This is a genomic window from Frankia sp. BMG5.60, assembly GCF_059428125.1.
In genome coordinates this window covers 1,380,772-1,493,114 of record NZ_CM182091.1, presented here as the reverse complement: position 1 = coordinate 1,493,114, position 112,343 = coordinate 1,380,772, and the positions used below count along the sequence as shown (strand labels likewise).

At 71.7% G+C, this 112,343-nt stretch carries 105 protein-coding genes (1 of these 105 running past the window's edge); 62 read left to right on the top strand and 43 right to left on the bottom strand.

Annotation, left to right across the window (positions count from 1 at the left end; all coding sequences use genetic code 11):
* From AC5R91_RS06135 to AC5R91_RS06125, 3 genes are all read right to left on the bottom strand, one after another.
* Window positions 1–952, bottom strand: the 5' portion of a protein-coding gene (locus AC5R91_RS06135) for a beta-ketoacyl-[acyl-carrier-protein] synthase family protein (RefSeq protein ID WP_495396155.1). The gene continues 380 nt to the left of window position 1, outside the view; the window shows 952 of its 1,332 coding nt (coding positions 1–952); its start codon is at window positions 950–952; the stop codon falls past the left edge of the window.
* A 123-nt stretch (window positions 953–1,075) separates the two neighbouring features.
* Window positions 1,076–1,762 carry a response regulator gene (locus AC5R91_RS06130; protein ID WP_495396153.1) on the bottom strand — a complete coding sequence of 229 codons (687 nt, stop codon included), beginning with the start codon at window positions 1,760–1,762 and terminating at the stop codon, window positions 1,076–1,078.
* A gap of 4 nt (window positions 1,763–1,766) precedes the next feature.
* Entirely contained in the window at window positions 1,767–3,518 is a 1,752-nt protein-coding gene (locus tag AC5R91_RS06125) for an ATP-binding protein (protein WP_495396152.1), read from the bottom strand.
* Window positions 3,519–4,685: 1,167 nt separating this feature from the next.
* Between AC5R91_RS06125 and AC5R91_RS06120 the strand changes: the two genes are divergently transcribed.
* Window positions 4,686–5,789, top strand: a complete 1,104-nt coding sequence (locus AC5R91_RS06120; protein WP_495396151.1) for an ABC transporter substrate-binding protein — start codon at window positions 4,686–4,688, stop codon at window positions 5,787–5,789.
* Window positions 5,790–5,912: 123 nt separating this feature from the next.
* Here AC5R91_RS06120 and AC5R91_RS06115 read toward each other — a convergent pair whose 3' ends face one another.
* The 4 genes from AC5R91_RS06115 to AC5R91_RS06100 all read right to left on the bottom strand — a co-directional run bounded on the left by AC5R91_RS06115 (window position 5,913) and on the right by AC5R91_RS06100 (window position 10,273).
* A complete protein-coding gene (locus AC5R91_RS06115; RefSeq protein WP_495396150.1) occupies window positions 5,913–6,116 on the bottom strand; it encodes a ferredoxin in 204 nt (67 codons plus the stop codon).
* A gap of 81 nt (window positions 6,117–6,197) precedes the next feature.
* A complete protein-coding gene (locus AC5R91_RS06110; protein WP_495396149.1) occupies window positions 6,198–7,400 on the bottom strand; it encodes a cytochrome P450 in 1,203 nt (400 codons plus the stop codon).
* A 221-nt stretch (window positions 7,401–7,621) separates the two neighbouring features.
* The gene (locus AC5R91_RS06105; protein WP_495396148.1) at window positions 7,622–9,322 is read right to left on the bottom strand and encodes an APC family permease; all 1,701 of its coding nucleotides are present in this window, start codon (window positions 9,320–9,322) and stop codon (window positions 7,622–7,624) included.
* A gap of 57 nt (window positions 9,323–9,379) precedes the next feature.
* Window positions 9,380–10,273 (bottom strand): LysR family transcriptional regulator, encoded by an 894-nt coding sequence (locus tag AC5R91_RS06100; protein WP_495396147.1) that lies wholly within the window; start codon window positions 10,271–10,273, stop codon window positions 9,380–9,382.
* A gap of 14 nt (window positions 10,274–10,287) precedes the next feature.
* Between AC5R91_RS06100 and AC5R91_RS06095 the strand changes: the two genes are divergently transcribed.
* The 3 genes from AC5R91_RS06095 to AC5R91_RS06085 all read left to right on the top strand — a co-directional run bounded on the left by AC5R91_RS06095 (window position 10,288) and on the right by AC5R91_RS06085 (window position 14,419).
* A complete protein-coding gene (locus AC5R91_RS06095) occupies window positions 10,288–12,234 on the top strand; it encodes an NB-ARC domain-containing protein (protein ID WP_495396146.1) in 1,947 nt (648 codons plus the stop codon).
* A 351-nt stretch (window positions 12,235–12,585) separates the two neighbouring features.
* Window positions 12,586–13,404, top strand: coding sequence for an acyl-CoA thioesterase (locus tag AC5R91_RS06090; RefSeq protein ID WP_495396145.1), 819 nt, complete (start codon window positions 12,586–12,588; stop codon window positions 13,402–13,404).
* A gap of 208 nt (window positions 13,405–13,612) precedes the next feature.
* Window positions 13,613–14,419 (top strand): class I SAM-dependent methyltransferase, encoded by an 807-nt coding sequence (locus AC5R91_RS06085; RefSeq protein ID WP_495396144.1) that lies wholly within the window; start codon window positions 13,613–13,615, stop codon window positions 14,417–14,419.
* Between the two features lie 204 nt (window positions 14,420–14,623).
* On the opposite strand, the gene AC5R91_RS06080 is transcribed toward AC5R91_RS06085, so the two are convergent.
* Complete coding sequence (locus AC5R91_RS06080; RefSeq protein WP_495396143.1) at window positions 14,624–15,550, bottom strand: LysR family transcriptional regulator; 927 nt, start codon at window positions 15,548–15,550, stop codon at window positions 14,624–14,626.
* A 94-nt stretch (window positions 15,551–15,644) separates the two neighbouring features.
* On the opposite strand from AC5R91_RS06080, the gene AC5R91_RS06075 reads away from it, so the two are divergent.
* From AC5R91_RS06075 to AC5R91_RS06065, 3 genes are all read left to right on the top strand, one after another.
* Entirely contained in the window at window positions 15,645–16,754 is a 1,110-nt protein-coding gene (locus AC5R91_RS06075; protein ID WP_495396142.1) for an epoxide hydrolase family protein, read from the top strand.
* Window positions 16,755–16,842: 88 nt separating this feature from the next.
* Window positions 16,843–17,733: a fumarylacetoacetate hydrolase family protein gene (locus AC5R91_RS06070; protein WP_495396141.1), complete on the top strand. Its 891-nt coding sequence runs from the start codon at window positions 16,843–16,845 to the stop codon at window positions 17,731–17,733.
* 117 nt (window positions 17,734–17,850) lie between these two features.
* Window positions 17,851–18,756 carry an SCO6745 family protein gene (locus tag AC5R91_RS06065; protein WP_495396140.1) on the top strand — a complete coding sequence of 302 codons (906 nt, stop codon included), beginning with the start codon at window positions 17,851–17,853 and terminating at the stop codon, window positions 18,754–18,756.
* A 1,110-nt stretch (window positions 18,757–19,866) separates the two neighbouring features.
* Here the strand turns inward: AC5R91_RS06065 and AC5R91_RS06060 are convergent.
* From AC5R91_RS06060 to AC5R91_RS06025, 8 genes are all read right to left on the bottom strand, one after another.
* A complete protein-coding gene (locus AC5R91_RS06060) occupies window positions 19,867–21,171 on the bottom strand; it encodes a radical SAM protein (RefSeq protein WP_495396139.1) in 1,305 nt (434 codons plus the stop codon).
* On the bottom strand, window positions 21,168–21,524 hold the full coding sequence (locus AC5R91_RS06055; protein ID WP_495396138.1) for a hypothetical protein: 357 nt from the start codon (window positions 21,522–21,524) through the stop codon (window positions 21,168–21,170). Before AC5R91_RS06055 ends, AC5R91_RS06060 begins: the two co-directional genes overlap by 4 nt.
* 141 nt (window positions 21,525–21,665) lie before the next feature.
* Window positions 21,666–22,526 (bottom strand): metallophosphoesterase, encoded by an 861-nt coding sequence (locus tag AC5R91_RS06050; RefSeq protein WP_495396137.1) that lies wholly within the window; start codon window positions 22,524–22,526, stop codon window positions 21,666–21,668.
* Between the two features lie 256 nt (window positions 22,527–22,782).
* Window positions 22,783–23,724, bottom strand: a complete 942-nt coding sequence (locus AC5R91_RS06045) for a tyrosine-protein phosphatase (protein ID WP_495396136.1) — start codon at window positions 23,722–23,724, stop codon at window positions 22,783–22,785.
* Between the two features lie 5 nt (window positions 23,725–23,729).
* Window positions 23,730–25,208 (bottom strand): ABC transporter substrate-binding protein, encoded by a 1,479-nt coding sequence (locus tag AC5R91_RS06040; protein WP_495396135.1) that lies wholly within the window; start codon window positions 25,206–25,208, stop codon window positions 23,730–23,732.
* 375 nt (window positions 25,209–25,583) lie between these two features.
* Window positions 25,584–26,069: an aminoacyl-tRNA deacylase gene (locus AC5R91_RS06035; RefSeq protein WP_495396134.1), complete on the bottom strand. Its 486-nt coding sequence runs from the start codon at window positions 26,067–26,069 to the stop codon at window positions 25,584–25,586.
* Window positions 26,070–26,189: 120 nt separating this feature from the next.
* Window positions 26,190–26,825 carry a LysE family translocator gene (locus AC5R91_RS06030; protein ID WP_495396133.1) on the bottom strand — a complete coding sequence of 212 codons (636 nt, stop codon included), beginning with the start codon at window positions 26,823–26,825 and terminating at the stop codon, window positions 26,190–26,192.
* Window positions 26,822–30,592 carry an ATP-binding protein gene (locus tag AC5R91_RS06025; RefSeq protein WP_495396132.1) on the bottom strand — a complete coding sequence of 1,257 codons (3,771 nt, stop codon included), beginning with the start codon at window positions 30,590–30,592 and terminating at the stop codon, window positions 26,822–26,824. The genes AC5R91_RS06030 and AC5R91_RS06025 overlap by 4 nt, the downstream gene beginning before the upstream one ends.
* Before the next feature lie 278 nt (window positions 30,593–30,870).
* Between AC5R91_RS06025 and AC5R91_RS06020 the strand changes: the two genes are divergently transcribed.
* Together AC5R91_RS06020 and AC5R91_RS06015 are read left to right on the top strand one after the other, a co-directional pair.
* Window positions 30,871–31,716 (top strand): hemerythrin domain-containing protein, encoded by an 846-nt coding sequence (locus tag AC5R91_RS06020; RefSeq protein WP_495396131.1) that lies wholly within the window; start codon window positions 30,871–30,873, stop codon window positions 31,714–31,716.
* Between the two features lie 3 nt (window positions 31,717–31,719).
* Complete coding sequence (locus AC5R91_RS06015) at window positions 31,720–32,091, top strand: DUF4267 domain-containing protein (protein WP_495396129.1); 372 nt, start codon at window positions 31,720–31,722, stop codon at window positions 32,089–32,091.
* Window positions 32,092–32,125: 34 nt separating this feature from the next.
* Here the strand turns inward: AC5R91_RS06015 and AC5R91_RS06010 are convergent, their stop codons facing one another.
* Window positions 32,126–32,740 (bottom strand): MarR family winged helix-turn-helix transcriptional regulator, encoded by a 615-nt coding sequence (locus AC5R91_RS06010; RefSeq protein ID WP_495396127.1) that lies wholly within the window; start codon window positions 32,738–32,740, stop codon window positions 32,126–32,128.
* 120 nt (window positions 32,741–32,860) lie between these two features.
* On the opposite strand from AC5R91_RS06010, the gene AC5R91_RS06005 reads away from it, so the two are divergent.
* From AC5R91_RS06005 to AC5R91_RS05945, 13 genes are all read left to right on the top strand, one after another.
* Window positions 32,861–33,946, top strand: coding sequence for an MsnO8 family LLM class oxidoreductase (locus AC5R91_RS06005; RefSeq protein ID WP_495396126.1), 1,086 nt, complete (start codon window positions 32,861–32,863; stop codon window positions 33,944–33,946).
* 50 nt (window positions 33,947–33,996) lie between these two features.
* On the top strand, window positions 33,997–35,106 hold the full coding sequence (locus tag AC5R91_RS06000; RefSeq protein WP_495396125.1) for a Gfo/Idh/MocA family protein: 1,110 nt from the start codon (window positions 33,997–33,999) through the stop codon (window positions 35,104–35,106).
* Window positions 35,107–35,327: 221 nt separating this feature from the next.
* The gene (locus tag AC5R91_RS05995) at window positions 35,328–35,732 is read left to right on the top strand and encodes a PPOX class F420-dependent oxidoreductase (protein ID WP_495396123.1); all 405 of its coding nucleotides are present in this window, start codon (window positions 35,328–35,330) and stop codon (window positions 35,730–35,732) included.
* Between the two features lie 75 nt (window positions 35,733–35,807).
* On the top strand, window positions 35,808–36,500 hold the full coding sequence (locus tag AC5R91_RS05990) for an NADPH-dependent F420 reductase (RefSeq protein ID WP_495396121.1): 693 nt from the start codon (window positions 35,808–35,810) through the stop codon (window positions 36,498–36,500).
* Window positions 36,501–36,810: 310 nt separating this feature from the next.
* A complete protein-coding gene (gene gvpO / locus AC5R91_RS05985; RefSeq protein WP_495396120.1) occupies window positions 36,811–37,113 on the top strand; it encodes a gas vesicle protein GvpO in 303 nt (100 codons plus the stop codon).
* Window positions 37,114–37,140: 27 nt separating this feature from the next.
* Window positions 37,141–37,689 carry a gas vesicle protein gene (locus tag AC5R91_RS05980; RefSeq protein WP_495396119.1) on the top strand — a complete coding sequence of 183 codons (549 nt, stop codon included), beginning with the start codon at window positions 37,141–37,143 and terminating at the stop codon, window positions 37,687–37,689.
* Window positions 37,667–38,980 carry a GvpL/GvpF family gas vesicle protein gene (locus tag AC5R91_RS05975; protein WP_495396118.1) on the top strand — a complete coding sequence of 438 codons (1,314 nt, stop codon included), beginning with the start codon at window positions 37,667–37,669 and terminating at the stop codon, window positions 38,978–38,980. The genes AC5R91_RS05980 and AC5R91_RS05975 overlap by 23 nt, the downstream gene beginning before the upstream one ends.
* On the top strand, window positions 38,973–39,260 hold the full coding sequence (locus AC5R91_RS05970) for a gas vesicle protein (protein ID WP_495396117.1): 288 nt from the start codon (window positions 38,973–38,975) through the stop codon (window positions 39,258–39,260). The genes AC5R91_RS05975 and AC5R91_RS05970 overlap by 8 nt, the downstream gene beginning before the upstream one ends.
* Window positions 39,257–39,646 carry a gas vesicle protein GvpK gene (gene gvpK / locus AC5R91_RS05965; protein ID WP_495396116.1) on the top strand — a complete coding sequence of 130 codons (390 nt, stop codon included), beginning with the start codon at window positions 39,257–39,259 and terminating at the stop codon, window positions 39,644–39,646. Before AC5R91_RS05970 ends, gvpK begins: the two co-directional genes overlap by 4 nt.
* 5 nt (window positions 39,647–39,651) lie before the next feature.
* Window positions 39,652–40,080, top strand: a complete 429-nt coding sequence (locus AC5R91_RS05960) for a gas vesicle structural protein GvpA (RefSeq protein WP_495396115.1) — start codon at window positions 39,652–39,654, stop codon at window positions 40,078–40,080.
* A gap of 5 nt (window positions 40,081–40,085) precedes the next feature.
* Window positions 40,086–40,904 (top strand): GvpL/GvpF family gas vesicle protein, encoded by an 819-nt coding sequence (locus AC5R91_RS05955; protein WP_495396114.1) that lies wholly within the window; start codon window positions 40,086–40,088, stop codon window positions 40,902–40,904.
* Complete coding sequence (locus AC5R91_RS05950) at window positions 40,901–41,620, top strand: hypothetical protein (protein WP_495396113.1); 720 nt, start codon at window positions 40,901–40,903, stop codon at window positions 41,618–41,620. Before AC5R91_RS05955 ends, AC5R91_RS05950 begins: the two co-directional genes overlap by 4 nt.
* Before the next feature lie 23 nt (window positions 41,621–41,643).
* Window positions 41,644–42,663 (top strand): SRPBCC family protein, encoded by a 1,020-nt coding sequence (locus AC5R91_RS05945; protein WP_495396112.1) that lies wholly within the window; start codon window positions 41,644–41,646, stop codon window positions 42,661–42,663.
* Between the two features lie 221 nt (window positions 42,664–42,884).
* Here AC5R91_RS05945 and AC5R91_RS05940 read toward each other — a convergent pair whose 3' ends face one another.
* Together AC5R91_RS05940 and AC5R91_RS05935 are read right to left on the bottom strand one after the other, a co-directional pair.
* A complete protein-coding gene (locus AC5R91_RS05940) occupies window positions 42,885–43,382 on the bottom strand; it encodes an SRPBCC family protein (protein ID WP_495396111.1) in 498 nt (165 codons plus the stop codon).
* Window positions 43,351–43,968, bottom strand: coding sequence for an ArsR/SmtB family transcription factor (locus tag AC5R91_RS05935; protein ID WP_495396110.1), 618 nt, complete (start codon window positions 43,966–43,968; stop codon window positions 43,351–43,353). The genes AC5R91_RS05940 and AC5R91_RS05935 overlap by 32 nt, the downstream gene beginning before the upstream one ends.
* Window positions 43,969–44,226: 258 nt before the next feature.
* Between AC5R91_RS05935 and AC5R91_RS05930 the strand changes: the two genes are divergently transcribed.
* The 4 genes from AC5R91_RS05930 (at window position 44,227) to AC5R91_RS05915 (ending at window position 49,059) form a co-directional block, all read left to right on the top strand.
* Window positions 44,227–44,703, top strand: a complete 477-nt coding sequence (locus tag AC5R91_RS05930; RefSeq protein ID WP_495397904.1) for a GNAT family N-acetyltransferase — start codon at window positions 44,227–44,229, stop codon at window positions 44,701–44,703.
* Window positions 44,704–45,054: 351 nt separating this feature from the next.
* Complete coding sequence (locus AC5R91_RS05925) at window positions 45,055–46,452, top strand: HNH endonuclease signature motif containing protein (RefSeq protein ID WP_495396109.1); 1,398 nt, start codon at window positions 45,055–45,057, stop codon at window positions 46,450–46,452.
* A 559-nt stretch (window positions 46,453–47,011) separates the two neighbouring features.
* A complete protein-coding gene (gene ltrA / locus AC5R91_RS05920) occupies window positions 47,012–48,292 on the top strand; it encodes a group II intron reverse transcriptase/maturase (protein WP_495396107.1) in 1,281 nt (426 codons plus the stop codon).
* Window positions 48,293–48,633: 341 nt separating this feature from the next.
* Window positions 48,634–49,059, top strand: coding sequence for a nuclear transport factor 2 family protein (locus AC5R91_RS05915; protein WP_495396106.1), 426 nt, complete (start codon window positions 48,634–48,636; stop codon window positions 49,057–49,059).
* 417 nt (window positions 49,060–49,476) lie between these two features.
* On the opposite strand, the gene AC5R91_RS05910 is transcribed toward AC5R91_RS05915, so the two are convergent.
* Together AC5R91_RS05910 and AC5R91_RS05905 are read right to left on the bottom strand one after the other, a co-directional pair.
* A complete protein-coding gene (locus tag AC5R91_RS05910; RefSeq protein ID WP_495396105.1) occupies window positions 49,477–50,064 on the bottom strand; it encodes a DoxX family protein in 588 nt (195 codons plus the stop codon).
* A gap of 805 nt (window positions 50,065–50,869) precedes the next feature.
* Entirely contained in the window at window positions 50,870–51,697 is an 828-nt protein-coding gene (locus tag AC5R91_RS05905; RefSeq protein WP_495396103.1) for an SDR family NAD(P)-dependent oxidoreductase, read from the bottom strand.
* 211 nt (window positions 51,698–51,908) lie between these two features.
* On the opposite strand from AC5R91_RS05905, the gene AC5R91_RS05900 reads away from it, so the two are divergent.
* Window positions 51,909–52,301 carry a hypothetical protein gene (locus AC5R91_RS05900; protein ID WP_495396102.1) on the top strand — a complete coding sequence of 131 codons (393 nt, stop codon included), beginning with the start codon at window positions 51,909–51,911 and terminating at the stop codon, window positions 52,299–52,301.
* Window positions 52,302–52,698: 397 nt separating this feature from the next.
* Here the strand turns inward: AC5R91_RS05900 and AC5R91_RS05895 are convergent, their stop codons facing one another.
* The 5 genes from AC5R91_RS05895 to AC5R91_RS05875 form a co-directional block, all read right to left on the bottom strand.
* Window positions 52,699–53,136, bottom strand: coding sequence for an SRPBCC family protein (locus AC5R91_RS05895; protein ID WP_495396101.1), 438 nt, complete (start codon window positions 53,134–53,136; stop codon window positions 52,699–52,701).
* A gap of 74 nt (window positions 53,137–53,210) precedes the next feature.
* Window positions 53,211–54,461, bottom strand: coding sequence for an NAD(P)/FAD-dependent oxidoreductase (locus AC5R91_RS05890; protein WP_495396100.1), 1,251 nt, complete (start codon window positions 54,459–54,461; stop codon window positions 53,211–53,213).
* Between the two features lie 114 nt (window positions 54,462–54,575).
* Entirely contained in the window at window positions 54,576–56,234 is a 1,659-nt protein-coding gene (locus tag AC5R91_RS05885) for a carotenoid oxygenase family protein (RefSeq protein ID WP_495396099.1), read from the bottom strand.
* Window positions 56,235–56,735: 501 nt separating this feature from the next.
* On the bottom strand, window positions 56,736–58,004 hold the full coding sequence (locus AC5R91_RS05880; RefSeq protein WP_495396098.1) for a hypothetical protein: 1,269 nt from the start codon (window positions 58,002–58,004) through the stop codon (window positions 56,736–56,738).
* A 789-nt stretch (window positions 58,005–58,793) separates the two neighbouring features.
* Window positions 58,794–59,447, bottom strand: a complete 654-nt coding sequence (locus tag AC5R91_RS05875; RefSeq protein ID WP_495396097.1) for a hypothetical protein — start codon at window positions 59,445–59,447, stop codon at window positions 58,794–58,796.
* 316 nt (window positions 59,448–59,763) lie between these two features.
* Here AC5R91_RS05875 and AC5R91_RS05870 point away from each other — a divergent pair, with 316 nt between their 5' ends.
* Window positions 59,764–60,579 carry an SDR family NAD(P)-dependent oxidoreductase gene (locus AC5R91_RS05870; protein ID WP_495396095.1) on the top strand — a complete coding sequence of 272 codons (816 nt, stop codon included), beginning with the start codon at window positions 59,764–59,766 and terminating at the stop codon, window positions 60,577–60,579.
* 59 nt (window positions 60,580–60,638) lie between these two features.
* Here the strand turns inward: AC5R91_RS05870 and AC5R91_RS05865 are convergent, their stop codons facing one another.
* The 4 genes from AC5R91_RS05865 to AC5R91_RS05850 all read right to left on the bottom strand — a co-directional run bounded on the left by AC5R91_RS05865 (window position 60,639) and on the right by AC5R91_RS05850 (window position 64,254).
* A complete protein-coding gene (locus AC5R91_RS05865; protein WP_495396094.1) occupies window positions 60,639–61,040 on the bottom strand; it encodes an acyl-CoA thioesterase in 402 nt (133 codons plus the stop codon).
* A 150-nt stretch (window positions 61,041–61,190) separates the two neighbouring features.
* Window positions 61,191–61,859: a TetR/AcrR family transcriptional regulator gene (locus AC5R91_RS05860; protein WP_495396093.1), complete on the bottom strand. Its 669-nt coding sequence runs from the start codon at window positions 61,857–61,859 to the stop codon at window positions 61,191–61,193.
* Window positions 61,856–62,917, bottom strand: coding sequence for a phosphotransferase family protein (locus AC5R91_RS05855; protein WP_495396092.1), 1,062 nt, complete (start codon window positions 62,915–62,917; stop codon window positions 61,856–61,858). Before AC5R91_RS05855 ends, AC5R91_RS05860 begins: the two co-directional genes overlap by 4 nt.
* Entirely contained in the window at window positions 62,914–64,254 is a 1,341-nt protein-coding gene (locus AC5R91_RS05850) for an acyl-CoA dehydrogenase family protein (protein WP_495396091.1), read from the bottom strand. Before AC5R91_RS05850 ends, AC5R91_RS05855 begins: the two co-directional genes overlap by 4 nt.
* A gap of 305 nt (window positions 64,255–64,559) precedes the next feature.
* On the opposite strand from AC5R91_RS05850, the gene AC5R91_RS05845 reads away from it, so the two are divergent.
* The 4 genes from AC5R91_RS05845 (at window position 64,560) to AC5R91_RS05830 (ending at window position 68,234) form a co-directional block, all read left to right on the top strand.
* Complete coding sequence (locus AC5R91_RS05845; protein ID WP_495396090.1) at window positions 64,560–65,525, top strand: LLM class flavin-dependent oxidoreductase; 966 nt, start codon at window positions 64,560–64,562, stop codon at window positions 65,523–65,525.
* Between the two features lie 61 nt (window positions 65,526–65,586).
* Window positions 65,587–66,477: an SDR family NAD(P)-dependent oxidoreductase gene (locus tag AC5R91_RS05840; RefSeq protein WP_495396089.1), complete on the top strand. Its 891-nt coding sequence runs from the start codon at window positions 65,587–65,589 to the stop codon at window positions 66,475–66,477.
* A gap of 81 nt (window positions 66,478–66,558) precedes the next feature.
* Window positions 66,559–67,053, top strand: a complete 495-nt coding sequence (locus tag AC5R91_RS05835; protein ID WP_495396088.1) for a nuclear transport factor 2 family protein — start codon at window positions 66,559–66,561, stop codon at window positions 67,051–67,053.
* On the top strand, window positions 67,050–68,234 hold the full coding sequence (locus tag AC5R91_RS05830) for a cytochrome P450 (RefSeq protein WP_495396087.1): 1,185 nt from the start codon (window positions 67,050–67,052) through the stop codon (window positions 68,232–68,234). The genes AC5R91_RS05835 and AC5R91_RS05830 overlap by 4 nt, the downstream gene beginning before the upstream one ends.
* Window positions 68,235–68,309: 75 nt before the next feature.
* Here AC5R91_RS05830 and AC5R91_RS05825 read toward each other — a convergent pair whose 3' ends face one another.
* Window positions 68,310–69,515, bottom strand: a complete 1,206-nt coding sequence (locus AC5R91_RS05825; RefSeq protein ID WP_495396086.1) for an ABC transporter substrate-binding protein — start codon at window positions 69,513–69,515, stop codon at window positions 68,310–68,312.
* Window positions 69,516–70,102: 587 nt separating this feature from the next.
* On the opposite strand from AC5R91_RS05825, the gene AC5R91_RS05820 reads away from it, so the two are divergent.
* Entirely contained in the window at window positions 70,103–71,083 is a 981-nt protein-coding gene (locus tag AC5R91_RS05820) for a methyltransferase domain-containing protein (protein WP_495396085.1), read from the top strand.
* 216 nt (window positions 71,084–71,299) lie between these two features.
* Here the strand turns inward: AC5R91_RS05820 and AC5R91_RS05815 are convergent, their stop codons facing one another.
* Both AC5R91_RS05815 and AC5R91_RS05810 read right to left on the bottom strand, forming a co-directional pair.
* Window positions 71,300–72,265: a D-alanine--D-alanine ligase family protein gene (locus AC5R91_RS05815; protein WP_495396084.1), complete on the bottom strand. Its 966-nt coding sequence runs from the start codon at window positions 72,263–72,265 to the stop codon at window positions 71,300–71,302.
* A 64-nt stretch (window positions 72,266–72,329) separates the two neighbouring features.
* Window positions 72,330–73,535, bottom strand: a complete 1,206-nt coding sequence (locus AC5R91_RS05810) for an aminotransferase-like domain-containing protein (protein ID WP_495397903.1) — start codon at window positions 73,533–73,535, stop codon at window positions 72,330–72,332.
* Between the two features lie 269 nt (window positions 73,536–73,804).
* On the opposite strand from AC5R91_RS05810, the gene AC5R91_RS05805 reads away from it, so the two are divergent.
* Window positions 73,805–74,338, top strand: coding sequence for a Zn-ribbon domain-containing OB-fold protein (locus AC5R91_RS05805; protein ID WP_495396083.1), 534 nt, complete (start codon window positions 73,805–73,807; stop codon window positions 74,336–74,338).
* A complete protein-coding gene (locus tag AC5R91_RS05800) occupies window positions 74,335–75,510 on the top strand; it encodes a thiolase family protein (RefSeq protein WP_495396082.1) in 1,176 nt (391 codons plus the stop codon). The genes AC5R91_RS05805 and AC5R91_RS05800 overlap by 4 nt, the downstream gene beginning before the upstream one ends.
* A 105-nt stretch (window positions 75,511–75,615) precedes the next feature.
* On the opposite strand, the gene AC5R91_RS05795 is transcribed toward AC5R91_RS05800, so the two are convergent.
* The 3 genes from AC5R91_RS05795 to AC5R91_RS05785 all read right to left on the bottom strand — a co-directional run bounded on the left by AC5R91_RS05795 (window position 75,616) and on the right by AC5R91_RS05785 (window position 78,571).
* Window positions 75,616–76,407: an SDR family NAD(P)-dependent oxidoreductase gene (locus tag AC5R91_RS05795; protein WP_495396081.1), complete on the bottom strand. Its 792-nt coding sequence runs from the start codon at window positions 76,405–76,407 to the stop codon at window positions 75,616–75,618.
* Window positions 76,408–76,643: 236 nt separating this feature from the next.
* The gene (locus tag AC5R91_RS05790) at window positions 76,644–77,396 is read right to left on the bottom strand and encodes a 3-hydroxyacyl-CoA dehydrogenase family protein (protein ID WP_495396080.1); all 753 of its coding nucleotides are present in this window, start codon (window positions 77,394–77,396) and stop codon (window positions 76,644–76,646) included.
* A gap of 104 nt (window positions 77,397–77,500) precedes the next feature.
* Complete coding sequence (locus tag AC5R91_RS05785; RefSeq protein ID WP_495396079.1) at window positions 77,501–78,571, bottom strand: hypothetical protein; 1,071 nt, start codon at window positions 78,569–78,571, stop codon at window positions 77,501–77,503.
* Window positions 78,572–78,675: 104 nt separating this feature from the next.
* On the opposite strand from AC5R91_RS05785, the gene AC5R91_RS05780 reads away from it, so the two are divergent.
* Together AC5R91_RS05780 and AC5R91_RS05775 are read left to right on the top strand one after the other, a co-directional pair.
* Window positions 78,676–80,322: a long-chain-fatty-acid--CoA ligase gene (locus tag AC5R91_RS05780; RefSeq protein WP_495396078.1), complete on the top strand. Its 1,647-nt coding sequence runs from the start codon at window positions 78,676–78,678 to the stop codon at window positions 80,320–80,322.
* Between the two features lie 78 nt (window positions 80,323–80,400).
* Complete coding sequence (locus AC5R91_RS05775; protein WP_495396077.1) at window positions 80,401–81,018, top strand: TetR/AcrR family transcriptional regulator; 618 nt, start codon at window positions 80,401–80,403, stop codon at window positions 81,016–81,018.
* A gap of 179 nt (window positions 81,019–81,197) precedes the next feature.
* Here AC5R91_RS05775 and AC5R91_RS05770 read toward each other — a convergent pair whose 3' ends face one another.
* Window positions 81,198–81,338: a hypothetical protein gene (locus tag AC5R91_RS05770; protein ID WP_495396076.1), complete on the bottom strand. Its 141-nt coding sequence runs from the start codon at window positions 81,336–81,338 to the stop codon at window positions 81,198–81,200.
* On the opposite strand from AC5R91_RS05770, the gene AC5R91_RS05765 reads away from it, so the two are divergent.
* The 7 genes from AC5R91_RS05765 to AC5R91_RS05735 all read left to right on the top strand — a co-directional run bounded on the left by AC5R91_RS05765 (window position 81,337) and on the right by AC5R91_RS05735 (window position 89,396).
* Complete coding sequence (locus AC5R91_RS05765; RefSeq protein ID WP_495396075.1) at window positions 81,337–83,727, top strand: branched-chain amino acid ABC transporter permease; 2,391 nt, start codon at window positions 81,337–81,339, stop codon at window positions 83,725–83,727. The genes AC5R91_RS05770 and AC5R91_RS05765 overlap by 2 nt on opposite strands.
* A complete protein-coding gene (locus tag AC5R91_RS05760) occupies window positions 83,724–84,476 on the top strand; it encodes an ABC transporter ATP-binding protein (RefSeq protein ID WP_495396074.1) in 753 nt (250 codons plus the stop codon). The genes AC5R91_RS05765 and AC5R91_RS05760 overlap by 4 nt, the downstream gene beginning before the upstream one ends.
* Entirely contained in the window at window positions 84,473–85,360 is an 888-nt protein-coding gene (locus tag AC5R91_RS05755; protein WP_495396073.1) for an ABC transporter ATP-binding protein, read from the top strand. The genes AC5R91_RS05760 and AC5R91_RS05755 overlap by 4 nt, the downstream gene beginning before the upstream one ends.
* Window positions 85,357–86,592, top strand: coding sequence for an acetyl-CoA C-acetyltransferase (locus tag AC5R91_RS05750; RefSeq protein WP_495396072.1), 1,236 nt, complete (start codon window positions 85,357–85,359; stop codon window positions 86,590–86,592). Before AC5R91_RS05755 ends, AC5R91_RS05750 begins: the two co-directional genes overlap by 4 nt.
* A 79-nt stretch (window positions 86,593–86,671) precedes the next feature.
* Complete coding sequence (locus AC5R91_RS05745; RefSeq protein ID WP_495396071.1) at window positions 86,672–87,889, top strand: CaiB/BaiF CoA transferase family protein; 1,218 nt, start codon at window positions 86,672–86,674, stop codon at window positions 87,887–87,889.
* Window positions 87,889–89,070, top strand: a complete 1,182-nt coding sequence (locus AC5R91_RS05740) for a phosphotransferase family protein (protein WP_495396070.1) — start codon at window positions 87,889–87,891, stop codon at window positions 89,068–89,070. Before AC5R91_RS05745 ends, AC5R91_RS05740 begins: the two co-directional genes overlap by 1 nt.
* A complete protein-coding gene (locus AC5R91_RS05735) occupies window positions 89,067–89,396 on the top strand; it encodes a hypothetical protein (RefSeq protein ID WP_495396069.1) in 330 nt (109 codons plus the stop codon). Before AC5R91_RS05740 ends, AC5R91_RS05735 begins: the two co-directional genes overlap by 4 nt.
* Window positions 89,397–90,093: 697 nt before the next feature.
* Here AC5R91_RS05735 and AC5R91_RS05730 read toward each other — a convergent pair.
* Entirely contained in the window at window positions 90,094–91,266 is a 1,173-nt protein-coding gene (locus AC5R91_RS05730) for an amidohydrolase family protein (RefSeq protein WP_495396068.1), read from the bottom strand.
* A gap of 385 nt (window positions 91,267–91,651) precedes the next feature.
* On the opposite strand from AC5R91_RS05730, the gene AC5R91_RS05725 reads away from it, so the two are divergent.
* Both AC5R91_RS05725 and AC5R91_RS05720 read left to right on the top strand, forming a co-directional pair.
* The gene (locus tag AC5R91_RS05725) at window positions 91,652–92,995 is read left to right on the top strand and encodes an ABC transporter substrate-binding protein (protein WP_495396067.1); all 1,344 of its coding nucleotides are present in this window, start codon (window positions 91,652–91,654) and stop codon (window positions 92,993–92,995) included.
* A 529-nt stretch (window positions 92,996–93,524) separates the two neighbouring features.
* Complete coding sequence (locus tag AC5R91_RS05720; RefSeq protein WP_495396066.1) at window positions 93,525–94,154, top strand: SAM-dependent methyltransferase; 630 nt, start codon at window positions 93,525–93,527, stop codon at window positions 94,152–94,154.
* 18 nt (window positions 94,155–94,172) lie between these two features.
* On the opposite strand, the gene AC5R91_RS05715 is transcribed toward AC5R91_RS05720, so the two are convergent.
* On the bottom strand, window positions 94,173–94,484 hold the full coding sequence (locus tag AC5R91_RS05715) for a hypothetical protein (RefSeq protein ID WP_495396065.1): 312 nt from the start codon (window positions 94,482–94,484) through the stop codon (window positions 94,173–94,175).
* A 27-nt stretch (window positions 94,485–94,511) separates the two neighbouring features.
* Window positions 94,512–95,237, bottom strand: a complete 726-nt coding sequence (locus AC5R91_RS05710; RefSeq protein WP_495396064.1) for a Phenylacetic acid catabolic protein — start codon at window positions 95,235–95,237, stop codon at window positions 94,512–94,514.
* A gap of 800 nt (window positions 95,238–96,037) precedes the next feature.
* Between AC5R91_RS05710 and AC5R91_RS05705 the strand changes: the two genes are divergently transcribed.
* From AC5R91_RS05705 to AC5R91_RS05695, 3 genes are all read left to right on the top strand, one after another.
* Window positions 96,038–96,238, top strand: coding sequence for a hypothetical protein (locus AC5R91_RS05705; protein ID WP_495396063.1), 201 nt, complete (start codon window positions 96,038–96,040; stop codon window positions 96,236–96,238).
* A 377-nt stretch (window positions 96,239–96,615) separates the two neighbouring features.
* Window positions 96,616–97,038 (top strand): hypothetical protein, encoded by a 423-nt coding sequence (locus tag AC5R91_RS05700; RefSeq protein WP_495396062.1) that lies wholly within the window; start codon window positions 96,616–96,618, stop codon window positions 97,036–97,038.
* Complete coding sequence (locus tag AC5R91_RS05695) at window positions 97,038–97,418, top strand: hypothetical protein (protein ID WP_495396061.1); 381 nt, start codon at window positions 97,038–97,040, stop codon at window positions 97,416–97,418. The genes AC5R91_RS05700 and AC5R91_RS05695 overlap by 1 nt, the downstream gene beginning before the upstream one ends.
* Before the next feature lie 661 nt (window positions 97,419–98,079).
* Here AC5R91_RS05695 and AC5R91_RS05690 read toward each other — a convergent pair.
* Window positions 98,080–99,321, bottom strand: coding sequence for a helix-turn-helix domain-containing protein (locus AC5R91_RS05690; protein WP_495397902.1), 1,242 nt, complete (start codon window positions 99,319–99,321; stop codon window positions 98,080–98,082).
* Between the two features lie 408 nt (window positions 99,322–99,729).
* Between AC5R91_RS05690 and AC5R91_RS05685 the strand changes: the two genes are divergently transcribed.
* The 8 genes from AC5R91_RS05685 (at window position 99,730) to AC5R91_RS05650 (ending at window position 104,148) form a co-directional block, all read left to right on the top strand.
* On the top strand, window positions 99,730–99,885 hold the full coding sequence (locus AC5R91_RS05685) for a hypothetical protein (protein ID WP_495396060.1): 156 nt from the start codon (window positions 99,730–99,732) through the stop codon (window positions 99,883–99,885).
* A gap of 104 nt (window positions 99,886–99,989) precedes the next feature.
* Window positions 99,990–100,139: a hypothetical protein gene (locus AC5R91_RS05680; RefSeq protein ID WP_495396059.1), complete on the top strand. Its 150-nt coding sequence runs from the start codon at window positions 99,990–99,992 to the stop codon at window positions 100,137–100,139.
* 73 nt (window positions 100,140–100,212) lie between these two features.
* Window positions 100,213–100,629 (top strand): hypothetical protein, encoded by a 417-nt coding sequence (locus AC5R91_RS05675; RefSeq protein WP_495396058.1) that lies wholly within the window; start codon window positions 100,213–100,215, stop codon window positions 100,627–100,629.
* A complete protein-coding gene (locus tag AC5R91_RS05670) occupies window positions 100,613–101,428 on the top strand; it encodes an SAM-dependent methyltransferase (protein ID WP_495396057.1) in 816 nt (271 codons plus the stop codon). The genes AC5R91_RS05675 and AC5R91_RS05670 overlap by 17 nt, the downstream gene beginning before the upstream one ends.
* Entirely contained in the window at window positions 101,425–101,646 is a 222-nt protein-coding gene (locus tag AC5R91_RS05665) for a hypothetical protein (RefSeq protein ID WP_495396056.1), read from the top strand. The genes AC5R91_RS05670 and AC5R91_RS05665 overlap by 4 nt, the downstream gene beginning before the upstream one ends.
* A gap of 11 nt (window positions 101,647–101,657) precedes the next feature.
* Window positions 101,658–101,828: a hypothetical protein gene (locus AC5R91_RS05660; RefSeq protein ID WP_495396055.1), complete on the top strand. Its 171-nt coding sequence runs from the start codon at window positions 101,658–101,660 to the stop codon at window positions 101,826–101,828.
* A 335-nt stretch (window positions 101,829–102,163) separates the two neighbouring features.
* On the top strand, window positions 102,164–103,021 hold the full coding sequence (locus AC5R91_RS05655) for a radical SAM/SPASM domain-containing protein (protein ID WP_495396054.1): 858 nt from the start codon (window positions 102,164–102,166) through the stop codon (window positions 103,019–103,021).
* A complete protein-coding gene (locus AC5R91_RS05650; RefSeq protein ID WP_495396053.1) occupies window positions 103,018–104,148 on the top strand; it encodes a methyltransferase domain-containing protein in 1,131 nt (376 codons plus the stop codon). Before AC5R91_RS05655 ends, AC5R91_RS05650 begins: the two co-directional genes overlap by 4 nt.
* Window positions 104,149–104,713: 565 nt before the next feature.
* On the opposite strand, the gene AC5R91_RS05645 is transcribed toward AC5R91_RS05650, so the two are convergent.
* Together AC5R91_RS05645 and AC5R91_RS05640 are read right to left on the bottom strand one after the other, a co-directional pair.
* Complete coding sequence (locus AC5R91_RS05645; RefSeq protein ID WP_495396052.1) at window positions 104,714–107,044, bottom strand: WD40 repeat domain-containing serine/threonine protein kinase; 2,331 nt, start codon at window positions 107,042–107,044, stop codon at window positions 104,714–104,716.
* The gene (locus tag AC5R91_RS05640; RefSeq protein ID WP_495396051.1) at window positions 107,041–107,619 is read right to left on the bottom strand and encodes a hypothetical protein; all 579 of its coding nucleotides are present in this window, start codon (window positions 107,617–107,619) and stop codon (window positions 107,041–107,043) included. Before AC5R91_RS05640 ends, AC5R91_RS05645 begins: the two co-directional genes overlap by 4 nt.
* 436 nt (window positions 107,620–108,055) lie before the next feature.
* On the opposite strand from AC5R91_RS05640, the gene AC5R91_RS05635 reads away from it, so the two are divergent.
* The 5 genes from AC5R91_RS05635 to AC5R91_RS05615 all read left to right on the top strand — a co-directional run bounded on the left by AC5R91_RS05635 (window position 108,056) and on the right by AC5R91_RS05615 (window position 112,057).
* Window positions 108,056–108,235: a hypothetical protein gene (locus tag AC5R91_RS05635; RefSeq protein WP_495396049.1), complete on the top strand. Its 180-nt coding sequence runs from the start codon at window positions 108,056–108,058 to the stop codon at window positions 108,233–108,235.
* Window positions 108,228–108,446, top strand: coding sequence for a hypothetical protein (locus AC5R91_RS05630; protein WP_495396048.1), 219 nt, complete (start codon window positions 108,228–108,230; stop codon window positions 108,444–108,446). Before AC5R91_RS05635 ends, AC5R91_RS05630 begins: the two co-directional genes overlap by 8 nt.
* A gap of 9 nt (window positions 108,447–108,455) precedes the next feature.
* A complete protein-coding gene (locus tag AC5R91_RS05625) occupies window positions 108,456–108,800 on the top strand; it encodes a hypothetical protein (RefSeq protein WP_495396047.1) in 345 nt (114 codons plus the stop codon).
* A gap of 96 nt (window positions 108,801–108,896) precedes the next feature.
* On the top strand, window positions 108,897–110,552 hold the full coding sequence (locus AC5R91_RS05620; RefSeq protein ID WP_495396046.1) for an FtsK/SpoIIIE domain-containing protein: 1,656 nt from the start codon (window positions 108,897–108,899) through the stop codon (window positions 110,550–110,552).
* Entirely contained in the window at window positions 110,516–112,057 is a 1,542-nt protein-coding gene (locus AC5R91_RS05615) for a replication initiator (protein ID WP_495396045.1), read from the top strand. Before AC5R91_RS05620 ends, AC5R91_RS05615 begins: the two co-directional genes overlap by 37 nt.
* The last annotated feature ends 286 nt before the right edge of the window (window positions 112,058–112,343 follow it).

The following is a 112,343-nucleotide window of genomic DNA, read 5'->3' as shown; positions in this document are numbered from 1 at the left end:
CGCCCAGGCAGCGCCGCACCGCGGCGACCAGGGCGGCGCCGGAGTCGTCCAGCGACAGCGGGCTCGCCAGGCCGTCGCGGGTGGTGGCCTGGGCCAGGATCTGCCCGTAGATGTGGGCGCCGCGGGCCTCGGCGTGCCGGCGGCTTTCCAGCACCACCGTCACCGAGCCCTCGCCGAAGTTCACGCAGTCCGCGCGGGTGTCGTACGGGCGCATCGGGCGGTCCATCGACGGCAGGGTCTGCGGCATCGTGGTCGCCTCCGGCGCGGCGCCGCGCTGCGCGGCGAACAGCAGCCGCTGCGCGTTGCGCATGATGTCCATGTTGAACGCGTCGACGCCGGTGACGACCGCGATGTCCACCTCGCCGGCGGCGATCATGCGCAGGGCGTTGCCGAGCTGGACGGTCGACGACGAGCAGCCGCACGACACGGTGAAGCTCGGCCCGGTGGACCGGGCGAGGGACGCCTGTAGCAGCGCGACGTCGTAGGAGGTGATGCCGAGCTGCGCGCGGATGAACAGCGCCGTCGCCTCGTCGGCGGGGAGCTCCTCCGGGTTCGCCTCGCGCAGGGCGAGATAGGGGTCGACGTTGTCGTCGAGGCCGCCGCGTCCGGTCAGGATCGCGGCGTCGGTGAGATCCCCCGCCCGGAAGTCCAGCTTCCCGTCCGCGCAGGCCTCGACGAACGACACCAGCCCGAAGCGGTGGGACGAGGTGAACTGGCGCGAGTACAGGGCGGGAAACTCCGGCAGCCGCGTTTCGAACGCCTCCGCCGTCAGGTTCACCCGGCCGTGGTAAATGCCGTCGCTGACCAGACAGGACCGTCCGTGTGCGGCGACGTCCCAGACCTGCTCGGCGGTGAACACGGGATTGTCCCCACCGGGAAGACAGAAGCCCATTCCGGTCACCAGCACGTCCCGCGCGTCAGGTCCCGAGGTGTGCGCAGCCGATCCAACCATCATGATCACCAATCCGTGGTCTCGACACCGTCGTGGCCACGATTGCCCGCCAAAAGTGACATGTCGTCATTTAGGTCGTATTGGTCCTTGGTGGTCGGTTCGAACTCCGGGTAAACCCCCGGTTCAGGCTCCGCTCCAGCGGTACAGGTTTCCCGGGCGTCCCGACCGGCCGTAGCGCTGCGTCCTGGTGGCGAGCCGCTGCCCGGTCAGGCGCTCCAGGTAGCGACGGGCGGTCACCCGGGCCATGCCGAGCTCCTCGGCGACGTCGTCCGCGGAGACGGGGTTCGGCGCGGACCGCAGAAAGGCGACGACCGTGTCGAGGGTCGCGGTGGACAGGCCCTTGGGCTGGTGGGCGGACCTCGCGGTGTCGGGCCGCAGAACGGCGAGGGCGGAGTCGACCTCGTGCTGGCCGACCGGTCCGGCGGGGTCGGCCGTGGTCTGCCGGTGAAACGCCGCATACCGCTCCAGGCGCTGCCGGAAGGCGGCGAAGCTGAACGGCTTGACCAGGTACTGCACGACGCCGTAGGACACCGCCGCGCGTACCGTCGCCAGATCCCGGGCCGAGGTGACGGCGATGATGTCGGCGGTCGAACCATGCGCGCGCAGGGCGCGGCAGACCTCGAGGCCGGTCATCCCGGGCAGGTAGAAGTCGAGGAGCAGCAGATCGGGTCGGTCGGCGAGGGCCACCCGCAACGCCTCCGTTCCGCTGCGGACGACGCCGCACACGGTGAACCCCGGCACCCGCTCGACGTAGAGCCGGTGGGCGTCGGCCAGCAGCGGGTCGTCCTCGACGATCAGGGTACGGACCACGCCGTCACGCCTCCTGCTCCGAGCGGGTGTCCGGGCGCGCCGGCAGCCGCACGGTGAACACGGTCTCGCCGTCCCGCTCCCCGGTCTGGCCGTCCCGCTCGACGGTCACGCTGCCCGCGTAGCGGCGGACCACCTGCCGCACGAGCGCGAGCCCGATGCCGCGACCCGGCACGGGGCCCGCCGGCTCGGCCTTGGTCGTCCAGCCGAGCCGGAACGCGTCGTCGATCTGGTCGGGCGCCAGCCCCGGACCGGTGTCGGCGACTCGCACGACGCACGCCTCCCGATCGGCCTGGACGGCGACGGTGACCCGCCGCGCCCGCCGCGCCGGCCGCACGCTGGGGTCACCGGCCAGCGCCGCGTCCACAGCGTTGTCGATCAGATTGCCGACGAGGGTGACGAGGTCGGCGGCGTCGATGCCGAAGGACTCGAAGTGGGTGTCCTCGGTGACGACGAGCTCCACGCCCCGCTCATGGGCCTGTGCCACCTTGCCGAGCAGCAGCGCGGCGAGAACCGGCTCGTCGACGGCGGACAGGAGCTGGTCGGTGAGCCGTTGTGCGCCCGCGAGCCCGTCGGTGGCGAAGGTGACGGCCTGGGCGTAGCGCTGGAGCTGCACGAGGGTGACGACGGTGTGCATCCGGTTCGCGGCCTCGTGCGCCTGGGCCCGCAGGGCGGCGGCGAACCCGCGGACCGCATCGAGCTCGCCGGTCAGCGCCCGCAGCTCGGTGGTGTCGCGCAGCGTGACGACGCTGCCCGTCGCCCGGTCGTGATGGGCGGTCGGTCGCTGGTTCACGGCCACCAGCCGGTCGCCGACGGGGAGCACGGCGTCGTCGACCAGACGACCGGAACCGAACAGTCCGGCGACGGCCGGGTCCAGGCCGACCTCGTCGACCGAGCGCCCCTCCCCGCCGGCGGGCAGGCCCAGCAGGCGCCGGGCCTCGTCGTTGGCCAGCAGGAGCTCCCGGGAGCCGTCGATGATGAGCACGCCCTCCCGCACCGCGTGCAGCACGGTGTCATGGTGCTCGTACATGCGGGCGAGGTCCGCCGAGCCGAGGCCGTGGGTCTGACGACGGACCCGCCTGCTCAGCAGCACCGCTCCACTCAGGGTCAGCACGACGACGGCGGAGCTGGCGCTTCCGACGACGAGGAGCTGGCGGGTCACCGACTCGTCGACCGCGCGCAGGGTGATCCCGGCCGCGACCAACCCGCGGACGGAGCCGTCCGCGCCGAGCACCGGCACGACGGCCCGTACCGAGGGGCCGAGTGTGCCGGTGAAGGTCTCGGTCAACTCGTGCCCCCGCCCCCGCAGGGCGGGTTCGATGTGGCCGATGAAGTGCTTTCCGATGAGACTCGGATTGGGATGGGTGTACCGGATGCCCTGCGCGTTCATGACCACCAGGAAGTCGACGCCGGTGCGCCGCCGGACCCGCTCGGCGGTCGGTTGCAGCTCGGCGCTCGGGTCGGGTGCGGCCAGTGCCGCCTCGATTCCGGGCGCCTCGGCGAAGGTCTCGGCCACGGCCAGGACGCGCTCGGCCGTGCTGCGGCTCGCCGCATGCCGGGCCATGAGCACCAGCGCCGTGCCCGCCGCGGTCGCCACGACCACCACCACGACCACCTGGAGGATCAACACCTGTCCGGCGATGCTGCGCCGCCCGAGCACCGCCGAGAGAGACCGGTTCGTCGGCGGGGGTTTTGTGGCCGGCGAGCCGTCGCGGGTCCGAACGGCGTAGCGGCGTGGCCTTCCCGTGGGGTCCGTCATCTGCCGCAAACCTCGGCCGCCACCTCCGTACCGGTGGACCCGCTCACGCGAAACCGCACTCGGAACACCCGCTCCCGCGGCCGGCCAGCCGCGGGAGAAAGACGCCACCGCGGCACGGGGAGAAAGATGAAGATCTTTTGTGAACTGCGTTCATGGCTGCTCACAAGACTCTCGACAATATCTGTGCCTAGCTAGGCTGATATTTCTGGCGAGAAGCGATGCTGGTGTCGGTCGGCTGTTTCGTCAAGTCTCTTCCGGCGGCCCTGTCACCTTCGGGTGAAGATGCGGTGGACGTCGCGCAGGTCAGGCGCGAGGTAGGCCCTGCGGCTCGCGGGTCGCTGGTCGGCACCGTCATTGGCGTGGGTGACGACGAGAGGTCGTCGTCGGCGTGGCCGGCCCGGCTGTCCGGGCTGCCGTGGCCCGTCCCGCCACCAGCGCCCTCGCATCCCGGAAACCACTCGCGGAATCAGCCCACCGCGACGCACGCCACATTCTTACGAAAAGTGATCGATCAACTTCTTGCAGGCGCTCCGGGGCGGGGATTCGACCCGATCGGCGCCAGAACGTAACTGTCTGGCTCCGAAGTCGGTCGCGGGCCGGGTGGTGTGACGGGCCGCCGACGAGGCGTCCCGGGGTGGGCTCCCCACCTTCCGCACTACACATCAACACGGACGGTAGGGGAGTCCACTCGTCGACCCGATTCTGTCAACACGCAAGAGATTTTGTTCGGATGGCTTCCGGCCTGGTAGGGGTAGTGCGGACGGAATCCAGGACGTGCCCCTGGTTGTTCGGCCTGCACGCCTTCCCTGCTAGGCTTCCGCCGAAGAATTTTGAAAGATCAGGTCGGAGATAAGTAGCATACGGATCATCGTGTGGGAGCGACTTCTTCCGAGCGCCGTCGGCCCGAAAGACGGGTGGCGCGGGAGCTTGCGGCCGAATGTGTGACGGACGCCATTCGTGCTGCCGTCGTCCTGGGCGGAACTGCAGCGGAGCTGGTGTAACCACGGGGGTTTCAGTCGGGTCTCAACAACAGTCGAGAGGTGGCTCATGCGGGTGTTGCGGACGAGGTTGGCCGTGGCGGTGGTTGCGGCGGCGACGATGCTGGCGGCGTGCAGCTCCGGCGGATCCTCGGATGCTTCGCAAGCGAGGGGGGCCTGTGCGCCGGGGGTGACCGACAGCTCCATCAAGGTGGGGCTGCTCTACCCCGACACGGGGGTGATGGGGACCCAGTTCTCGGGTTACCGGGCCGGTGTCAACGCCCGGATCTCGGCGGAGAACGCCGCTGGCGGTGTCAACGGGCGAAAGATCGACTACGTCTGGGAGGACGACGAGTCCGATCCCCGGGGCAATCTGCAGGGCGCGCGGACCCTGGTGAACGAGGGGGCCTTCGCCGTCCTGCAGTACACCTCGTTCTCCCAGGGCTCGGCCCAGTACCTCGACGACCAGCACGTTCCCGTCGTCGGGGTGGCCGATCAGCCGTTGTGGGGTGACCACGACAACATGTTCACCTACACCTTCGTCACCGACTCGGGGCGCAGCACGACGACGCTCGCCGACTTCGTGCGCCAGCAGGGCGGCACCAAGGCGGCGCTGGTCGTCACCTTCCTGACCGAGGCGTCCAAGCTGTACGCGGCGGGCGTCCGGCAGAGCCTGGAGAACGCCGGCATCCCGGTGATCCAGGACGACATCGACTCCACCAACGCCACGGACGTCGCTCGGAAGATCATCGCTGCCGGCGCCGACACGGTCATCGCTGCCTCGCCGCTGGACCTGTACACCGGCGCGCTCGACGCGGCCATCAGCGCCGGCCACCCCATCAAGGTCGCGGTCTCGGCGGTCAGCTACGACCCGCGCCTGCTCGCGCCCTACGGCCAGAAGCTCGCCGGCACCTACTCCCAGCTCACCTTCGCCGCACTGGAGCGGAACCTGCCCGCGCAGCGCCGGTTCCTGCAGGCGATGGCCGCCTACTCGCCGGAGATCCAGCCGCCGGGCCAGAACAGCGCGGTCGCCGGCTACATCAACGCGGACCTGTTCATCCGTGGCCTGAAGACCCAGCAGGGCTGCCCGACCCGGGAATCGTTCATGACCGGCATGCGATCGATCACCGGCTACGACGCCGACGGCATGATGGCGCAGAAGATCAACCTCACCGCCGACCACGGGCAGCTCGACCGCTGCTCGGACTTCGTGCGCATCGCGGCCACCGGCGACCGCTTCGAGGTCGTCAACCCGCAGCCGCTGTGCGGGCAGCGCATCGGGGGCAACGGGTAGGTCGGCGGCGACCAGGAGATCGGCGGCAGCGGGTAGCAGCCCGCCCGTCCCGCCCGTCCCGCCGGGCCACCGCCGGCGGGACGGGCGGACGCCGCCCACGACCGGGCCGGGACGTGGGTCCGGTCAGTCCTCCACCGCGCGCAGCGCCGTCGCCGGGCAGCGGTCGACCGCCCGGCGCGCGGCGTCGACGTTGGCCGGATCCACCGGGTCGACCTCGTCGACCAGCGGCGTCACGAGGCCGTCCTCGCCCTGGTCGAAGACCTCCGGCGCCGTCATCACACAGTTTCCGGCGCCGATGCACCGGTCCCGTTCGGCCACGATCCGCACGGCTGCACTCCTCCCTCGACGATCCTCATCCACCCTCACCCCGGCTCCGGCTCCGGCTCCGGCCCCGGCGGACCGCGGCCGTCACCACGTGACGGGCAGCGCCTGCAGCCCGTGGATCACCGAGTAGGGCCGGAAGGCGATCTGCTCGTACGGCACGGCGAGCGCGAGGCCGGGGAAGCGCCGCAGCAGGGCAGGGTAGGCGATCCGCAGCTCCAGGCGGGCCAGCGGCGCGCCGAGGCAGTGGTGCAGACCGTGACCGAAGGCGACGTGCCCGGTGGGCTCGCGGGTGATGTCGAGGCGGTCCGGATCGTCGACGAGGGCCGGGTCGCGGTTCGCCCCGGGCAGCGCGAGGACGACGTGTTCCCCGGCCGCGATGGTGCTCCCGGCGATGGTCACCTCCGTCGTCGCCGTGCGCGGGATACCGGCGTGGACGATGGACAGCCAGCGCAGCAGTTCCTCGACGGCCGGTTCGACGCTGGCCGGGTCGTCGCGGACCCGGGCGAGCTGGTCGGGGTGGCGCAGCAGCGCGAGGGTGCCCAGCCCCAGCATGTTCGCGGTCGTCTCGTGGCCGGCGAGCAGCAGCAGGGAGGCGATGCCGACGAGCTCCTCGGCGCTGACGTCGTCGCCGTGCTCGCGCACGAGCATGCCGAGGATGTCCTCGCCGGGATCGCGGCGCGCCCGCTCGACGAGGGTGGCCATGTACGCGCGGCTGGCCTGCTGCAGGGCGAGGCGGCGCTGCGGCGGGTGGGAGGCGTCGAGCTGGTCGGCGGTGCGCCGCTGGAAGTCGGCCCGGTCGGCGTACGGGACGCCGAGCAGCTCGCAGATGACCAGGGACGGCACCGGCAGGGCGAACGTCGAGACCAGATCGGCCGGCCTGCCGGCCCGCTCCACGTCGTCGAGGGCCGCGGAGACGATCTCGACGATCCGCGGCTCGAGCGCCCGCATCCGGCGCATGGTGAATTCCGGCGTGAGCATTCGGCGCAGCCGGGTGTGCTCCGGCGGGTCGTAGGAAAGAAGATTCCCCACCCGGGCCCGCGCGTACTCCTCCTCGGTCGGCCCGGCGGCGCCGGGGGGCGTGAGTGCCCGCCGATCCGCGGTGCTGAATCGCGCCGAATCGGAAAGGACGTCCCGAACGTCGTCATAGCGGCTCACGAGATGGGCGGGTACACCGAAAGGTGTCACCACCGGACAGACGCCGGCGCTGTCGCGGGCCGCACCGAGCTCGGAGATCGGATCGAACTGTGCGCGCCGCATGTGCAGTGGTATTTCCGATACTTCGGTCATCGCCTCTCCGCCCTTCGCCGATCGCGCTGAACGTGATGCCGACGACGGTACCACCGAAGTGAAAGGTCACTATCACTTCACCGGAACGGGTCTGCCGGACCGATCTCCATCGGTGCGGCGGGTGTCGCGAACCGGCCCCGAACTGCGCGTACCGCCGCGCGGGCCGCCACTACCCCCGGACCCGTCCGGGGGCACCTTGGTGGTAATCGCGTCGATGCCATTCACCGGGCGGGCGGGCCATGTCCGGGGATGGCCTCGATGCCGGCGCCGTCGATCTCGCCGGCCGCGGCGTCCGCGGCGTCCGCGGCCTGGATCTGCGCGATCTCGACCAGCCGCCGCCCGACCCCGGTGGCCAGCGCGGCGCGCACCGCCGCCGCGAAGACGGCGAGGCTGAAACCGGTCACGAGCGCGAGGTCGACCCAGAACGGCAGGACACCGCGTCCCCCGAACTGGCCCAGCCAGGACAGGATCGCCAGGCCACCGAGCCACGGGGCGATCCACCACGCGGCGCGCCACTCCAGGTCCGCCCGCCGCCCGGCGGGCCGGGTCGCCCGGTAACCCCCGAACACCGCCAGCCCGAGGGCGATCGCGGCGAACAGCTTCTGGTTCGTCCGCCAGCCGGCCCAGTAGATGACCAGGTTGGCCGCGGCGAAGGCGAGCGGGGCGAGGATCCGCGCGGCGGGCAGGCGGTAGGGGCGCGGCCGGTCGGGGTCGGCGCGGCGCAGCACGGCCAGGCAGACGGGCGCGAAACCGTACATGACGAACGTCGCCGAACTGACCAGCCGGACCAGGTTCTGCCAGCTCGGAAAGGGCAGGAGCACCACCATGCCGACGGCGGCCGCGAGCAGCACCGACACGATCGGCACCCCGCGCCGGTCGAGCCGGGCCAGCGCGGCCGGCAGGCCCCGGGTGCGGGCCAGGGAATAGGACAGCCGGGCCGAGGTACCGACATAGATCAGCGCGGTACCGCCCGGAGAGACGACCGCGTCGATATAGAGCAGAATCGCCAGCCAACCCAGGCCGAGATTGGTGGCAAGCGTCGCGTAAGGCCCGTAGTCGCCCGCGCCGAGCGGCCGGCTCCACCCCGCGTCGAGCCGGGCCGGCTCGACGGTGGCGATGAAGGCGACCTGGAGCAGGAAATACAGCGCCGTGCCGGCCAGGGTCGCCACCATGATTGCCCGAGGTAGATCCCGGTGCGGCCGTTTCGCCTCGGCGCCCATCTGCACGGCCTGCTCGAAACCCTGCAGCGAGAACACCACCCCCGCGGGCAGCGCGGCGAAGACGCCCTTGGCGCCGAACGGGGCGAATCCGCCCCCCGCCTGGAAATTCGTCGGATGGAACGCGGTGACCGTCAGCGCGACGGCGGTGACGGCGGGAACGAGCACCTTCCACCCGACGGTGACGGTGTTGGTCCGGGCCAGCCAGCGCACGCCGAGCAGGTTGACGACGGTGAGGACGACCAGGGCGGTGGCGGCGAGGGCGAGACCGCTGCGGGTCAGGGTGCCGTCGTCATCGACCAGTCCGGGAAACCGGTGGTCGAGATACGACAGCGCCGCGGTGACCTCGAGCGGAGCCAGGGCGACGGCGGGAATCCAGGCCACCCAGCCGGCGACGAACCCACCCAGCGGCCCGAGGACCAGGCGGGGATAGCGGGCCGTGCCGCCGGCGACCGGGTAGGCCGCGCCGAGCTCGGCGTAGACGAGGGCGAGCAGGGCGACCAGCGCGCCGGCGATCGCCCAGGAGACGACCGACGCGGGCCCGGCCACCTCGGCGGCGGTGAGCGCGCCGAGCAACCAGCCGGACCCGATGACGGAGCCGAGCGAGATGAAGGTCAGGCCGGCCAGGCCGAGCTGGCGATGCAGCCGCGCGCCGCCGGGGTCCGTCACCTCGCGCACCTTGCGCACCTCGTGCACCTTGCGCACCGTGCGCTCCGTCCCGGCCGGTCTCGGCGGCGACTGCGCCGGCGGCGCCAAGACCTATCACATGGCGGGCGCCGGAACCGCGAACGCGCGGTGCAGGTGCGCGAGCGCCGCGCGCACCGCCGGACCGTGCCCGCCGCGCCAGATCAGGGCGAGCCGGGCGGGCGCCTCGACGTCGTCGACGGTGCGGGCGGTGAGCCGGTCGGCGTAGCCGGCGGCCATCGAGGCGCTGAGGATCGCGACGCCGAGGCCGCGGGCGGCGAGGTCGGCGAGGGCGTCGGCGGCGCTGGCCTGCAGGGCGATCAGCGGTCGACGGCGCTGCGCGGCGCAGGCCTCGTCGAACACGGCGCGCAGGCCGGTACCGGGCGGCATGCAGACGATTGGGTAGGACTCCAGGTCGCGCAGGGTGATCCGACGCCGTCGCGTCAGGGGATGGCCGGGCGGCACGGCCGCGACGAGCCGCTCGCTGACGATCGTCAGCGACTCCAACCCCTCGACGGTGGCGTCCGCGGTACCGATGAGGGCGAGGTCGAGGGCGCCGGCGCGCACCCCGTCGGCGAGGCGGTCGGAGGAGTCCTCCAGCAGCGAGACCACCACGCCGGGATGCGCCCGGTGGAAGGCGGCGAGCGCGTCGAACAGGGGCGTGATGGTGCAGCCGATGATCATGCCGAGGGCGAGCCGGCCGCGGATCAGGCCGGTCACCTCGCCGACCGCCTGGCTCACCGCCCCGGCGGCGGTGAGCGCGGCGCGGGCGTGTTCGAGCGCGGCCTTGCCCGCGACGGTGAGCGTGACGGTGCGCGCCGACCGATCGAACAGCTCGGCGCCGAGCTCCCGCTCCAACTGGCGGATCTGGGCGCTGACCCCGGACTGGCTGATGTGCACCCGTTCGGCCGCCCGGGTGAAGTTCTGTTCCTCGGCGACCGCGACGAAGTACTCCAACTGCCTCAGATCCATGAGCGGTGATTCTGGTGAACACGGTGACGGCGCAGCAGCGGTGGCCCGGTGTTCTGGACGGGCTGCGTACGCATCCATTCCTGTCCGCGGGCGTGGTGACCGCGGCGGCGGCCGTGGTCGCGGTGTTGTCGGTGATCCTGCCGGCCCAGGCGTCCTCCGCCGGGTTACGGCTGCCGCCGCCGGTGGAGCCGCCGGGATGGGTGGTGGGTCGGCCGGTCGAGTTCGGTCAGGTGGTCGCGGGGTTGCGGCGTCGCGGTGGGCGAGCGGTGGGGATCACCACGGCGCTGCATGGGGCGGGTGGCTTCGGGAAGACGACGTTGGCCGAGCTGGTGTGCGCGGATCGGCGGGTTCGTCGCCGGTTCGGGGGCCGGGTGTACCGGGTGAGGGTGGGTCGGGATGTGCGGGGGCCGGCGGCGGTGGCGGCGAAGGTGTGCGAGGCGGCCCGGTTCATCACCGGGGACGACGCGAGCTTCGACGATCCCCTGTTGGCCGGCCAGCATCTGGGGCGGATGGTGGACGAGCGGCCCCGGATGCTGCTGGTGATCGATGATGTGTGGGACGCAGACCAGCTGGAACCGTTCCTGATCGGCGGTCGTCGATGCGTGCGGCTGGTGACGACCCGGGTGGCGGATGTCCTGCCCGCCGGGGCGGTGCGGGTACCGGTGGACCAGATGTCGCCCGAGCAGGCTCGGCAGGTGCTGACCTGGCAGTTGCCTGTGGCGGACGGGCCGGTGGTGGCGGGGTTGTTGGCGGCGACGGGCCGCTGGCCGTTGCTGCTGCGGTTGGTCAACCGGCTGCTGGTCGACGCGCAGCGGGCGGGGCAGCCGGTGTCGGAGGCCGGGCTGGAGGTGCTGGCCCGCCTGCGCGCGGCCGGCCCGGGGGCGATCGACGACCTGCACGGTGTGCGTGCGGATCTTGATCTGGGGGAGCCTGCGCAGCGGGCGCGGGCGGCCCGGGCCACGATCGAGGCGGGCAGTGGTCTGCTGCCCGGGGACGGTGCGCAGCGGCTGGCCGAGCTGGGCATCTTTGCCGAGGACGAGTCGGTGCCGGTCGGGTTGGTGCTGCTGCTGTGGGAAGCCAGCGCGGGGCTCGATCCCATGTCGGGTCGGCGGCTGTGCGTGCGGATGGATCAGTTGTCGCTGATCACGTTGGACCCCGGCAGGGCAGTGGTGTCCCTGCATGACGTGGTCCGGGATTTCCTGCGGTTCCAGCTTGGCGAGGCGCGCATCGCCACGCTCGACGGCCTGCTGGTGGACGCGGTTGCCGCCGGCCTGCCCGCCGCGAGGCCGCTGGTGGCGGGGGTGCCCTGCCCCGCGGTCGCCTGGTGGGAACTCGACGAGGACCAGCCGTACCTGTGGGACTACCTGGTGGCGCACCTGCTCGCCGCGGGCCGGGTCGATGAGGCGGACGCGGTCGCCGGCGACCTGCGGTGGGTCGGTGCCCGGCTGCGGCGGTTCGGCCCGGTGGCGCCGTTCACGGATCTGTCGTCGGTGCCCGGCAGCCGGGCAGCGTCGTTGCGCGCCGAACTCTCCCGCGTCGCGCACCTGCTGGCCCCCACCGACCCGGCCCGGTTCGTGCTGGATGTGCTGCACAGCCGCCTGTACCAGGAGCCGTCCTGGGCACCGCAGGTCGCCGCCGTGCAGACCACCCTGGGACGGACTCGGCTGGTGAACCACTGGCCGCTGCCGGACCTGCCCCACCCCGCGCTTCGACGCAATGTCACCGGCCACGCCTATGCGGTGCACGCGGTGGCGGTGGCGCCGGACGGCACCTGGATCGCCGGCGTCGGGAACGACGGGTCGCTGTGCGTGTGGGAGGTGGCCACCGGACGCTGCGCCGCGATGATGAGAGTCGACGGCGACCTGTACGACTGTGCCTGGAGCGCCGACTCCGCCATGGTCACGGCGGCCGGAAACCGCGGCGTCTATCTCTTCGATCTCCTCTCGCCCCCGGAGCCGTAAAGTCGCCCCGCAGCCGTGGAGGTGATCGTCATAGGTGTGCCTGAGGTCGATGTTGTTCGGGGTCGGTGCCCCGGATGTCAAGATAATCAACAGTGGTGACGACATCCCCGGAGAATTCGATCAAGAACCGATCGGACCCTCGGGCAGGCGGCGACCACGCCCTCGGCGTTCACCGGCCCTCGGCGTTCACCGGCCCTCGGCCGAGTCGGGGTCGGTGTCGCCGCCGTGTCGGTGTCGCCGCGGGGTCGGGGCCGGGGTCGCTGCCGTGTCGGTTTCGTCCTACGGCTTCGACAACTGTTGCTGTCTCGCCAGCGGCTGTGGGAACGTCGGTCCCGTGCGAGTGATGAGCAGGTGAGCGAACATTCCGTCGCCGAGACCCTCGAGCAGGCGTTGCAGATCGTTCAGGTCGGCGAGGATGACTTCCAGTCGGTGAGCCTGGTCGACACCGGCGGCTACCCGCTCTACGGCGGTCAGATCCTCGCCCTGGCCCTGCGCGCGGCGGCGATGACGATCGAGCCCGACCGCCGGCCGCACTCGCTGCACGGCTACTTCCTGCGGGCCGGCCGGCTCGACGCCCCGGTCATCCTGCACGTCGACCGCGACCGCGACGGCCGCTCCTTCTCGGCGCGCCGGGTCGTCGCCCTCCAGGACGACAAGGTGATCTTCTCGATGGTCACGTCGTTCACCCGGGGCACGGGTGAGTTCGTCCTCGACGCGGTGCCGCGGCTGGGGCGCACCTACACCGAGCCGCCGGACAAGCACCGGATGCTCCTGCTCGACCTGTGCGAGTTCACCCCCCGTCGCCAGCAGGGCGACCGGTTCTTCTTCCCGGACCACGCCGAGATCCTCCCCGTCGGCCCGCTGTCGGACGACTGGCTGACCCACACCTGCGCCGTCGCCTACATGTCCGACATAGGCACCGGCTTCGGCCAGCTCGCCGATCCCGGCATCGCCAGCACGGAATCCAGCGTCAGCCACTCGATCTGGTTCCACGCCCCGGCGCGGGCCGACGACGGGATGACCCTGGAGATGTGGCCCAGCAGCGCCGCCAGTGGGCTCGGGCTGTACTCCGGCTCGGTCCGGGATGCCGCGGGCAACCTGGTCCTCGCGATCGCCCAGGAACAGCTCATCCGCTCCCGCCGACCGGCCCCGGACGCCGATGTGTCCTAGTGCCGTTGCAGTACTAGGGCACGGGCGGTGTTCTATCGTACCGTTCAGCCTCACCGGCCATGGCGCGGTGACGCTGCTCCTGCCCACCGGCGCCGACGGCCTGCCCATCCGGGTGCGGATCGTCGCCGCCACGGCGACGGCCTCGACCAGGGCATCTCACACAGTGAGATATGGATTCCATTCCGGAACGGAATGTTAAGTTCCGCGCATGCCCAACGCTCCCACCTACACGCACGGACACACCGAGAGCGTCCTGAGATCGCACCGCACCAGGACCGCGGAGAACTCCGCTGCCTACCTGCTCGCGGACCTGCGCCCCGGACTGTCGGTGCTCGACGTGGGCAGCGGCCCTGGCACGATCACGGTCGATCTCGCGGAGCTTGTAGCTCCCGGACGAGTCACCGCGATGGAGACGTCCGAGGCCATTCTGGAACTCGCTCGAACCGAAGCCGCTCGACGGGGCTGCACCACCGTCGATTTCCTCGTCGGCGACATCCACGCCCTGGAACTTCCCGACGCAAGTTTTGACGTCGTCCACGCTCACCAGGTGCTGCAGCACGTCGCAGATCCGGTGGCCGCACTGCGCGAGATGATCCGCGTCTGTCGCCCGGGTGGAGTTGTCGCTGCCCGCGACGGCGACTACGCGGGCTTCACCTGGCACCCTGCGAGCGCTGGCCTCGAGCAGTGGCGCGACCTCTACCGACGGGCAGCACGAGCAAACGGAGGCGAACCCGACGCGGGACGCCATCTCCTCGGTTGGGCGCACGCCGCCGGCGCAAGCGACGTCACGGCGTCATCGTCCACCTGGTGCTACGCCGACCCGAATGCTCGTCGCGAATGGGGCGACATGTGGGCCAGCCGGATCACGAAATCCGCAGTAGCGGACCAGCTGCTGACCTCGGACCTGGCCACCAGTGAGGACCTTCGCGAACTCGCCGACGCCTGGCATGACTGGGCCGATCACCCCGACGGGTGGATCAGCGTGCTCCACGGAGAAATCCTCATTCGGGTCTGATCGGCCGCCTGTTGGCGGTGGCCGGATGCCGGCCGACGCCTGCTGTTCCGCGCAACCGCGCCACGCGGACGAGCACGGCCTCGACGTCGACGTCGACGATCAAGCCTGCGCGGGGATGCCGCCGGCCCGGTAGGCGGCGGCGAGTCGTTCCATCCCCTCGTCGTGGTCGGCGGCGCTCGTGTATGCGGGCGGAGTCCCCGCGGATCACGTTGTGCGCATCGGTCCAGCCCGGTGGGTTCCGGTAAGCAGAGCTTCGGCATGCTTGCGGAAAGCGGTGACCAGGCGGCTGCGGTCGCTGGCGCGAGTGGCGAGCACGACCTGGCTGGGTTCGACCCCCTGCAACGGGATGGTGGTGAGGCTGGGATGCAGGCCGGTCGCGTAGTCGAGGGGCGGCCCGATGGCCACAGCCTGCCCGGCGGCGATGAGTTCGTGTTTGTCCTCAAGGGCTTCGACCAGGGGGCCGTCGGGTGCGGGCTGCCCGTCGGGCCGGGGATCGAGCCGCCAGTAGGCGTTCAGCAACGGGTCGGACTGGCGTACGTGGGGGATCGGCTCGTCGGCGATGTCGTCGAGGGTGACCCACTCCCTGCCGGCCAACCGATGATCCCGAGGCACGACCAGCACGCGCGGCTCGTCGTAGAGGACGGCGATGTGAAGCTGGTCTGTGGGGAATGGCAGGCGCGTCACCACCGCGTCGACGCGGTGCTCCAGCAACGCGCCGCGCGAGTCGTTCCAGGCGAGCAGACGGGTGTGGACTTCGGCATCGGGATTGCGGTCGCGCAGGGCGCGCACGGCCGCAGTGATGATCAGCCCCCTGGTGTAGCCGATGGTGACGCTGCTGGGCCGGGCCGCGGCCCGGGTGCGGGCCATTGCCTCGACCGCGGCGCGCAGCAGCCCCGTGGCCTGGGGCAGGAAGATCTCGCCGGCCTCGCTGAGCCGGGTGCCGCGGGTGGTGCGGTCCAGCAGGCGGACGCCCACCTGCTGTTCGAGGCGGCGGATCTGCCGGCTCAGTGACGGCTGGGTGGTGTGCAACGCCTCGGCAGCACGGCCGAAATGCTGGTGCTCGGCGACCACCGTGAAGCACTGCACCAGCCGCAGGTCGAGGTCCACGGGTGCGGGGAAGGGATCGGACACCGACCCACTCTAGCTGGTGTTATGCGCGGTTCGTATTACGTTTTACGGAACAATCATTGGACCGCGGACCCCGTGTGGCGGCACCGTGGTGATCGTGACATCGGACAGCGTGACAACGTTTCGCATCGACATCCCGGACAGTGCCCTGGAGGATCTGAAGGACCGACTGCGCCGGGTACGCCTTGCCGGCCGGGAGACAGTGGCGGACAGCAGCCAGGGAGTGCAACGGGAGCGACTCGCCGAAATCCTGGACTACTGGGCCACCGGCTACGACTGGCGCACGCTGGAGCGGCAGCTCAACGAGCTGGGCCAGTTCCGTACCACCATCGACGGTCTCGGCATCCACTTCATGCACGTGCGCTCGCCACATCCCGACGCCACTGCCCTGTTGCTGCTGCACGGATGGCCGGGCTCGTTCCTGGAGTTCCTCAAGACCGTCGGCCCGCTCACTGACCACGGCTTCCACCTCGTCATCCCCTCGATGCCCGGCTACGGCTTTTCCGACCAGCCCACCTCCACCGGCTGGGACCCGGACCGGATCGCCCGTGCGTACGGCGTACTCATGCAGCGCCTCGGCCATGACTCCTACCTGGCCCAGGGCGGCGACTGGGGCGGTGTCGTCGCGACCCGCATGGGGGCGCAGCGCCCGGCGGGCCTGTGCGCGATCCACGTCAACTTCCCCGAGTTCCTCGCCGCACCGCCGGTCGGCGACGATCCGACCCCACAGGAGAAGGCCGCACTTGAACAGGGCAGCCGCTTCTTCGCCGGCCATTCCGGATACCACGTCCTGCAGCGCACCCGGCCGCAGACCATCGGCTACGCCCTGACCGACTCGCCGGCCGGCCAGGCCGCGTGGATCTACGAGAAGTTCCTCGACTGGGCCCGGCCCGACGCCCTCACCCTCGATGAGATCCTCGACCACATCTCCCTTTACTGGTTCACCGGAACCGGTGCTTCCTCCGCTCGCCTGTACTGGGAGTACGCTCGCCAGCCGCTGGTTCTGACCGAGCTGGACCTTCCCGTCGGGGTCAGCGTCTTCCCGGACGAACTGACGCGTACCCCGCGCATCTGGGCCGAGCGCGCCTACCACGACCTGCGCTACTTCAACGACGACATCCCCGCGGGCGGCCACTTCGCCGCTCTGGAGCAGCCGGAGCTGTTCGCCGAGGAGATCCGCAAGTTCGCGCGGACGGTGGCCGCATGAAGACGGCCGTGATCACCGGCGACCCTCGGGCTTCCGCACCCGCCGACGTACGGCGACTCTACGACTACGCCCGGGCGGTGCTTGCCCGATGAGGTGGGTCAGCTACCGCTGCGCGGACGGCTCCACCCGCTGCGGCGTGGTGCACGGCAACACCATCCACGCCCTGGGTATGGGCCTGCTGGAGCTGCTGCGCGCCGAAGGCGGGCTGGCAGCCGCCGCAACCAGGGAACCGGCCGAGATCGTCGATCTGGCCACGGCCCACCTGCTGGCGCCGATGCCCGTACCCCCGGCGGTCCGGGACTTCGCCGCGTTCGAGCGCCACGTCAGCAACGCGGGTAAGGCAGCTGTCGGCGACGGCACGGTCAGTCCGGTCTGGTACGAGTATCCGATCTTCTACTTCTCCAACCCGGCGGCGATCAAGGGACCGCACGACACGATCCCCATCGCCCCGGACACGCAGTTGTGGGACTACGAGGTCGAGGTCGCCGCGGTGATCGCCGGGGACTGTGCAAACCTCGACGCCGCCACGGCGGAGAAGCACATCGCCGGCTACCTGGTCTACTGCGACTGGAGCGCACGCGATATCTCTGCGAGTGAGATGGGGTTCGTGTTCGGCCCGTCCAAAAGCAAGGACGCCTCGACCAGTCTCGGCCCGTTCCTCGTCACCCCCGACGAGCTGGAGCCCTACCGCTCGGACAAGGGCTATGCGTTGCGGATGGACGGATACGTCAACGACGAGCATTACGGCGGCGGCAGCTGGGACGAGATCCACTGGTCGTTCGGCGAGATGCTGGCGCACGCGTCGCGCGGTACCACGCTGCGAGCCGGTGACATCCTCGCCAGCGGCCCCGTGGGCACCGGCTGCATCCAGGAGTTGTCCGACCACCGCCCCTACCTGGCACCGGGAGACACGGTCCGGATCGAAGTGCAAGAACTTGGCGCAATCCTTGCACGGATCACCGCGTCGGAACCGTCCTGACATACCGGACAGACCCAAATACGATCTTGCACTTCACCGCTTGAGACTGAGTGCGGTCACCCCTTCGCCGCCCCTCGCCGGAGGTTGATCCCCCGACTTGCCAGGAGACAACCTGCGATGCATCTCGCCAGCACCTTTGGTCATGCCAGGCCAGACATGAATGCCGTCCGCGAGGTCAGCCTCGCCATCAACGCGACCCACCTTTTCATCTACTTCATCCCCGAGGCACCGGAAGAGGCCGCCAAGCTCGGCGTGATCGAGTACGGACCGGCGTACTTCGCGTTCCGGTCGGCCCCGATGGGCGCAGTCCCGTGGCAGGTCACGCTCGCGGCCTTCTACAACTTCAGCCCGCGGTCGGTGCAGGCCATGGCAGGCGTGTGGGATACCGCGACGCCAGAGCAGTGGCAGGCCGCCCGCTTCGTGGCTGTCAATCGTGCGTTGCAGCGCGTCGACGTGAACCTCACCGCCGATCAGATCGCGGAGGCACGATCGCTGATCGACCCGGTCGTCGCGAGTGCCGACTACGCCGGAAAGACGATGGCGGCCGCCAACGTCTCGGTCACCCTCCCGCCCGATCCGCTCGTCGCGCTATGGCAGCAGATCACGGTGCTGCGCGAGTGGCGCGGCGACGCGCATTTCATCGTGCTCGCCGCCAACAACCTCGGGCCGTGCGACTGCAACGTTCTGCAAACCGCGACAGGTCACTTCCCGGAAGCGATCGCACGTGCCACCCGGCTGTGGAACGACGAGGAGGTGGCGGCGGCAACGACACGCCTCGTCGCACGCGGCTGGCTCAACGCCGACGGCACTGCGACCGATGCCGGCATCGCGGCGCGCGAGCAGATCGAGGTCGAGACCGACGAGCACTGCGCCGCGCTGTGGACGCCGATCGGCGACGCGAACGCCCGTCGCCTCACCTCGCTCATCATGCCGATCCACGACACGTTCACCGCAGCGGGGACATACCCCTTCCGCGTGGAGATGGCAGACACGCGGCCCGCCGATCTGGAGGCCGCCAGATAGCACCTTCGGCAAAAGCCTGGCCTACCACGTCGCGGCGAGGCTCTGAGCGAGTTCCTCGCAATTCTTGTCGGGTCGTGCCTGGGTGACCAATCGGTATTCGATTGCTTCACGGGACTTAATCAACTTGATGATGACCGCGATAGCGTCGGGAGCGCTGATTGGACGGCCAGACCCCGCACTCTTTACCTGCGCGGCGACAAGGCAGATCCCGTCTTTGTCGATAAGGTCGAAATCGATTGCGTCTCTGCTGGCATGGGAAGCCGGTTCATCGGGTCCCTCTACGCGGCATGAGTGATGCGGAGGCCAATCCATAGCGCTCAAAATGGATTCCAGGGTTCGCAGATACTGGTACTGGAAACCCTGGGCTGCTACTAGGCCTCCGTCTAGCCGTATCATCGCCACTCCTATCCCGAATCTGTGGCTTGCCCGAAATAGAGTACATCTTTATGTACAGGCGTACCCAGCCGATTGAGGTAGTCGTCTCGATGAGGCGCCGGCTCGACAGAACTCCGGCCAGACTGTTGCGGAGCGGCGGACGAGGGGGTCAGGACCGTCAGTTGAACGGGCGGAGGACCGAAGAGTCGCCAGGGAGCCGACGCGCGGTGGCGATACGGCCGTCGAGTTACCTCCCACCGTGGTTGCTGTCGTTCGCTGGAGACCTGTCCTTGTAGGAGCCGTCAGGTAGCGCGACCGTGTATCCGTCGTCCGGATGCGTGAGAAGTGCTGCGGACTCGATAGCCCGCTCGACGTCCCAGATGCGGAGGGCACTGTCAGCGGCACCGGTGGCGAGGGCGAGGGCGTGTCCGTTGAGGGAGAGGGCCACAGACAGACCGTCGGGAGCCGAATCCGTCTGGTGCGGAGGGGATGCCCGATCCCTCCAGGACGATGCTGCGTCTCTGGTCAGTCGAACCCGCGGCACGCCTGGTCAGGCTTGGTAGGTGAGCTGGCTTTGACTTCGCGGAAGCACACGAACTCACCGCCCGCTGCGACACCATCCGCGACCTCGTGCGGCTCCCCGCTGGTCACGCGCGACCATCCCCTTACGTATCAGGTGATTCTTGCCAGTCACCCAAATACGGACCGTTTCGGCGGAATCGCGCTCCCGGGGCGTCAGTCGACCCAGTCGGCGGGCCAGCGGATGTCCGTCCCGGCGAGGCGGGGGCGTTCGGTCGTGGGCCAGGCAGCGTCCAGGTCCTCCTCGACGAGGGAGAACAGGCCGTGGTCGAACGGTTCGCCGGGCGGCGGGGCGGTCTGGACCAGCCGTTCCCGCCGGCCGGCCCGCTGGTGCGTCAGCGCGCGGTGGTGGCAGTAGGGATTGTTGCCGGGGCGGCCGAAGAAGGTGTGGGCGGTCCAGGTGCAGCCGCCGCGGCAGACGTCCGCGAAGGCGCAGCCGCGGCAGAAGCCCCACAGGTTCTCGGCCGCGGCCTCCGTGCCCGCCGTCAGGTTGAGGCCGAGCTCGGGGGCGTCGCGCAGCAGGTCGGTGAGGCTGCGGTCGCGGATGTTCCCGCCGGCGTAGTCCCGCGTGGGCAGCGACGGGCAACCCTTGATCGTGCCGTCCGACTCGATGCCGAGGGTGGACAGCCCGGCCTGGCAGCCGGTCCAGAAGGCCGAACCCTCGGGGGAGCGCAGCAGCCGCTCGTAGGGACCGTAGTAGCCGACGTTGTTCCCGGCGTGGATCCGGACGCCGTCCTGGCGGGCGCGCCGGGCGATCCGGGCGAGCACCGGGAACACCTCGAGCAGCTCGACGGGCTGGAGCAGCAGGTCGCCGTGGTCGGCGGCGTTGCCCATCGGGGCGGTGAGCTGCCACTGCCAGGCGACGACGCCCGCGGAGCGTAGCCGCCGGTACAGCTCCGGGAGCTCCGGCGTGGTCAGGCGGTTGATCTGCGTGTTGCAGGTCGCCTCGACCCCGGCCGACCGCAGGCGTTCCATCGTCAGGAAGCACGACTGCCACGAACCCGCCCGTCCGCGGAGTCGATCATGGGTTGCGGTCATGCCGTCCACGGACACCGAGCACTGGGTGACGCCCGCGGCCCGCAGACCGCGCGCCATCGCCGCGCTCAACCGGTATCCGCCGGTCGTGACCGTGCAGCCCATTCCCCTGCGGGTGATCTCGGCGGCGATCGTCAGCCAGTCCCGGCGCAGGAACGCCTCCCCGCCGATGAGCGTGACCTCGTCCACGCCGACCGCGTCGAGCTGGGCCACCACGTCGAGGGCCTGCCCGGTGGACAGCTCCGCCGGGCGCCGGGCCCCGGCGCGCGAGCCGCAGTGCCCGCACGCGAGGTTGCACGCCAGGGTCAGCTCCCACACGGCGTAGGTCCGCCGCCGTCCCCGCACCGCGTCCGGGTGGCTCCCGGACGGTGACCGGGCGGCCGGGGCTGCGGCGGCCCGACCCGCGGCGGCCGCGAACGGGCTCACCGCCGGAACAGCCGGCGCAGCCAGCCCCGCCCACGCCGAGCGGGGGGCCGACCTCCGTCGTCCCACGCCGGCAGCGGTGGACCGCCATAGACCGGCGTCGGCGCCGGCGGCGGGCCCTGCTGCCAGGGCGGCACGGAGGAGGGCCCGGCGGCCGGTGGCGGTGGCGGTGGGCCGGTGGGCAGCCAGCCGGCGGGCGCGATGAACGTCTCGTCGCCGGTCTCCTCTCCGGCCTCCTCGGCAGCGAGCCGGGCGGCGATGTCGTCGGCGCGCCGCGGGCCGACCTGCGCGTCCCAGTCGGGACCGCGCGGCAGCCGGGGATCCGGCCGTTGCTCCGGTGATTCACCCCTCGTCATCCCCCACCCCCGTTGCGGTCCATCATCGTCGATGGGGCGCTCGGCGCATACGGACGGGTGGACATCCCCGCGAACCTTCGACAGCGCGGGGGCGGGGCCCGCACGGGCGATGCCGTCCGGACCCCGTGGACCACGCGGCGCTCAGTGGGCGGCGCTGAGCTGCGCGATCTCGTCGAGGGTGACGTCGTAGATGACCTCGGTGGGGGTCAGCGGGATCGCGGTGGCGACGGCGGCGTCGGGGTAGACGTCGACGCGGGTGTACTCCCCACCGACCATGCCGGTCAGCCGGTCGGCCGGGCCGAGGGTGCGGGCGCTGTAGGCGGTCGCGCCGGCCACCCAGACCGGCACGCCCCCGATCACGCCGGCGGAGGAGTGGTGGGCGTGGCCGGTCAGGACGATCCGGACGTCGGTGCCGGCCAGCACGTCGGCCAGGTTCGCGGGCTCCGCCAGCAGGTACTTGTTCACCATGGAGATCGGCGACGGCACGGGCGGGTGGTGCAGGGCGAGGACCGTTCCGCCGGGCGCCGGGGTGGCCAGCTCGTCGGCGAGCCAGCGCAACTGGGCGGTGCTGAGGAAGCCGCCGTGCTCGCCCGGTTCGGTCGTGTCCAGGACGATGATCCGCAGATCGTCGACCCAGTGGACGTAGTCGTAGGGCTCCTCGGTGGGCTCCGCGCCGAGCAGCCCCGCCCGGAACGGGCCCCGCGAGTCGTGGTTGCCGACGGCGTAGAGGACCGGCGCGCCCAGCCGCTCGGCCACCGGCTCGACCAGTTCACGCAGGCGCTGGTACGCGACGAGGTCCCCGCTGTCGGCGAGGTCGCCGGTCAGCAGCAGCGCGGCGACCTTCAGGGTGGAGGCCTCGATCTGCTCGAAGGCCGTGCGCAGCCCGGCGTGGGAGTCGACCTTGCCGTGGAGCAGCTCGCCCTCGCGGACGATGTGGGTGTCACTGAGCTGGAGGAGGATGTGGCTGGGAGTGAAGTCGCTCGGGTCGAGAGAGCTGGACATGAGAGTCCTTCCACGGACGCTGGAGGAGGGCGTGGCGGCTGGGCGGGCCGGCGGGCCCCTGGCGGCGCCGAGACTGCGGGCCCAGGGGCGTGGAGCAGGGCCGGGCGTGGAGCAGGGCCGGGCGTGGAGCAGGGCTGGGTGGGGGGCAGGGCCGGGCGTGGAGCAGGGCTGGGTGGGGGGGCAGGGCCGGGCGCCGGGCGTCGGGTGCGCGGCGCCCGGCCACTGCCGGTAGGTGGCCGGCGGGCGGTGGCTGTCGCTACCGGTCGGCGGCTGGGGTGGCTGGGGCGTCGTCGTCGTCCGGCTCCGTGGGAACCAGGAGCGCGTCGACCAGGCGGTCCAGCGCGTGCGCGGTCGCGCCGTGCGCCAGCAGGTACGAGCGGGTGTCCCCGAAGCCGGCGTGGATGCGGTCCAGCGCGCGCAGGATGAGCTCCGGCGGGCTGGCCAGCATGGCCGGCGCCACCGCGGCCCCGTCCGCCGAGGACCGGGCCGACATCCGCAGGACGGCGGCGGCGGCCTCGTCGCGCAGGAAGTAGGACGTCAACGCGAAATCCTCGGCGATCACCTCGGCCGGCACCCTGGCGAGGTCGAGGACCAGCGCGATGACCAGTCCCGTGCGGTCCTTGCCGGCGCTGCAGTGCACGATCGCCGGCAGTGCGCCCGGCGCGGCGAGCGCGACGACCGCGGCGGTGAGGCGGCTGCCGCGCTGGTCGACGGCGAAGTCGAACACGCTGGCCAGATCGCCGTCGGCCCCCGCGGCCCGCACGGCCGCCATGCCGGCGGCGGCGCCGACGGCCGCCGACTCGCCCGCGCCGTCGCCGTCGGCCGCCTGGCCCACGGCGGCCTGCGCCGCGGCGGGCAGGGTGAAGATCGGCACTCGGCGGTGTTTGGCGGGCAGCCGGCCGAGGGCGTCCGGGTCGTGCTCGACCTCGGCGTCCTCGCGCAGGTCGACGACGCTGCGCAGGCCGATCTGGGCGAGCACCGCCCGGCCGCGCCCGTCGAGGCCACGCAGGGCGCCGGAGCGCAGCAGCGTGCGCCACCGGACCGTCCGGCCGTCGGCGGCCGGGTAACCACCGACGTCACGCAGGTTGATCGTGCCGGGCAGCGGCAGGCTGCGTCGCGCTGGCGGCGCCGCGACGATCTCCGCGCCGGGGGAGGCGGGGGTGGGACGGTCCTGGGTGGGAGGAGCCTGGGTGGTCATCGGGTTCACCGGGCCGGCATGAGGTCGGTGGCCTGCTTCTGGGCGCCGGCCAGGGTGGAGGCGGGGTCCTTGCCGCTGAACACGGCGCCCTCGACCGCAGTCATCATCGTGTCCTGGATCTGCAGGTAGTTGTCGCCGGGGAAGGCCGCCCACGGCTGGAGCCGGGTGAGCTGGTCGAGGTTGGGCTTGATGAGCGGGTTCGCCTTCGCCCACGCCTGCAGGCCGTTCGGGTCGTCGATGAGCCCGGTGCGCAGCGGCAGGTAGCCGATCTTCGAGGAGATCTGGGTGTAGGCGCGGTCGCTGGTGAGGAACTTGATCAGCTCCCAGGCGGCGCGCTGCTTGGCCGGGTCCTTGCTGAAGATGGCCAGGGCCGAGCCCGAGTTGGTGGGGACGACGGGCTTCGAGCCGAAGCCCGGCTCACCCGTGGCGCCGAGCTCCCAGTTGTTCGCCTTGGCGCCCGCCATCAGGGCGGCCTGCACGGCGCTGCTCTCGACCATCATGCCGAGCTGCCCGCTGGTGAAGGCCTTGAGCGCCTGCTGCTGGTCGAGGTTCGGCATCGCCCCGCTGCGGACGAGGTCCTGCGACATCGAGACGGTCTCGACGGCGGGCGCGTCGGCGAAGGTCAGCTTGCTCGCGTCCGGCGCGATCACCCGGCCGCCGTTGGAGAGCACCATCGACTGCCAGCACCAGTCCACCGTCTGCTTGGTCAGGCAGTTGACCTCGACGCCCTCCTTGCCGGTCTTCGCCTTGATGGCCAGCGCCGCGGCCTTGACGTCCGCCCAGGTCTTCGGCGGGTTCGCCGGGTCGAGACCGGCCTGCGCGAACAGCGTCTTGTTGATCCACATCACCGGCGTCGAGAAGACGTACGGGACGGCGTAGGTGCGGCCGTCGACCTCGCCGAGCTTCGGCACGGCCGGGGCGTAGGGGTGCGCGCCGCCGTAGTTCGCGGCGAGGGCGTCCTTGCCGACCAGGGTGTCGATGGGCGCGGCGCCCAGGCTGGTGGCCGCGAACCGCAGCGCGTTGAAGGTGATCTGGCCGACGTCCGGCGGGTTTCCGGCCAGCACCTGGTTCTTGATGCTGGTGGTGTACTCGTTGCCGCTGGTCACCCCCTGCGGAGGCTGGCCCTTGACGGTGATGTTCGGGTGTTCCTTCTCGAACTGTGCGATGAGGCCCTCGACCACGGGCTTCCAGGTGCCGGTGCTCAGCAGGTTGTAGGTCTCGTAGACGATCGAGACCTTCTGGTCGGCGGCGAGCTGCGGGATCGTGCCGGTCGCGCCGGCCGGGGCCTGGGCGGAGTCGGACGTGGACGAGTCCGTCGCGCACGCGGCGGCCAGCGCCGCCACCAGCGTCACCGCGGCGGCGGCGCGCAGCAGTCGCGGCTGGGGCAGTCGCGGCTGGGGCAGTCGTAGCCGGGGCCGGTGTTCACCAGCCGGATGCTCACGAGCCAGGCGTTCACGAGCCAGGCGTGGTCGAGCCACGGGCATGCTCCTTGGGAGAGGGCGGGCGCCGGCCCGGACCCGGGACGGCCCCGATCGGCGCTGATCGGGCCCGGCCCCGTCGGGTCCAGGTGGCTCCATCGATGGCCGGCGACGGGCCGAGGTCCGACGGCAGGCACTCCAGGTACGTCTGTTCCGGGGATGGGTGCGCTCCCGGTTCGTCGTTACATGGGTTAGCGTCCGATGCGGAGGTGAACGGCCCACGACGGAGGGGAAACGGATGGCCGTCACTTTCCGCAACGAATTTGCCGGGCCCGCCTTCGCCTGGCGAGGTCTTCCCTGGTCGGGTTCTTGGCCGGATCGCCTGCGGTGACGGGGAGTAGGCGAGCGGCGATCGACGTCAGGGGTGAGAGGGGCTCGCCCTCACCGGGACAGCTCGTCGAAGATCGGCTTGACCAGTTCGATCAGATGGCCGACGTCGACCTGGATGGTGCGATCGGCCCGCCCACTGCCGCAGCAGACGACGCCCATCCGCCGGACGGCGGTGTCGAACACCACGACCACTCCCGGGACCGCGCACACCGGGCTCGCCCCGCCGGGCTCCATGCCGAGGTCCCGCAGGTCCTCCGCAGCCGCCTGGCTGAGTTTCGCGCGGGAGGTTCCCGCCGCCCGGGCCAACCTGCCGTAGTTGACCCGACCGGTGACGGGGAGTGCGGCGAGGACGAAACCGCGGTCCGCATTCCTGAACACCATCGTCTTCAGGAGCCGCTCGGTCGGAAAGCCCAGCAGCTCCGCGTCCGCCGGCCCGACGATCGGCTGGTGATCCACTGCCGTGAAGGGCACTCCGGCGGCCAGGAGCACCTGTTCCGGGGACGAAATTCCGTCCGGTCGGCACCCCAGGTCGGACATGACGGGCCTTTCTTCGACGGAACGCGGAACCTGCCGTCCGGATACGCCGGCCGGACCACCGTATTCCGATGCTCCTTCATTCTGGCCGCCGGCCGCCGGCCGCCGGCTACGGGTGTGCGGTCAGGGTCGGCGGCTGACGGCCAGCTTCACACCCAGTCCCATCATCACAACGCCCGAGGCCCCGCCGATGGCCGACAACCGGCGCGGTGACCGCGCCAGCCAGGTGCGGGCGGTTCCGGCGAGCAGTCCCCACGACACATCCGAAACCAGGGCGATCGCCACGCAGATCAGGCCGAGGAACAGCAACTGGACGGGCGCATCACCGGCCGAGCGGTCGACGAACTGCGGCAGCACCGCGGTGAAGATGAGCACTCCCTTGGGATTGCCGATTCCCACGACGAAGCCGTCGCGCAGGATGCGGCGGGACGTGTACGAGGACGTCGGCCCCGCGATCGCGACGGTGAGCTCGGCGCGATGCCGCCAGGCCTGCCAGCCCAGACATACGAGATAGCCGGCGCCGGCGAACTTGAGCACGGAGAACACCACCACCGAGCGTTCGACGACGAATCCCAGGCCGCACGCCACCGCCATGACCTGGACCAGCATCGCCGACTCGTTGCCGAACGCGGTGAACACCGCCGCCCGCCGTCCCAGCGAGACACCCCGGCTGACGACGAAGAGCACGCTCGGCCCGGGCACCACGATCAGCGTGGCCACTACCAGCAGGAAGGACGCGAACCGCTGGGTGTCGATCACGGGAACTCCTCGGTCTCGGTCCCCGCGGTTGTGGTCATCGCGGTGGTGGTCATCGCGGCGAGGGCGCGGCGGGCCTCGTCGGCCCAGTGGGTGGCACCCCAGCGTTCGGCGACCGTGCGCGCCTGCCGGAAGTGGTCGGCGGCGTCGGGGTACCGGCCGAGGAAGGCGGCGAGGGCGCCGAGGGTGTGGGCGACCGGTCGCAGCGCCAGCGACAGGCTCAGGGTGCCGGGCAACTGCCCGCGCAGCGGTAGCAGGTCGGCGTACATCGCGCGGGCGAGCGGGCGGTCCGCGACGGCGATGGCCGCCTCGGCGCGCAGGATACCGAGGGTCGAGAAGAGAAAGTCGGGTCGCAGTGCCGGAGCTCCGGCGTGCATGCGCGCGGCCTCGGCCGGCCGGCCGTCGCGGGCCAGGGCGAGCGTGAGCAGGTCGATCACGACCGGCCCGTGGGCGGCCAGCAGATCGTCGGCGCGCGCGGCGAACTCGGCCATCCGGCCCTGCGTCAGGCGCAGCGTGGCGACGGCCAGGAGCTGAAAGCCGGCGGCGTGGATCGACCCGTGGCGCAGCATCCGGGCGGTCGTCTCGGTGTACCGGCGCTCGGCGTCGTCGAGGTCGCCGGCGATGTGCGCGAGCATCGCCTGCCCGTAGGCGCCGACGCCCTCGGCCTCCGGCATCCGGTACAGGCGGGCGAGCTCCATCCCGTCGGCGACGAAGCGCCGGACGCCGGCGACATCGGAGTCGGCGACCGCCGCGATGGCCCGGATGAAGTTGCCGAAGGAGTGGTAGGCGGGCAGGTCGTGCCCGACGCCGAGCGCGATCAGCTCCTGGCCGACCCGGGTCCGCTCCGGCCAGTCGGACTCGTTGTTGCGCACCCGGGCCAACGCGGTGAGGGCGAGGGCGCGCAGGGCGGGATCGCCCACGTCGGCGGACAGCGCCACCGCCTCCTCGGCGGCCCGGCGGGGCCGGGCGTCGTCCTCGCCGGCGAGCTCGGTGGTCAGGGCGTCCAACAGCCGGCAGCGAACGGCGGCGTCGAGACCGCGCCGCTCGAGCAGGCGGGTGAGCACCGCGACGACGGGCGTGTCCACGGTCCCGTAGGGACGGCTCTGCCAGGGGGTCGGTTCGGTCCAGGCCGTGAAGGCGGCGATCAGCAGGTCCTCACGACCGGCCGCCTCGGCGTGGTCGACGGCCCGCTGCCGGGTGGTGCGCGCGGCCGCCACCGCGCCGGCGCGCACCTGCGCCCGCAGCAACCGGCCGAGCAGCAGCACCCGTTCGGCGTCGCGATCATTGTCCCGAGAGGCGTGGTCGTCCGCGGGAATGCGGTCGAAGCCGTCAAGCGCGCCCGCGAGCAGTTCCGCCGCCGTGTCGTGGGCGTAGCGGCGCTCGGCGGCCTGGGCGGCCCGGACCGCGTAGTCGACGGCGCGGCGTGCCGTCGCCGCCGAGGCGGCCCGCAGGTAATGGTGGGCCAGCGCGGGCACGTTGTCGGGCTGCAGCCGCTCGAGGGCGGCGCCGAGCCTGCCGTGCATGCGCGTGCGGCGCAGCCGACTGAGGTCGGTGCTCAGGGTGTCCCGGACGAGGGCGTGGGTGAACCGGACCCGACCCGGTGCGGGCTCGGTGAGCAGGCCGGCGATGAGCCCGGCGTCCAGGGCGTCGAGCACGCCGTCCTCGTCGGTGCTGGCCGCGTCGATGAGCACCTCGACGTCGGCCTCCCGACCGGCGACGGCGGCCAGTCGCAGCACCGCCACCGACGCCTCCGGCAGGCGCGCGAGCCGTCGGCGGAGCACGTCGCGTACGCCGTCCGGCACCTCGGACAGCGCGACGAGTGCCCCCTCGCTGGCGAGCAGGCGGGCGCTCTCCCGCACATGGAACGGGTTTCCTCCGGTGCGTTCGGCGAGGGCCAGCATGGTGTCGGCGTCGACGGGTCGCTGGCAGACCGCGGCGACGACGTCGGCGATCGCCTCCCGCGACAGGCCACCCAACGCCAGGCGCCGTGGCGACCGGGCGGCCAGCCCGGCGAGTGCGTCGGCCAGGGCCGGGCCGATCTCCCCGTCGCGGTAGGCCGCCAGCAGCAGGATCGGCGCGTCGGTCACCTGCGTGCCGACCGCACTGAGCAGCGCCAGGGTTTCCGCGTCGGCCCAGTGCAGATCGTCCAGGATGATCGCCAGTGGTCCCGCCGGCTTCCGGTAGGCGACTATCCGTAGCCATGCGATGACGGCCTGGTGCAGTCGGAACCGGCCCGCGGAGGCGTCGACGCGGTCTCGCCGGTCCGTGTCGGTCGGCTGCTGGCCGGGCTCGCGAACCGGCTCGTGGCGGGGCGGGTGGTCAGGCCGCTGGCCGGGCGGGTGGCCGGGTAGGTGGTCGGGCTGCTGGCCGGGCGGGTGGCCGGGTAGGTGGTCGGGCTGCTGGTCCGAGAGGAGAGGTTCGAGGAGTTCGGCCAGTGCGGCCGGAGGGGGAGCGGCGTCGGCCAGGACGCGCAGGGCCTGCAGCCACGCCCAGGCCGGGGGAGCACCCTCGGCCTCGAGACACTGGCCGGTGACGACCAACCACCCGGACGTGGCCAGCCTGCGGCGCACCTGCCGTAAAAGCGCCGACTTCCCGGCCCCCGGTTCGCCGCTGATCAGGGCGATCCTCGCGCGGCCGACATCAACGCCGGCGGTCCGAGCCTCGGCGGCGCCAGTCTCGGCGGCGCCAGTCTCGGCGGCGAGGTCCGCCAGCGCGGCGAGCTCCCGCTCACGGCCGGCGAACAGCTCGGCGGCTGGAGCGCCGGCCGGGGACGGTGGAGCTGATCCGTCCAATTCCGACGATCCGGCGGGCTCGGGTGCTCCCGCGAGTGCCGGCATCGCCGACCGGGCCGCCGCGGGCGGGGATGCCGGCGCTGTGGGCGGTGTCGGCGCTGTGGGCGATATCGGGGGTGTGGGCGAAATCGGGGGTGTGGGCGAAATCGGGGGTGTGGGGGATGGCGGCAGAGTGGGTGGAGTCGGCGGTTGCGGCGCTGAGGGGGGCAGCGCCGCGTGGAGGATCTCGCGGTTCTGCCGGAGGATGGCCTCCTCCAGCCGGGCGAGTTCGGGTCCTGGGTCCAGGCCGAGCTCCTCGGCCAGCCGCCGACGGGCGCGGCGCAACGCGTCGAGGGCGTCGGCCCGCCGGTTGCTGCCCCACAGGGCAAGGGCCAGCAGGCGCCAGCCCTCCTCCCGCAGCGGCTCGCGCCGGGTGAGCGCGTCCGCGAGCCGCACGGCGGCGGCCAGGTTGCCCTCGCGCAGCTCGACGGCGGCAAGCATCTCCCGAGCCTCGACGCGAAGGTCCGCCAACCGGGAGGTCTCGGCGATGGCCCAGGACTCGTCGGCGACCTCCCCGAAGGCGTCGCCGAGCCACAGGGCCAGCCCCTCGGAAATCAGCGCCCGGGAGCCGGTGCCGGCCGCGGCGTTCCGCCGGGCCTCGCGCAGCAGCGATTCGAACCGCCAGGCGTCCACCGCCTCCGGGCCAAGCGCGAGGGCATAGCCCGGGCTCGCGCTGATGAGGACCGTCGCGGGTGTCCTCGGCGGCCGGGCCGGCTCCAGCAACCGACGCAGATTGGAGACGTAGGACTGCAGGGAGGTCACGGCCTTGGCGGGTGGTTCGCCGCGCCACAGGTCCTCGATCAGCCTGTCCACCGAGACGAGCTCACCGCGGGCGACAACGAGCCGGGCGAGGACCGCCCGTTGCCGCGGCCCGCCCAGGGCGACGGCGCGTCCACCCACCTCGACCGCCAGCGGGCCGAGCACTCGGATCCGGACCATCGCGTACCGATCCTATCCATCCGGTCCCGTTCCTCTGGTCCCCTTCCTCTGGCCCCGTTCATCGGGTCATGTCCATCGGGTCCCGTCCGTCCGGCCTGTCCATCTGGCGAACCGGCGAGACGGTTCCAACTCAGCTCCACGAGCGCTCCAAGTGCCGCCTCCGATGCTGATCCCAGCTCAACCGAACAGCACAGCCGAACAGCTCAAACGCGGCCCGGCAGGGCCGCGCACCGGAAAGGTCGCGGACCCGGAAAGGCCGCGGCCGAGGGAGGAATACCGTGACCACTTCCGCAGCCCCCGACCCTGACACCGACACCGACACCGACACCGACACCGAACGCCCGAACACCCAGGAGATGAGGATCATCCACCGGGCGTTCCGCCGCGAATCGCGGTTGCTGGCCGAGCTGACGGCCCGGGTTCCCGCGGGCGACACCGCCCGGGCGCGGGTCCTCGCCGGCTACTTCCGGTGGTACCAGTTGGGCCTCGGCGTCCACCACCACGGTGAGGACGAGCTGGTCTGGCCGCTGCTGCTGGCCCGTCTGGATCTGGGTGCCGACGTCGTGCTGCGGATGGAGGCCCAGCACGAAGAGGTGGCCGCGAGCCTCGCCCGGGCCGAGACCGCGCTGGCCGCCTGGGAGGCCACCGCGGATCGGTCGGATCGGGACGCCCTCGTCGAGGCTCTCGTCGAGCATCGGGCGGCACTGATCGAACATCTCGACGACGAGGAATCGCACCTGTTGCCGCTCGCCGCCGACTATCTCAGCGTGCCGGAATGGGCGGCCCAGGGCGAGCACTTCCTCGCCAACACCCCGAAGGACGCGATCCTGACCCTGCTGGGCGCCGTGTTGGAGGACGCGCAGCCACACGAGCGCAAGGCGTTCCTCGCCGGGCTTCCGCTGCCGGCCCGCATCATCTGGTTCTCGGTCGGCCGGATCCTCTACTCGGCCCACGTGCGGCGGATCCGGGGGAACTACCGGCCCGCCGCCATCGCCGCCGACAAGTCGTCCGCCGCCGACAAGTCGTCCGCCGCCGACAAGTCGTCCGCCGCCGACAAGTCGTCCGGCGCCGGCCAGGCGAGTGCCGTCGACGGGGCGGCTGCCGCGGCCAGGTCGGCGCGGTAGATCATGACAACCGTTGCCTATGTGCTCTCGTGGATCGTCAGTGTCGCCATCATCTTCATCGGCATTCGGTTTCTGCTCGTACCCCGGGCTGCCGCGGCCGCCTTCGGTGTCGCCGTGCCGGCGGACATCGGCCAGGCCGACGCCTATTTCGCGGTCAAGGGGATCCGGGACATCGCGTCGGGGCTCGTCCCGATAGCCCTGATCCTCGCCTCGACCCAACAGGCGGTCGGCTGGTTCATGCTCACGGTCACCGTCGTCCCGCTGGGCGACGCCCTGATCGTGTTGCGTCACCAGGGGCCCAAGGTCACCGCCTACGCCATCCATGGGCTGACGGCGGTGCTGCTGCTCATCACCGCGGTTCTCCTGCTGGCCTGACGGACTCGGCTCGGCCGGGGCGGCGACGCCGACGTCAGGTGGGCATCGACTCCGACCTTTCGCCGGGGTGCCGGGCCCGGCCGGCCTCCGCCGGCGTCGGCGGGAGATCTCCCGGATCGTCTCCTGGCCCGAAGCCGGGCGGATTCGGACTCGCACCATCCGGGGACTGGGCGTCGATGCGTCGCCGCGTGGTGGAGAGCCGATCGGCGATCAGCTCGAGGACCTCGGCGGCGATGCCGACGTGGGTCGGGTCCAGCTCGGCGATCACCGAGCCGAGCAGGTCGCGGCGAGCGGCGTGGACGCTGTCCAGCGCGTGCCGGCCGCGGTCGGTGATGTGGATGAGGTGGACGCGAGCGTCGCGGGGGTCGCGCCGCCGGCTGATCAGGCCGTCGCCTTCGAGCCGCTTGATCCGCGGGGTGACCGAGGAGACGTCGACGCCGTGGCAGGCGGCGACCGCGGAGACGGGCATGGGGCCACGCCCGTCGAGGTACTCCAGCAGTGCCCACGAGGCGGCGGGCAGGTCGAAGCCGGACCGCCGCGCGAGGTCGTCGACGGTGGCGCGGTCGGCGAGGAACCGCGCCACGTTCGCGAGGGCCCGCTCGAGTGCGGCGAGGGTGGGCGGCGACGCGGGCGCGGGCGCGGGGTCCATCGGTCCACGGTAGAGACACGCGCGGCGTGAGACCACAAGTTGGGACCAACCAACTATCGGCTACGGTGGAGTGGTGAGCATCGCCGCCCTTGCCGCAGACGACGCCGTCGGAGGCCGCGGGTGAAGCTGTCCATCGTGGAGCTGGGCACCGTCGCGCCGGGCACGGACGAGCGGCAGGCGCTCGTCGACGCGGTCGAGACGGCCCGGCACGCCGAGGCCTGGGGCTTCCACCGGGTCTGGTTCGCCGAGCACCACCTGAGCCGGTCCGGCGCGTCGCACCACCCGGAACTGCTGATCGCGGCCGCCGGCGCGCGGACGTCGACGATCCGGATCGGGTCCGGGACGGTGCTGATGAACCATTACAGCCCGTTCAAGGTCGCCGAGATGTTCGCCCAGCTCGAGGCGATGTACCCGGGCCGGGTCGACCTGGGCATGGGGCGGGCGACCGCCGGGCCGGTCATCGACATGGCGTTGCGGCGCGATCGCCGGCAGCCGGCGCAGGACGACCACACCCAGCAGGTCGCCGAGACGCTGGCCTGGCTGTACGAGGCGTTCCCGGCCGGGCATCCGTTCACCGGCAACCCGCTGATCCCGTCGATGCCCGGGGTGCCGCAGACCTGGCTGCTCGGGTCGAGCCCGTCCGGGTCGAACCTCGCGGCCGGGCTCGGCATCGGGTACGCCTTCGCCGGCTTCATCAACCCGGGGGGCGCGGCGGCGGCGCTGCGGCGCTACCGCGAGCAGTTCCGTCCCCAGGGGTTCGGGCTGGCCGAGCCGCGGTCGATCCTGGCGGTGAACGTCACCGTCGCCGAGACCGAGGCGCGGGCCCGGCGGCTGGTCGGCTCGGCGAAGGGCTTCTACGCCCGGCTGCGCCGCCAGGGAGGCGACGCGGTGCTGCCGAGCGCCGACGAGGCCGCCGCGGAGCTCACCGATGCCGAGCAGGAACAGCCGACCCGGATCGTCGACGGGCGGTGGCCGCAGTTCGTGGCCGGCGACGTCGACGGAGTCCGGGCCACGCTGGAGCGGATGCTCGCGGAGAGCCGGGCCGACGAGCTGATGGTGCAGAACCTCATCGCCGACCCCGCCGACCGGCGCCGCTCCCACGAGTTGCTGGCCGCCATGTTCGACCTCCGGCCCGCCGCGGTCGTGGCGCCGGCGGCGCGCACCCCGACCGAGCGACATCCCGACCTGAGTGACATCCCGACCTGAGTGACGGCAGTCCGACCGGGTGTCACCCCGACCAAGAAGTGGACATGTAAATGGCATCGGATCTCGAACGCACGGTGGGCGTCGGCATCGTCGGCCTGAGCGCGAACGGCGGCTGGGCGGCCGGTGCGCACCTGCCCGCCCTGGCCGCCGTCGACGGCTTCGCGCTGCGGGCGGTCGCCGCCAGCAGCCCGCAGTCCGCGCGCGCCGCCGCCGAGGCCCACGGCGTGCCCGCGGCCAGCGGGAGCGTCGAGGAGCTGGCCGGGCGCGACGACGTCGACCTGGTCGTCGTCTCGGTGAAGGTGCCGCGCCACCGCGAGCTGGTCCTGCCCGCACTGGCGGCGGGCAAGGTGGTGCTGTGCGAGTGGCCGCTGGCCAACGGTCTGGACGAGGTCCGGGAACTGGTCGAGGCCGCCGCGGGCGTGCGGTCGTTCATCGGACTGCAGGGGCGGTTCGCCCCCGCGGTGCGCTACCTGCGCGACCTGGTGGCCGACGGGTACGTGGGCGAGGTGCTGTCGACGACGCTGGTGGGCAACGGCGGTGTGTGGGGACCGGTCATCCACCCCGGCGGTGAGTACCTGCTCGACCGCGACCTGGGCGCCACCCTGCTGACGATCCCGTTCGGCCACACCGCCGACGCCGTCACCAGCGTGCTGGGGGAGTTCGCCGACGTCGCCGCCACCACCGCGACGCGGCGGCCCCAGGTCCGCAACGCCGAGACCGGCGCGTCCGTCCCGATGACGGCCGAGGACCAGATCGCCGTCTCCGGGACCCTCGTCGGCGGGGCTGTCGCGAGCATCCACCTGCGCGGCGGGACGCCGCGCGGCACCGGTTTCCTGTGGGAGATCAACGGCACCGACGGCGACCTGCAGGTCACCTCGTCCACCGGCAGCCTCAACTACGGGCAGATCACCATCCTCGGCTCCCAGGGCGGCGAGCCGCTCGCCGAGCTGGCCACGCCGGCGTCCTACGACGCCTACCCCGCCCTTGCCGGGCAGCCGGCCGGCGCCGTCGCCCACGCCTACGCGCAGATCCGTCGCGATCTCGCCGAGGGCACGGACGTGGCGCCCGACTTCACCCACGCGCTGCGCCGCCACCAGCTCCTCGACGCGGTCTCCCGGTCCGCCGCCACCGGCCGGCGCGTCCAGGTGCCCGATAAGTGACGTCCTCTCCCGTCTGCGACAGCAGGTCCCATCTGAGGCCCCACGTCCCGGCTGAGGTTGCACGTCCCGGCTGAGGTTGCACGTCCCGGCTGAGGCTGCAGGCGGGGCGGGCATCCACGTCGACACGATGGTGGGCCGTCGCGTCAGGCGGACCGGGCGCCCGGGCGGCGGCGCCCGGCCCCGCCGGTGCGCGGGGCGGGCAGAGGAGTAGGCATACAGGGGTGAGCACACCCGAGCCGGCCGAGTTCCCGGCCTCCCACCGCGACCTGATCGACAACCCGCTGACCGGCGTCCTGACCACGATCGGCGCGGGCGGTCGGCCCCAGTCGACCGCCGTCTGGTTCCTCCCCGACGGGCCGACGGTCAAGGTTTCGATGATCAGTACCCGCCAGAAGCTGGCGAACCTGCGACGCACCCCGGTGGCGACCCTGTTCGTGTTCGACCCCACCAACCCGGGGCGCACCCTGGAGATCCGCGCCGACGTCGAGCTCGTGCCCGACCCGGACAAGTCCGTCCTCGCCCGCATGACCGACCGCTACGGCGCCGACTTCGCCCGGCTCAGCGCCCTCGACCCGGAGCGGACCACGGCCGTGCTGCATCCGCGCCGTGTCGTCGTCCGCGACTGAGGCCGGGCCGCGGCAGGGCGGACAGGAACAGTTTCCGGATCGACAAGGTTGGAGACGGCGCGTGGCGAGGCGCCGGTGCCTCGCCCCGATCGTCGAGGAGCGCGGCCAATGAAAATCGGGATCATCGGGGCGGGTCAGATCGGCGGGACGCTGACGCGGCGGCTGAGCGAGCTCGGCCACGAGGTGCGGGTGGCCAACTCGCGCGACCCGCAGACCCTGGCGGAGCTCGCGGCGCAGAGCGGGGCCGCGGCCGTCTGGGCGGCCGACGCCGCCGAGGACGCCGACGTGGTCATCATCAGCATCCCGCAGAAGAACGTTCCGAACCTGCCCGCGGGCATCCTCAAGGGGGCGAAGCCGGGGGCGCCGGTGATCGAGACGAACAACTACTACCCCCAGCAGCGCGACGGCCGCCTCGACGCGATCGAGGCCGGCACCCCAGAGAGCGTCTGGGTCGCCGAGCGGATCGGCGCACCGGTGATCAAGGTGTTCAACGGGATCTTCTGGAAGCACCTGCTGGAGCGCGGCCGGTCGAAGGGCGCCGAGGGCCGCATCGCGCTGCCGATCGCGGGCGCGGACGGCCCCGGCAAGGAGCTGGTGTTCGACCTGGTCGACGAGCTGGGCTTCGACCCGGTCGACGGCGGCACGCTGGCGGACTCCTGGCGTCAGCAGCCCGGCACCCCGGTCTACGGCGCTGACCTCGACGTCGCCGGGACCGTCAAGGCCCTCGCGGCCGCCTCTCCCGACCGCCCGGCGGACTTCCGCGCCTGAGGGCGGCCGCCCGCCGGACCCGACCGCGCCAGCCGGCGGCCCCGACCGCGGCACCGGGGACGAACCCGGGGTCGACCTGCTCCCTCAGGTCGCCCTCGGTCGCCCTCGGTCGCCCGGTACTCGCGGCCACGGCTTTTCCTCTTTCTCTCGTTTTCTCCCGTCCTGCCGCGAACGTGGATGCCGGCTTCTCCGCCCGGGCGTCGTGTTTGGATCGGATGGTTTTGGGCAGGGGCGCGTTGTCGATGTTTTCTGTGCCTGGTTCCGATCCCCTGGCCCGGAGACGGGACTTCGACGGGGGGTCTGTCGCGCCATGCACCCGGACGATGACCCGCCACGGCACCGAAGTCCGGATCATGCCACGCGCGGCGAGCTGGCGACGGTGCTACCCGGGGCGCTCGACGAGTTCGGGTCCATTCTCGGTCATATCCCTGAGCGAATTTCCGGGGTGCGACGGACTGACGACGGATGGTCGATCCTGGCGGATGTCGTCGAACTGGACCGCATACCGTCGACGACGAGTGTGCTGGCTACGTACCGTATCGATGTGGATGCTCACGGCGCGCTCGTGGGCTACGAGCGCCTGCGACGATTCGTCCGGGGTGCTACCGATTAAATCTCTCTGACCGTGCCAGGACCGCCCATGACCGTCGATCGAAGCGTCGCCGCCGGGCCGCCTCGAGCGCGGGCGTGGAGCGGACCACACTCGGACTCCCTCGCGGATGTGCTGGAACGGGTGCTCGACAAGGGCGTCGTGATCGTCGGCGACGTGGTCGTCAGCGTGCTGGACGTCGAGCTGCTCACCCTGAAGCTGCGTCTTTTCATCGCCTCGGCGGACACGGCCCGCGAGATGGGCCTGGACTGGTGGACGGCCGATCCCTTCTTCAACTCCAAGGCCCGCTCGTTGCGGGAGGAGAACGAGGAGCTGCGCGCCCGGCTGGCGGCCCTGGAGTCCGGCGGCCGTCCGCCTGCGACCGAGGTCGGGCGGGGTCTGCCGGACCGGGCCGCGGTCGAGGCGCCGGCGAGGACGGTCGACGAGCGGCGGTGGGCGGCCTCCGCCCCGGTCGCCGCTGCCCCGAGACGGTCCTACCTGCCATGGGCTGATGCCGTGGCGAGGGGAGGAGCAGCGAGCGCGGGAGCGCCGGACGCGACGAGGGGGGAGAGCCGCCATGCCCGCGGCGGGCGGCGCTGACGGCCTCGCCGCCCTTGCCCGACGGCTCGCACCCGGCGTGTTCGAGGAAGCCGTCTCCGAGGCGCGCAGTATGGCCCGGCACCAGGTCGCGCAGCGCCTGGCACAGGAGATCACACGGGTCGTGTTCGACGCAGGGGTGCCGGAGTTCGCACAAGGGCGGACGGGACTCGAGGAACGGCGGACGGGACTCGCGGAAGGGTTGTGGGGCGAGGCGCCGCCGGGGCCCGATGAGGGGCTGCCGGGTGCGCGCGGACTCGTGCAGGCCGCCGAGGTCCCCACCGATGACCGAGTCCCGGACGGCCGCGTGTCAGACGGCCGCGTGTCAGGGGACCGCGCGCCAGGAGACCTCGCGGTCCCGGGCAGCGAGGGGGTTGCGGCCGCAGCCACGGGCGGGTCGCGCGGGCGTGGTTGCGGTGTCGACGCGGACCACGGGCTGTACGCCTACGGGATCGTCCCGGAGCAGAGCCGTCACGTGTCCGATCTCGAAGGTCTGGTGGCCGGGACGGCGGTGCGCGCCGTGGTCCGCCCGCCGGTGGCCCTGGTGGTCTCCGACGTCGAGCTCGCTCTGCTGCGTGACCTTGATGAGGACGTCTCGGAGACGGGGCGGCTTGCGGACCTTGCCCGCCGTCACGATCAGGTGCTGCGGGCGCTGGCGGAACGCGGTGGGGTGCTCCCGCTGCGTTTCGGCACTGTCCTGCCGGACGCGGAGCATGCCTACGCGGTGCTCGATGATCCGGAGCAGACGCTTTCCCGCACGCTGGCTCAGGTTCAGGACGCGAGGGAATGGGGCCTGCGGGTCGACGCGTCCCAGCCGGTGGCCGATGCGGCGCCTCCCGACCACCCCATCGATCCTCCGGTGGAGGAAGGGGGACTCGCGCCGGGATCGGGGACGGCCTACCTCACAGCCCGGCGCCGGGAGATCCGGGCGCAGGAGGCACGCCGGGAGGAACTCGGTGCACTGATCGAACAGGCGGACGAGGAGCTGACCGCCTTCGCCCGGGACACCGCACGACGCCGGGGCGGCCGGGCCGGTCGGATGTTCGACTGCGCGTACCTCGTGCCGCGCTCGGCCGACGAGGAGTTCCTCGCGAAGGCGCGGACGCTGGTGCGGCGACTGACGCAGGCCGGTCTCGACGCCGAGATCACGGGGCCCTGGCCGCCCTACTCCTTCGTGCGCGTCACCCTCGGCATTGGTGCGGATGGCGTTGGTGCGGATGGCGGCGGTGGGGATGGCAGCGGCGGGGATGGCAGCGGCGGGGATGGCGGTGGTGGGGGTGGTGGGGGTGGCTGAGTCGGGTCGGAGGTGCGAACCGGGCGGCGGGCCTGTTTCCCGGGACCGCGCCGGTGTCGCCGGTCTGGTCCGACCCCGCACCCCGGCCACCGCCGGCACGCCCTGCGCCGCGGCCCAGCCGCTCGCCGACCTGCTGGACCGGCTCGTGGATCGCGGTGTCGTGATCAGTGGCGACGTCGTGATCGCCCTCGCCGGGGTCGACCTGATCCGGCTCGACCTGCGGCTGCTCCTCGTCGGCATCCAGAGGGTCGTGGAGGGTGCTGGGGAGGTGGCGGGATGAGTGGTTCCGGCGGTGCCGGTCACCCGTTGCGCCTCGACGCCGACCCGGACCAGGTCGGTCGAGGTCTGGGACAGCTCGTCGTGGTCGTCCTCGAACTGCTGCGCGAGGTCCTGGAACGTCAGGCGATCCGCCGGATGGACGGCGGCGAGCTGACGGCGGAGCAGCTCGACGATCTGGGCCAGGCACTGATCGAGATCCGGCACAGCCTCGAGCGGGTCCGCACCTCGCTCGGTGTCACCCAGCGGGAGGCCGACGACGCCGTCGCCCGGGCGCGTCGCCTCGTCGAGAGCAGCGGCGAGGCGGTCCCGAACCGCGGGCCGATGGCACCCGCACGGCGCTCCGCCCGGTCCTGCGCCGACCAGCAATCCTGTCAGAAGGCGAGGTGAGCATCATGACCGTTGCCAGTCGTCCGATCAATCGAGCTCCCCAGCCGAGCAGTCTCGCCGACGTCCTCGACGTGGTTCTCGACAAGGGGATCGTCATCGACGCCTACGTTCGCGTCGCGCTGGTGGGAATCGAGATCCTCACGATCGACGCGCGGATCGTCATCGCCAGCGTCGACACCTACCTGCGGTTCGCCGAAGCGGTCAACCGGCTCGATCTGCAGCCCAGGGAGCAGGTCGCCGGCCTTCCCGGGCTCATGCACGAGGTCACCGAGGGCACCGCTCGACACAAGACGAGCGGAGCACTCGGCGGACTCAAGGACACGGCCGAGGAAGTGGTCGGCGCTCTGCGTGGCGCGCCCGCTGAGGAACGTCGCGGGCGGGACCTGCCGGCAGGTCGCGAGGCGCCGGCAGAGCGTCGCGGCAAGAAGGGGTGAGTGCCGTGCCCGTCATCGTGTATGGCGTCACGCGAGCGGGGCACCCGGCTCCCGAACCCGCCCCGCCCGGCCTTGGACACCCTCCGGAACCGGTGCATCTGGTGCGGTTCGGGCCGTTGTCGGCCGCGGTGAGCTGCACCGCCGACGTCGGGGTCCTCGGCGACCAGGAGGCGGTGCACCATCTGGACATCCTGCAGCGGCTGCTGGCGCGAGGCCCCGTGCTGCCCCTGCGGTTCGGCACGGTCGCCCCCGACGAGGACGCGGTGCGCGCGGAGGTGCTCGCACCGCTGGTCGAGGTGATGCCGGAGCGTCTCGACGCCGTCGATGGTCTCGTGGAGCTGCGTCTCGACGTGGACGAGGAGGAGCAGTCCGCGTTGCAGGCGGTGCTCCCCGGGTCGCCGGTGGCCGCTTCCCCGCCACCGGACGATCTGGACGAGCGGATCAGGTTCGGGCAGGAGATCGCCGAGCTGGTCGTGCAGCGGCGGCAGCGGCAGGCCGACGAGATCCTCAGCGAGCTGCAGCCGCTGGCCCGCTCCGATCGGCCGCGACGGCGACACGGCGGGGCGGAGGATCCCGTGCTCAGCTGGGCCTTTCTGCTGGCCGACGACGACGTCGAGACCTTCGACGCCGCGGTCGCGAGGCTGCGTCGGGCCCGACCGGAACTCTCGATCGAGTACGTCGGGCCGTTGCCCGCCATCGACTTCATCGAAATCCCCACCGTCACCCGGACTTCAGCGGCAGAACCCGCCGACTCCTTTGCGGGAACCGGCCGCTGGGGTTGGGGACCGGCTGGGGACGAGCGTAAGGGAGATGATCAACTGTGAGCAGCGCGAAGATCGCCGCGGCGCTCGTCGGTGGCTACGTCCTAGGCCGGACCAAGAAGGCGAAGACGGCCATCGGCGTGGCGCTCTGGCTCACCGGACGCAATCACGATCCCAAGGATGTCCTGCGGGATCAGGCCGTGAAGCTGCTGCAGTCCCCCCAGGGCGAGCAGCTGCTCGCCCAGGTGCGCGGACCGGTGGTGGAGGCCGGCCGGCGCGCCGCCCTGTCGGTGTACGAGTCCCAGGTCGAGCGTCTCACCGAGAACCTGCAGCAACGCACCCAGCAGCTCACGGAGACCCTCACCGAGAAGGGCGGCACCACCGCGAAGGCGGCGGCCGGAGACGTGACCGACGTCCTGAAGACGGTGCCCGGCGCCGGGGGGAAGAAGGACGAGCAGGCACCCGCGGGGGAGGGTGCGGACGGCACCCCCGGTGGGCAGGCCGAGGGCAGTCCTGATGGGCAGGCCGAGGGCAGTCCTGGTGGGCAGGCCGAGGGCAGCTCTGGTGGGCAGGCCGAGGATGGCTCTGGGGAGCAGAGGGACGGCGCTGCCGATCAGGCCGAGGAACCCGACCAGGAGTCGGCGGGAGCTGAGCAGGAGGAGGCGGAGACCAAGGAGAAGGGGCCCGACGACGGTGATGGGGACCGCCGTCCCGCCGGCCGTGCCCCCGAGCCCACGCGCGGCGCTCGTCGTCGCCCTCCTGTGGCGGAAGCCGAGTGATGACGGATCGATGAGGAGGGGACATGACGCAGACGACGGCAAAGCAGACGGGCATAGTCGGCGCCCTGCGCGAGAACCCGGCGACGAAGAATCTGGTCGGCCAGGCGAAGAACCTGGCGAAGGCGCGGGGTGCCCAGTTGGTCGGGAAGACGACGGAGCGGCTCACATCGGGTACGGACAAGCTGAACGTGCTCGCCGACACGGGCGGTGCGGGCTCCGCGCTCAAGGCGGGCTCCAAGCAGCTGGCCAGCGGGAAGTCGCCGATGCGGGCCGCGTTCTCGACGGCGGCCACGGCGGTGAAGGACAAGGTCAAGTCGGTGCTGCATCTCGGTGGCAAGGGGTCCGGCGGAAAGAGTGGGCCGCCCAAGGCCACGAACATCGAAGAGACGATCGACGTCGGAGTGCCGGTCTCCGTGGCCTATGACCAGTGGACGCAGTACCCGCAGTTCTCCCGCTTCATGAAGGGCGTCGAGGCGGTGGACGCGAAGAGCGAGACCGAGCAGAACTGGCGGGTCAAGGTCTTCAAATCCCGCCGTAGCTGGGCGGCAAAGGTCCAGGAGCAGATACCGGACCGGCGGATCGTATGGACCTCGGAGGGCGCGAAGGGTTCCACCAAGGGAGCCGTCACGTTCCATCCGCTCGCCGACGACCTGACCCGGGTCCTGCTGGCCATGGAATACTATCCGTCCGGATTGATGGAGAAGACCGGGAATATCTGGCGGGCCGGTGGTCGACGGGCCCGGCTCGATCTCAAGCATTTCCGCCGTTACATCACGATGCAGGGCGAGGCGAGCGGCTCGTGGCGTGGTGTGATCCGCGACGGCGAGGTCGTCCAACAGCCCGACGAACCCGACGAAGGCGAACAGGGCGCGGAGGAGTCCGAGGGCAGGCGGGACACCGACGACGCGGCCGACTCGGGCCGCGGCGACGCCGGGCGGCCCGCGGGCGCCGCGACACCCGAGCCCTCGGACGAGGACACCGGCGACGAGTCCGAAGCGCCCTCCGACGCCGAGGCCAGGCCCGGGGCGTCGGTCGGCGGCTGATCGTCCACGCCGGCGGACGTGTCGGAGCTGTGATCTCGGCAGGCGGGGCGCGCGATCGGCCGCGCACCGCGATGACGCTGGATCAGGCGGCATACGAGTCCGCCCGCCAGACGGCCACCCGCCAGACGGCCACCGGGGGGCCGTCTGGCGGGCGGGCCGGGCGCGACGCCCGGGGGCCTTCGACGTCGCCGACGAGCTACCGCCGCGCACGGGGCACGCGGTCAGGCCGCGGCGCCCGCCAGCAGTGCCTCGATCTGGCCCAGGGCCTCGGACATGCCCTCGACCATGCCCATGGACACCATCTGCTCCATCGCTTCGGGCGAGGGGAAGGTGCTCTCGATCGTCATCACGGTCGCCGACTCGCCGTCCGCGGTGAGCTGGACGCGGACGATCGTGGTGGGCAGGTCGAGGTTGGGGCGGCCCGAGTCGTCGGCGAAGCCGTCCTCGAACTCCAGCCGGTGTGGGACGTCGACCGCCCGGACGCGCCACCAGCCGTAGTGCTTGTCTCCCTCCGGCCCGGTCATGAAGTACGTGACCGACCCGCCGGGAGCCAGGTCGTGGTCGACGACGGTCGCCGGGTACGTCGGCGGCCCCCACCACCGTTCGAGCTGGCGCGGGTCGGCCCAGATCCGCCACACCCGCTGCGGCGGCGCCTCGAACCTGGAGCTGATGGCGAGGCTGAGGGCCTCAGGATTCTTCTTCACGTCGATCACGGTCATGCGCGTTGCTCCTCGCCGTCTGCTCGTTCGTTGTCTGCTGGCCTGTCGTCTGCCGGCTGCTCGGCCGTTCGGTCGTCGGCCGCTGACCTGCAGTGTCGCTGGTCGACGTCGGGCTCCTGGTCGCGGTCTGCCCGGTCGCCGCCTCCCGGGGCGCCGCCTCCCGCTCGCTTTCTGCCGTGTCGCTTTCTGCCGTGTCGCTGTCGGACGGGTCGCTCGCTGCCATGTCGCTGTCGGACGGGTGGCTGTCGGGCGGGTCGGGCTCGGCGAGGATCGCGGCCATCCGATCGATACGTCCCTGCCACAGGGCCGCAAGCTCGTCCAGCAGCCGATGAACCTCGCGCAGCGCGTCCGCGTTGCCCCGCACGCGCTGCTCCCGACCCTGCCGCCGCTTCGTGACCAGCCCGGCGCCCGCCAGCACCGCCACGTGCTTCTGAACGGCCGCGAAGCTCATCGGGAACCGCCGGGCGAGATCGGAGACCGAATGCTCACCGGTCAGGGTGAGCGCCACGATCTCGCGCCTCGTCGCGTCTGCCAGGGCATGGAAGAGGCGATCGGCGTACTCGTCAGAGCCCTGATCTACAACCATCGGGTTGTACGTTAGCGGACACCGGTGAGCGAGGCAAGGCGGGCGTCCCCGGAACCGTCGGTCCCTGCGGCGGCCGCCGACCGGCCCGCTCGGGCGGCCCGCTCCAACTGCCCGGCCCGCTCCGACTGCCCGTGGTCGCTGCCGGGTCATTCCGGTTCCGGGGCAATTGACCCTCATGGTCACCAGCCGCCCGCGGGAACCTGCCGAAGATCCGGGGTGCAGTAGCGTCGCGGGCGGGTTCCCCCTCCGACGTCCCGGCTGCGGTTCCGTCAGATGACTCCGGATGACCTTGATGTGATGGCCGGCCTGCTCGGAGACGAACAGGTCATGACCTACTACCCGGCCCCGAAGACGCGTGGGCAGGCGGCCGCGTGGATCGCCTGGAACCAGGAAAACTATGCCCGATTCGGACACGGGTTGTGGATCGTCGAGACCCACGGCGGGGCCTTTGTCGGGGACTGCGGGCTCACCTGGCAGACGGTCAACGGAGCCCTGATGCTCGAGGTCGGCTATCACGTCCTGCCCCGTCTGTGGGGTCAGGAACTGGCCAGCGAGGCGGCAGCGGCCTGCAGGGACTTTGCCCGCGACCAGCTTGGCGCGAAACGGCTTGTGGCGATCGTTCACCCCGGAAACACGGCCTCACGGCGGGTAGCAGGGAAGATCGGGATGCGGCACCTCGCTGACGACCACGGCGGGCAGATCGTCGTGCACACTGTGCTCGGGATGGACCTATAGTCTCCCTGGTGGTCCTTGGCCGGCAGGTCTCTGTGCGGTCACTGGATTCTCGAATTCGAATTCGATCAGGTTCTGCGGGCTGTCATCGACTCGGGTGCCGGTGCCGGTGCCGGTGACCTTGAATGTGCCAGGTACACCGAAACCGCCACGTGCTGGGAGTGGCAGCTCCGTAGGAGTACGGCTCATCGTTGGTCGATCGGCACGTAGATGATCGCCTTCCCTTGGCGCCCGCAGGGGACAGCCTTGGTGTTGTGGTCGTGGTTGTTGTCTCTGGGACGACCAGAAGGGAGCATCGGTTACGGATGCGAACATCTGTTCGACTTCTGGATGGGAATTGCCTAGGCTTTTCTCATGGTCGGGAATCCTGATGGTGCCGGTGGGTCGTCTGCGCTGCTCGAAGGGGTCGCGGCGGTGTCCGCCGGGGTGGACGAGCTGAGCGGTGGCCGGGTGTGGGCGCTGTCGGATGCTGAACTGGACGCCTGTCTGGTTGACTGCACGGCGGTATTGACGCGGCTGGCGGCGTTTCGGCTTCAGGTGGTTGCGGAGGTGCACGGCCGGGGTTTGGCGCGGCGGGTCGGTGCAAGTAGCACGGCGGCGTGGCTGCGGGAACGGCTCCGGGTGCGTGCGGCCGACGCCGGCCGTCTGGTTGATCTGGCTGTGGCCGTGGACGGCCCGCTGGCGGCCACCGGGCAGCGGCTGGCCGTGGGGGAGATCGGCGTGGAGCAGGCCTTGGTGATCGTCGCGGGGATGAGATCCCTGCCCGCCGGGGTGACTGCGGACGTGCGCCGGCGGGCGGAGGCGTTCCTGCTGCGGCAGGCCGACGAGTTCGATCCGACCGCGCTGGCCCGCCTGGCCCGTCACCTACGCGAGACATTGACGTGGGCGGATCCCAGCCCCGGCGGCGATCCGCCCGACCCGGCTCCCGGCGGGTCTGCCAGTCAGGGCGATGCGCCGGGTGCCGGCGCGCAGTCCGGCGAGGGCGAGTCAGGCGCTGGCGGTGCGGACGTCGGCCAACCCCACGACCCCGCGGATCCCGCGGATCCCGCGGATTCCGCCGATTCCGCCGATCCCGGGGGTCGCGCCGCCGCCGATCCCGGCAGTCTGGCCGATGGGGGTGGAGAGGATCCGGCGCGGCGGCGGGGGCTGTGGATGTCGGAGTTGCCGGACGGGATGACCCGGATCAGCGGCGAGCTCGATGCGGAAGCCGCCGCTCTGCTACGCACCGCGCTGGACCCGCTGGCCGCACCCCGCCCCGCCGTCGACGGCACTCTCGACCCACGTAGCCCCGCCCGCCGGCGCGCCGACGCCCTCGTCGACCTGCTCGGCCGCACCCTTGACACCGCCGCGCTGCCCGCCAGCGGCGGGATCCGCCCGCACCTGACCGTCACCATTCCCTGGGCGGCGCTGCTCGGCCGCTCCCGCCTGCCCGCGACCACCAGTTGGGGGCAGCCCCTGCCCCGCGAGGCCCTTCGTCGCATCGCCTGTGACGCATCGGTCCGTCGCATCATTCTCGACCCCGCCGGCGTCCCCCTCGACGTCGGCCGTGCGCACCGCACCGTCACCGCCGACATCCGCCAGGCGCTGATTGCCCGAGACAACGGCTGCGCGTTCCCCGGCTGCGATCGTCCGGCAGGATGGCCCGAAGCGCACCATATCCACCATTGGATAGACGGCGGCCATACTTCGCTGGACAACAGCGTCCTTCTCTGCGGTTATCACCGTGCGATACCGAACATGACTGAGAGGTAATGATGTAGAAGCGGATCCTCGACGTTGTGGTGCTGTGCTGAAGATGAAGGTAGGCCCTTCGGGATCGTCTTACAGGAGAAGGTCTCAAACCACCGGGTGCCGCTCCGTTGAATGAGGCGGGGTGGTGAGCGACACGGAAACGTCGCCCGAGAGGCGGCAGGTACGGGCCGGGAAGACGAACGACCGTGAACCACCGACGAAGCGTCGTAACGCATAAGACGAGATCAAAACCGGGGTCTGGTGTTTATCCCGGGAGCAGTCAGGGAGGTGCCTGTCTACTGCCCTGGCGGTGTCCGGCGTTTAGGTGGCGTGAGCCCGGTCCAGGCTTCAGCACGGAACGGTAGAACCCCTCGCCCCGGAAACGACGGCCGCGGGTTGACGTGGTCGGCGAGAGGGAGGACTCCGAACGGTGAAGAGCCGTGAGGGGCAGAGTACCGGTCACGGGGCAGGGGGGCGGACCGCCCCGTAGTAGCGACGAAGCTCCTGTAATGGGGGCGGAGCGAAGGGGGCGGGTTGTCAGGCTTCCGATCGAAGGTCAACCGGGAACGGGAGGAACCGGATGGTCGAGGCGGCGTCCTCGGGAAAGTCGTTTGACATTCCGAAACAGCTCGTCTGGGAGGCATACCAGAAAGTCAAGGCGAACAAGGGTGCCGCCGGCGTCGACGAGCAGTCGTTGGCGGAGTTCGCGCGGGACGAGAAGAACAACCTCTACCGCGTCTGGAACCGGATGTCGTCGGGAGGCTACTTCCCGGCGCCGGTGAGGGCTGTGGAGATCCCGAAACCAGCAGGAGGAACGCGGACGCTCGGCATACCCACCGTGGCCGACCGCGTCGCGCAGACCGTGGTCGCGATGGTGCTGGAGCCCCAGGGAGAGAAGATCTTCCACCCGGACTCCTACGCCTACCGGCCCCGACGCTCGGCGCTGGACGCGGTGGCGACCTGCCGGAAACGGTGCTGGGAACAAGCGTGGGTCGTCGACCTCGACATCCACAAGTTCTTCGACACCGTGCCGCACCAGGAAATCCTGCTGGCCGTGGAACGCCACACCAACCACCGATGGGTAACGCTCTACGTCCAACGGTGGCTCACCGCACCGGTCCAGATGTCCGACGGCTCCCTACGGGAACGAGACAAAGGAACTCCACAGGGGTCTCCCGTCTCTCCCGTGCTCACGAACCTGTTCATGCACTACGCGTTCGATGCCTGGATGGCCCGGACGCAACCCACGGTCAGGTTCGAAAGGTACAGCGACGATGTGGTCGTCCACTGTCGCAGCGAGAAGCAAGCGAAGTACATTCGCAACGTCATCGCCGCGAGGCTGTGGAAGTTCGGCCTCAAGACCAACCAGGACAAGACCAGGGTCGTGTACTGCCATCAGGACGGCCGTGAGCGCCGCCCAGGCAGCCCCGTGGAATTCACCTTCCTCGGGTACACGTTCCGGCCACGCTGCGCGCGACTCAGGGACGGAAGATGGAAACTCGGCTTCCTTCCCGCGTTCAGCAGGGCAGCCGGGAAAGCAATGTCCCGGCTAGTCCGAGGATGGAGACTCGGCCGCTGCACCAGCCTGGACTTCAGGCAGCTCGCCGCGTGGATCAACCCCATCGTGACGGGCTGGATCAACTACTACGGGCACTTCTACAAATCCCTGTTGACCAGCTTCCTGGCGGATCGGATCAATCCGCATCTCGTCAAGTGGGCATGCCGGAAATACAAGCACCTGCACCGCGCGCCAGCAAAGGCCCGGAGGCGACTCGCCCAGATCGCCAGCAACATCCCGGACCTGTTCGCACACTGGCGTCACGGAGCGCTCCCGAGCGGCGCGGCAACGGGAGCCGTGTGACGGGAGACTGTCACGCACGGTTCTGCGAGCGGCGGCGGGTGAAAATCCCGCCGCCGACTCACCACCGGACCGTCCATCACCAGGGATGGACCGTTCAACTCGGCTCCGACCGGCGGCCCGAATTCCTGCCTCCGGCCTGGATCGACCCCGACCGTACCCCCCGCCGAAATCCCCACACACGCCACCCCCACTCCCTTCTCTACGACGTCGCCGCCGGATGAAACCCGACCGCACCCGGTGCGCACATTCCCGCTTGCCCTCGCTCACGACTGGGCGAGAACCGAAACCCTCGGGGGCGGCCCCGGATCTGGGCGGCCTTGAACACTGGAGATGAGCAGTTGATGGATGACGACAGCGACATGGCGACCAATCTCCCGGCCGAATCGGACTCCTGGCGCGGCGCTGACCCCGCCGAGGGGCTCCGGGCCAGTGAACGCCGGCTGCAGGCGGCGCAGTTGGCCTCCGACGTCGAGGTGCTCGACGAGCTGATCGACGAGCGGCTCGTGTTCACGGGGCCGGACGGCGACCTCTACACCAAGGCGGATGACCTACACGTCCACCGGTCCGGCGACCAGGTGATGACCAAGGTCGTCGAGGAGGACCTCACCGTCATCGTCGCCGGGCGGACCGGCGTGACCCTCTTTCTCGGCATGGTCGAGGGCCGGCTGCGCGGCGAACCGTTCAGCGCCCGCGTCCGCTATACCCGTACCTGGCATCTCGACGAGCACGGCTGGCGGCTGCTCGCGGCCCACGTCAGCGCCGCATGACCGCCGCCGGCAGCGGCCCCGCCGCGACGTGCTGCCCTCGTCGGCCTCGGGTGTCGGCGAGGGTCCGCTCCGGGGAAGGGCCGACAGTCCGGGGGAAGGGCAGCCCGCTCCGGGGAAGGGTTTCGGCTCTGGGGGAAGGGCAGACGGCTCCGAGAGCGGTCGTCCGCGCGGGGACGACCGGGCCACGTGGGAACGACCGGCCACGCGGGAACGACCGGCCACGCGGGGACGGCCGGCCGGTCTGCGGTCCGCATCGCCTTGCCGGTCGGCCGCCACGACCCACGCCCCGCCCGGGCCGTCGCGGATGCCCGGTTCCTGACCCTCGTCCGGTGGCTGTCCGCGCGGCGCCGCCGCCGGGACGTCACAGTCGCGATCCCCGGTCAGCCCCGGGCGAAACCCCGACGTTCGCCGACCCGCTCAGCCGCGGATGAGCAGTACGACGGCCGCGGTCACGCCGCCCAGGGCGACGGCGCCGACGGCGACGTCGAGGCGGTTGTCGCGCAGGACGGGCAACCGGGCGTCGACCGAGAGGCGACCGGGGCCGGTCAGGGCGAGGGACAGGGCGGTCATGGCGAGCAGGATCTCGTACTCGATGCCGTCCGGAGCGAAGAAGCCGCCGCCCCAACGGGTCGCCATGGCGTTGATGAGCGTGCCGAGGAGCGCAGCGGCGGCGAGCGGGGTGAGCAGGCCGAGGGCCAGGCCGATTCCGCCGAGGGTCTCGGTGAGCCCGGCGACGACGGCGAAGGCCCGGCCCGACGGGTAGCCGGCGCTGGTGAAGAACGCCCCGGTGCCGTCGAGGCCGGATCCGCCGAACCAGCCGAACAGCTTGCCGGTGCCGTGGCCGACCATGGTCACGCCGATGGTGAGACGCAGCAGGAGCAGACCGAGGTCCAAACCGGTCGGCGCCGGGCGCCAGCGAGCCATCTGCACGTGCGTGTTGCCTGCTCCGATGATTGCTTCGTCTCCCGTCCGTCCGGGGGTGGTTTGCTGAGCATCCAATGTCATTGACGCATCGTATTCATGTAATCACCTTCCGACGTCCTTGGCTGTGGCGCAGTCGACCGCCGGGGAAGGGGAACATCCGGCTGTATGCGTCGATGTCCTCGTGGAAGTCCCACGTCCCGAGGCGCGAACGCGGGCCGGCGCACACCGGGGAAACTCGGGGTTGGCCCGCACCACACCGGGCGGTGACGACCTCGGCCCGGCGGGCCGACCTGGAGGAGCGTCGGATGAAGTCGTCGGCTCGCCTCGGCCGCCCGGTGAACGCCGACGCCGAGCGCACGCGGCGCCGGATCCTGCTGGCGGCTCCACGTGTCCGACGATCCCGAACGGGCGTGGCCGCGGATCGCGCCGCAATCGCTGCACGAGACCGACTCCTCGGGCAGTGGCTCGCATCGGCCGGTGGCGGGGTCTATCGGCCGGCGGAGGATGCCGACGTGTTGCGCGCCGGCGGGAGGGACGTGGTGGTCACGCCGCAGGCGTGCATCACGCTGCTCACGTCGCTGCGCCGGCAGGGCAACGACGTGGTCGCGCTGCACCCGCTGATGGGTGGGTTGGATCCGGATCTGGGTTGGGGTCACTGGAACTGTTCGCGGACAAGGTGCTGCCCGCGCTCGACGGCGCCCGCGGGAACCCGCTCGCGAAGGTCCGACCAGGCCGGCCGGCTAGACCCGGGCCATCACGAGGGGTTGACCGACCGCGGTCAGACCCGACACCCCACCGGGCGGGTGACCTATCGGTGGGCACTCCGGTCGGCCGAATCGGTGATCGCGGGGTTCCCGCCCGGCCAGGCGGGAACCCCGCCGCGGTCCTACCAGGCGGGGTGCAGCTCGCGGGCCCGGCAGAGGTCCTGGGCCTCGACCGTCGTGCCCAGCAGGGGGTCGGCGTCCGGGCTGTCCAGCAGCCAGCGCACGGTCGCGCCGATCGCCGAGGGAGGAGCGGCCCCGACGAGCTCGCGGCCGTAGTCGCGTACCGAGATCTCGTTGCGCTCTGTGGCGACGAAGCCGGGCTCGACGTTGAACACGCGCAGCCCGCGCCCGGCGTACTCGGTGTGCAGAACCCCGACCAGCGGGTTTCCCGACGCCTTGCCGACGGCGTAGGCCAACCCCCAGCCGCCCTGCCCGGCCGGGGCGGGCGGGACGAGCCACGCCGCGCCGGAGGTGATGGTGACGACCGCCCCGCCGCCGCGGGCGAGCATCGCCGGCAGCAGCGCGCGGGTGAGGATGATCGGGGCGATGCAGTGGGCCTCGAACATCTTCTCGTAGGCCTCGAGCGGGGTGTCGAGGAAGACGTCCATGATCCCGGGGCCGATGTAGCGCCCGTTGTGGACGATGACGTCCACGCCGCCCCAGGTGTCGAGGATGCGGCGCGCGGCCGCCTCGACCGACTCTCGTTCGGTCAGGTCGCACGGCACGATCAGGGCCTTGCGACCGCGGGCCTCTACCTCGGCGGCGGTCTCGGCCAGGCTGCCGGGTAAGGGTCGCGCATCGGAGTGGTGCACGGTCAGGGCGTTGTCGCGGATCTCGCCCGGCTGGACCGTGCGGGCCGAGACGGCCAGATCGTAGCCGGCTTCGGCCAGGGAAAGGGCGATCGCTTTGCCGATACCCCGGCTCGCGCCGGTGACGAACGCTGTAGCCATGGAACCTCCAGAGCCAGAATTGGATCATCGCCAATCTACCGCTATGCCTTGATCGCCGTTACGTGTGGCGAGGCCCCGGCGTCGAGGGGTGAGGCACGGGTGGTAGTGGTCGCGAGCCGGCGTGACTGCTGACCCGCGCATCTCGTCGCCGTGGCCCCCGCCGGGGCGGCCGAACTTGACAGGGCGATCCATCTTGGCCAAAATCGAATGTATGTTCGATCTCTTCGGAGTCCGGCCACGCCCTCGCATCGCTCCCGAGGGCCACATCGCTCCCGAGGGCCACATCGCCCGCAGGGGCCGCATCGCCCCTGCGGGCCACGTCACGCCGGACGGTCGGATCCCGGCGCAGGTGGTCGATCCCGCCGATGGCCGCCCACTGTCCGCCCGGGCGTCCTCCGGCCTCCCGCCGAGCGTGGCCCGGGTGGCGGCGCGGATGAGACTCTCCGCGGAGCTCCTCGCCGCCATCCTCGAGGTTGATGGACGATCCCGGGCCACCCTCGACGACATGGAACGCGCGGACGCCCTCGCGGACGTTCTCCTCGCCCGCCGCCGGCAGCGGATCAACCGGCACCGCCCCGAGCTCGTCCGCACCGGTCACCCATGACCACGGCCTGGCAGGTAGCACGCCGCTGGTGCGCGCCCTGGCAACCGAGTTCCTGGTGCGGCACGGTGGTGAGGTGGTCGCCGGTTGGTGTCAGGAATGGTGCCGCCGGTCTCCTGCGGGCTGATGGCGGGCCGCCGAGCACGTCACCAGGTCGCCACCCCTGCGTCGTCAGAGCCGTCGCCGGCCTCGTCCGGACCGCGACGCGTCTCTAGTCAAACATGGGGCTGCGTTTCCGCTACGCCGAGGCGGCCGGGAAGGTCGTGGACAGGTCCGCAACGCCGTCACCTCCGGCTGACGGCGACCGGCCGGGTGACGACCGGCCGGGTGACGACCGGCCGGATGACGACCTGAGGACCGGCCGGATGACGACCGGGCCGGGTGAGCCGCCGACGCGGGGTCATCCCGCGGGGTCGGCGGCGCCCTCGGTCAGCAGGCGGCCAAGGTTGGCGAGCCCCTCGACGGACTGCGCCCGCATCGCGTCGCCGAACTCGGGGCCCAGGTCGGGGAAGTCCACCGTCCGCCGAAACCGGGTTCCTCCGTCGGCCAGGGCGGCGAGGTCGTAGCCGATCCGCACCCGGCCGGCGTCGACGTCGGTGGTGAACTCCAGCCGGTGTGGACGGTCGCAGCCGACGATCGTCCAGGTCACGGTGTTGTCGACGCCGGCGATCGTCACCTGCTCCAGGATCCGGTCACCGACCCGGGCCGGGCGGTCGACCGCGCCCTCGACGCGCCGCGCGGCCGGGTGCCACCGGGGCCAGTACCCGGCCGTGGTGGCGAAGTCGAACACGGTCTCGATCGGCCGGTCGGTGACGAGGTCGTCGCTTACCTGCGGCATGACAGCTCCCGAATGGCTGGTCAGGTGTGCGCGGCGGGTCAGGCATGCGCGGCGGGTCAGGTGTGCGCGGCTGGTCAGGAGCGGCCGGCTGGCGCCGGGGTGGGTGGCAGCAGGCGCAGGTCGGGCGGCGTTCCGACCTCCTCGTAGAGGGCGGCGAGGTGATCGGGGGCGAAGAACTCCTCACCGGGGTAACCCCCGCCGACCATGGCGAAGAACTTCGCGCGGTAGGCGGGGCTGCGCGTCGCCGCGGACAGCACCGCGTGGAGGAACGGCGACAGCGTGAGCGCCGCGACCGCGACGGTGAAGGCGAACGTGCCGGCGCTGTCCCGGTCCCGTCGTGCCGCGTAGTCCGCGACGGCGCCGTCGATCGTGGCCTCGCCCGACAGCCCCCGGTGCAGGGCCTCGGCGAGCAGTTCGGCGTGGCGGAACGCGTCGGTGATGCCCCAGGCGGTGAGCGGGTCCTTGTGGTAGCCGGCGTCCCCGACCAGGGCCCACCCCGGTCCGTGGGACCGGCGGTAGAAGCTGTCGGCGTAGCGCAGCCCCCGGAAGCGCTCGGCCCGCGTGGCGGCCCGCAGGTCCGCACCGAACTCGGGCACGACGGTGGCCACCACGGACCGGAAGCTGTCCTCGACGTCGGCCCGGAACTCGCCGTACGCGTCCCGGCGGCGCATGACCGCGACCATGGTGCGCCCGTCATGGGTGGGGCAGCTCGCGAACTGCCGCCCGTGCGCCGTCCGGTTGTGGAAGCCCCAGTCGAGGCCGTCGAAGTAGGAGTAGTAGACGAACCCGCTCGCGGGCACGTCGCGGTAGACCTCCGCGCCCACCAGCCGGGCGATCGTCGACTCGACGCCGTCCGCGCCGACGACGAACCGCCCGGCGAAGGTGGTCTCGGTGCCGAAGGCGTGGTGTCCCCGGATCCCCGCCACCCGCCCGTCGGCGACGATCGTCCCGGTGACGGTGAAGCCCTCGATCACCTCGGCCCCGGCCGCGCGGGCCGCGTCGACGAGCAGGGCGTCGAGCACCGTGCGGCGGGGGCAGAGGACCTCGGGGATGCCGTCGATCGCGTCGGCGAAACCCTCGGCATGGATGCCGTCGTAGGAGAAGGTCATGTGCCGCACCGGCGGCACCCCCGTCGCCCGCAGGCGGTCGAGCAGCCCCCAGTCCCGAAGCCGGGCGAGGCCCGCCTGGTGGATGAAGTGCGTCGACACGGTGTCGCTCGGGAAGGTCGCCCGGTCCACGACCAGCACCCGGTGGCCCCGCCGGGCCAGCAGCATGGCCAGCGGCGAGCCCGCGCATCGCGCCCCGACGACGATCACGTCGTACATCGTCCCTCGCTCCCTCGTCGTATTCGGTTGTCGCGTTCGGTTGTCGCGTTCGGTTGTCGTGGTTGTCGGATTCGGCGCCGACGGTGATGTCCGCCCGGGATCGGCTGGGGTGCCTCAGGCGTACTGCTCGAGGACCCGGGCGATCACGGTGCGGGCGGGCGCGGGCAGGTCCTTCCAGCTCGGGTCGAGGTCGTCGGCAAAGGAACGCCGATAGTCGGCCGGGCGCGTGCGCAGCGTCGGGTGGTAGGCGGAGTGGAACTGGACGGAGAGCTTCAGCCCGGGCGCGCCGGCGATCGCCACCGGTCCGGCCCCCAGCGCCAGCGCGTCGAAGACCTGCAGTTCGCTGTGGTCGGCATGGTGCACGGCGATGACCGCCCAGCCCGCGCCGCCCGCCGGGTCGGGCACGTACACCGGCGACTCGCCGACGGTCCCGGCGGGGAACGACCAGGCGGACCGCTCGGTCATCGTCTCCAGATCGAGGCAGACGAGGGAGGACGGGACCTCCCGCGACGGCAGCCGGTCGACCGGCACGACCCGGAACGGGTGGGCCGCGTACAGGTCGACGATCCGCGACACGAGCATGTCCGGGTCGCAACCCCAGTACGCCTGCCACAGGTACCGGCCGCGCTCGAGCGCGTCGCGGCGCAGGTCGCGGCTGTACAGCAGGGTTGCCCAGTGCCGCTGCGGGTCCAGGAACAGCCGGCTGTCGCGGACCTCGCCCGTCCGACCGTCGATGACGTAACGACCGACCGGCGAGGCGTCGACCGGCGCGGAGATGAACCCGTGCAGCCCCGGGGCGAGGGCGGCGCCCGACCGCCACACCCGGTCCGCGGGCGCCAGGCTGTAGTTCAGGTCCCAGCCGTTGGAATGCGCGATGTACATGGTCACGTCGTCGCCGTCCTGGCGGTAGTCGGCGAAGTGGTGGAACGACTCGTAGGGGACGCGGGAGTGGGTCACCGGGACCGCCCGGCCGCGCCTGGCCGCCGTCAGGTCCCGCTTGGCGACGAGGTAGATGTCGGTGAACGGCAGGTGCGGTTTCGTGCGGTTGCGGCCCGCGACGCTGCCCGGCTCCTGCTGGAAACCGATCTCGGTGACGATGACGTAGTCCTGCGTCACGGTGACCTCGTGGACGCCCTGCACCAGGTGCGCGCCGGGAACGCACCACGTCTCCACCGGGCCGGCGCCGTCCCAGCGCGCCACCCACAGCGTGCCCTCGACGTCCGTCGTCGACGTGCCCTGCGGGTGCAGCCGCGTGTTGCACCACCACATGCAGCCCTCGTCGAGATCCTCGACGGGATGCGCGGCCGTGCGCACCCCGGCGAACAGCGGGTGCGGCGCCACCTCCGGATACTCCGCGACGCCGCCGAGGAAACTGTGGAAGTCGAGGGTGACCGGGTCGACCTCGACCGGGCGCTGGCTGATACCGGTCAGGATCAGCCGGTCGCCGAGCAGGTGCGGGGCGACGTTCGTCAGCGAGGGCCGCGCACCGAGGGTGAGCGCCGCGAAGTCCGCAGCCGGCAGGGCCTGGCGCAGAGCGGCGAACAACACGAGGTCGGGGGTGCGCACCCGGCTCGTCCGCCAGTGCCGGGCGCCGAGATCGACGTGGGTGAGTATGCCCGGCCCGGCGAACATGAAGCTGACCTCGGTCGGCTGGGACGGGCCGATGAGATACAGGTGCCCGGCGAGGCCGTCCGGCCATCGACCCGCCGTCACGGTCAGATCAAGATCGTATTCGGTGCTCGTCTCAAGGGCGTGGTGAAGAGCGTGGCCCACGGTGATCCCTTCGCCGGGTGCGTGCGGCAGTGCGCCATCCGCGAGCCAGCCGCCGCGCCGGGTGCGGCACATGCGGCCGGTCGGTCGGTGCGCCACGACGCTACGACCCGCCGCCGCAGCCGCCCGGTACGGATCAGGGTTTCCAACCGTGCCATAGGGACAATGGCAACGCGTGAATTGGTCCTTTTGCTCGGGTTCGCGAAGCTGTAGGGCGGCTTCGCGAACGTGGGGGATGCCCTACCTGCCTCCGGTCGCAGGATGCGGACACAGGGTGGCGTGGCAGGCATGGAGGGCCAGGTCGACACGGGCGGGCGGCCGGGCGGGCCCGTTCTCAGCCGGCGGACTTGGGACCCTGCCACCGGTCGATCGCCACGAGTCGTCCGACCCGCGATGACCGGCCGGTGGCCGCATCGCCCGCGACCGCCCGGCGGCGTACGCCGAGCGGAGCACCGCCATGCAGGCGCCCCACTCGCGGCCAACTACCCGCCAGCGGCTGCCGTACTAGCCGGCGAGGTCGACGCCCTCCGCGTCATCCCCGGGACCGTTGGAGCCTGAATCGGTCTGCTCCGACTCGTCGTCCCACTTCTTGTGGTGGTCCTTCTGGTGCTTCTTGTCGAACCAGAGCACCCGCTCGAAGGACACCTTCTCCTTCTTCTTGATGACGTCCTGCTGCCTGGGGTCCCACTTGCCCGTGTTCGGGTCCCACGCCACGAGGTTCGCCTGATCCGCGTCGTCCCCCGTCGGATCATCACCGATCCCCGTCGGGTCGTCGCCATTCCACGTCGGGTCGTCGGTGCTTCCGGTCGGGTCGTCGCCATTCCAGGTTGGGTCGTCGGTGCTTCCGGTCGGGTCGTCGCCATTCCAGGTTGGGTCGTCGGCGTTCCAGGTCGGGTTGTCGGCGGTTCCGGTCGGGTCGTCGCCATTCCAGGTTGGGTCGTCGGTGCTTCCGGTCGGGTCGTCGCCATTCCAGGTTGGGTCGTCGGCGTTCCACGTCGGGTCGTCGGCGTTCCAGGTCGGGTTGTCGGCGGTTCCGGTCGGGTCGTCGGCGTTCCACGTCGGGTCGTCGGCGTTCCAGGTCGGGTTGTCGGCGGTTCCGGTCGGGTCGTCGGCGTTCCACGTCGGGTCGTCGGCGTTCCAGGTCGGGTTGTCGGCGGTTCCGGTCGGGTCGTCGGCGGTTCCGGTCGGGTCGTCGGCGTTCCAGGTCGGGTTGTCGGCGGTTCCGGTCGGGTCGTCGGCGGTTCCGGTCGGGTCGTCGGCGTTCCAGGTCGGGTTGTCGGCGGTTCCGGTCGGGTCGTCGGCGCTTCCGGTCGGGGCGTCACCGGGGTACGTCCCGTCGTCCCAGTTCTTGTGGTGGTCCTTCTTGTCGAACCAGGTCACCCGCTCGAAGGTCGCCTTTTCCTTCTTCTTGACGACGTCCCGCATCTTGGGATCCAACTTACCCTTGTTCGGGTCCCACGCCACGGGGGACGCCTGATCCGCTACGTCCGATCCCGCGTCGTTGTCGTTCCAGGTCGGGTCGTCACCCGGGTACGTCCCATCGTCCCACTGGTTGTCCCAGTTCTTGTGGTGCTCCTTCTTGTCGAACCAGGTCACCCGCTCGAAGGTCGCCTTTTCCTTCTTCTTGACCACGTCCCGCTTCTTGGGATCCCACTCGCCCTTGTGCGGGTTCCATCCCTGCAAGGAGAGCGGGAACCACGGGTCCTGGATTCCGGCGGCCTCGGCAGCTCCTGTGGGGGGAGCGGCCGCGGTCGGCTCCGCAGCCTGTGCCATGGCCACGCCCGGACCAAGCAAGACGACGCCGGTCGCGACACCAGACATCGTGAGAAGAGCGGCGTAACGTCCGGTCCTGTTCTTCATACCGTACCCTTTCTCGTAACTTGCATTGACTCCACTACTGCGAGCGACAACCTAGCTGGTCGATCCGTTGAATCGGCGCAGCCGGCCGTACGGGTTACCCGCGGGATAGTCGACGGAGTCGAATCTCTATAGGCATCAGAAGGTTCACGCTTTGGCCGCCCAACCGCCCGGAGTTCCGGGTTTGTGTCCAGACAAAAAGCGTCGGAAGGATTCCCGGAAGATGGAAATAGGGGGCGACGCGCCTCCAGATCAACGGCGTGCCGACGAGCCAGCAGAAAAACCTGAATCCTGGGTGCGGCGCTTCGCCGCGGCAGCAGCTAAAGGCCCACCTTCCCCGAATGATGCGCAATGCTGTCGGTTGCCGGCGGCCCGGCGAGGACAGCCGGTTTACAACGTGTTTATGTGATCGCACGGATACCGGGGAGGACGTCCGGCGGATCGCCCAGGTGAACGATGTCGAGGGCCCGAGTTCGCCCCTGTCAGCCTGTGGGGCTCCAGAACCCCGATTTGGGCGGTGCCTTGCACGTTTACCCCGATCGGGCCCCGGAGCTCGCCTTCCGCGCACTGCTGCGCCGCGTCCGGTCGTTCACGCCGGCCGAGGTCGCCGTCACCTACCGGGGCGTACGGACCCTGCCGCTGCGCCTGTCCTACTGCGGGGACCGGGCTTCCTCCGGCGCCGGGAGGCTCTCGGACCGCGGGCGGCTAGCGGGCGTCGAAGATCTGGATGCGGCTGGTTGCGCGCAGCGCGAAGATGCCGATGCAGTCCGCCTGGCCGGTGGCGGGCAGCCAGGCGTCACCCAGGTGGCTCGCCACGGAAACGCTGCGACCGGACGCGATGGTGGTCTGCGCGATCCGGTTTCCCGTGGCGTCGAGATAGTAGAGCTGGATGAGCTGGGAGCTGCGGTTTTCCACCACGAGTTGCACCGGGGCCTGGAACAGTGAGCGGATTCGGCCCTCCGACGAACACGGATACTGACTCGCCCCGGTGAAGGTGTACCGCAGCGGCCGGGGACCGGCGGGTGCCGTCCCGAGGGGCAGCCGGTACGGCGAGGTCGCCGCCCCGCCGGCGGTGACGAACGGCCACAGCGGAGTCGTCCGCACGGTGGGGGATGGGCCGGCACCCGCGGCTTCCCGGTACGGCGGCGGGGTGGGCGATGGCGACGTGGAGGATGGCGACGGGGCGGGGTAGGAGAGGGTCGGCGTGGGGGTGGGAGTGGGCCCGTCGGGGCCGGCGGTCAACCTGGTCGCGATGCCCACGCTGAAGGTCACCACCGCGAGAATGCCCGTGACCACCGCCCAGAAGGCGACAGCCCTGTTGCCGAGCAGGCCGCCGTCGGAACCACCTGAACTGCTCACAGGCCCCCCAACCCATGACGCACGGCCGCCGTAGAGCCGGGAAATCGACTGTGACTCCGCCGGATATAGGCGCCCATGAAGTGATCTGATCGCACTGTACCCGCTACATCGGAGGGCGTCGGAGCCGCGCTGGATGGCGCATCGCGGCTGAGCCCGTCGCGCCGAGCACCGGTAACGGCCGGTCGCGGTGCGCCGGTCGCGGTGCGCGGGTCGCGGTGCGCGGGTCGCGGTGCGGATCGGTTCCCTGCGGTGGCGCCTACCTGCACGGCTCACGCCGACGTCGACGCCCGGGGACGTTTCCCGGCAGGATGCGGTCATGAGGATCGAGCAGGGGCAGGTCGCGGTGGTGACGGGGGCGGCCAGCGGCATCGGGTACGGGCTGGCCGAGGCGCTCGCGGCCCGGGGCGTCCACGTCGTCCTGTCCGACGTGCAGCCGGACGCCGTCGAGCGGGCCGCCGCCACGCTCGCCGCGACCGGGGCCACGACGCTCGCGGTCGCGGCCGACGTCGGCGACGCCGACCAGGTGGGCGCCCTCGCCGAGGCCACGATCGACCGCTTCGGCCGGGTGGACCTGGTGTGCAACAACGCCGGCGTGGTGAGCCGGCCGGCGCCGATGTGGGAGCAGAGCCTGGGAAGCTGGCGCTGGCTGATCGACGTGGCGCTGCTCGGGGTCGTCCACGGCGTGCACCACTTCGTGCCGCACCTGATCCGCCAGGGCGGCGGCCACGTGCTCAACACCGCCTCCGTCGGCGGCCTCATGCCGCTGCCGACGCTGACGCCGTACAACGCCGTCAAGCATGCCGTCATCGGGCTGACCGAGACGCTCGACCTGGAGCTTCGGGCGGTCGCCCCCACCCTCGGCGCGAGCGTGCTGTGTCCGGGGCCGGTGGCGACGGCGCTCAGTGAGACGTCGCGGGCGAACCAGCCGGCGGGGGCGCAGACACCCGACCCGGCGGACACCCTCGCCGACCGGGCGGCGCAGCGCGGCGAGGGGATCCTGCTGCCGGCGGATGTCGCGCGGATCGCGATCGAGGGCGTCGAGGTCGACCGGGTCCACATCCTCACCAACCCGGAGACGGCCGCGGGGGTGCGGGCGCGCGTCGAGGCGCTGCTCGCCGACCTCCCCTGGTAGGCACCCGTTCCCGGGGACGGGAGGGGGGGACCGGGCCTGGACGGCGCCCGGCGTGGTGCTCAGGCGAGCAGGAGCCGCTCCAGGCCGGCCCGCTGCTCGGGGGTGAAGGGCATCGAGTGCAGCCGGTCGGCGTCGACCTTGACCAGAGTCGCGGTCAGGCTCGCCGCCGGATGATCGTGCTGGGTGAGTTCCAGGGCGAAGGTCAGCGAGCTGGTGCCGAACTTCGCCAGGCTGACGTCGAACAGGACGTCACCGGTGAACAGCTCCCGACGGTAGGTGCTGGCCACGTCGACGACGGCGAGGTCGGCGGGGGCGAGCAGCCCTTCGCAGGTCGTCGCGAGCGCCCGCGCCCAGGCCTGGGAGGCGATCTCCAGGGCCAGGAAGAAGGGGACGTGGCGGTGCTGGCTCAGCACGCCGTCGCGATCCGGCCGGTGCGTCACCGGCAGCATGTACCGAAGCATCGCCCGCGGTGCCTCGCTCCCCCTGAAGGCCGCGCGGCACGGCCGCGGGCACTACCGACCCCGGGTCGCCCCGGTTGCTCGACCCGCCTGGACACGACCCGGTGAGCTGCGTATTCGGCCCTCAATCCGGCGTCGTGCCGAATTCCGACCCTACCGGTCGGCGGGGCTCGGCGGGCTGGAGTGGATGTGCCGGCTCGTCTGCGCCGAGACCGGGGCGGCGAGGATCGCCGTCACCAGATCGACGAGGTGACTGGCGAACAGGCGGTGGTCCGGGCGGTGGTGCTCCCGGGCGCGGGTGGCCAGCTCCCCGTTGAGGAAGCGGATCGCCGCGAACCGGCGGTGCAGCGGCGGGCCCACCGCGGCGGGCGGCAGGAACGGCGTGACCAGGGCGCGCCAGCGGACCATGCTCGGCGCGGCCGACGCCGCCGCGAAGCTGGCGGCGAAGCGTTCGGGGCACGCGGTCACCTCGGCGATGATCTGCAGGTACTCGGGTCCGCCGTCGTAGTGGTCCAGGCGGGCCGCCTGGGGGAGCACGAGCGCGGCGGCCAGCGCGCGCAGCCCGGGCTCGCCGCGGGGTTCCCCGTCGAGTTCCAGGGTGTCGAGCAGGCCGAGCCGGTGGGTCTCGATGTCCCGGTGATGCCGGTCGATGATCGCGGCGAGGACGGCCTGCCGGTCGCCGAAGTGGTACTGCAGCGCGCTCGTGTTGAGCTGCCCGGCGGCCTTGCTGATCTCGCGCATGCTGGGGCCGTCGATGCCGCCGGCGGCGAACAGCCGCTCGGCGGCCAGCAGCAGGTCGCGGCGGGTGTGCTCGCCGCTCATGCCGTCGCGATCCGCGCGCTCGCCCGGGCGAACAGCCGCCGGGCGGTGGCGCGCAACTGCCGGCCGACGGCGGGGTCGGCCTGGCCGGCGCAGGCGCGGGCGTAGGTCCCCTCCAGGATGATGCCGATTTTGTAGCTGGCGAGGACCTCGTACCAGGGCAGGGATCGCAGGTCCCGGCCGCTGATCTCGCCGTAGCGGGCGACGAGCTCGGCTGCCGTGGGGAACCCGTCCCAGGGGCGTACGCCCGGCGCCCCGCGTGGCGGCCCCTCGGGACCGGGCCAGGTGGTGAGCAGGCCGCCCAGGTCGAGCAGGGGATCGCCGATGGTCGCCAGCTCCCAGTCGATGATCGCGGCGAGCGCCGGGCGGTCCGCCGTCACGAGCACGTTGGCGAGATGGTAGTCGCCGTGCACCAGCCCGGGGCGGAAGTCGTCGGGCCGGTGGGCGTCCAGCCAGGCGCCGATCGAGTCCAGCTCCGGCGCCTCGGGTCCCGGGTAGCCCGGCAGCGTGCGGTAGCCCTCGAGCTGACCGCGCCAGCGGCCGACCTGTCGTTCCAGGTAGCCGGCGGGTTTGCCCAGGTCGGCGAGGCCGGCGGCGGCGTGGTCGACGGCGGCGATCGCGGCGGCCCCCTCGGCCATCGCGAGGCCCAGCCGGTGCCGCCAGTCCGCCGAGGTCCGGTAGCCGGCGGGCAGCTCGACCGTCGGGTTGGCGCCGTCGACCGGTTCCATCAGGTAGAACGCCGCGCCCAGGACGGTCTCGTCGGAGCAGGCGGCGATCAGCCGGGGATGCGGCACGTCGGTGGACGCCAGCGCGGCGAGCACGCACGCCTCCCGGCGCATCGTCCGGTCGCTGTCGGGCCGCTTGTGCACGGGCGGGCGGCGCAGCACGAACCGCAGCCCGCCGCGGTCGAAGCGCACGAGCACGTTCTGGGTGCCGCCGGCGAGCCGCTCGACGGCGCTGATCGGCCCCGCCGGCAGGCCCTCGCCGTCCATCCACGCGGCCAGCCGGCCGAGGTCCACCCCGGGCACGGAGCCCGCCGGATCGTCCGCTGGGCCGCTCATGTCTGCGCCGAGGCGACGCCGTCACCGAGGCCGCCGAGGCCGCCGTCGCCGGCGAGGCCGCCGAGGCGGTCGGCGAACCGGCGGGTGGCCGCCTCCCGCAGGGTCGGCAGATGATCGCTCGGGAACAGCGTCTCGACCGCCCGGTGGTCCTTGAGGACCTCGCGGGCGATCGTGACCCGGTGCACCTCGGTGGGACCGTCGGCGAGGCCGAGCAGCTCCGCGGCGACCAGCATCTCGACGAAGTTCATCTCGTTGGAGATGCCGAGCGCGCCGTGCAGGTGCAGCGCGCGGCGGGAGATGTCGTGCAGCACCTTCGGCATCGCCACCTTCACCGCGGCGATGTCGCGGCGGACCCGGCGGTAGTCGTTGTGTTTGTCGATCAGCCAGGCAGTGCGCAGCACCAGCAGGCGGAACTGCTCGATCTCGATCCAACTGTCGGCGATCTGCTCCTGCACCACGCCGAGGGAGGCCAGCGAGCCGGAGCGCACCTGACGCGACAGCGCCCGCTCGCACATCGCGTCGAAGACGCGCCGCGCCATGGCGATGGTCCGCATCGCGTGGTGGATGCGGCCGCCGCCGAGCCGGGTCTGGGCGATGGCGAACGCCCGGCCGCGCTGTCCGAGCAGGTGATCGGCCGGGATGCGCACGTCGTCATAGCGGACGTACCCGTGCGCGCCGAGCTCGGGCGCCTCGTGGCCGAGCGCCACGTTGCGGACGATCTCCAGGCCGGGCGTGCCCGCCGGCACGATGAACATGCTGGCCCGCTCGTACGGGCCGGCGTCCGGATCGGTGATCGCCATGACCAGGAAGAAGCTGGCGTAGCGGGCGTTGGTGGAGAACCACTTCTCGCCCCGCAGGACCCAGGTGTCGCCGTCGAGGTGGGCGGAGGCGCGGAACAGCGTCGGGTCGGCGCCGGCCTGCGGCTCGGTCATCGAGTAGCACGAGCTGATCCGGCCGTCGAGCAGCGGCTGGAGGTATCTGGCTCGCTGCTCGGGCGTGCCGAAGTGGGCGAGGATCTCGGCGTTGCCGGAGTCCGGCGCCTGGCAGCCGAACACCGACGGCGCCCAGCGCGAGCGGCCGAGGATCTCGTTGAGCAGCGCGAGGTGTACCTGCCCGTAGCCGGACCCGCCGAGCTCGGGACCGAGGTGGGCGGCCCACAGCCCGCGCTCCCGCACGGTCTGCTGCAGCGGTTGCACGATCGCGTTCGCCACCTCGTCGGTCTTGTCGAACGGCTCCCGCAGGACGTGATCCAGCGGCTCGACCTCCTCCCGCACGAACGCGTCGACCCACTCGAGCTGCTCGGCGAACGCCCGGTCCGTCTCGAAGTCCCACGCCATGACGTCGATTTCTAAGCCAGTTGCTTTAGAACGTCAAGCGGGAGACTTAGCGAGGCGGCGGGCGGCGGGTGGCGGGTGGCGGGTGGCGGGGCGGTGCCGGCGGTGCTGCGTGGTGTCGGTGGTCGGGTGGTCGGGCGGTGGTCGGGTGGTGCTCGGATGGTGTGGGGCTGGTGCGGGCGGCTTGCCGGCACGGTTCGGTCGACTGGCCGGTTGACAAAAATCGGGGGCGATCTTACGGTCGGCCAATCCTCGCGGCGACGGTGCCGGGGGACCGGCCGCGCCGGTGCTGGAGGGAGATCGCCCCCGTGGACCTCTGCCTGTTCGCCCGGCCCGGCCTGGCTCCCGGCGGCGACTTCGACGCCTTCCTCGCGATGGCCCGGCAGGCCGACGCGGCCGGGCTGCACTCGCTGTGCTTCGGCGAGCACCTCGTGATGGCGCCCGACACCTCGCGCTACCCGTACGGGCCGTGGGGCCACCCGCCCGACACCGCCTGGCCCGATCCGCTGCTCTCGCTGGCCGCGGTCGCCGCGGTCACCGAGCGGATCCGGCTGTCGACCGCGGTGCTGCTCGCCCCGCTGCGGGCGGGTCTCGTGCTCGCCAAGGAGGTCGCGACGCTCGACGTGATCTCCCACGGGCGGGTCGAGCTCGGTGTCGGGACCGGCTGGCAGCCCGAGGAGTACGCCGGCGTCGGGCTGGCCTGGGCCGAGCGCCGGCGCCGCTTCGACGAGGTGATCGAGACCTGCCGGCTGGCCTGGGGCGAGCAGCCGTTCTCCCTGCCGCTCGACGCTGCCCGCCTCGACGCTGCCCGCCTCGACGCTGCCCGCGGTGACGCTGCCCGCGGTGACGCCGACGGCTCTGACGCCGGCCGCCTCGACGGCCTGACCGCGCGGCCCGTGCCTGTCCAGCGCCGCATCCCGCTCTACTACGGCGTGGCCGCGACGGCGGCGAACGTCCGGCGCATCGCCCGTCTCGGCGACGGCTGGACGCCGGTGGGCGTCGGGCCCGAGCAGGTGCGCGCCGGCGTGACCGCGCTTCGCTCGGCATACGTCGACGCCGGCCGCGACCCGGCGACGCTCGTCGTGCGGGTGCCACTGCCACCCGTGCCCGACGGAGGCGGCGGGGTCGACGTGGCGCGCACCGTCGCCGCCGCCAGGCCCTACCTCGAGGCCGGGGCGACCATGGCCGTCGCCGGTCCCAACCACCGCCTTCGTTCGGCCGCGGAGGCGGGGGAGCTCGTCGAAGGCCTTGCGGCTGCGGCAAAGGCACTCTGAGAAGCCACTCCGTCACGTCTGTTGCGTGTGTCGACCGGAAGAGCCAGGATCGGAGATCGTCATGAGTCTGCGGGGGAGGGTGGCACTCGTCACCGGGGCGGCGTCGGGCATCGGCGCCGCGACGGCGAGGGTGCTCGCCGCCGACGGCGCCAGGGTCGTCGTCGCCGACATCGACCACCAGGGGGAGGCCGTGGCGAAGGAGATCGTCGCGGCCGGCGGGCAGGCCGTCTTCCACCGGGTGGACGTGCGTCGCCTCGACGAGGTGCGGGCGGCCGTCGCCGCCGCCGAGTCCACCTACGGCCACCTCGACACGGTGATCGCGAACGCGGGCACCGTGGGCGGTCCGGCCGTGGCCCGGCGGCTGGAGGACCTCGACGAGGAACGGTGGACGGCCATTCTCGACATCAACCTCGCGGGCACCATCCGCACGTTCGCCGCCGCCGTCCCGGCCCTGCGCCGCGCGGGCGGCGGGGCGATGTCGGCGACCGCGTCAATCGCCGGGCTGACCGGGGTGGCCGGGCAGGCCGCGTACAGCGCGTCGAAGGGCGGCATCATCGCCGTCGTGCGGGCCCTCGCCTTCGAGCTGGTCACCGATCGGATCCGGGTCAACTGCGCCTGCCCGGGCGGCGTCGCCACGAACCTGTTGGCGAACACCGACGTGCTGCCGATGCTCATGGCCCAGGCCGAGGCGCAGGCCCGGGCGGACGCGGCGGAGGCACCGGCGTCGGAGGCACCGGCGTCGGCGGCACCGGCGTCGGCGGCACCGGCGTCGGCCGGGCCGGTCGGCGGGGCGGCGGCGCAGGCGCTGATGAACCGGGCCGCGGACCCGGTGGAGGTGGCGCGGGTGCACCGCTTCCTGGTCTCCGACGAGGCGTCGCTCGTCAACGGGCAGGCGGTCGTCTGCGACGCCGGCAGCTCGGTGGCGAACCTCTGGATGGTCATCGACCGCTGATCCGACGACACCGCCGATCGGCGGAGCCGGTGAAGCCGGTGATCGGACGACAACGTTGACGGGACGAAAGGGAGAGGCTGCATGCCTGAGTTACCGGACGACCGCGGGCCGGCCGAGCTCGGCTGGCGCGCGGGCATGGTCCTGCACCGCTACTGCCGGGCCATCGACCAGGGCGACGCGGGCGCCCTGCGGGAGGTCTTCGCCGCCGACGCCGCGCTCGTCGTGGCCGGCGGGACCGTCGAGGGCGGCCCGGGAACCCAGCAGGTCTTCGCCGGGCGCGACACCGTGGTGGGCATCCTCGCCTCGCTGTTCGACCAGCGGCAGTGGGCCCGCCACCTCGTGTCCAACCTGCTCGTCGACGTCGAGCCCGACGGCTCCGTCGACGTGCGCAGCTACTTCCAGTACTGGCTTGGCCGGGCCGACGGCACCGCCCACGGCGTCGGCGACTACCACGTGACGATGCGCGAGGCCGACGGCCGCCTCGCGATCACGACCCTTTCGGCGACCATCCTCGAAGAGATCACTCTGCCCGCCGCGGCGCCGGCGGTCTCGACCGCAGGAGCAGCGACCGCATGACGATCCTGGAAACCGAGTCGATCGACCTGTACTCCCTGGCGAGCTTCGAGCACGGGCATCCGCACGGGCTCTACGCCCGGCTGCGCGAGCACGACCCCGTGCACTGGAACGACGAGCCGAACGGGCCGGGCTTCTGGGCCGTCACCCGCTGGGAGGACATCCGCGCCGTCAACCGCGACGACGAGAACTTCTCCCACTGGCCGGTCTCCATGATCGAGGATTTCATGGAGACCGAGGACAAGTCGATGGTGAACCTCGACCCCCCGCTGCATACGGTGATCCGCCGTGCGGTCGTGCCCGGGTTCATGCCCTCGGCGGTGCGCCGCCGGATGACCCGCTTCGTCGACGCCGCCGAGGCGATCGTCGCCGAGATCCGCCCGGCCGGCGGGTGCGACCTCGCCGTCGACGTGGCCGGGAAGATCGCCGCCTACGTGACGGCCGACGTGCTGCGCATCCCCCGCGAGGACGCGGTGCGCCTCTACGAGTACATCGAGATCGGCCTCGGCGGCGGTGCCTACACCGAGCAGGAGCGCCAGGGCGCGACCGAGGCGTTGATCAAGTACTCGATCCAGGTCTGGGAGGACCGCCGGGTCAACCCCGGCGACGACGTCTGTTCGATGCTCGCGGCCTGCGAGGTGGACGGGGCGCCGATGAGCCTGGAGAACTTCTCGGCGAACATGACCCTGCTCATCGTCGGCGCCGGTGACACCACCCGGCACCTGATCGGCGGCGGCATGCACGCCCTGTTCACCCATCCCGACCAGCGCGAGCTGCTGCAGGCGGACCTCGACGGCCGGATGCCCGCCGCCGTCGAGGAGATGCTGCGCTGGGTCACCCCGGTGGTGTACAACCGCCGGACCGCCCTGCACGACGTCGAGATCGGCGGGCGGAGCATCAGCGCCGGCGACAAGGTGTGCGTCTACTACGGCGCCGGCAACCGGGACCCGGGGGAGTTCGCCGACCCGGAGCGGTTCGACATCACCCGCTCGCCCAACCGGCATCTCGCCTTCAGCGGCCTCGGCCAGCACTTCTGCCTCGGCGCCCACGTGGCCCGGGCGGAGGCGATCGCGATGATCACCACGTTGCTGCGAGCGTTTCCCGGCATCCACCCCGTCGGCGAGATGGAGTGGACCCGGTCGAACTTCGTCATGGGCCCCGCGCACCTGCCCGTCACCTGGTGACGGCGCCCGCGGGGGGCGGGCCCTCCCCGGCCGCGTGACCGTGACCGGGGAGGGCCCGCGCCGGGCCGCGGGCCGCTACTGGGTGATCTCCCGTCCGCAGCGGTCCCGGTCGATCACGTCGAAGGCCGTGCCCGCCGGGTTGACCTGGACGAACGAGTAGCAGTTCGTCGTCCTGCCGAGCCCGTGGGCGAGGTCGACCGGCGAGATCAGACCGTCGGCGTCGTAGTCCGTCACCGACCGCAGACCGTCGATGAACGCCCGCCGGGTGGGGCAGGGGCCGGCCGCCTCCAGCCCGCGGATGAACATGTCGGTGTCGACGTAGGACATCAGCGCGAAGTCATGTTGCGCCTGCGGGATCTGGGGGGCGAAGCGGGTCACCGCCTTCTCGTAGGTCTCGACGGCGGCGCCGCCGAGTTCGAACGGGCGGTAGAACACGGGGATGACGAGCCCGGCCATCTGCGCGCCCGAGGTTTCCAGGAGCTGCCGGTCATAACCGGTGACCGCCATGACGAGTCCCGGTAGCCGACCGGCGCCGCGCAGGGCGCTCACCACCTGGAGGTAGTCGGGCGGCTGGATGAGGAAGATGACCGTGTCGGCGCCCGACTCGGCGATCCGCCGCGCGGTATCCGCGGGATTGTCGGTCTGCGACGAGTAGCTCAGGATGCCGGCCAGGTCGAGTCCGGCGGCCCGGATGCTCTGGTCGTATTTCGAGGTGAGCTCCGAGACGCTGGCGGACAACGCGGCCTGTACCAGCAGGACGCGTTTTCCGCCGCGGTTGTGTACGAAGGTGCCGAACGTGTCGACCGCGTTCCCGTCGGTATAGGAGAACGAGAACATGTTCCGGTAGTGCGACCAGATGTTCTCGGTCGCGATCCCGGTCACCGGGACGCCGCGGTCGGCGAGGTACTGGGCGCTGCCGCTGGCGGAGAAGGAGGACTCGATGACGCCGAAGACGTTCTGCCGTTCCACCAGGGTGCGGGCGCCCTGGCTGTTCGCCTCGGCGGTCCCGCGGTCGTCTTGCCAGTCGTAGACGATCTTCCGGCCGTGGACGCCGCCCTGCTCGTTGACCAGGCCGAGGCGGGCGTCGATGCCAGCCCGGGAGGAACTGAAGGTAGGCGCGAGAACACCGGAGTCGGGATAGAGCAGACCGATTCTGACCTCGTTCGGGGTGACCCCGGGGCTGTCGCACCCGGCCGCTTTCGCGCCCGGGGACGAGCAGCCGGTCAGCGTCGCGACGGCAAGCAGAGCCAACGCGGGGACTAGGCGGGAACAGCGGCGCATAAGAGGGGAAACTCCGGGGTCGGACGGTCTGTTGAGAAAAGGGCAGGGATCGATGCACCGTGCGTCCGGACGAGCGGGCGTGCTCCCGGAACGGGGCCGCCCAGGAATGCGCCGTCGCCGTCGCCGGCGGCCGGCGGGCGGGAACGCGGGATGGGTATCGAACGGGTATCCGTCATTTCGGCAGCTTAGAGGGCACGTATCCAGCGGGCAAACCACTATGCCGGTGGGGCCTGAGGGATTTCGGGTCGGCCATGGGCCGGCCGCAAGCAGTTCGATGTCGATGCGGCGCTGGACCGGGCGATGCGGGTGTTCTGGCAGCGGGGATACGCAGATGCCTCGCTGCATCTGCTCGGCTCCGCCACCGGACTTGGCCGGGGGGATCAAGGTGTTCCGCGGAACCGCGTTCGCGGTCATCACGCTCGCGCCGCCCGGTGGGTACCAGGTTGGGCTGCTGGTACGGGCGGAGAGCCGAGACACCTGTTCGTGCTGCCCGGGGTGACCGGGAGCATGCCGGGGACCGCGCGGAAGAGGTTCGCGGCACCGCCGAACGGGACAGGCCCTCAGTAACGAGGAAGGAGCACTGCCTGATGCAGCCGTCCCCGACCAGCGATCGCCGTACGCCCGTTTCCGACCCCACCGTTCCGCCTCGGGGCCGCCCGCCGACGCGGGTCGCCGGCCACCAGCCGGAGCCGCGTCCCGGGTGCCCGACCCCCGGTGCGCCCCGGGTGCTCGCCGTCGTCGACGGCCCGGACACGGCCGACTACATGGACGCGGCCGACTATGTGGCGCACACCGCGACGCTGCGGGGAGTTGTCCGGCAGCGGCTGGTCACCCGCGCACTGATCGAGCATCTGCCACCCGCGCCAGCGCGGCTGCTGGACATCGGCGGCGGGAACGGCGTGCAGGCGTTGGAGTTCGCCCGGCGGGGATACGACGTGACCGTCTGCGAGCCCGACCCGCGGATGTTGGCCGAGACGCGACGCGGGTTGGCCGACGCCCCCGAGTCGGTCCGGCGGCGCGTCGAGCTGGTCCAGGGGGACGGGCGGGACGCCGTTCGCCTGGTGGGGACCGGCTGGGACGCCACCTTCTGCCATGGCGTCATCATGTTCGTCCCCGAGCCGGCGCCCCTGTTGAACGTCCTCGTCGAGCTCACCCGGCCCGGCGGGATCATCTCCGTGGTCGGCAAGAACGGCCCGGCGCTCGCGCTGCGTGCGGGACTGCAGGGTCGCTGGCGGGACACCACGGCGCTGCTCGGCGAGCCCAGGTCCACCGGGTCCGCCGAGGCCACCGGGTCCGCCGAGGCCACCGGGTCCGCCAGACCGGGCCGGCAGCCGGCGGTGCGGATGCCACCCGGCGACGATCCGGCGAACGTCGCCGCGATCCTCACCGCCGCCGGGACGCGATCGCTCGCCTGGTACGGGATCAGAACCTTCACCGATCATCTCGGCGCCGTCCCGCCGGAGCAGGACGTGGATGCCATCGTCGACGCAGAGTGGGCGGCCGGGGCTCGGGATCCCTACCGCGGGATCGCCCGCCTCATCCATCACGTTCATCGGCGGACCGGGTAGCGCGGCGGCTGCCGGCGGGTCCGACCATCCGGATTTCTGGTGCGTGCCGACGTTCGGCTCGGCTGTCCTCGTCCGCCCGCCTCGTCGTCCATGAGACCCAGTACTTCGCCGACCCCTTCGACCCGCCCCGGTGGCGGGTAACGCTGGCCGAGCCGAGGCCAGGCCGCGCACTCTGATGCCACCGGGGTGTCCGTCGCCGCTGAGCCGGCGCCGCGGTCAGCCGCGAGGGGGGTCGCGGCGAGTGCGTGCTCGGGCCGCCAGGTCGCGGCAGAGCACGGCGAAGTCGAGGCCGGCGGCGTGCAGGCCCATCGGCCAGGTGCTCGTGTCGGTCATGCCGGGGGCCACGTTCACCTCCAGGAACTGCGCGACGCCGGCCGCGTCGACGATCAGGTCGGTGCGGGACAGGTCGCGTAGGCCCAGCACGCGATGCGCGGTGATGGCGGTCTCGGCGGCGGCGCGCAGCACCGCGTCGTCGAGGCGGGCCGGGGTGAAGAACGCGGTCGCGCCCGCGGTGTACCGGGCGGCGTAGTCGTACACCCCCGCGGCCGGTTCGATCTCGACGGCCGGCAACGCGACCGGCCCGTCGCCGGTGTCGACGACGCCGACGGTGATCTCGACGCCGCCGACGGCTCGTTCGATCAGTGCCGAGTCGTGATAGCCGAAGCAGCTCATCAGCGCCTCGGCGAGCCCGCCGGCGTCGTCGACCCGGCTGACCCCGAACGCCGACCCGCCCGCGCGGGGCTTCACCACGACCGGCAGTCCGAGCCGGGCCACGATCCGGTCGATCAGCGCGGCGGCGCCCAGGTCGTGGAACGCCTCGCGGGGGAGCGTCACCGCCGCCGGCGTCGCCATCCCGGCGGCGCCGACGGCCGCCTTCGCCGTCGCCTTGTCGAACGCCACCCGGCAGGCCGGCGGCGCCGCGCCCACGTAGGGCAGGTCGTAGAGGTCCAGGACCTCCCGGATCGTGCCGTCCTCACCCGACGTCCCGTGCAGCACGGGAAACACCACGTCGGGCGGGTCGGCGGCCAGCGCGGGCAGCGTCGCGGCATCGACGTCGGCCAACTCGGCCTCGACTCCGATGCGGGTCAGCGCGTCGCGCAGCCTGCCGCCCGATCGCAGCGACACCTCCCGCTCGGGCGACAGCCCGCCGGCGAGGATCAGCACACGGCCCAGATCGGTCATCGTCGCGTCCTTCGGTGTCGGGCACATCAGGGCTGGTCGGCGACATCAAGGCTGGTCGGCGAGATCATGGCTGGTCGGCCACGATGTCGCGGGCGAAGGTGTCGCGAAGGTCCAGCTCGTCCCGCACCACCCGGCCCAGCCGGCCGACCCCGTCGCGGATGCGCTCGGGTGGTGGGTAGCAGAACGACAACCGCATGCTGCTGCCACCCGACCCGTCGGCGTAGAACCCGGCCCCGGGAACATAGGCGACCCGGGCGGCGATCGCCCGCGGCAGCATCGCCCTGGTGTCCACCCCGCCGGGCAGCGTCAACCAGACGAAGAACCCGCCATCCGGCCGGGTCCAGGTGGCGCCGGCGGGCATGGACTCGGCCAGGGCGTCGAGCATGGCGTCGCGACGCTCCCGGTACATCTCCCGGAACAGCTTCACCTGCTCCGCCCACGGCTGGGTCGCCAGATACCGTTCGACCACAAGCTGCGTGAACATCGACTGGGACAGGATCGCCGACTCCGCGGCCAGGACGAGCCGGGCCGTCACCGGCGCCGGGGCCAGCGCCCACCCGACCCGCAACCCCGGCGCCAACGTCTTCGAGAACGACCCCAGGTACACCACGTCGTCGGGGGCGTCGGCGCGCATCGCCCGCACCGGCTCACCCGTGAACGACAGCAGCCCGTACGGGTTGTCCTCGACCACCAGTACCCCGGCGCGCCGGCAGATTTCCAGCACCTCGGCCCGCCGCGGCGGCGTGAGGGTGATCCCGCCGGGATTCTGGAAGGTCGGGACCGTGTAGAGCAGCTTCACCCGGGCGCCCTCGGCGGCCAGCCGCCCCAGCGTCTGCGTGAGTGCGCTCGGTGACAGGCCGTCGCCGTCCATCGGCACGTGCACGATCCGCGCCTGGTACGCCGCGAACGTGTTGATCGCCGTGACGTAGGTGGGCCCCTCGGTGACGACGACGTCGCCGGGATCGACGAACACGCGGGTGAGCAGGTCCAGCGCCTGCTGCGAACCCGCGGTCACGACCACGTTGTCGGGATGGGCGTCGGTGATGCCCTCCATCGCCATGACGTCGCAGATCCGCGCCCGCAGACCCGGATCGCCCTGCGCCGAGCCGTACTGCAGCGCCACTGTCCCCCGGCTCAGCACCAGCTCCGATACGGTCGCCGCGACCGCCTCCAGCGGCAGCGCGTCGACCGCCGGCATGCCCCCGGCGAGCGACACGATCTCGGGACGGGACGCGACCGCGAACAGCGCCCGAACCTCGCTCGCGATCATCCCCTGGGCGCGCTGCGCATACCGATCCCGCCACCGATCCAGAGTCACGCCCCGCGACACTACCCTGCCCCGCAACGGATGACGCTGTCAGCGGCTGGTGAGCGGGTCGATCGCTCCGAGGACTGCGGCACCCGGGTCTTCCCGCCGCGGCCGTCCAATGGCCGACGCCTATATCCCTCCGCTATCCCTCGGCGAGGCCGTCGACCGCGTCCGAGTTATATGCTCGACCCGCGAGTCGAGAAAAAGTTGCCGGGCAGTTGGGGGTCAGGATGGCTCGGATCAACCACGACACCGTCGACCTGTGGCAGGGGTGGCAGCGGCGGGAGCTGCGCGTCGACCGGTGCACCGACTGCGGCACCTGGGTCTTCCCGCCGCGGCCGTTCTGCCCTGGCTGCTGGTCGGATGCCCTGGTGGGGACCTCGCTCGGCGGGGCGGGACGGCTGGTGTCGTACTCCCTGCCCCGCGTCGCGCCCGGGTCGCCACCGGTGGTCAGCGGGGTCGTGGCGTTGACGGAGGCGCCGGGCGTCCGGCTGCTGGCCCGCATCGTCGGGATCGAGCCGGCGCGGGTCACGCTCGGGATGCCGCTGGCACTCGGCTGGTGGGAGGACGCCGGCGGCGTGTATCCGCAGTTCGGGCCAGTCGGCGCCGACCCGGTCCAGCCGCCCGGTGGCACCTTCGGCAGAGGGGACGGCGCCACGGACGGCATCGAGGGGGATCCCGCGGACGGCGGCGCGGGGGATGCCGCGGACGGCCGCGAGGGCGGTGCCGTGGACGGCGGCGGCGCGGGGAAGGTGGGGGCATGAGCGGGCGGGAGCGGGCCGCGATCGTGGGGATCGGGTGGTCGGAGCTGGCGCGTGACAGCGGCGTGGGACCGGGCAGCCTCGTCGCACAGGCCTCCCGCGCGGCCGTCCTCGACAGCGGGGTCGCGCGGGACGCGATCGACGGGGTCGTCGGCGTCTACGGCACGGACTCGCCGACGCTGTGGCCCGGGTACGTCGTCGACGCGCTGGGATTACCCGACGTCCGCTGGTGGGACACGGCGCAGCCGCCGTCGGTCACGGCGCTGTCGACGGCGGCGAACGCGGTGCTGACCGGCAACTGCGACTACGCGCTGTGCTACCACGGCAAGTACCGGTGGGCGAACACCTCGGTGGTCGGCCGCGGCGACCCGCTGCGACAGGCCCCGGCGCACGAGTTCGACCCCGGCCTCGACCATGCGCTGGTGGAGCATGGCGGTTCGATGCTGTGGGCCGCGCGGGTCATGCGGGAGCACATGGCGCGCCGCGGCAGCACCCGGGAGGACTTCGCCCGGATCGCCGTGAACAACCGGACGAACGCCGCCCGCAACCCCCGGGCGGTGTTCCGCGCCCCGATGACTGTCGAGGACTACCTCGCCGCCCCGATGATCGACGATCCGATGTGCCTGCTCGACATGGACGCGCCGATCGACGGCGCGCTCGCCGTCGTGGTCACCACCGAGCGCCGCGCCCGCGACCTGCCGCACCCGCCCGTGCTCGTCGAGGCGTTCGCCAGCGCCCTGCCGGAGCGCAACGACGGGCTGCTGTGGCCCGAGGCGGACGGGCTCGCCGCCCGCCGCGCCGTCGGCAACCTGTTCGCCCGCACCGACCTGACCCCCGCCGACATCGACCTCGCCTACCCGTACGACGGGTTCACGATCCTGGCCATGCTGTGGCTGGAGGCCCTGTACACCGGGCCGGGGGAGGGCCCGGCGCTGCTGCGCGAGTCGTGGTCCGACGATGAGCAGCGGCTGCGGCTGCACGGCCGGGTACCGGTGTGCACGCACGGCGGCAACCTGAGCGAGGGGCGTGCCACGCAGGGGTTCGGCGCGGTGATCGAGGCGGTGCAGCAGTTACGCGGCGACGCCGGGGAGCGTCAGGCCGACGCCGCCCGCAGCGCCGTGATCACCGGGGGCATGGCCGGCACGAACCGCTCGACGATCCTCGTCAGCGGCTGAGCGCCGAACGGTGAGCGCCGGGGCGGCGAGCGGCCGGGGCGGCCGGATGGCGAGTGGCCGGGCGGCGTCATGGTCGACCGCCGAGCCGCCGCCCGGCGGCTCGGGTCAGGCCGGGAGGTGCCGGCTCGGGAGCGGGGCGCCGCCGCCGTCGACGACGAGCGTCTGGCCGGTGAGGTAGGACGCCGCGTCGGAGCACAGGAACAGCACGACGGTCGCGATCTCGTCGGCGCTCGCCCAGCGCCGCAGCGGGATGCCGGCCGCCGTCGCCCGGCGAAACCGCTGGTAGCCCTCGTCGCCGAGGGCCGCGACCAGCGGCTGCCAGATGTCGGTGTCGACGAAGCCGGGCGCGACCGCGTTGACCCGCACCCCCCGATCGCCCCAGGCGGTGGCCAGGTTCTGGGTCAGGGTGTTCAGCCCGCCCTTCGTCGCCGCGTAAACGGCCTGTTCGACGTCCCCGCCGTAGGCCGCCGCCGACGACATCGTGACCACGCATCCCCGCTGGCGCAGCAGGGACGGCGCGAGCCACGAGGTCAGCAGGATGACGTTGCGCAGGTTGAGGTTGAGCTGCAGGTCCAGCGGCTTCGCGGTGATGGCCTCCGGCGGCTGGTGCCAGCCGAGCCCGGCATTGTTCACCAGGATGTCGACGTCGCCGAGCTCCTCGAGAGCCTGGTCGGCCACCCGTCGGACGTCGGCTTCGACGGTGAGGTCCGCGCTGATCGTGACGGGCTTGTTGGCGAGCCCGTCGGCGACGGCGGCCAGGCCCGCATCGCCGCGGGCGACGACGGCGACCCGCGCGCCCGCCGCGTCGAGGGCACGCGCGCACGCCGCGCCGATGCCTCGGCTGGCGCCGGTGACCACGGCGGCGCGACCGGACAGATCGAAGGTGAGACCGGGCATCATGCGCTCCTGAGGATCATTCGTCCCTGACGCAGTTCTGTCGTCGTGCTTGGTCCGGGCGGGGGGAGTCTGGGAGGCCCCGACGGGATTGTCCGGCGCCGCGGAACATCAAGATCGCCCGGTCGGGGTCGGGGTCGGGGTCGGGGTCGGGCCGGGGCTGGGGCTGGTGCTGGGAGGTGTGGTGCGGTTCCGCGGAACACCATGATCCAAAACGGATCGGGGAGCCCGCGAGTTGGCTACGTCCAGCCTGCCGTGGCGCCCTGGATCATCGTGAACGGTCCGACGGGCCAGCGGAAGCAGTCGACCAGCAACTGGTCGACGTCGCGTTCGGTGCTGACCCCCTCGGCGACGATCCGGCGCGCCTCGGCCACCGCCGCCCAGTAGACCCGGTTGGCGACGTAGCCCCAGGACATCGGGGCGTCGCGCACGACGACCGGGTTCTTGCCCAGCCGGCGGGCGAGCCCGGCCACCGTCTCGACGGCGTCCGGGTCGGTGTGCTCGGTCACGACGATCTCGGCGAAGCGCATGATCTGCGCAGGCGACGACCAGTGCCAGCCGAGGACCCGGGTGGGCCGGTCGGTCGCCGCGGCCAGCGCCCCGACTGGGAAGCCGCTGGAGTTGGTGGCGAGGACCGAGCCGGCGGCGGCGACCCGGTCGAGCTCGCGGAACACCCGGACCTTCAGCGCGAGGTCCTCCGGCACGGCCTCGATGACCACCGTCGCACCGGCGACGGCCGACAGCTCGGACTCCCAGGCGATCCTCGCGGCGACCCGGTCGACATCCGCGGCGGCCAGCTTCCCGCGCTCGGCGGCGGCCCGCAGCCCGAAGCGGCCCTCGACGAGCTGGCGGCGGGCGCGCTCGCGGGCCGCGGTGCTGGTGTCGACGCAGACCACCGCGCAGCCGGCCACCGCCGCCGCCTGCGCTATCCCCGCGCCCATCACCCCCGCGCCGATCACCCCCACGGTCCCCGCGGCTCCCTCCGTCCTCACGGCTCCCTCCGTCCTCACGGCTCCAGCGGTCGTTGAGGACGCGGCTCTCGAGGTCCCCGGTGTCGCCGAGGTCTGCGCGTTGCCGGTCGGGTTGTCGCCGGCGGTCATGCGGCGGCTGCCAGACCGGCGGCCAGCGCCGCCACCTCGGCGCCCGCCTCCGCCAACGGCCCCTCGGGCGGTCCGGCCGCGGTGAGCGGCGGCCACGCCCGCCGGTCGGCGACGATCCACAGCTCCTTCGACCCGGCCGGGCCGGAGCGTGACGCCCCGTGCCAGGTGCCCTCCTGCTGGAGCCGGAAGCCGAGCCGGCCGAGCTCGACCTCGCCGGCGCCGTCCGTCCGGTCACCCGATCCGCCCGTCGATCCGCCCGTCGATCCGCCCGTCGATCCGCCCGTCGATCCGCCCGTCGATCCGCCCGTCGATCCGCTCGCCGAGCCGTCGGCGACGCCCGGCGTGCCGATCCGGCAGGATCCCTCGACCACGAGCCGGACCAGGTCGGCGCCGAGGCGGAAGGCGGGCAGCGCGGCGGCGCCCGGCGGCCGGTCCCAGCACAGCAGGAGCACGCCGGACTCGCGGTCGCCCAGCGCGACGGCGGCCAGGCGGCTGCCGTCGCCGAGCGTCGACCATCCCGTCGTGTCGGTGAAGCCGGCGTCGAAGTGGCTCGGGCGCAGGGCGGCGCCGAAGCTGTTGGCGATGGCGTGTGGGACGTCGGCGTCGCGGGGAAGCATCGCCACCCCCTCCAGGCTGACGTCGTCGGCGAGGGCGGTGTCGGCGAGCCGCTGGAGCTGTGCGTCGGTCAGGTAGGGCTTGAGCCCGCGCCGGTCGGCCATCAGCAGGAGCTGGTTGGTGCCGATCTCGTCGGTCCAGTACTCCGGGCCGTAGAAGGCGTCGGCCCGCTGGAGGCGGAACTCGCCGTGGGCGTAGCTGGTGCCGCCCACCCGGATCGGCTCGCCCAGCGCCATCCGGAAGCTGTCGCTCTTGTGTAGGTGCACGGGAGCCTTACGGGGGAAGATCCGGCCCTCGATGGACATCGCGACGACGGGGCCCGCGTCGGGATCGCCCATCCGCAGGACGGCCCCGCTCAGCAGGCCGTCCTCGGGTAACGGACGGCGGATGTCCCGGATGACTCCGTCGACGTGGCCGTTGTGCCAGGTCGCGGATCCGAGGAGAGTGATCACGAGGGACCCCCTGGGGACGTGTGTTTACTCGACTCGTGGGTTGACATTAATACGGCGAGGCTCCTACGGTCTGCGGGTCGTCGCCGCGAGGATCGAGGAATGACATGCCGATCAGCTCCATCGCCGACCTGATCCGTACCCACGGCGCCGAGCGCGGTGGCCAGCCCGCGCTCACCGCCGACGGCCGCACCGTCACCTTCGCCCAGCTCGACGCCCGCTCGAACCAGGTCGCCCAGGCGCTGGCCGGCGAGGGGGTCGGCGCCGGCGACCGGGTCGCCTACCTCGACGCCAACGCCGCGCAGTACTACGAGCTGCTCTTCGGTGGGGCCAAGCTGGGGGCGGTGAGCGTCGCGGTGAGCTGGCGGCTGGCACCGGTCGAGATCGCGGCGATCATCACCGACGCGCAGGCCCGGGTCCTCGTCGTCGGCGCGGCATTCGCGGCCACCGTCGAGGCGGTCGAGGCCGACCTGCCCGGCGTCAAGAAGATCATCGTGGTCGGCGGCTCGACCCGCCACCAGGACTACGACGAGTGGGTCGCCGCCGCGCCCGCGGTCGATCCCGGGCTGCGCGCGAAGCCCGACGACGTGCGGATCCAGCTTTACACCTCGGGCACCACCGGCCTGCCGAAGGGCGTGATGCTGACCGAGCACAACCTGCTGTCACTGCTGCGGATGGCCGGGGAGACGCTCGGCCTCGGGCCCGGCAGCGTAAACCTGGTCGCCATGCCGCTGTTCCACATCTCCGGCAGTGGCTACTCGCTGAGCGGCTTCCACGCCGGCTGCCACACGGTGCTGCTGCGCGAGGCCCATCCCGACGCGATCCTGCGCTCGGTGGCCGAGCACGGGGTGACGAACCTGTTCGCGGTGCCCGCCGTGCTGCGCACGATGCTCGGCGTGCCTGGGATAGCCGACCTGGACCTGTCGTCGTTGCGCACGATCGCCTACGGGGCCTCGCCGATCTCGCTGGACGTGCTGGTCCGGGCGATCGAGACGTTCGGCTGCGACTTCGTACAGGTCTACGGGCTGAGCGAGACCGCGGGCACCGTCACCATGCTGACGCCGGAGGATCATCGCCGGGCCCTCGAGGCCGCCGGGACGGACGCGGCCGGGACGGCGGAGGCGGCCGGGGCGGCGGAGCTGGCCGGGGCGGCGGAGCTGGGCGGGGCAGCAGGGGCGGCCGGGCGGTTACGCTCGGCGGGACGAGCGGTGCCCGGGGCCCGGGTGCGCATCGTCCCGCCGCACACCGGGGCCGACGCCGCGCCCGGGGAGGTCGGCGAGATCTGGATCCACTCGCCGCAGAACACCCCCGGCTACTGGCACAACCCGCGCGAGACCGCGGCGCTGCTCGAGGACGGCTGGGTGCGCACCGGGGACGCCGGCTACCTCGACGACGACGGCTACCTGTTCATCCACGACCGGGTCAAGGACATGATCATCACCGGGGCGGAGAACGTCTACCCGGCCGAGGTCGAGAACGTCCTGATGTCCCATCCCGACATCGCCGACGTCGCGGTGATCGGGGTCCCGAGCGAGCGCTGGGGTGAGACGGTGAAGGCCGTCGTCGTCGCCGAGGCGGGCCGAACCCCGACGACCGCCGACATCGTGTCCTTCGCCCGCGCCCGGCTCGCCGGCTACAAATGCCCCACCTCGGTCGATCTTGTCGAGGCGCTGCCCCGCAACGCCGCGGGGAAGGTACTCAAGCGTGAGCTGCGCGACCCTTACTGGTCAGGGCGCGAGCGGTCCGTAAGCTAGACCTCGCCGACGGCAATCTAACTGCTGGTCGGATGGTCGATATCGTCTCGGGGCGTGCGGAGCCCTGCGGAGGAACGCATGAACACGAGCCAGTCCGACCCGCCGCGCAAGCGGGGCCGCCCCCGCAACCTCGAGCCCAGCCAGGAGTACCGCGATCGGCTGGAGAACATCGTGCGGGTGGCGGCGGACGTCTTCCAGGCCCACGGGTACGAGGCCGGCTCGCTCGACGACGTGGCCGCCGCGATGGGTCTGCGCAAGGCCAGCCTCTACTACTACGTCAAGCGCAAGAGCGACCTGCTCCGCCTGGTCTTCGAACGCGCCATCACGGTGGCGCTGACCGAGGTCGAGACGCTCGCCCACCTCGCCGACCCGCGCGAACGGCTCGCCGCGCTCATCCGCCACCAGGCGCTGCTGGTCACCCGGGATCCCGCCCTGTTCGCCGTGTTCTTCGACCAGCGGGCCGGCCTGGAACACGCCGACCTCGCCGACGTCGGCCACAAGGAGCACCTCTACCTGCGCCAGTTCATCCTCGCGGTCGAGGCCGCGATGGCGGACGGGTCTATCCCCCCGGGCGACCCCAGGCTCGTCGCGAACGCGATCATCGGCATGACGAGCTGGTCCTACAAGTGGTTCGACGCCCGGCGCGACTCGCCGGAGGCGTTCGCCGACACCTGCGTCGCCCTCGTCCTGCGCTGAGCCGGGCGGGGCTCCGCCCCGCGTCCGAGCCGCGGCCCGTGTGACGCAGATTAATTTCTACTCGTGGGTTGACATAAATCTGCCGCCCGCATACCTTGCTCCTACCTCGCAGGCCGCAGCGGTCGGCGGCCCCGCCGGGAACGCGATCGGCGCCCCGGGGAGGCGGTCGGTTCCGGCGGTCACGGATGGCCGCCGACGCGCCGGCGGGCCCGCTCGCGGGGCCGGCCGACGCCACCGGCCCGCCCGCCCGCGCGCCGCGTCGCACCGCCACCGGTGACCGGGGCCTGCCAGCCCGCCGGGAACAGGAGCTTGGACGACATGACGCGACCCCGATCTCCCTCCGCACGATTACGCACGGGCGTTCCCGCCCTCGTGGTGGTGGCCCTGCTCGCGGTGATCCTCGCCAAGGGGGACTACCGGGCCAACTTCTTCTCCGGCGGCGGGTTCGCCCTCGGGGCGCTGGTCGCGGCGATCGCCCTCGGCGTCGTCGTCACCTACCGCGGGTCCGGGGTGGTCAACCTGGCGGGGGCGGCCGTCGCGATGTACGCCGCCTACGTCTACGCCGACCTGCGGGCCCACGGCGACCTGTTCCTCCCCCCGCTGCCCAACCCGCTCGCGCCCATCGAGGGCATCGTGCACCGCGCGGGCGACGACTCCTTCTCGGTGCCGCACTGGCCCACCTCGGTGTCGTTCGGCGACGCGATGGGGTTCTGGCCGGCCCTCGTGCTCGCCCTGGCGTTCTGCGCCCTGTTCGGCCTGGTGCTGCACGTCGCGGTGTTCCGGCCGCTGCGGCACGCCCCCGTCCTGGCCAAGGTGGTCGCCTCGGTCGGCGTGCTGCTGTTCCTGCAGGCCGTCGTCGTCCGGCGGTTCTCCACCACGACCCAGGTCGTCGGGCCGCTGCCGTTCGTCGACAAGACGCAGGTCGACCTCGGCCTGTTCAAGATCACCCAGGAGCAGCTCTTCGTCGTCTGCCTGGTGCTCGTGCTCGCCGTGGCGCTCTGGGCGCTGTTCCAGCGCAGCCGCTTCGGCCTCGCCGTGCGGGCCGCCGCCGAGAACGAGAAGGGCGCGACGGTCCTCGGCTTCTCCGCCGACCGGCTCGCCGCGGCGACCTGGGTGCTGTCCACCGTCGTCACCGGGCTGCTCGGCATCTTCGTCGCCTCGGTGAACTCCTCCGTCGACCCGAACACGATGCCGGCGCTGATCGTCCCGGCCGTCACTGCCGCCCTGGTCGGCGGCTTCACCTCCTTCGGGTGGACGACGCTGGCCGCCTTCGGCCTGGGCATGCAGGTCTCGCTGGTGACCTTCCTCGGCGCGAACGAGAGCTGGTTCCCGAAGGCCGGCGGGCTGCCCGTGCCCGGGGTCGACCTGCTCGTGCCGCTCGTCGTCATCGTCGCGGTGCTGGCCCTGCGCGGGCAGTCGCTGCCGACCCGCGGGGTGCTGGGGCCGGGCCGGCTGCCGTTCTCGCCGACGGCGCGGCCATGGGCGCTGCGCTACGGCGGGCCGGGGCTGGCCGTCGTGGCGCTGATCCCCGGCGTGTTCTTCCTGTCGCCGGCGATGCGCGACGGGCTGACGAACACGCTGACCGGCATCGTCATCTGCCTGTCCATCGTCGTGCTCACCGGCTACATCGGGCAGATCTCGCTGGCCCAGACCAGCTTCGCCGGCCTGTCCGCCTACACCGTCGCGAGCCTGTCGACGCACCACGGCTGGCCGTTCCCGCTGCCCATCCTCGCCGGCGCGGCGGTCGCGGTCGTCGCCGGCGTGCTCGTGGCGCTGCCCGCGCTGCGGGTGCGCGGAGTGCACCTCGCGATCGCCACCCTCGCCTTCGCCGTCGCCGTCGACAAGGTCGTGTTCGCCAACTCCTGGATCAACGGCGGGTTCGACGGTGCGACCGTGACGACGCCGTCGCTCATCCGCTCCCAGGACACCGCCACCCACCACGTCCTCGGCGTCACGATCGGCGACGGCACCCAGCCCAACCCGCTGACCCTGGTGTTCTGCCTCGTGGTCGTGGTGGCGTTGGGCTATCTCGTCGCGAACCTGCGCCGGTCGCTGACCGGGCGCCAGATGCTGGCCATCCGCTCGAACGAGCGGGCCGCCGCCGCTGCGGGGGTCAACGTGGCCGCCGTCAAGGTGCTGGCGTTCGGGGTGTCGGCGTTCATCGCCGGGGTCGGTGGCGCGGTCATCGCCTACCGCACCGGCAACGTCACCCCCGACAAGTTCCTCTACGACAAGTCGCTGATGTTCTTCGCGTTCGCCTACCTCGGCGGGATCGCGAGCGTCAGCGGCGCGGTCACCGGCGGCCTGCTCGTCGGCGGTGGGCTCGGCTTCACGGTCCTGAACCGGGTGTTCGGGCTGCCCGACGAGTTCGTGCTGCTGCTCGGCGGCCTCGGCCTAGTCGTCACCGCCGTGCTGAACCCCGAGGGCGTCGCCGGCAAGGCCCGCACCGACCTGCTGGCCCTGCGCCGAAGATTCCGACCTCCCACCCCATCGGACGCACCCACCCCGTCGGACGCACCCACCCCGTCGGACGCGACCACTCCGACTGTCGTGCCCACCTCGCCCGCAACTGCTCCGACCACGGCGCCCGTCGCGGCTGCCGCGTCCACCCCGTCCGCGTCCACCCCGTCCGCGTCCGGCTCGACTGCCGGCTCCCGCGTGAGCGGGTCGGCCGGGGCGACGCCCGCGGTGGCAGGGGATGCCCGATGAGTGAGCTGCTGCGTACCGAGTCGATGAGCGTCGTCTACGGCGGCCTGCACGCCGTCAACGGGCTGGACCTGCGGGTCGACGAGGGCCGCCTGGTGGGGCTCATCGGCCCCAACGGCGCCGGTAAGACGAGCTTCATCGACGGCGTCTCCGGCTTCACCCGCACCCAGGGGGCGATCCACTTCCGCGGGCGGCGCGTCGACCGCGAGCCGGCCCACCGCCGGGCCCGACTGGGCCTCGGCCGCACCTGGCAGTCGCTGGAGTTGTTCGAGGACCTCACCGTCCGGGAGAACCTCCAGGTCGGCGCCGAGCGGCAGACGGTCGGCGGCTTCCTGCTCGACCTGGTCCGGCCCGGCCGCCAGCGCGACCAGTCCGACGTGGACTGGGCGCTGGACGTCCTCGGCATCGCCCACCTCGCCGACCGGCTGCCCACCGAGATCAGCCACGGCCAGCGCAAGCTGGTCGGCGCCGGGCGCACCCTCGCCGCCCGGCCCGCGCTGATCTGCATGGACGAGCCGGCAGCGGGGCTGGACACCACCGAGTCGGAGCAGTTCGGCCGCCGGCTGCGGCGCATCGTCGAGGCCGGCGTGTCGATCCTGCTCGTCGACCACGACATGGGGCTGGTGATGGGGGTGTGCGACGAGGTCTACGTCATCGAGTTCGGGACGAGGATCGCGCACGGCACGCCGGCGGAGGTCGTCGCCGACGAGCGCGTCCGGGCGGCCTACCTCGGCACTAAGGCGGGAGCGTGAGCGCGCTGCTGGAGATCGACGGTCTGTACTCCGGCTACGCCGGCGTCGCGATGGTCCGTGACCTGAACCTGACCGTGAACGCCGGGGAGATCGTGGCCCTGCTGGGCCCGAACGGGGCGGGCAAGACCACGACGCTGCTGACCACGTCGGGCCTCAACCCGGTGATGAAGGGTGACATCCGGGTCTTCGGCCGCTCGATCCGGGGCCGCCCGGCGCACCGGGCACCCCGCGAGGGGCTTGCCCACGTGCTGGAGGATCGCTCGCTATTCTACCAGCTCACCGTGGCCGAGAACCTTCGGCTCGCCGCCGCGCGCAGCAAGGGCGATCTTGCCCGCGCGCTGTCGTACTTCCCGGCGCTGGAGCCGCTGCTGGGCCGGCGGGCGGGGCTGCTGTCCGGCGGCGAGCAGCAGATGCTCGCGATGGCCAGGGCCCTGACCTCGAAGCCACGCCTGCTGATGGTGGACGAGATGAGCCTCGGTCTCGCGCCCGTCATCGTCGAACGCCTGCTGCCGGTGCTGCGCCGCATCGTCGACGACACCGGCGCCGGGGTGCTGCTCGTCGAGCAGCACGTGCACCTCGCCCTGGAGGTCGCCGACCGGGCCGCCGTGCTGGTCCACGGGGACCTGGTGGCCAGCGGCACCACCGCGGAGATCGCCGGACAGGCCGCCGCCCTCGAATCGACCTACTTCGGCGCCGGCGCCGGCGCCGGTGTCGAGACCGGCGCCGACACCGACACCGGCGCCGTCACCGATACCCGAGCCGTCACCGATACCCGAGCCGTCACCGATACCCGAGCCGGAGCCGGCACCGGTGCTCCCACCGGACCCGGCGCTCGCCCCGACGGTCCGGAAGCCGACCTGGATGACCTGGAAGGATCACTATGAGTGACGCCTGGATTCTCGACGGCGTGCGGTCCCCTCGCGGCAAGGGCCGGCCCACCGGCGCGCTGCATCACCTGCATCCGCAGGAGGTGCTCGGCCAGCTCCTGCGCGCGCTCGCCGACCGCGTCGGCTTCGACCCGGAGCTCGTCGACGACGTGGTGATGGGCAACGGCAACGCCGTCGGCGACCACGGCGGCGACATCGCCCGGATGGCGGTGCTCGCGGCCGGCTGGCCGGAGACGGTGGCGGGCGTGACGCTGAACCGCTGGTGCGGGTCCGGTCAGCAGGCCGTCACCTTCGCGGCGATGGGCGTGGCGTCCGGGCACCAGGGGCTCGTGCTCGCCGGCGGCGTGGACATGATGTCGCGCTGGCCCGCCGAGGAGGGGCCGATGGACTTCTCGGCCGGCAACCCGGCGGTGCGGGCCAGGTTCCCGCAGGTCCCCCAGGGGGTGTCCGCCGACCTGATCGCGACGATCGAGGGCTTCACCCGCGACGACGTCGACGCGTTCGCCGCCCGCAGCCAGCAGCGGGCCGCCGCGGCGATCGAGCAGGGCCACTTCGCCCGCAGCGTGGTGCCCATCGTCAACGCCGACGGCTCCGTCGCCCTCGACCATGACGAGCATCCCCGGCCGGGCACCACCCCGGAGACGCTGGCGAAGCTGGCGCCGTCGTTCGCGGCGCTGGGGCGCGCCGTGTTCACCGACTACGGGTACGACCGGGCCTTCGGCGAGATGGTCCGCGACGTCTACCCGGACGTGAAGGAGGTCGACTACGTCCACCACGCCGGCAACTCGTCGGGCATCGTGGACGGCGCGGCCGTGCTCGCGCTCGCCTCGCCCGACTTCGCGCGGGCGCACGGCCTGCGCCCGCGGGCCCGGGTGGTGATGAGCGCGGTCGTCGGCGCGGAGCCGGTCATCATGCTGACCGCGCCCGGCCCGGCCTCGCTCCGCTGCCTGCAGCGGGCCGGGATGACGGTGGACGACATCGACCTGTGGGAGATCAACGAGGCGTTCGCCGCGGTCCCGCTGAAGACCATGCGCGACCTTGATCTCGATCCCGAGAAGGTCAACGTCAACGGCGGGGCGATCGCGCTCGGCCATCCGATCGGCGCGACCGGCGGCATGCTGCTGCAGACCGCCCTCGACGAGCTGGAGCGCCGCGACCTGTCGACCGCGCTCGTCACGATGTGCACCGGCGGCGGCATGGGCACCGCGACCATCATCGAGCGGATCTGACCGCACCGAGCAGTTCTTGACGCAGATCAGAGCCGGACGACAGCGCCGCAACGGCGATCAGTAGGTGTGGAGGCAGGCGATGGGCAGGATCCTCGAGGGCATCAAGGTCGTGGAAGTGGCGCTGTTCGGCTTCGTGCCGTCGGCCGGCGCCGCGCTCGCCGACTGGGGCGCGGACGTCGTCAAGATCGAGCATCCCGAGACCGGCGACCCGGTCCGGGCGCTGTCGTCCTACGGCTTCGGCCCCGGCGACGGCGGCGTCACGACACTGTGGGAGGTGTTCAACCGCGGCAAGCGGGGCGTCGGCATCGACATCGCCACCCCCGACGGCCTGGAACTGCTGATGTGCCTCATCGACGAGGCGGACGTGTTCATCACCAGCTTCATGCCGTCGGCGCGGGAGCGACTCGGCATCGACGTCGACCAGGTGCGGGCGCGCAACCCGCGCATCATCTACGGCCGCGGCACCGGCCAGGGGCCCCTCGGTCCCGACGCGGACAAGGGCGGGTTCGACGGCATCTCCTACTGGAGCCGGTCGGGCGCCAGCACCGCGTCGGTCCCGCCGGGCTACGACTTCCCGATCCTGCTGCCCGGCCCCGCCTTCGGCGACATCCAGAGCGGGATGTTCCTGGCCGGCGGCATCGCGGGGGCGCTGTACCAGCGGGAGCGGACCGGCGAGGGCAGCGTGGTCGACGTGTCGCTGTTCGGCGCCGGGATGTGGGCGATGCAGGCCACCATCGCCGGCGCCGCGGCGATCGGCGCGGACAACATCGTCCAGCTCGACCGGCGCCGCCCGCCGAACCCGCTGACGAACCTGTACCGGACGGCCGACGGCCACTTCTTCGTGCTCGGGATGTTACAGGCCGACCGCTACTGGTCCGGCCTGTGCACGGTGCTCGGTCACCCGGAGCTGGCCGCCGACGAGCGGTTCACCAGCCTGGCCCTGCGCACCGAGCACGCCGAGGCGTGCGTCGCGGCGCTGGACGCCATCTTCACCGCCATGACCTACGACGAGCTGGTCAAGGCCCTCGACAGCCAGGAGGGTCAGTGGGCGCCGGTCGCCGTCCCCGGTGACACCCTGACCGACCCGCAGGCGCTGGCGAACGGCTATGTCCAGCAGGTCGACTACCCGAGTGGCGCGCGCCTGCCGCTGGTTCCGGTGCCCGCCCGGGTCGACGGCGACCTGCCCACGCTGACCCCGGCACCCACCCTCGGGGAGCACACCGACGAGGTCGTCCTGGCGCTCGGCCGCTCCGAGGAGGAGCTCATCAACCTCAAGATCGCCGGTGTGATCTCCTGATGACCGCCGTGACCCACGGGGTCGATGCCGGCGTGCTGCGCTCCCTGCTGGCGGCGGGACGCGACCCCGTCCTCGCCGACCCCGGCGCCGACGTCGACGACCCCGTCTCCGCCCTCGCCGAGGCCGCCCTCGCCGAGGCCGACATCGTCGACCTGCACCCGCTCAAGGGCGGCTACTCCCGCCAGATGTGGTCGTTCGACGCGGTGACCCGCGACGGCGCCGTGCACCCGCTGATCCTCTGCGCCGACTCGGCCGCCGGCGTCGTCGGCGCGGGCGGACAGACCCTCGGCCGGCCCGCGGAGGCCGCCCTGCTGCACACCCTGCACACCGCGGGCCTGCCGGTGCCCGACGCGGTGGCCAGCGGCGACGGCGCCGCCGGGGGGCCCGGTGGCGAGCTCGGCCGCCCGTACCTGGTGATGGAGCGGTGCAGCGGCACGGCCGCGATCGGCCCGCTGCACCGCGACCCCTGGTACGTGGAGCACCGCGCGGAACTCGCCGTCTGGTTCGCCGCGACGCTGGCGGCGATCCACGCCGCCGACGTGCCGGCGGACATCCTCGGCGGCCGTCCGGACCCGGCGCGGGTCGCCGGCCGGGAGCTGGCCCGGTGGAGCGGCGAGCTGCGCGCGACCCCCCGGGCGCACACCGCCGTGCTGGACCGCGCGCTGGGCTGGCTCACCGCGAACCCCCCACCCCCGCCCGCGCGGGTCACCCTGCTCCACGGCGACTACCGGACCGGCAACATCCTGCACGGTCACGGCGACGGCGGCCCCAGCGGGCTGCGCACGGTGCTGGACTGGGAGATGGCCCACTTCGGGGACCCGCTGGAGGATCTGGCCTGGGCGCAGCTCGTCTGCTGGCGGGTCGGCACCGACCGGGTCGGCGGCCTGGTGGACCTGGCGCGCTGGCCGGAACTCTACGCCGCCGCCGCCGGCTGGGCGCCGGACCTCGCGGCCCTGCGGTGGTGGGAGGTCCTCGGTTCGGTGAAGATGGCCTGCCTGGTGTGGCGGGCCGCCGAGGCCGTCACCGCGCCCGCCGAGCGCGCCCTGCTGGAACGCCTCTTCGCCGACCTGGGCACCGAACTCGACCGCCGCCTGCTACCCCCCGACCGCCACCCCGCCCCACCGCGGCGGGGCGGACCGCCACCGACGGACGAAGCACGGACGGACGGAGACCAGCGATGACCGACGGTGGGAGGCGTCCCGGGGTGGGGCCCGACACGGAGTCGTTCGAGGTGCGGGGGGTGCGCAACGGCAGCATCGTCACGGTCGTCTGGGACCGGGGCCTGCTCGACGGCGATCCGCCCACCGTCGACCTCGTCGAGGTCGAGGCCGATCTGCTCGCCGAGTCCCGGCGCGATCCCCTTCAGCGTCGCCGCGACGGCGGCGCGACCACCACCGCGAGCGCGGCTACGGTGGGCGACCCCGAGTCCGCCCTCGCGCTCGTGGTCCGCACCCTGGACCGGGTCGTCCAGGTGACGACGCCCGCGCGGCCCCGGCCGTCGAGCTAGCCGAGTGAGGTGCGGTGCGCCGCGCACGGTCCGCGCTGTCAGACCGTGCAGAACGCACCGCACCGCACCGGCCAGCGCACCGGTGCCGACCCTGCTCGCGGAACCGCTCCACGCATCCGAGCGCCGGTTCCACCCGATGATCACGGTTCCGCGGAACCGTTCCGCCTGCCCTGGCTCTGACGCCAGCGCCGATGATCTTGGTGTTCCGCGGAACCCCCCGCCGCTCCGGGCCTCCGACCCGCGTCCGGTACCCCGCATCGTTGATCAAGGTGTTCCCCAGGGAACCGCGTCCCGGTCCCCGCGCCTGCGCGGCTGTTCGCCGGAGCCCGGGCCGAACCCCGGCCGCCTAGTTACTCTCGGTGATGGCCGAGGGGGTTGGGGGTGGGGGTGTGCGGGGGGCGGGCATCCTGTGGTTCTTTCCTGTGGCGTAGCGGACGCCAATCCGGCCAGAAGGACCACGGTGGTCGTTCTCCCACGCATCGACCCCGGACACCTACCCGTCGCCGCCACGCTCCGCGATCGCCGCCGCCGCCGCGAGCACGTGACACGGTTATGCAGATTCCGCGGAACCTCGCCGTGCTGCCGGGCCAGGAGAGCGGCGGAAGGCCCGGGCACCGTACGGTGCCCGGGCCTCCTTCCCGGTGCCGGCGGCCGGCGGCACCGGCCGGGCCCTGGGGCGCCGGCCGGGCGGGGTGGCTCAGCCGAGGTCGTAGAGCTTCATGGCGTTGTCCTGCAGGATCTTGCGCAGCACGTCGTGCGGAAGGTCGCCGAGCTTGTCGTTGATGAACTGCCGGGGCGGCAGCGCCGAGCTCACCGGGCCCGGGGACATGCTCGTCGGGTGCGGGAAGTCGGTCTCGTACAGGATGTTGTCGGCGCCGACGTAGTCGATCGCCGCGCGCAGCGTGGGGCCGTGCTCGAACCAGAAGCAGGCGTAGATCTGGCGGCGGAAGTACTCGCTGGGCAGCAGGTCGTACTCGGGGTGCTCCTTGGCGACGCCGCACTCGGTCCACATCCAGTCCAGCGCCTGCAGGGTGAACGGCACCCAGCCGACGCCGCTTTCCACCGAGACGAACTTCAGGTCGGGGAAGCGGTGGCACACGCCCGCGCCGATGAGGCTGCCCACGGTGCGGGCGTTGCCGAGAAAGAACGTCATCGGGAACGTGGCGTAGTTGGCGTGGACCCCGGCGGAGGGGTGCAGCAGCTGCGGCATCGTGGTGTCGCCGCTGCCGATGTGGAAGTTGACCGACAGGCCCATCTCCTGGGCGGCGGCCCACAGCCGATCCCAGTGCGGGTCGGTGAGCATGGGGGAGCCGAAGTCCTCGGGCGCCTGGGAGAACACCAGGCCCTTGTGCCCGAGCTCCGCGCAGCGCTTCATCTCCGCGATCGACAGGTCGATGTCCCAGAACGGCACCGCCATGACCGGGACGTAGCGGTCCGAGACCCGGCGGAAGTCCGCCAGCCAGTCGTTGTATGCCTGTAAGAGCAGCAGTGCCAGCTCCATGTCACCGAAGTCGGTGTAGCGCCCGGCGCCGAAGCCGGCGACGTTCGGGTAGAGGACCTCGGCGTGGATGCCGTACTCGTCCATGATCTCCAGGCGGCCCTCGGGCTGCCAGATGCGCGGGTCGACCATGTCGAGCTGGGCGGGGAACTTCGGCGGCGGCTCCTTCCAGCCGGCGATGGCCAGGCCAGCGGCCGGGCTGAGCACCTTGCCGCCGGCGATCCACCACTCGATGCCGTTCGCGTCGCGTTCGACGTGGGGCACGCGGTCGCCGTACTTCGACGGGACCCGGGACGTCCAGAGGTCGTAGTGCTCGACGACGTGGGTGTCGCAGTCGATGACCTTGAGGTCGAGTTCGTCGATGAGATCCACGATGTACCCCTCACGCGGGACCGGGAACACGCCCAGTCGGGACGGTGCGCACTACCTGCACGGGACGATAGGTGAGACGCAGATTACAGTCAACCGGCCGGTCGAATAAATTCACCCTGCGGCCGGAGGGGCGGCCGACGGGTGGTCGCCGTGCGGTCGGAGGGGCGGTCGGAGGGGCGGTCGGAGGGGCGGTCGACCGGCGGTCGACAGGGCCGTCCGCCGGCCGTGGACCGGGCCGCCCTCCGCGCCGTCGGCCTGGTCGTCGGGCGGCCCACCGGCGGGTCTGCCGATTAATTCGATCGACCGGTGGACTAAATTATTGCGGGGTCGTACGGTGCTCCCACCCGACGGCCACGGGGGCCGGCGCAGGTGGGAGGCGGTATCGGTGAGAGGTCGATCTGTGGCGGGGGCGCTGGCGCTCAGTTCCCTGCTCTTAGCCGCGGCGTGTTCGTCGTCGGGTTCGTCCGGGGGCGCCACGAACGGAGCCGGTAAGGCCGGCACCGGGGAGGTGAGCTCCGCGCCCGTCGCCAACAGCGACAACAACGCCTGGGCGCTGCGCTACACCGGTGGCTCGGCCGGCCCGGCGAAGGGCACGCCGTACAAGATCGGATTCGTCAGTCAGGACACCTTCCTGCCGTCCGCGACGCAGGGCGCGAGGGCCGCGGTGGCCTACGTCGACGCCGAGCTCGGCGGCGTCGGCGGCCGGCCGATCGAGCTGGTCTCCTGCTCGGTCAACGTGCCGGAGGACGCCGCCCGCTGCGGCGCCCAGATGGCCAACGACGCGTCGCTGTCACTGGTGATCGTGGGCGGCCTCAGCGTCGGCAACAAGGAGTTCTACGACGCTGTGGGCGGCCGCAAGGCGATCCTCATCGGCAACGCCCTGGCCAGCGAGGACTTCGTGACGACCCGCGGCGTCGCCTACACCGCCGGCTCGCCCGGGGTGCTGATGGGCATGGCGCGCTTCGCCATCGAGGAGCTCAAGGCCCACACCGTGGCCGGCATCGTCCCGGACACCCCCGCCGGTCGCGCGGCCGCCCAGCAGCTCGTGAAGCCGATCCTGGACGCCGCCAAGGTGAAGTTCCGGCCGGTGTTCATCAGCCTGCAGGCCACCACCCCGGACCTGACGACGGCGTTGCAGGCCAGCGGCGCGGCCAACGCCGACGCGCTGATCACCGCCTTCCCCCCGAGCAGCTGCATCAGCATGTACGACGCGATCCGCTCGCTCGGCATCAAGCCCAAGGTGATCACGACCGACCAGTGCGCCGACGTGCCCGTGCGCGAGCACCTCAAGACCGTCGGAGCCACCGACACCGTTCCCGACGGCTGGTACTACGCCAACTACGGCTACAACTTCGACCTGCCCGACGTCGACTCCGGGATGAAGACCTACCAGTACGCGGCGTCGAAGTACGCCAAGCCGCTGGGCAGCGCCCCCGTCGAGCTGCGCGGCTTCAGCGGGCCGACGTTCGGCACCGTGATGACCGCCGCCAAGATCGTCAATCAGCTCGGCGTGGACAAGGCGACGTCCTTCGACGTCATGGACCGGGCGCTGCGCGGCTTCACCGGCCCGGCGATGCTCCAGGTCGGCCCGCTCAAGTGCGGCCAGGCGCCGTTCGTCGCCGTCTGCGGCCACCAGATCGGCGTCGACCAGTACTCCGGCGGCAAGTGGACGAGCGTCCGCGACGGCCTCAACGACAAGCCGGTCAACCTGCTGGCCCCGGTGAGCTGACCCCGCCTACCCCGGGCTCCCGGCCGGCCCCGCCCCCGCCGGCCGGCGGGAGCGGGGCCGGCGCGGGTCCCGGGGCGGCGATCGCCACGGCCGGGCAGCCACCCGGACGCGCGTGGGGCGGTTCCGCGGAACCCCGATGAACCCCGGAACCCCGGAACCCGGATAAACCCCGGAGCGCCATGAATCCCGAGCGCCATGAATCCCGAGCGCCGTGAATCCCGGAGCCGGGGGCGAGCAGCGGGGGCGGCAAAACCGGTGGACACCATGGCCGCGGGCGTCGTACCTTCACCCGCGTTCGACGCCCACACGTCCGCTGAGGTGCATGTGATGACGGTTCAGGCAGTCACGGCCGGGCCCCGCCCGGCCGCTCCCGTAACCGCCATGACCCTCCGGGACGCCAGAAAGCCCAGAAGTGGATCTTCCTCGTAGCTTCACCATCCGCGAGAGCACCCACCGCATCCACAATCCGTTCAGCAGCGACAAGCTGGCCGCTCTGGGACGGGCGCTGGGTCTGGCGCCGGGAACCCGGGTGCTCGACCTCGCGAGCGGGTCGGGCGAGATGCTGTGCACCTGGGCGCGCGATCACCACATCACTGGGACCGGGGTGGACATCAGCACGGTGTTCACTGCTCAGGCGCGTGCGCGTGCCGACGAACTGGGTGTCGCCGGGCAGGTTGCCTTCGTGCACGGCGATGCTTCCGGTTACGTCACCGACGACCTGGTCGATCTCGCCTCGTGCCTGGGTGCCACCTGGATCGGCGACGGCCTGGTCGGCACGGTCGAGCTGCTCCAGCGCAGTCTCCGGCCCGACGGCATGATGCTGATCGGCGAGCCGTACTGGCGCCACGAACCCCCGGACCGGGACACCGTCGAGGGCAGCCAGGCCGGCAGCAGGGATGATTTCCGGCTGCTTCCCGAACTGATCGACCAGTTCGGCGAACTCGGCTATGACGTGGTGGAGATGGTTCTCGCCGATCAGGACAGTTGGGACCGGTACAGGGCGGCGCAGTGGCTCAACATCCGCCGCTGGCTTGACCGCCATCCTGACGACGAGCTGGCCGCCGAACTGCGAGCCGAACTCGCCACCGAGCCCGCCCGCTATGTCAGGTATCAGCGCGAATACCTTGGCTGGGGGGTCTTCGCGCTGATGCGACGCTGACGGTGGTCCGCGGGTGGGTCAGCGCTGGACGTTGACGGACTGCCACACCCGGAGCAGGACTTCCTCGTCGGGGGCGTCGAGCGACCACTGCCACGGCTTGGCGAAGACGAAGACCTGGGCCTCGTGATGGGTCGGGTCGCTGCCGTCGAGCATCGTGATGGTCACGCTCTTGTCGCCGGTGAGGACGAAGAAGACCTCGCGGTACTGCCCGAGGTGGACGTCGAGGACGACGGCGTCGGGGCCGTAGCGGTGGACGTCGACCGTCCGGGTGCGCGGCGCCACGGGTCCCGGTGCGGGATCGGCGGGGGGCGGCGCCCCGTCCTGCCTCATGCCCGCGCCTGCCTCATGCCCGCGCCATCAGAGGAAACGGCGGTTCGCCGTGTCCGCGGGAACGGTGATGCCGAGTTCCTCCAGCAGCGGACGGGTGTCGGCGATGTACTGCTGGCGGAGCTGCTCGTTGTTGAGCTTGCGCAGGCCCCAGCGGACGTAGGCGTCGCTGAACTCCGAGTCCGACCGGCCGAACATGTCCAGCGCGGCCGGCCACCAGATCTTTATCTTCTCGTTGGCCTCCGCCAGCCCGGCCGGATCGGCGCACACGCGGCGCAGGTTCGACATGCCGAACGTCGCGTGGAACACCTCGTCCTTGTGCAGGCGCTCCGCCACGTTCAACAGGGGCTCGTAGGGCACGTCCTCCCACGTCTCCCCGATGTAGCAGCCCACCCGGTCGCCCAGGGCGTTGAAGTACGCCATGTCGCAGAACGTGTCGATGGGCAGGTGGAACAGGTACTGCTTGATCGGCTGCTCGATCTTGCCGACGCCCAGGCCCGCCAGGATCCGCGCCGTGATGACGCCGTGCTCGACCTCCTGCTGCATGAGCTTCGCGAAGGTCGTCTTCAGCCGCTCCTCGGGAGCGAGCGTCATGCAGCGTTCCCACAGGTGGTTCAGCAGCTCGGTGTAGTACCGGTTCGTCGAGTTCTCCAGGTGGTGCACGAGCATGCGCACCAGCAGGTCGGAGAACTCGCTCGGGATGTCGGCGTCGTTCTCCCGGTATACCCGACGCTCGCCCACCATCGCATCTGCCATGACCTCATCGTAGGAAGGTCCAGCATTATTGTCAACTCACGAGTCGAATGAAATCGCCATTGCTTATCCGGAGGGATAAATCGGACACGGAGCCTCCGGATAAGGCGGCCAGGCCAGTCTTCCGCTCGTGTGTGCGATGTGCGATGTGCGATGTGCGGTGTGCTGACTGCGTGCTGGTCGGGTGGTTCGGTGTCGGTGGGGCGGCTGCTCGCGCATCGGGGCGGATGCCTGGGAGAGGGCCTTCATGGCTCTTCCACAGGGTTCGGCGTCCGATTTATCCCGCAAGGGATTCGTGAGTACATATTTTCCGAGGCATGATCGAGTACTGCGCAAGATCGGCCGATCGGGGCGGGCGACCGGTGGGGCGCTCGCGTAGAGATCACTCGGACGGGGCGACTTCCGGTCGACGGAGGTCGGTTCGGGCTCCGCGTCCTGGGCGGCTGGCTAGCCATGCCGTGATGGTGCTGGTCCGCCAGCGTGGGCGGTCGGGCACGGATGCGTCGTCCGGCTCGGGTAGGCGTCCCTGGGCGCGGTAGCTGCGCAAGGTCGACGTCTTGATGCCGGCCATCTCGGCTATGCCGGCATAGCCGATCAGCGGGTCGTCAACCACCAGGGAATACTAGCGTTCACCCCAACTTTGCAGCGCCACGCGCTATTGTTGTGGGTGTTAGCGGTGTCGGGCGAGTGGGCCAACACGCACCCGACACCTAGATCACCACCTGAGTAGACAGAGGTGACCTGTGTCTAGTATTCCGTCGTCCGGTCGTGGCTGGCGTAACCCCTATGAAGGTCGACCGTTCGTGACCCTGGCGCACTCGGGAGACGGTCTGTTCGACCTGACGATGACCTCGGGCGCTTCGCTGCGGGACCTCGTCGACGTGACGGCGACCCTTCCGCCGGTCCTCTTCGTGGATCACTGGCGGGCGAGCCTGGGGGACTCTGCGGTGGTCCTGCGGTTCCGGGCTCTGCCGGACCTCGGATCCATGCTCGGTGGCATCTGATGGCGGCGGGATGGGTGCCGTGTGAGGTCCAGCCGGGCGCGGGAGTCTGGAACTCCTATCAGGAGTCGCTACATCTCATTCTGGCTGCCGCTCCCGCGGGACCGTCCGGGGCGCGGCTTCTGCGGTGCCTGCTGCGCTGCGACCCCCGATCGGTCGTCGTCTTGGCAGACATGATCCGTAAGGCGCGTAGCGGGCGCTGACGGTGACTCGGGCGGCCGGTGACCTCGACTCGGGGTTGCCGGCCGTTCGGCGTATCCGCGCTGGTTAAACAACGTGTAGGAATCTTGCGATGATGGTCTTGTACAGAGAAACGGCCCGGTCGGTGCAGGAACACCGGTCCGGGCCTGGTCCCCCACCTGAGTGACAGGAGAGGTTCCGTGGCGATGGTATCGGACGGCGTGGTGATGGTGTCGGATGTGACGATCCGGCAGGGTGAGGCGGCGATGGTGTCGGAGGTGCCGTCGCGAACGGGGTTCGGGGGGTCGGACGTGGCGGTGGTGTTGCCTGGTCTGACGGTGCGGATGGGCGGCGATGATCCGGCGTGGGGCTGGGTGTCGCTGGGGGTGGCGTGTCTGATGGCGGCGGCGCGGGAGACGTGGCATGCGGAGTGCCCGTCGGACGGGTTGGATTTCGAGTCGACCATGTGCGCGTGGCGGGCGGCGGCGTTGCGGTCGGTGGCGGGGCTGGCGTCCTGGGCGGCGTCGTCGGCGGATGCGTGGGCGGTGTACGCGGTGCCGGCGGTGGTGCGGGTGGCGCGGGCTGGGCGGTCGGGTCGGCGTCGGGTGTGGGGCGGTCGGTGATGCGGGCGGCGAGCGTGGTCCGGGCGGACGTGACGGTGGAGGGTCGGGCGGTGCAGCGGGCGGCGTTCCTGGCGGCCTGTAAGGCGCGGGGTTGGGAGGCGGGTCCGACCGAACGCCTGCGGGCGGGTGGCGGTCCGGGGGCCTGGGCGACGGTGCCGGCCTGGCTGCGGTCGCAGGGCGCGGGCGTCGTGGTCGTCGACGCGCTTGACCGGCTGGCGGACACGGAGGGCGCGCGGGTGGCGGTGCTGGCGTTGCTGCGGCGGCGGGGCGTGCGGCTGCTGGCCGTGGCGGACGGGATCGACACCGGGGACCGGATCGGCTATGCCCTGGTGACGGACCTGCTCACGGCTCCGGGGGTGCGCGTCACGCGGACGGCCTGAGCGGCGGGCGGCCGGTGTCCCCTTGCCTGGGGGACACCGGTAGCGCCGGACGGCGGCGGGCCACAGGAGCTCGTGCGGCCGTTGCGTTTTTCTCCCTTTCCCTCCCAGGTGCCGCTTTTAGCGGACCGGTGGGCACGTCAAGGGTCATCCGGAGGATGATCGCGTGCGACGGCGTAGCCGCCCTTGACGTGTCTGCCGGGCCGTTAAACGATGCGGCATCCGTGGGAAAGGGAATCCCGGGTGAGGGGCCGGCGGGAATCGGGGTGGTCCTGGCCGTGCTCTGGAGAGGCTGAGTGCCGTAGGCGCCTTTTGTGCCGTTGGGTTGGGCTGGGGGCTGACGCTCCGACGGGCACGACGCGCACGACGCACCCGAGGATCCGACCCGCCGACGGGGTGCCGACCGTAGGGAGGCGGGGCCCCGTCGTGCGTGGCGAGATCCTCGGGCGGGGCGGCGCGGCGCGCACGGCGTGTGCGGCAGGTCACAGCCGCGCGCCGTAGGCGCGCCTTGAAACCGTAAAGAAAATTCGCGATGGGTCTCCCTTTACACCCAGTGCGGTACCGCGTCTGCGGTCACGCCGTGGATACAGCCGGAACCGTCACCGAACCCCGGGTCGGACTGCGGCGACCCGGCGGCCGAGCTCCTCCAGCGAGGGCGGGCGCGTCAGACGTCCGCTCCGGCCGGAAGCGCGGGCCGCTGCGCCGCCGCCACGAGCTCGCCAAGGTCCTGCACCGCCGCCAGTGATCCCCATCGGGTATCCAGCCGTCGCCATGTCTGCGCGGCCGGCCGAACCACCCATGACGTGCGCTGGTCACCGACCGCCTCTAATGCGCTGCGCGTTGCTGCCGCTGCCCGCTCCGGATCCGGCGTCGTTCGGTGCAGGTAGCAGCGGGCGAGCGCGTTGTATGAGCCGCCCAGCTCCGACATCCGCCCGGCAGCCCGGTCCGCCGCGATCGCGCGCAGGGCGTATCCCTCGGCGGCAGGGTCCCCCGTCCCGGAGAGGATCGCCGCCGTCTGCCCGACGGCCTGTTCCTCATCAACCCGCACCTCACCGGGCAGCACCGGCCCGGACCACAGGTGCTGCCACATGTCGTCAAGGGCGGCGCGGGCGGTCGTTTCGTCGCCGGCACGTGCCGCGGCCCGCGACTCGCACACCGCCAGCATCGGCCGGGCGTACGGATGGGCGTCACGGCGCCGCTCCGCGGCCACCGACTGCGCCCGGAACGGATCACCCCGGAAGTACGCGAACGAGCTGTCAACGGCGGCGACACAGTCGGACAGCAGCCGGTCTCCGGCCTCTTGCGCATGCTGGCCGGCGAGGTCTAGGTAGGTGTCGGCGGCAGTCTGCTCGCCTAGGTCGTTGGCCGTCAGCGCGAGGTAGATGGAGTACTGGCCGGCGCGCAAGTCCAGGATCGTGCGAGTTTTCCCGCGTACACGGCCGTCGAGCATCTGCTCGACGGAGAGCCATTCCCGCTCGGCGTCGGCGGCCAGGATCGCCGCCGGTGTGGACACGTACGCCCGCGCGATCCGGTGGATGTCCTGTTCGATCGTCCGCAGGTCAGGCGGGGCGATCGCGGAGGCGGCGGAGATACGCCCGGAGATTTGCGCGGCGACAGCAGCGGCCCCGAACAGGCCGAATTCACGGCGGTCCGTCGGACCCACCTCCTCGTCCGTGGGGGGCACCGGCAGGCCGGTGCGCATGGCGTGGATCCGTCGTCTCCAGCGTGAGAGCTCATCCCCGGTGGCGCAATAGCTATCGAGGCGAGCTGCCATACGTTCAGATGGCAGCAGCTCGCCCTGCTCGACCCGGGTCAGGTCGGCTCGGTCAACGCGCGCGTCCCTGGCGAAGCCGCGTACGGATCGGCTACCGCGTAGCTCAGTGATCCGCCGCGCGAACTCGGCCATCTCCAGCTTCCACGACTCCACGGCATTCCCCCTGCTCGCGGGGTGTGGTGTGGCCCCACACCCACACCACACACACGTTGTGGCTGGCCTGGTGCGGAGTGTGTCATATCCCCACCGGCGGATGTGCCAGCCGGCACCGACTCGCCAAGGGGGCCTCGAATGCCATCGGACTGCTCCCGTGGGGTGCTGGCCGTCGCCGTGGGTGGCCGCCCGACAGTCGAGGACGTCGTCTCCGGCCTGCCCGTCGCAGGGGATCGGGGCCGGGGAGACGTCCAGGGTGCTGCCACGGCACGGGGGGAGGGAGCCCCTTCGTCGTCGGCTCCCTCCCCCTCCCCCTCCCCTCCGCTTCCCACCCGCAGGCCAGGACTGAACTGGCCCCGGACCGCGCGCGTTCCGGATGGCGACGTCGTGAAGTTCGGCGTCGCCATCCTCGGTGACCTCGACGACCGTCCGATCAAAGTGTTGACCGAGTGGCCGACCGCTCGTGCCGCCGAGGAGTACGCCCGCCGCCGGACTGACGCCGGATACCGGGTGGTGCCCTTAGAGCGGGTCGCCGACTCCTGAGACCGGCCGCCGGGCGGCCACCCGGCGGCCCCCGAACCTGCCCTACCCGCGCGGAAACCCCCGCGGGTAGGGCAGCCCCACCCATTCCATGACCTGGAGACTCTGTGTTCTTTGACCTGCTCGCTTCGGCCACTCGCTCGCTCGCGCCGTCCCTCGGCGTGCTCGTGCTGGAGCTCCTCACCGCGCTCGCGGGTGGCGAGGGAGGCACGGGCGTCACGAGTACGCAGAAGGCGCTGGCCGGGGCACGCGCCTGATGCCCTGATCGCCTGCCCGCCCGCGCCTGCAAACGCACCGGGTGGGCAGGCCCCATCTCGACAGGAGTTGTCAGTGGACCGGACCGCCGGCGCGTGCGCCCCCGCGTGCGCCCCCGCGTGCGCCCCCGCGTGCGCCCCCGCGTGCACGTTCACCCGCATCGACGCCGACGTCGTCGTCTCCTACCGGTTCGCCGGCCACGAGAACTTCGTGCCCCTGCCGGGGCCGGTCTGGTCGGCGCTGCTTAGCGAGGCTCGCGACGGTCGGTTCGCCCGGCTCGGAGAGAGCTGGCAGCGGTGGGAGGGCGACCTCGCCCGCGGCTACGTCCGGATGCACGCCGGCCACGTCGAGCTGATCCACGGCCATGTTCATGTGCACCGCGTCCGCCTGCCCGCCTCGGTGTGGGAGCAGATCGTCGCGGCGATGCGCTCCCACGCCCTCGACCATCTCACCCCGTCACAACACCAGGACCCTGATGACCACCGCTCGTGATGAGACCCGGAGACCGGGCCTCGACCTCCGAACCAACCTGCCGCACTCGGCCCGCATGTACGACTACCTCCTCGGCGGGAAAGACAACTTCCCCGCCGACCGGAAGGCCGCCGAACAGGCCCTCGCAGGGTTCCCGAACCTGCGCGTCGCCGCCCGCCAGAACCGGGCGTTCATGGTCCGGGTGACCCGTTTCCTGGCCGGCGAGGCCGGGGTGCGGCAGTTCCTGGATGTCGGGACGGGCATCCCGACGTCGCCGAACCTGCACGAGGTCGCCCAGGCCGTCGCCCCGGACGCCCGGGTGGTGTACGTGGACAACGACCCGATCGTCCTCGCCCACGCCCGCGCGCTGCTGACCAGCGCCCCGCCGGGCCGCGTCTCCTACCTGTCCGCCGACGTCGGCGAGCCCGCGCTCCTGGAGGCGGTCGCGGTGCTGGGCACGCTGGACCTGTCCCAGCCGGTCGCGCTGTCGTTGATTGCGGTCCTGCACTTCCTGCCCGACGACGAGGCCGACGCGATCGTGTCTCGCCTCGTCGAGGCGCTGCCCTCGGGCAGTTACCTCACGCTGTCCCACGCGACCGGCGACCTCGACGAGGCCGCCGAACGCGCCGCGGAGACCTATCGGGATCAGCAGGTTCCCATGCTGCTGCGTACCCACGAGCAGGTCGCGCGGTTCTTCGACGGTCTGGAGCTCGTCGACCCGGGTGTGCAGGTCGTTCACCGCTGGCGCCCCGACACCACCATGGAGAACCTCACCGACGCGCAGGTCAGTGTCTACGGGGCCATCGGCCGGAAACCATGACCGATCCCGTCGCGAGCGGTCCGGATGAGACGGACGAGGAGTACCAGGCCCGCCGAGACCGAGAGCACAACGAAAAGATGCGGAACTTCAGAGGGTTTTCGGCGGAAACCGTCGCGGCGATCCGCGAGGAGGAGCGGAGAGAGGACGAGGAAACGCGGCGGCGGCTGTTCGGCGACGGCGAGCCGGCGGTATGGATCGACCGCTACATCGACCCGTGACGGAGCAGGAAGTGGACGAGGACGAGGAGTCCGACGCGCGGGACTTCGTGCAGGAGCCCATCACCGCAGAGGAGTGGGAGGCGGCGAAGCAGCGGGTCCGCGCGAAGGAGCGGGAGAGAACGAGACAGATCTTCGGCGACAAGACGCCCACAGTCTGGGTCGACCAGTACATCGACCCGTGAACTGCGAGAACCTCACGGGGGACGATCCGCCATCATTTACCGGTGATGCCCGGGTGAACCCGGAGACGGCGACGTGGTGGCGGCCGAGTGCAGCGCCGCCCGGCGCCCCGACCGTTGAGTTTGCCGTAGTCCCCGGTGGTCTCGCGTTCCGCCACTCCGAGAATCGCACGAGGGTGGTACGTGCCGGATGGCCGGCGGTGCGCGCCCTCCTCGCTGACCTCCTGTCGATCCACCCAGATCTGATCAGCGAGTGGTCCGCGCACCCGCTTTCCCACCGGGACCGGCCCACAGACTGACCCGACCCGACCCGACCCGAAGGAATCGAAGGAGACGCGATGCCCCCCACCGCAACCATCACCGAGACCGAGACTGAGAAGATCAACTTTCTGTGGCTGGTGATCACCGGGCGCTGCCAGCTCGAATGTGATCACTGCTACGCCGAGTCCGGCCCCACCGGGACGCACGGATCGATGACCACCGACGACTGGCGGCAGACGATCGACGCCGCCGCCGCCCACGGGGTCCGCCGGGTGTCGTTCATCGGCGGTGAGCCCACGTTGCACCCCGGCCTGCCCGACCTGGTCGACCGGGCGCTCGGCGTCGGCCTGAACGTCGAGGTGTTCACCAACCTGGTGCGCGTGTCCGATCTCCTGTGGACGCTCTTCGGCCAGCCGGGAGTGAGCCTGGCGACCAGCTACTACACCGCCGACCCGGTCAAGCATGAGCAGGTCACGGGCGTGCGCGGTTCCCACGCTCTCACCCGCAGGCACATCGCAGAGGCGCTGCGGCGCGATATCCCGTTGCGCGTCGCTCTCACTGATATCGGGAGCGGCGACGTCGACGCGGCGCACTCCGAGCTGCTCGGCCTCGGCCTTGATGCCAAGGACATCCGGCGGGGCGAGGTCCGCGCCTTCGGCCGTGCGGTCGGCGGGGGTGCCACGGCGGGGGGCTGCGGGCGGTGCGGGCTCGGCCGCGCGGCGATCCAGCCCGACGGCAGGATCACGCCCTGCATCATGACCGACCGCGATGGCGGCAACGTCCGAACCGCGTCGCTAGCCGATCTGCTGGCCGGGGATCGGTGGCGGGCCGCGGTCGGTTCCGTGCCGCGGCCCCGCACGGCCGACGGGTGTCAGCCGGACGACTCCACGCCCTGCGGACCTGTCCATCCCGAGCCCGACCCGAACATCGCATGACGGCCGACTGGAAGACCCACGCCCGCGCGCTCGCCGACACGATCACTCATCCCGGCTCCCGCTGGCACCCGGTGGTCGCCGATATGCCGCGGCACGAGTTCGTGCCCGCCTGGTGGACACGGGGCGACAACGGGTTGGTTCTGCGCCGCGGGCCGATCGCGGACGCCTACGCCAACCAGTCGTTGGTCACCCGCGTCGGCACACTCCACGCCGATCATGCAACCGAGGAAGATCATCCCGAGGGCCGGTCGACCTCGTCCTCGACCATGCCGTCCCTGGTCGTGCACATGTACCAGCATGGCCGGCTGGCCGAGGGCCTGAACGTCCTCGACGTTGGCACTGGTTCCGGGTACGGCGCCGCGCTGCTCGCCCGCCGCTACGGCGACGAGCACGTCACGACGGTCGACGTCGATCGGTACTTGGTCGAGGCGGCGGCGCGGCGCCTGGCCGCCCTCGACCTGCACCCCACTGCCCTGATCGCGGATGCCACCGGCCCGCTGCCAGGCGAGTACGACCGGATCGTCTCTATGGTCTCGGTGCCGCACATCCCCCCGAGCTGGCTGAAGGCGTTGTGTCCGGGTGGCCGACTGGTCACCACCATCCAGGGCACGTGGATGATCATCACCGCGACGAAAACCCCGAATGGCGTCGTCGGCCAAGTCGAACGGGACTGGGCGGGCTTCATGGCCAGCCGCACCAGCCACGACTACCCTCCATCCGCAATCGATACCGACGAGCTCGACGAACGCGACGGTGAGCACGTCGGAACCGGCCGCTACCCGGTCGTCGACGTCGGCGACGCCTGGGAACTGTCGACCATGCTGACCCTGGAAGTCCCGGGCATTCGGCACCGCTACCAGCGCGGGCCCGAGGGCCGGCACACCGCGTTCATGGCCCACCCGGACGGATCATGGGCGCGCGCGACCGCGGTCGGCGCCGAATCCCCGACGGTCCACCAGGGTGGGCCGCGCCGGCTGTGGGATGTGCTCGACGGCGTCCGGGATGACTGGCTCCGGCGGGGGTGGACACCGGTCCTCGGCGCCCGCGCGGTGATCGACGACGACGGCTCGATCCGGCTCTCCTTCGGCGATTGGAAGGCCAAGGTCTCCGCTGCGGCGGCCACGTAGGTACGCGTCCAGCCCCGTCCTGTTCCCTCGCCACCCTGCGGTGCCTTCCCGCGCGGTACCGGCGCGCGCCGCCGGGTGGCGAGGGCTTCCCCTCCGCTGGGCGTCTGATCTGGTGCGGGGACGCGGGCAGATTGCATTTTCCCGGGGGCCGGTCCGAGGCCGGCGGGACGGACTCCTGTCAGGGCATCCGGGGATGTAACCCGCATCATACGTTTAACCCGAGGGGTTTACCCCCTAGCGTCGCCCTTCAGCCCTTCAGCCCGTCGCCCGGTGTCGCATCGCGGCAGTAAGGGTGCGGGACAAGAGTCCTACGTCAGACGGTCAGGACCTCGACACGGCGACGCGGGCGGATGCCACTGGGACAACGTCAGGCGCGCTGGCTGCGCGCTGTCTGCGTTTGCGATGCGGGGATGGGGTACATCGGCCCTCGAATGCGATCGCATGCCCGTTTCGCGTATCGGAAAGTGAGGTGGGTGGGGTGTGGACTGCCCCATCGGCTCGCTGTATGTGGTCGTTCTGGCTGCCGACAACGGCGGCGCGGATTCCATTTCGAAAGCTGCTTCGTTCACGAGCGGATGAAATGTGTGGCGGGCGCTGGTGAAGTGGCGGTGGAGCAGGGGGGTTGGTAGGGGACGTGGGGGAGGTATCGGGTCCATTCGGATGGGGTGAGCTGGTTATCGGTGGTGGTACAGGCGCGCCTTGAGAGGTTGGTGGGGTTGAGTTCCCAGAGTCGTGCGGTGCTGTCGTCGCCTGCGGTGAGGATGCGGGTGCCGTCAGGGGTGAAAGTGAGGTCGCGAATGGCGGCGGTGTGTGCGTTGAGGGTGGCAAGTGGGTGGGGGTTGTGGGGGTCGGTGAGGTTCCAGAGACGAAGAGCACCGGTGGCGTCGGCGGTGGCAAGCAGAGTGCCGGCGGGGTTGAAGGCGACGGCGGTGGCGGCGTTGGTGAGCCCGCTGAGGTCGGTGAGGCTGCTGGTTCGTGGGGTGTCGGCGGTGGGGGCGGGGGTGAGGGTGGTGAGGGGTTCGGGGTTGGTGGGTTGGCGGATGTTCCAGAGGCTGACGGTGCCATCAACGCCCGCGGTGGCGAGGGTGTGTCCGTCGGGGCTGATGGCGAGGTTGATGGGGGTGGTGGTGGGGGTGATGCGGGCGATCGGCTGGGGGGTGTGGGGGTTGGTGAGGTCCCAGAGTCGGACGGTGCCGTCGGTGCTGGCGGTGGCGAGGGTGGCGGCGCTGTTCGGGATGGCCTGGGCGGTGGCGGCGTCGTCGTGGGCGTGGACGGTGGCGAGGATGGTCAGGTGCGCGGGGTCGGTGATGTTGAGGGTGAGCATGCTGCCGGTGCTGGTGGTGAGGGTGAGCACGGTGCCGGCGGGGTTGAAGATGGCGGCGATGGGATGGCCGGCGTTCTGGAGGGTGTAGGTGCCGGCGGGGGTCGGGTCGGCGGGGTTGCGGGTGTTCCACAGATGGAGGGTGTTGTCGTTACTGGTGGTGGCGGCCAGGGTGGCGGGCGTGTTGATGCTGATGGCGGTGACGGCGGCGGCGTGCGGGAGGGTGGCGAGTGGGGTGGGGTGGTCGCCGGGGGTGGTGAGGTCCCAGAGGCGGGCGGTCTGGTCTTTGCTGCTGGTGGCCAGGGTCCGCCCATCGGCCGTGACGACGGCGGTGGTGATGGGTCCGGCATGGCCGGCTGTGCTGAGCGGTGGTAGCCGCCCGATGGTGGTGGACAGCAAGGCGTGTGCGCTGGCGGCGGGGTTGAGGCGCCATGCCGCGAGCGCGAGACGTTCGGCGAGGGCCGGGTCGGTGGTGTCCTGTGCGGCGGCGGCGAGGGTGCGGCCGGCGGTGGTGCGCTGGGCGGCGGTGAGCGTGCCGCTTGCAGTGTGGTGCTCGGCGCCGAGGGTGAACGCGGTGGCGGCGAGAACGGCGACGGCGGCGACTGACCCGGCGATGAGGGTGCGGCGTCGGTGGGGTGGTGGCGTGCTGGCGGGGGCGGGCGGGCTCGGGGGTGTGGGTGGTCGGGCGGTGTGGATGGCGGGGTTGAGGGGTCGGGTGACGTCGGGTAGCCATCGGTCGGTGTCCGGGCCGGGAGGGGGGATGGTGGTGGGGCCGGGTCCGGTGAGCAGGCGGTAAAGCTGTTCGGCGGTCGGCCTGTCTTCCGGACGTTTGGCCATGGCGGCGGTGACGGTGCTGCGAAGCGGTTCGGGGAGTCGGTGCAGGTGGGCGGGGGTTTCGGTGCGGATGCGGTGTGGGAGTAGGGCGGCGGGTTCGTGGGGGAACGGCGGTGTGCGGGTGGCGGCGTAGAGGACGACACCGCCCCACGCGAAGATGTCCCCGGCCGGGCTGGGTGGGCCCCCGTCGAACGCTTCGGGGGCCATGTACTCCGGCGTGCCGATCTGTTCGCCGGTGAGCATGGTCATGTCCTGGGCGGTGGCGATGCCGAAGTCGATGACGCGGGCCCCGGTCGGGGAGAGGATGACGTTGCTGGGTTTGAGGTCGCGGTGGACGACTCCGGCTCCGTGGATGACGGCCAACGCGGTGGTGATGTTGACCGCGACTTGTTCGAGCTCGGCGCCTTTGAGCGGGGTGGTGCGCACGGCTCTGCTGAGGGTGGGGCCGGGGACGTAGTCGGTGACGAGGTAGGGGGGGTTTGCGTCGGGGTCGGCGTCGCGGACGGCGGCGGTGCAGAACCCGCGCACGCGGCGTGCGGCGGTGACTTCCCGGCGGAAGCGGTCCCGGAACATCGGGTTGCCGGTGACCTCGGGGCGGATGACTTTCACGGCCACGGTGTCGCCGGTGGGGTCGCTGGCGAGGTAGACCATGCCCATCCCCCCGAACCCGAGTCGGCCGCGCAGCGTGTAGCGGCCGATGTGGGTGGGGTCGTCGACGCGCAACGGCTCGGGGCTGGTCACGGCTGTTCGGTGGGGGGATCGCGGCGGGGCGGTGTCGGGGCGGCCGGTGGGCTGGCGGCTGGGGGTGTGGTGGCGGGGCGGGGGCGGGGGCGGTAGCTGGTGGCCGGTGGTGGTGGGGGCAGGGTGGCAGGGTCACGGTGCCGGTAGGGGTCTGTCCTGGTGTGTCCCTCCCTGCGGCGTAGCTGCTGGTCGAGTTCCATCGCCAGGGCGAGGGTCATGGGTTCCAGCTCGCTGCGGGTGAACCAGTCGGCAGAAATTCCGTGATTGCGGGCGGCGATCTCCTTCCGCGCGGTGATCCCTCGGTCCTGGCCGGGTGGAGCGGAGACCAGACCGAGCATGATCGCGGCGGCGTCCGCGCGGGGGGTGGTGAGCGCGGCCACGGCGGTGACGATCATTCGGTGGGCGGTGCGGGCACGCTGATGGTCACTGGCCTGTCCGTCGGCGGGGACCAGCAGGTTGAGTAGCGGCCTGACTTCGGCGTGTAGCGCGAGGTCGGCGGCGTGTGGGATGCCGCGTTTGTAGGCAGGGGCAAGGCAGGCATGCAGCGCGGCGGTGCGATCGCCTTCGGTGGTCATCGGCGGGGGTCCTTCCTGGTCGCCCCGACCCGGGACTCCGGTTCCACTCCGGGTGTGGTCCGGTGTGGCTGTGTCGGGTGTGCTCCGGGTCGGGTCCGTGCTGAGTCCGGTTCTGCTCCGCATCCACATCGTCACCCGTGATCGGACGGTGACACTGTGCCGGCTAGGGCTGGTTGGGTGGGAGTTGAGGCGCCCGGTCCGGGTGTACTCCGTGCCCGGTCCGTGGCCGGACCGGGTGGGGTGCTCCGTGTGCAGTCCGGGGCTGGTCCGGCTCGGCGTGCCGTGTACGCCGCGTTGAGCGCCGGGTAATTCCGCGGAATAACCGGCTGTGGAACCTTCTCGTTAGGCGGCACGCGGGGCAGAGTAAGTGGCGGCGGAACGTTTCCGCTTCCCGGCCTTCCCGTGTCCACCCGCCTTGTTCTGGGGGTTTTCTGTCGTGCCTCGATACTACGTGCGCCGGTCGTATGGTTTCACGTTCTGGGTGTTCGTGTTCTGGGCGCTGTACCTGGGCTTGTTCTTCCTGTCGTCGGCGGGGACCTGGGCGGCGGTCATCGCGGTTGCACTGATCGTCATTGCGGTGTTCTGGCTCGTTGCGAAGGTGACCCGCCGTGGGTGAGGACACCCCGATCCTTCGTACGGATTTGCTGGCGGTCCTTGCGCTGAGTGCGTGGATGGCGGCGCTGTTCTCTCTCGCGTTCGGCGTCACGCTGGCCTTTGCTGTCCTCGACCGTACGTCGACGCCTCCGCCGACGGTGTCGTGCTCGTCGGCTGACTATCACTCGACGATTTTCGGGACCGTGCGTCCGTGCGGTTCTTCTCCCAGCTAAGGAGCTGTTATGCGTGTGATTCCGGTGAACGAGGCGTTGTTGACGAACGTGGTGGCCGTGTCGACGGCGACGCCGGACGTGGACATGGACGGTAAGCCGAAAGCGAACCGGGACGGCTTGCCGATGTTCGTGGTGCAGGTCGCGGTGACCTTCGAGGACACCGCTTCCTTGCTCAAGATCAAGGTGGCCGGTGAGGCGCCCAAGGTCAGCGTGGGCATGCCGGTGGCGCTGGTCGGCCTGCTCGGGACGCAATGGGCGATGTCGGACCGCCATGGCATCTCGTGGAGCGCGCGGGAAGTCCGGCCCCTGCCGGCGGCCCCGCCTGCGGCGACACCGCCGGCCGGCAAGAACTAGACGCCTTTCCCGCGGGTCGGGGGGTGGTGGTGCCGTGACCTCGCACCACCACCCCCTTTTGTCGTCTGGTGAGGTCGGGAAGGGGGGACGGTCGCCGTGGCCGTGCTCAAGATTCGTCGGGGTCGGTTGCGGCCCGATCAGTACCGGCTTGCCTTGCGTCCTTCGGTCTTTGAGCTGGCGGTCCGGCATGTGGGTCGGCATGTGTGGGGTTGGCGGCGTGAGGCGTTGACGCTGGTCGCGGTCCTGCTGGTGTATCGGCGGTGCGTCGCGCTGGTCGGGCCGACGGGTGGCCGGTGGCTGTTCCTTGTGCTGCTGGTCGTGGTCGCGGTGGTGCCGGTGGTCCGGCGGGCGGCGTTGGGCTGGTTGCTCGGTGGAGGGCTGCGGCGGCGGTGGGCGGCGGCGTGCCGGGCGTGCCGGCTGGAGACCCCTGGTCGGATCATGGGGCGTACTCCGCGTGTCCGCCGGGCGCGGCGCGGCGCGGCCGGCTGGCACATCCGGATCATCCTGACCCCTGGCATGTCGGTCGAGGACCTGCATCAGGTGGCGGCCCGGTTGACCGCGACCCTGAAACTGCGGGAGCTGCGTATCTCCCCTGATCTGACCCGCGCCGACCGGGTCGGGCTGGTCCTGGTCCGCCGGGAGGTCCTCGGTCGCCCGGTCCGCGCGGACCTGCTGCCGCCGGGTGATCCTGGGGATCTGGACCGGCTGCCGGTCGGTGCGAAGGAGGACGGTACGGCGTGGCTGTTGCCGTTGCGCGGGTCGCATGTCCTCGTCGCCGGGGCGACGGGCGCTGGTAAGGGCTCGGTGTTGTGGTCGATCGTGCGGGGGTTGGCCCCGGCGATCCGCGCGGGCCTGGTCGAGGTGTGGGCGGTAGATCCGAAAGGCGGTATGGAACTCGGCTTCGGGGAACCGTTGTTCGAGCGTTTCGCCTGCGACGTCGACAGTATTAATGATCTTCTTGCCGATGCGGTGAAGGTCATGAACAGGCGGACCGGTCGGCTGCGTGGGGTGTCCCGGCTGCATACCCCGTCGCCTGGTGATCCGCTGGTGGTCGTGCTCGTGGATGAGATCGCGAGTTTGACGGCCTATGTGGCGGATGCGGAGCGTAAGAAGCAGATCGGCGGGAACCTGTCGTTGCTGCTGAGTCAGGGGCGGGCGGCTGGGGTGGTGGTCGTCGGCGCGGTGCAGGACCCCCGCAAAGAAGTCATCTCCATGCGGGACCTGTTCCCGATCCGCGTCGCCCTGCGGATGACCGAGAAGGCACAGGCGGACATGGTTCTGGGCGGCGGCGCCTACGACCGGGGGGCGCTCTGCGAGCGTATTCCCCGCGGCCTTCCCGGGGTGGGCTATGTCCTGGTCGACGGTGACCCCACCCCGGTGCGGGTGAGGGCGGGGTGGTTGACCGACGACGACATCCGGGCCATGGCCACCCACCACCGGCCACCCGTCACCCCACCCCCGCCACCGTCGCCCCCGGGCCCCCCGCCGGCGCGACGGGCCCCCGGCTGGACTCCGACCCTTCCCCCAACTCCGGGTCCAGCCGCCCCACCCGTCCCGCCCCCCGCGTCTCGCTCCCGGCCGGCGACCGAACGGTACGGGGACGGGGATGGGCCGACCATCCCGTTGCGCGGCTGGCCGTTGCCTCCGCCTCCGGCGCCCCGGCCGATACCGCTGCCGCCTGCGCTGGACGACGGGAGTCCCGCGGCTGAGGCGGCGTGGCGCGCCTGGGAAAGCCAGCTCCGGCGCCGCTGACGGCGTCACCGCACCCCCCTTTCTTTGCCTCCGTTCACCCCGGTCCGATCTCGTCGGCACCGGGCGTTGGACCCTGCCCCCGCGAGGTACTCACAGTGACTGTCCAAATACTTTCCGATGATCGGCGGGTGGCGGGTGGCTGCTCGTCGCCGATTCGCCTCCGTGGACATACGGATCATGTGGACCGGGAGACCGGGCAGGTGCGGCGGGCGTTCTCCTCGGCGGGGCAGCCCGGGAATGTGGTGCATGTTCGGTGTAACAACCGGCGGGAGTCGGTGTGTCCGGCCTGTTCGCAGACGTACAAGCGTGACGCGCGGCGGCTGGTGCTGGCTGGGTTGACCGGTGGTGACGGCCTACCCGCCCATGTTGTGGATCATCCGGCGCTGTTCGTGACGTTGACGGCGCCGAGTTTCGGTCCGGTGCATTCGCGTCGGTCGGTGGGCAAGGGCGGGCAGGCGCGGGCGTGTCGGCCTCGGCGGGGAACGTGCCCGCATGGTCGGCCGGCGGGCTGCCATGCCCGGCACGGCGACGGTGACCGCCAGCTCGGTAAGCCGCTGTGCGCGGACTGCTTCGACTACGCGGGCGCGGTGATCTGGAACGCCATGCTGCCGATGTTGTGGAAGGTCACGCGGGACCGGCTTGAAAGCGCCCTGGCGGTGGCGTCGGGCCGGTCGGTGGCGGCGCTGCGCCGCGAGGTGCGGGTGACGTTTGTGAAGGCGGCGGAGATGCAGGCCCGGGGCCTGGTGCACCTGCATGTGGTGATCCGGGTGGATGGGCGCGGCGCAACCCCGGACGACATCGTTCCCCCACCTGGTTGGGCTTCCCTCGACCTGGTGGCGGACTGCCTGCGGGAGGTCGCGGCCGGCGTCGCGGTCGACGCACCGGACCCGGCGGACCCGGCGGGCGTGCTGCCGGTCGGCTGGGGTGCGCAGATGGATGTGCGGGCGCTTGCGGTTGACGGGCCCGACTCCTCCGGCAAGATCGCCAATTACCTCGCGAAGTATTTGACGAAGAGTGTGACCGGGTCGGGGTTGCTGGATCGGCCGGTGCGTAGCCTCGCGCACCTGGCCCGGCTGGCCCTGGACGGTCATGCCCGGCGGATGGTGGAGACCTGCTGGGCGCTCGGCGGCGTCGAGGGTTTCGCGGTGGCGCTGGATGAGGCGGCCGGTCGCAAGCCTGGGCGGCTTCCGGGTCTGCATCGGTGGTCCCATGGGTTCGGCTTCGGTGGCCATTGGATCACCAAGTCGAGGCGGTACAGCACGACGTTCGGGGCGTTGCGTGGGGCCCGGCGTGTCTATGCGCGGACGATGGCGGCGGTCATGTCCGGCGGTCTGCCTGTCGATGCGTTCGGCAGGCCGGACGGCGATCCTCGTACCGTCGTCATCGGGGCCTGGTCCTACGCGGGTCGGGGTTCGGAACGGGCGTCCGATACCGACGGGCCGTCCCCGACCGGTCCGCCACGGGCGGCTGTGCGGGTGCCTGGCTCGTGGCAGGCCAGTCGATGAGTGGCGTAGCCGCGATGCTTCCGTTTGACGACTGGCAATCGGATAGCGGCCCGGTGGACGTATCCCCGGTGTTGGCCGTGCCAGCAATGAGCACCGAAGGTTCCGACTTGCCTGGGAACCCGGCTCCGCTGGCCGGGGGCGGTGAGGCTGTCCGGTTGCCCACGGTGGGGGTGGGTGGGCGGGTTGCCACGTCTCCGGGGGCAGATATCAGGCCCGGCGTGCGGCGTCGGCGGGTCTTTGCTCCGGAGGTCGAAGCGTGGGGGGCCGCTCAGGCGGCCACGGCTCC

Excerpts from the sequence above, each read along its gene's own strand:
- AC5R91_RS06125 (WP_495396152.1), bottom strand. The coding sequence starts at position 3,518 with ATGACGGACCCCACGGGAAGGCCACGCCGCTACGCCGTTCGGACCCGC.
- AC5R91_RS05910 (WP_495396105.1), bottom strand. The coding sequence starts at position 50,064 with ATGACATTGGATGCTCAGCAAACCACCCCCGGACGGACGGGAGACGAA.
- AC5R91_RS05935 (WP_495396110.1), bottom strand. The coding sequence starts at position 43,968 with ATGGTTGTAGATCAGGGCTCTGACGAGTACGCCGATCGCCTCTTCCAT.
- AC5R91_RS05825 (WP_495396086.1), bottom strand. The coding sequence starts at position 69,515 with ATGCGCCGCTGTTCCCGCCTAGTCCCCGCGTTGGCTCTGCTTGCCGTC.
- AC5R91_RS05835 (WP_495396088.1), top strand. The coding sequence starts at position 66,559 with ATGCCTGAGTTACCGGACGACCGCGGGCCGGCCGAGCTCGGCTGGCGC.
- AC5R91_RS05690 (WP_495397902.1), bottom strand. The coding sequence starts at position 99,321 with ATGGCCGAGTTCGCGCGGCGGATCACTGAGCTACGCGGTAGCCGATCC.
- AC5R91_RS05795 (WP_495396081.1), bottom strand. The coding sequence starts at position 76,407 with ATGCCCGGTCTCACCTTCGATCTGTCCGGTCGCGCCGCCGTGGTCACC.
- AC5R91_RS05905 (WP_495396103.1), bottom strand. The coding sequence starts at position 51,697 with ATGGCTACAGCGTTCGTCACCGGCGCGAGCCGGGGTATCGGCAAAGCG.
- gvpK (WP_495396116.1), top strand. The coding sequence starts at position 39,257 with ATGAGTGGTTCCGGCGGTGCCGGTCACCCGTTGCGCCTCGACGCCGAC.
- AC5R91_RS06100 (WP_495396147.1), bottom strand. The coding sequence starts at position 10,273 with ATGGATCTGAGGCAGTTGGAGTACTTCGTCGCGGTCGCCGAGGAACAG.
- AC5R91_RS05865 (WP_495396094.1), bottom strand. The coding sequence starts at position 61,040 with ATGCTTCGGTACATGCTGCCGGTGACGCACCGGCCGGATCGCGACGGC.
- AC5R91_RS05775 (WP_495396077.1), top strand. The coding sequence starts at position 80,401 with ATGAACACGAGCCAGTCCGACCCGCCGCGCAAGCGGGGCCGCCCCCGC.
- AC5R91_RS06045 (WP_495396136.1), bottom strand. The coding sequence starts at position 23,724 with ATGACCACCCAGGCTCCTCCCACCCAGGACCGTCCCACCCCCGCCTCC.
- AC5R91_RS05815 (WP_495396084.1), bottom strand. The coding sequence starts at position 72,265 with ATGACCGATCTGGGCCGTGTGCTGATCCTCGCCGGCGGGCTGTCGCCC.
- AC5R91_RS05670 (WP_495396057.1), top strand. The coding sequence starts at position 100,613 with ATGACCACCGCTCGTGATGAGACCCGGAGACCGGGCCTCGACCTCCGA.
- AC5R91_RS05820 (WP_495396085.1), top strand. The coding sequence starts at position 70,103 with ATGCAGCCGTCCCCGACCAGCGATCGCCGTACGCCCGTTTCCGACCCC.
- AC5R91_RS05780 (WP_495396078.1), top strand. The coding sequence starts at position 78,676 with ATGCCGATCAGCTCCATCGCCGACCTGATCCGTACCCACGGCGCCGAG.
- AC5R91_RS06110 (WP_495396149.1), bottom strand. The coding sequence starts at position 7,400 with ATGACCGAAGTATCGGAAATACCACTGCACATGCGGCGCGCACAGTTC.
- AC5R91_RS06010 (WP_495396127.1), bottom strand. The coding sequence starts at position 32,740 with ATGGACCCCGCGCCCGCGCCCGCGTCGCCGCCCACCCTCGCCGCACTC.
- AC5R91_RS06000 (WP_495396125.1), top strand. The coding sequence starts at position 33,997 with ATGGCATCGGATCTCGAACGCACGGTGGGCGTCGGCATCGTCGGCCTG.
- AC5R91_RS05735 (WP_495396069.1), top strand. The coding sequence starts at position 89,067 with ATGACCGACGGTGGGAGGCGTCCCGGGGTGGGGCCCGACACGGAGTCG.
- AC5R91_RS05895 (WP_495396101.1), bottom strand. The coding sequence starts at position 53,136 with ATGCCGCAGGTAAGCGACGACCTCGTCACCGACCGGCCGATCGAGACC.
- AC5R91_RS05770 (WP_495396076.1), bottom strand. The coding sequence starts at position 81,338 with ATGTCGTCCAAGCTCCTGTTCCCGGCGGGCTGGCAGGCCCCGGTCACC.
- AC5R91_RS05830 (WP_495396087.1), top strand. The coding sequence starts at position 67,050 with ATGACGATCCTGGAAACCGAGTCGATCGACCTGTACTCCCTGGCGAGC.
- AC5R91_RS05710 (WP_495396064.1), bottom strand. The coding sequence starts at position 95,237 with ATGGCAGATGCGATGGTGGGCGAGCGTCGGGTATACCGGGAGAACGAC.
- AC5R91_RS05765 (WP_495396075.1), top strand. The coding sequence starts at position 81,337 with ATGACGCGACCCCGATCTCCCTCCGCACGATTACGCACGGGCGTTCCC.
- AC5R91_RS05810 (WP_495397903.1), bottom strand. The coding sequence starts at position 73,535 with ATGATCGCGAGCGAGGTTCGGGCGCTGTTCGCGGTCGCGTCCCGTCCC.
- AC5R91_RS05870 (WP_495396095.1), top strand. The coding sequence starts at position 59,764 with ATGAGGATCGAGCAGGGGCAGGTCGCGGTGGTGACGGGGGCGGCCAGC.
- AC5R91_RS05625 (WP_495396047.1), top strand. The coding sequence starts at position 108,456 with ATGCGTGTGATTCCGGTGAACGAGGCGTTGTTGACGAACGTGGTGGCC.
- AC5R91_RS05850 (WP_495396091.1), bottom strand. The coding sequence starts at position 64,254 with ATGGCGTGGGACTTCGAGACGGACCGGGCGTTCGCCGAGCAGCTCGAG.
- AC5R91_RS05745 (WP_495396071.1), top strand. The coding sequence starts at position 86,672 with ATGGGCAGGATCCTCGAGGGCATCAAGGTCGTGGAAGTGGCGCTGTTC.
- AC5R91_RS05760 (WP_495396074.1), top strand. The coding sequence starts at position 83,724 with ATGAGTGAGCTGCTGCGTACCGAGTCGATGAGCGTCGTCTACGGCGGC.
- AC5R91_RS05975 (WP_495396118.1), top strand. The coding sequence starts at position 37,667 with ATGCCCGCGGCGGGCGGCGCTGACGGCCTCGCCGCCCTTGCCCGACGG.
- ltrA (WP_495396107.1), top strand. The coding sequence starts at position 47,012 with ATGGTCGAGGCGGCGTCCTCGGGAAAGTCGTTTGACATTCCGAAACAG.
- AC5R91_RS06025 (WP_495396132.1), bottom strand. The coding sequence starts at position 30,592 with ATGGTCCGGATCCGAGTGCTCGGCCCGCTGGCGGTCGAGGTGGGTGGA.
- AC5R91_RS05925 (WP_495396109.1), top strand. The coding sequence starts at position 45,055 with ATGGTCGGGAATCCTGATGGTGCCGGTGGGTCGTCTGCGCTGCTCGAA.
- AC5R91_RS05740 (WP_495396070.1), top strand. The coding sequence starts at position 87,889 with ATGACCGCCGTGACCCACGGGGTCGATGCCGGCGTGCTGCGCTCCCTG.
- AC5R91_RS06015 (WP_495396129.1), top strand. The coding sequence starts at position 31,720 with ATGACAACCGTTGCCTATGTGCTCTCGTGGATCGTCAGTGTCGCCATC.
- AC5R91_RS06035 (WP_495396134.1), bottom strand. The coding sequence starts at position 26,069 with ATGTCCGACCTGGGGTGCCGACCGGACGGAATTTCGTCCCCGGAACAG.
- AC5R91_RS05945 (WP_495396112.1), top strand. The coding sequence starts at position 41,644 with ATGACGCAGACGACGGCAAAGCAGACGGGCATAGTCGGCGCCCTGCGC.
- AC5R91_RS05695 (WP_495396061.1), top strand. The coding sequence starts at position 97,038 with ATGCGGGCGGCGAGCGTGGTCCGGGCGGACGTGACGGTGGAGGGTCGG.
- AC5R91_RS05855 (WP_495396092.1), bottom strand. The coding sequence starts at position 62,917 with ATGAGCGGCCCAGCGGACGATCCGGCGGGCTCCGTGCCCGGGGTGGAC.
- AC5R91_RS05805 (WP_495396083.1), top strand. The coding sequence starts at position 73,805 with ATGGCTCGGATCAACCACGACACCGTCGACCTGTGGCAGGGGTGGCAG.
- AC5R91_RS05915 (WP_495396106.1), top strand. The coding sequence starts at position 48,634 with ATGGATGACGACAGCGACATGGCGACCAATCTCCCGGCCGAATCGGAC.
- AC5R91_RS05655 (WP_495396054.1), top strand. The coding sequence starts at position 102,164 with ATGCCCCCCACCGCAACCATCACCGAGACCGAGACTGAGAAGATCAAC.
- AC5R91_RS05960 (WP_495396115.1), top strand. The coding sequence starts at position 39,652 with ATGACCGTTGCCAGTCGTCCGATCAATCGAGCTCCCCAGCCGAGCAGT.
- AC5R91_RS05640 (WP_495396051.1), bottom strand. The coding sequence starts at position 107,619 with ATGACCACCGAAGGCGATCGCACCGCCGCGCTGCATGCCTGCCTTGCC.
- AC5R91_RS06070 (WP_495396141.1), top strand. The coding sequence starts at position 16,843 with ATGAGGTGGGTCAGCTACCGCTGCGCGGACGGCTCCACCCGCTGCGGC.
- AC5R91_RS06040 (WP_495396135.1), bottom strand. The coding sequence starts at position 25,208 with ATGCCCGTGGCTCGACCACGCCTGGCTCGTGAACGCCTGGCTCGTGAG.
- AC5R91_RS05860 (WP_495396093.1), bottom strand. The coding sequence starts at position 61,859 with ATGAGCGGCGAGCACACCCGCCGCGACCTGCTGCTGGCCGCCGAGCGG.
- AC5R91_RS05715 (WP_495396065.1), bottom strand. The coding sequence starts at position 94,484 with ATGAGGCAGGACGGGGCGCCGCCCCCCGCCGATCCCGCACCGGGACCC.
- AC5R91_RS05890 (WP_495396100.1), bottom strand. The coding sequence starts at position 54,461 with ATGTACGACGTGATCGTCGTCGGGGCGCGATGCGCGGGCTCGCCGCTG.
- AC5R91_RS05840 (WP_495396089.1), top strand. The coding sequence starts at position 65,587 with ATGAGTCTGCGGGGGAGGGTGGCACTCGTCACCGGGGCGGCGTCGGGC.
- AC5R91_RS06055 (WP_495396138.1), bottom strand. The coding sequence starts at position 21,524 with ATGACGAGGGGTGAATCACCGGAGCAACGGCCGGATCCCCGGCTGCCG.
- AC5R91_RS06085 (WP_495396144.1), top strand. The coding sequence starts at position 13,613 with ATGCCCAACGCTCCCACCTACACGCACGGACACACCGAGAGCGTCCTG.
- gvpO (WP_495396120.1), top strand. The coding sequence starts at position 36,811 with ATGCACCCGGACGATGACCCGCCACGGCACCGAAGTCCGGATCATGCC.
- AC5R91_RS05880 (WP_495396098.1), bottom strand. The coding sequence starts at position 58,004 with ATGGCACAGGCTGCGGAGCCGACCGCGGCCGCTCCCCCCACAGGAGCT.
- AC5R91_RS05900 (WP_495396102.1), top strand. The coding sequence starts at position 51,909 with ATGTTCGATCTCTTCGGAGTCCGGCCACGCCCTCGCATCGCTCCCGAG.
- AC5R91_RS06065 (WP_495396140.1), top strand. The coding sequence starts at position 17,851 with ATGCATCTCGCCAGCACCTTTGGTCATGCCAGGCCAGACATGAATGCC.
- AC5R91_RS05980 (WP_495396119.1), top strand. The coding sequence starts at position 37,141 with ATGACCGTCGATCGAAGCGTCGCCGCCGGGCCGCCTCGAGCGCGGGCG.
- AC5R91_RS05940 (WP_495396111.1), bottom strand. The coding sequence starts at position 43,382 with ATGACCGTGATCGACGTGAAGAAGAATCCTGAGGCCCTCAGCCTCGCC.
- AC5R91_RS05665 (WP_495396056.1), top strand. The coding sequence starts at position 101,425 with ATGACCGATCCCGTCGCGAGCGGTCCGGATGAGACGGACGAGGAGTAC.
- AC5R91_RS05750 (WP_495396072.1), top strand. The coding sequence starts at position 85,357 with ATGAGTGACGCCTGGATTCTCGACGGCGTGCGGTCCCCTCGCGGCAAG.
- AC5R91_RS05800 (WP_495396082.1), top strand. The coding sequence starts at position 74,335 with ATGAGCGGGCGGGAGCGGGCCGCGATCGTGGGGATCGGGTGGTCGGAG.
- AC5R91_RS06050 (WP_495396137.1), bottom strand. The coding sequence starts at position 22,526 with ATGTCCAGCTCTCTCGACCCGAGCGACTTCACTCCCAGCCACATCCTC.
- AC5R91_RS05650 (WP_495396053.1), top strand. The coding sequence starts at position 103,018 with ATGACGGCCGACTGGAAGACCCACGCCCGCGCGCTCGCCGACACGATC.